97 protein-coding genes, 1 pseudogene and 5 riboswitches (2 of these 103 cut by a window edge) are annotated in these 115,343 nt (G+C 45.4%); of the genes and pseudogenes, 18 read left to right on the top strand and 80 right to left on the bottom strand.

Annotated elements, in window-relative coordinates; translation table 11 throughout:
• Positions 1–840: the 5' portion of a dTDP-4-dehydrorhamnose reductase gene (rfbD, locus tag ACWI_RS11685; RefSeq protein ID WP_070371618.1), read on the bottom strand. 21 nt of this gene lie to the left of the window's left edge; only the first 840 of its 861 coding nucleotides appear in the window; it begins with the start codon at positions 838–840; the stop codon falls past the left edge of the window.
• Positions 841–1,123: 283 nt separating this feature from the next.
• Between rfbD and ACWI_RS11690 the strand changes: the two genes are divergently transcribed.
• On the top strand, positions 1,124–2,626 hold the full coding sequence (locus tag ACWI_RS11690; RefSeq protein ID WP_070371619.1) for an LCP family protein: 1,503 nt from the start codon (positions 1,124–1,126) through the stop codon (positions 2,624–2,626).
• Positions 2,627–2,755: 129 nt separating this feature from the next.
• Here the strand turns inward: ACWI_RS11690 and ACWI_RS11695 are convergent, their stop codons facing one another.
• The 47 genes from ACWI_RS11695 to ACWI_RS11925 form a co-directional block, all read right to left on the bottom strand.
• On the bottom strand, positions 2,756–4,453 hold the full coding sequence (locus tag ACWI_RS11695; RefSeq protein WP_070371620.1) for a phospho-sugar mutase: 1,698 nt from the start codon (positions 4,451–4,453) through the stop codon (positions 2,756–2,758).
• An 84-nt stretch (positions 4,454–4,537) separates the two neighbouring features.
• Positions 4,538–5,413, bottom strand: coding sequence for a UTP--glucose-1-phosphate uridylyltransferase GalU (gene galU, locus ACWI_RS11700; protein WP_070371621.1), 876 nt, complete (start codon positions 5,411–5,413; stop codon positions 4,538–4,540).
• A 1-nt stretch (position 5,414) separates the two neighbouring features.
• Positions 5,415–6,746 carry a UDP-glucose dehydrogenase family protein gene (locus ACWI_RS11705; protein ID WP_070371622.1) on the bottom strand — a complete coding sequence of 444 codons (1,332 nt, stop codon included), beginning with the start codon at positions 6,744–6,746 and terminating at the stop codon, positions 5,415–5,417.
• Between the two features lie 217 nt (positions 6,747–6,963).
• Entirely contained in the window at positions 6,964–7,365 is a 402-nt protein-coding gene (atpC, locus tag ACWI_RS11710; RefSeq protein ID WP_070371623.1) for an ATP synthase F1 subunit epsilon, read from the bottom strand.
• 15 nt (positions 7,366–7,380) lie between these two features.
• Positions 7,381–8,781, bottom strand: a complete 1,401-nt coding sequence (atpD, locus tag ACWI_RS11715; protein WP_070371624.1) for a F0F1 ATP synthase subunit beta — start codon at positions 8,779–8,781, stop codon at positions 7,381–7,383.
• 87 nt (positions 8,782–8,868) lie between these two features.
• Positions 8,869–9,759, bottom strand: coding sequence for an ATP synthase F1 subunit gamma (gene atpG, locus ACWI_RS11720; protein WP_070371625.1), 891 nt, complete (start codon positions 9,757–9,759; stop codon positions 8,869–8,871).
• A gap of 23 nt (positions 9,760–9,782) precedes the next feature.
• Positions 9,783–11,291 (bottom strand): F0F1 ATP synthase subunit alpha, encoded by a 1,509-nt coding sequence (gene atpA / locus ACWI_RS11725; RefSeq protein WP_070371626.1) that lies wholly within the window; start codon positions 11,289–11,291, stop codon positions 9,783–9,785.
• A 16-nt stretch (positions 11,292–11,307) separates the two neighbouring features.
• Positions 11,308–11,850, bottom strand: coding sequence for a F0F1 ATP synthase subunit delta (locus tag ACWI_RS11730; RefSeq protein WP_070371627.1), 543 nt, complete (start codon positions 11,848–11,850; stop codon positions 11,308–11,310).
• A complete protein-coding gene (atpF, locus tag ACWI_RS11735) occupies positions 11,847–12,353 on the bottom strand; it encodes a F0F1 ATP synthase subunit B (protein WP_070371628.1) in 507 nt (168 codons plus the stop codon). Before atpF ends, ACWI_RS11730 begins: the two co-directional genes overlap by 4 nt.
• A gap of 60 nt (positions 12,354–12,413) precedes the next feature.
• On the bottom strand, positions 12,414–12,665 hold the full coding sequence (atpE, locus tag ACWI_RS11740; protein ID WP_026393412.1) for an ATP synthase F0 subunit C: 252 nt from the start codon (positions 12,663–12,665) through the stop codon (positions 12,414–12,416).
• Between the two features lie 48 nt (positions 12,666–12,713).
• Positions 12,714–12,965, bottom strand: a complete 252-nt coding sequence (atpE, locus tag ACWI_RS11745; protein WP_026393412.1) for an ATP synthase F0 subunit C — start codon at positions 12,963–12,965, stop codon at positions 12,714–12,716.
• A gap of 71 nt (positions 12,966–13,036) precedes the next feature.
• On the bottom strand, positions 13,037–13,339 hold the full coding sequence (atpE, locus tag ACWI_RS11750) for an ATP synthase F0 subunit C (protein WP_026393411.1): 303 nt from the start codon (positions 13,337–13,339) through the stop codon (positions 13,037–13,039).
• A 24-nt stretch (positions 13,340–13,363) separates the two neighbouring features.
• Complete coding sequence (gene atpB / locus ACWI_RS11755) at positions 13,364–14,026, bottom strand: F0F1 ATP synthase subunit A (protein ID WP_070371629.1); 663 nt, start codon at positions 14,024–14,026, stop codon at positions 13,364–13,366.
• A gap of 62 nt (positions 14,027–14,088) precedes the next feature.
• Entirely contained in the window at positions 14,089–14,490 is a 402-nt protein-coding gene (locus ACWI_RS11760; protein WP_070371630.1) for an ATP synthase subunit I, read from the bottom strand.
• A complete protein-coding gene (locus tag ACWI_RS11765) occupies positions 14,468–14,809 on the bottom strand; it encodes an AtpZ/AtpI family protein (protein WP_070371631.1) in 342 nt (113 codons plus the stop codon). Before ACWI_RS11765 ends, ACWI_RS11760 begins: the two co-directional genes overlap by 23 nt.
• 179 nt (positions 14,810–14,988) lie before the next feature.
• Positions 14,989–15,438, bottom strand: a complete 450-nt coding sequence (rpiB, locus tag ACWI_RS11770; RefSeq protein ID WP_070371632.1) for a ribose 5-phosphate isomerase B — start codon at positions 15,436–15,438, stop codon at positions 14,989–14,991.
• 18 nt (positions 15,439–15,456) lie between these two features.
• A complete protein-coding gene (locus tag ACWI_RS11775) occupies positions 15,457–16,503 on the bottom strand; it encodes an L-threonylcarbamoyladenylate synthase (RefSeq protein ID WP_070371633.1) in 1,047 nt (348 codons plus the stop codon).
• A gap of 42 nt (positions 16,504–16,545) precedes the next feature.
• Positions 16,546–17,979, bottom strand: a complete 1,434-nt coding sequence (locus tag ACWI_RS11780) for a nicotinate phosphoribosyltransferase (protein WP_070371634.1) — start codon at positions 17,977–17,979, stop codon at positions 16,546–16,548.
• Between the two features lie 254 nt (positions 17,980–18,233).
• The gene (locus ACWI_RS11785; RefSeq protein ID WP_070371635.1) at positions 18,234–18,665 is read right to left on the bottom strand and encodes an arsenic metallochaperone ArsD family protein; all 432 of its coding nucleotides are present in this window, start codon (positions 18,663–18,665) and stop codon (positions 18,234–18,236) included.
• Between the two features lie 166 nt (positions 18,666–18,831).
• Positions 18,832–20,007 (bottom strand): AAA family ATPase, encoded by a 1,176-nt coding sequence (locus tag ACWI_RS11790; protein ID WP_070371636.1) that lies wholly within the window; start codon positions 20,005–20,007, stop codon positions 18,832–18,834.
• A 176-nt stretch (positions 20,008–20,183) separates the two neighbouring features.
• Positions 20,184–20,987 carry a prepilin-type N-terminal cleavage/methylation domain-containing protein gene (locus ACWI_RS11795; protein ID WP_070371637.1) on the bottom strand — a complete coding sequence of 268 codons (804 nt, stop codon included), beginning with the start codon at positions 20,985–20,987 and terminating at the stop codon, positions 20,184–20,186.
• A gap of 54 nt (positions 20,988–21,041) precedes the next feature.
• Positions 21,042–21,563, bottom strand: a complete 522-nt coding sequence (locus tag ACWI_RS11800; RefSeq protein WP_070371638.1) for a prepilin-type N-terminal cleavage/methylation domain-containing protein — start codon at positions 21,561–21,563, stop codon at positions 21,042–21,044.
• Positions 21,560–22,021, bottom strand: a complete 462-nt coding sequence (locus ACWI_RS11805; RefSeq protein ID WP_139142365.1) for a prepilin-type N-terminal cleavage/methylation domain-containing protein — start codon at positions 22,019–22,021, stop codon at positions 21,560–21,562. Before ACWI_RS11805 ends, ACWI_RS11800 begins: the two co-directional genes overlap by 4 nt.
• 10 nt (positions 22,022–22,031) lie before the next feature.
• Positions 22,032–24,467, bottom strand: a complete 2,436-nt coding sequence (locus tag ACWI_RS11810) for a hypothetical protein (RefSeq protein WP_070371640.1) — start codon at positions 24,465–24,467, stop codon at positions 22,032–22,034.
• Between the two features lie 110 nt (positions 24,468–24,577).
• The gene (locus ACWI_RS19050; RefSeq protein ID WP_070371641.1) at positions 24,578–25,345 is read right to left on the bottom strand and encodes a hypothetical protein; all 768 of its coding nucleotides are present in this window, start codon (positions 25,343–25,345) and stop codon (positions 24,578–24,580) included.
• Positions 25,342–26,850, bottom strand: coding sequence for a type IV pilus biogenesis protein PilM (gene pilM, locus ACWI_RS11820; RefSeq protein WP_070371642.1), 1,509 nt, complete (start codon positions 26,848–26,850; stop codon positions 25,342–25,344). The genes ACWI_RS19050 and pilM overlap by 4 nt, the downstream gene beginning before the upstream one ends.
• Before the next feature lie 11 nt (positions 26,851–26,861).
• Positions 26,862–28,046 carry a type II secretion system F family protein gene (locus ACWI_RS11825; protein ID WP_070371643.1) on the bottom strand — a complete coding sequence of 395 codons (1,185 nt, stop codon included), beginning with the start codon at positions 28,044–28,046 and terminating at the stop codon, positions 26,862–26,864.
• Between the two features lie 32 nt (positions 28,047–28,078).
• Positions 28,079–28,843, bottom strand: coding sequence for a prepilin peptidase (locus tag ACWI_RS11830; RefSeq protein ID WP_070371644.1), 765 nt, complete (start codon positions 28,841–28,843; stop codon positions 28,079–28,081).
• Positions 28,844–28,883: 40 nt separating this feature from the next.
• Positions 28,884–29,285 carry a hypothetical protein gene (locus ACWI_RS11835; protein ID WP_070371645.1) on the bottom strand — a complete coding sequence of 134 codons (402 nt, stop codon included), beginning with the start codon at positions 29,283–29,285 and terminating at the stop codon, positions 28,884–28,886.
• Between the two features lie 326 nt (positions 29,286–29,611).
• Positions 29,612–30,109 (bottom strand): type II secretion system protein, encoded by a 498-nt coding sequence (locus ACWI_RS11840; RefSeq protein ID WP_070371646.1) that lies wholly within the window; start codon positions 30,107–30,109, stop codon positions 29,612–29,614.
• A gap of 173 nt (positions 30,110–30,282) precedes the next feature.
• Positions 30,283–30,382: riboswitch (cyclic di-GMP riboswitch) on the bottom strand.
• 136 nt (positions 30,383–30,518) lie between these two features.
• Positions 30,519–31,214, bottom strand: coding sequence for a prepilin-type N-terminal cleavage/methylation domain-containing protein (locus tag ACWI_RS11845; RefSeq protein WP_070371647.1), 696 nt, complete (start codon positions 31,212–31,214; stop codon positions 30,519–30,521).
• Positions 31,215–31,277: 63 nt separating this feature from the next.
• Entirely contained in the window at positions 31,278–31,841 is a 564-nt protein-coding gene (locus ACWI_RS11850; RefSeq protein WP_084633670.1) for a type II secretion system protein, read from the bottom strand.
• A gap of 160 nt (positions 31,842–32,001) precedes the next feature.
• Positions 32,002–32,595: a prepilin-type N-terminal cleavage/methylation domain-containing protein gene (locus ACWI_RS11855; protein WP_070371649.1), complete on the bottom strand. Its 594-nt coding sequence runs from the start codon at positions 32,593–32,595 to the stop codon at positions 32,002–32,004.
• Positions 32,596–32,784: 189 nt separating this feature from the next.
• Positions 32,785–33,426: a prepilin-type N-terminal cleavage/methylation domain-containing protein gene (locus tag ACWI_RS11860; RefSeq protein WP_070371650.1), complete on the bottom strand. Its 642-nt coding sequence runs from the start codon at positions 33,424–33,426 to the stop codon at positions 32,785–32,787.
• Positions 33,427–33,520: 94 nt separating this feature from the next.
• A riboswitch (cyclic di-GMP riboswitch) is annotated at positions 33,521–33,623 on the bottom strand.
• Between the two features lie 506 nt (positions 33,624–34,129).
• Entirely contained in the window at positions 34,130–35,182 is a 1,053-nt protein-coding gene (locus ACWI_RS11865; protein WP_070371651.1) for a type IV pilus twitching motility protein PilT, read from the bottom strand.
• Between the two features lie 14 nt (positions 35,183–35,196).
• A complete protein-coding gene (locus ACWI_RS11870) occupies positions 35,197–36,879 on the bottom strand; it encodes a GspE/PulE family protein (RefSeq protein WP_070371652.1) in 1,683 nt (560 codons plus the stop codon).
• A 30-nt stretch (positions 36,880–36,909) separates the two neighbouring features.
• Positions 36,910–39,132: a bifunctional diguanylate cyclase/phosphodiesterase gene (locus ACWI_RS11875; RefSeq protein WP_070371653.1), complete on the bottom strand. Its 2,223-nt coding sequence runs from the start codon at positions 39,130–39,132 to the stop codon at positions 36,910–36,912.
• 99 nt (positions 39,133–39,231) lie between these two features.
• A complete protein-coding gene (carB, locus tag ACWI_RS11880) occupies positions 39,232–42,432 on the bottom strand; it encodes a carbamoyl-phosphate synthase large subunit (protein ID WP_070371654.1) in 3,201 nt (1,066 codons plus the stop codon).
• Positions 42,423–43,541, bottom strand: a complete 1,119-nt coding sequence (gene carA / locus ACWI_RS11885) for a glutamine-hydrolyzing carbamoyl-phosphate synthase small subunit (RefSeq protein ID WP_070371655.1) — start codon at positions 43,539–43,541, stop codon at positions 42,423–42,425. The genes carB and carA overlap by 10 nt, the downstream gene beginning before the upstream one ends.
• Before the next feature lie 72 nt (positions 43,542–43,613).
• Complete coding sequence (locus ACWI_RS11890) at positions 43,614–44,882, bottom strand: adenylosuccinate synthase (protein ID WP_070371656.1); 1,269 nt, start codon at positions 44,880–44,882, stop codon at positions 43,614–43,616.
• 267 nt (positions 44,883–45,149) lie between these two features.
• Entirely contained in the window at positions 45,150–45,710 is a 561-nt protein-coding gene (gene purE, locus ACWI_RS11895) for a 5-(carboxyamino)imidazole ribonucleotide mutase (RefSeq protein WP_070371657.1), read from the bottom strand.
• A 64-nt stretch (positions 45,711–45,774) separates the two neighbouring features.
• Positions 45,775–47,385, bottom strand: a complete 1,611-nt coding sequence (gene ppcA, locus ACWI_RS11900) for a phosphoenolpyruvate carboxylase (RefSeq protein WP_070371658.1) — start codon at positions 47,383–47,385, stop codon at positions 45,775–45,777.
• A gap of 1 nt (position 47,386) precedes the next feature.
• Complete coding sequence (locus tag ACWI_RS11905; protein WP_070371659.1) at positions 47,387–48,562, bottom strand: 5-(carboxyamino)imidazole ribonucleotide synthase; 1,176 nt, start codon at positions 48,560–48,562, stop codon at positions 47,387–47,389.
• Positions 48,563–48,679: 117 nt separating this feature from the next.
• Positions 48,680–49,036, bottom strand: a complete 357-nt coding sequence (locus tag ACWI_RS11910; RefSeq protein ID WP_070371660.1) for a Na-translocating system protein MpsC family protein — start codon at positions 49,034–49,036, stop codon at positions 48,680–48,682.
• A gap of 141 nt (positions 49,037–49,177) precedes the next feature.
• The gene (locus tag ACWI_RS11915) at positions 49,178–49,750 is read right to left on the bottom strand and encodes an ANTAR domain-containing response regulator (RefSeq protein ID WP_070371661.1); all 573 of its coding nucleotides are present in this window, start codon (positions 49,748–49,750) and stop codon (positions 49,178–49,180) included.
• A gap of 35 nt (positions 49,751–49,785) precedes the next feature.
• Positions 49,786–51,114, bottom strand: coding sequence for a type I glutamate--ammonia ligase (glnA, locus tag ACWI_RS11920; RefSeq protein ID WP_070371662.1), 1,329 nt, complete (start codon positions 51,112–51,114; stop codon positions 49,786–49,788).
• 434 nt (positions 51,115–51,548) lie between these two features.
• Positions 51,549–51,776 (bottom strand): hypothetical protein, encoded by a 228-nt coding sequence (locus ACWI_RS11925; RefSeq protein WP_070371663.1) that lies wholly within the window; start codon positions 51,774–51,776, stop codon positions 51,549–51,551.
• Between the two features lie 554 nt (positions 51,777–52,330).
• Here ACWI_RS11925 and ACWI_RS11930 point away from each other — a divergent pair.
• From ACWI_RS11930 to ACWI_RS11940, 3 genes are all read left to right on the top strand, one after another.
• On the top strand, positions 52,331–54,364 hold the full coding sequence (locus ACWI_RS11930; protein ID WP_070371760.1) for a glutamine synthetase III family protein: 2,034 nt from the start codon (positions 52,331–52,333) through the stop codon (positions 54,362–54,364).
• A gap of 91 nt (positions 54,365–54,455) precedes the next feature.
• Entirely contained in the window at positions 54,456–54,797 is a 342-nt protein-coding gene (locus ACWI_RS11935) for a P-II family nitrogen regulator (RefSeq protein ID WP_070371664.1), read from the top strand.
• Positions 54,798–54,950: 153 nt separating this feature from the next.
• Positions 54,951–56,219 carry an ammonium transporter gene (locus ACWI_RS11940; protein WP_070371665.1) on the top strand — a complete coding sequence of 423 codons (1,269 nt, stop codon included), beginning with the start codon at positions 54,951–54,953 and terminating at the stop codon, positions 56,217–56,219.
• A 183-nt stretch (positions 56,220–56,402) separates the two neighbouring features.
• On the opposite strand, the gene ACWI_RS11945 is transcribed toward ACWI_RS11940, so the two are convergent.
• The 21 genes from ACWI_RS11945 to ACWI_RS12040 all read right to left on the bottom strand — a co-directional run bounded on the left by ACWI_RS11945 (position 56,403) and on the right by ACWI_RS12040 (position 80,860).
• Positions 56,403–56,840 (bottom strand): flavodoxin domain-containing protein, encoded by a 438-nt coding sequence (locus ACWI_RS11945; RefSeq protein WP_070371666.1) that lies wholly within the window; start codon positions 56,838–56,840, stop codon positions 56,403–56,405.
• A gap of 243 nt (positions 56,841–57,083) precedes the next feature.
• Positions 57,084–58,208 (bottom strand): GTPase, encoded by a 1,125-nt coding sequence (locus ACWI_RS11950; RefSeq protein WP_070371667.1) that lies wholly within the window; start codon positions 58,206–58,208, stop codon positions 57,084–57,086.
• Positions 58,201–59,370 carry a GTPase family protein gene (locus ACWI_RS11955; protein WP_070371668.1) on the bottom strand — a complete coding sequence of 390 codons (1,170 nt, stop codon included), beginning with the start codon at positions 59,368–59,370 and terminating at the stop codon, positions 58,201–58,203. Before ACWI_RS11955 ends, ACWI_RS11950 begins: the two co-directional genes overlap by 8 nt.
• Positions 59,371–59,716: 346 nt before the next feature.
• Positions 59,717–60,991, bottom strand: coding sequence for a TIGR02679 domain-containing protein (locus ACWI_RS19375; protein ID WP_084633659.1), 1,275 nt, complete (start codon positions 60,989–60,991; stop codon positions 59,717–59,719).
• Positions 60,978–65,066 (bottom strand): TIGR02680 family protein, encoded by a 4,089-nt coding sequence (locus tag ACWI_RS11965; RefSeq protein ID WP_070371670.1) that lies wholly within the window; start codon positions 65,064–65,066, stop codon positions 60,978–60,980. Before ACWI_RS11965 ends, ACWI_RS19375 begins: the two co-directional genes overlap by 14 nt.
• 1 nt (position 65,067) lies before the next feature.
• On the bottom strand, positions 65,068–66,213 hold the full coding sequence (locus ACWI_RS11970; protein WP_070371671.1) for a TIGR02678 family protein: 1,146 nt from the start codon (positions 66,211–66,213) through the stop codon (positions 65,068–65,070).
• Positions 66,210–67,718, bottom strand: a complete 1,509-nt coding sequence (locus ACWI_RS11975) for a TIGR02677 family protein (RefSeq protein ID WP_070371672.1) — start codon at positions 67,716–67,718, stop codon at positions 66,210–66,212. The genes ACWI_RS11970 and ACWI_RS11975 overlap by 4 nt, the downstream gene beginning before the upstream one ends.
• A 28-nt stretch (positions 67,719–67,746) precedes the next feature.
• The gene (locus tag ACWI_RS11980) at positions 67,747–68,760 is read right to left on the bottom strand and encodes a PDDEXK nuclease domain-containing protein (protein WP_070371673.1); all 1,014 of its coding nucleotides are present in this window, start codon (positions 68,758–68,760) and stop codon (positions 67,747–67,749) included.
• A gap of 10 nt (positions 68,761–68,770) precedes the next feature.
• Positions 68,771–69,070: a 5'-nucleotidase gene (locus ACWI_RS19380; protein ID WP_423230203.1), complete on the bottom strand. Its 300-nt coding sequence runs from the start codon at positions 69,068–69,070 to the stop codon at positions 68,771–68,773.
• Positions 69,024–69,677 (bottom strand): 5'-nucleotidase, encoded by a 654-nt coding sequence (locus ACWI_RS11985; RefSeq protein ID WP_242871618.1) that lies wholly within the window; start codon positions 69,675–69,677, stop codon positions 69,024–69,026. Before ACWI_RS11985 ends, ACWI_RS19380 begins: the two co-directional genes overlap by 47 nt.
• A gap of 325 nt (positions 69,678–70,002) precedes the next feature.
• Positions 70,003–70,209, bottom strand: coding sequence for a hypothetical protein (locus ACWI_RS11990; protein WP_070371674.1), 207 nt, complete (start codon positions 70,207–70,209; stop codon positions 70,003–70,005).
• 9 nt (positions 70,210–70,218) lie between these two features.
• A complete protein-coding gene (gene trpD, locus ACWI_RS11995) occupies positions 70,219–71,331 on the bottom strand; it encodes an anthranilate phosphoribosyltransferase (RefSeq protein ID WP_070371675.1) in 1,113 nt (370 codons plus the stop codon).
• Positions 71,332–71,405: 74 nt separating this feature from the next.
• Entirely contained in the window at positions 71,406–72,437 is a 1,032-nt protein-coding gene (locus ACWI_RS12000; RefSeq protein ID WP_242871619.1) for an alcohol dehydrogenase catalytic domain-containing protein, read from the bottom strand.
• 108 nt (positions 72,438–72,545) lie between these two features.
• A riboswitch (cobalamin riboswitch) is annotated at positions 72,546–72,721 on the bottom strand.
• 87 nt (positions 72,722–72,808) lie between these two features.
• On the bottom strand, positions 72,809–73,786 hold the full coding sequence (locus ACWI_RS12005) for a tocopherol cyclase family protein (protein ID WP_070371677.1): 978 nt from the start codon (positions 73,784–73,786) through the stop codon (positions 72,809–72,811).
• 42 nt (positions 73,787–73,828) lie between these two features.
• Positions 73,829–74,683 (bottom strand): DUF92 domain-containing protein, encoded by an 855-nt coding sequence (locus tag ACWI_RS12010; protein ID WP_070371678.1) that lies wholly within the window; start codon positions 74,681–74,683, stop codon positions 73,829–73,831.
• A gap of 13 nt (positions 74,684–74,696) precedes the next feature.
• Positions 74,697–75,359: a diacylglycerol/polyprenol kinase family protein gene (locus ACWI_RS12015; RefSeq protein ID WP_070371679.1), complete on the bottom strand. Its 663-nt coding sequence runs from the start codon at positions 75,357–75,359 to the stop codon at positions 74,697–74,699.
• 23 nt (positions 75,360–75,382) lie between these two features.
• Positions 75,383–76,243 (bottom strand): phytoene/squalene synthase family protein, encoded by an 861-nt coding sequence (locus ACWI_RS12020; RefSeq protein ID WP_070371680.1) that lies wholly within the window; start codon positions 76,241–76,243, stop codon positions 75,383–75,385.
• On the bottom strand, positions 76,240–77,739 hold the full coding sequence (locus tag ACWI_RS12025; protein WP_070371681.1) for a phytoene desaturase family protein: 1,500 nt from the start codon (positions 77,737–77,739) through the stop codon (positions 76,240–76,242). Before ACWI_RS12025 ends, ACWI_RS12020 begins: the two co-directional genes overlap by 4 nt.
• A gap of 154 nt (positions 77,740–77,893) precedes the next feature.
• Positions 77,894–78,349 (bottom strand): redoxin domain-containing protein, encoded by a 456-nt coding sequence (locus tag ACWI_RS12030; protein WP_070371682.1) that lies wholly within the window; start codon positions 78,347–78,349, stop codon positions 77,894–77,896.
• Positions 78,350–78,377: 28 nt separating this feature from the next.
• Positions 78,378–80,672, bottom strand: a complete 2,295-nt coding sequence (locus ACWI_RS12035) for an HD domain-containing phosphohydrolase (RefSeq protein WP_070371683.1) — start codon at positions 80,670–80,672, stop codon at positions 78,378–78,380.
• On the bottom strand, positions 80,669–80,860 hold the full coding sequence (locus ACWI_RS12040; RefSeq protein ID WP_070371684.1) for a hypothetical protein: 192 nt from the start codon (positions 80,858–80,860) through the stop codon (positions 80,669–80,671). Before ACWI_RS12040 ends, ACWI_RS12035 begins: the two co-directional genes overlap by 4 nt.
• A 435-nt stretch (positions 80,861–81,295) precedes the next feature.
• Positions 81,296–81,392, top strand: a riboswitch (TPP riboswitch).
• Between the two features lie 107 nt (positions 81,393–81,499).
• Between ACWI_RS12040 and thiC the strand changes: the two genes are divergently transcribed.
• From thiC to ACWI_RS12055, 3 genes are all read left to right on the top strand, one after another.
• Positions 81,500–82,792, top strand: coding sequence for a phosphomethylpyrimidine synthase ThiC (gene thiC / locus ACWI_RS12045; RefSeq protein WP_070371761.1), 1,293 nt, complete (start codon positions 81,500–81,502; stop codon positions 82,790–82,792).
• Between the two features lie 122 nt (positions 82,793–82,914).
• Positions 82,915–84,051, top strand: a complete 1,137-nt coding sequence (locus tag ACWI_RS12050; RefSeq protein ID WP_070371685.1) for a hypothetical protein — start codon at positions 82,915–82,917, stop codon at positions 84,049–84,051.
• A 118-nt stretch (positions 84,052–84,169) separates the two neighbouring features.
• Positions 84,170–85,597: a sensor domain-containing diguanylate cyclase gene (locus tag ACWI_RS12055; RefSeq protein ID WP_084633661.1), complete on the top strand. Its 1,428-nt coding sequence runs from the start codon at positions 84,170–84,172 to the stop codon at positions 85,595–85,597.
• A gap of 46 nt (positions 85,598–85,643) precedes the next feature.
• Here ACWI_RS12055 and ACWI_RS12060 read toward each other — a convergent pair whose 3' ends face one another.
• Together ACWI_RS12060 and ACWI_RS12065 are read right to left on the bottom strand one after the other, a co-directional pair.
• Positions 85,644–86,183 carry a GNAT family N-acetyltransferase gene (locus ACWI_RS12060; RefSeq protein WP_139142366.1) on the bottom strand — a complete coding sequence of 180 codons (540 nt, stop codon included), beginning with the start codon at positions 86,181–86,183 and terminating at the stop codon, positions 85,644–85,646.
• 33 nt (positions 86,184–86,216) lie between these two features.
• Positions 86,217–86,702, bottom strand: a complete 486-nt coding sequence (locus ACWI_RS12065) for a GNAT family N-acetyltransferase (protein WP_070371687.1) — start codon at positions 86,700–86,702, stop codon at positions 86,217–86,219.
• Between the two features lie 350 nt (positions 86,703–87,052).
• On the opposite strand from ACWI_RS12065, the gene ACWI_RS12070 reads away from it, so the two are divergent.
• From ACWI_RS12070 to lpdA, 5 genes are all read left to right on the top strand, one after another.
• Positions 87,053–89,014: a sigma-54-dependent Fis family transcriptional regulator gene (locus ACWI_RS12070; RefSeq protein ID WP_070371688.1), complete on the top strand. Its 1,962-nt coding sequence runs from the start codon at positions 87,053–87,055 to the stop codon at positions 89,012–89,014.
• Between the two features lie 220 nt (positions 89,015–89,234).
• A complete protein-coding gene (locus tag ACWI_RS12075; protein ID WP_070371689.1) occupies positions 89,235–90,221 on the top strand; it encodes a thiamine pyrophosphate-dependent dehydrogenase E1 component subunit alpha in 987 nt (328 codons plus the stop codon).
• Entirely contained in the window at positions 90,218–91,192 is a 975-nt protein-coding gene (locus ACWI_RS12080) for an alpha-ketoacid dehydrogenase subunit beta (RefSeq protein WP_070371690.1), read from the top strand. The genes ACWI_RS12075 and ACWI_RS12080 overlap by 4 nt, the downstream gene beginning before the upstream one ends.
• Positions 91,193–91,235: 43 nt before the next feature.
• Positions 91,236–92,546, top strand: coding sequence for a dihydrolipoamide acetyltransferase family protein (locus tag ACWI_RS12085; protein WP_070371691.1), 1,311 nt, complete (start codon positions 91,236–91,238; stop codon positions 92,544–92,546).
• Between the two features lie 22 nt (positions 92,547–92,568).
• Positions 92,569–93,954: a dihydrolipoyl dehydrogenase gene (gene lpdA / locus ACWI_RS12090; protein WP_070371692.1), complete on the top strand. Its 1,386-nt coding sequence runs from the start codon at positions 92,569–92,571 to the stop codon at positions 93,952–93,954.
• A 217-nt stretch (positions 93,955–94,171) separates the two neighbouring features.
• On the opposite strand, the gene ACWI_RS12095 is transcribed toward lpdA, so the two are convergent.
• The 8 genes from ACWI_RS12095 to ACWI_RS12130 form a co-directional block, all read right to left on the bottom strand.
• Positions 94,172–95,026: an SDR family NAD(P)-dependent oxidoreductase gene (locus ACWI_RS12095; RefSeq protein ID WP_207648653.1), complete on the bottom strand. Its 855-nt coding sequence runs from the start codon at positions 95,024–95,026 to the stop codon at positions 94,172–94,174.
• Positions 95,027–95,106: 80 nt separating this feature from the next.
• Positions 95,107–95,973 (bottom strand): AraC family transcriptional regulator, encoded by an 867-nt coding sequence (locus tag ACWI_RS12100; protein WP_070371693.1) that lies wholly within the window; start codon positions 95,971–95,973, stop codon positions 95,107–95,109.
• 25 nt (positions 95,974–95,998) lie between these two features.
• Positions 95,999–96,658: a vWA domain-containing protein gene (locus tag ACWI_RS12105; RefSeq protein WP_070371694.1), complete on the bottom strand. Its 660-nt coding sequence runs from the start codon at positions 96,656–96,658 to the stop codon at positions 95,999–96,001.
• 76 nt (positions 96,659–96,734) lie between these two features.
• On the bottom strand, positions 96,735–97,769 hold the full coding sequence (locus ACWI_RS12110; RefSeq protein WP_070371695.1) for a macro domain-containing protein: 1,035 nt from the start codon (positions 97,767–97,769) through the stop codon (positions 96,735–96,737).
• A gap of 182 nt (positions 97,770–97,951) precedes the next feature.
• Entirely contained in the window at positions 97,952–100,321 is a 2,370-nt protein-coding gene (locus ACWI_RS12115; RefSeq protein ID WP_070371696.1) for an ABC transporter permease, read from the bottom strand.
• Position 100,322: 1 nt separating this feature from the next.
• Positions 100,323–101,081, bottom strand: a complete 759-nt coding sequence (locus ACWI_RS12120; protein WP_070371697.1) for an ABC transporter ATP-binding protein — start codon at positions 101,079–101,081, stop codon at positions 100,323–100,325.
• A gap of 156 nt (positions 101,082–101,237) precedes the next feature.
• Complete coding sequence (locus tag ACWI_RS12125; protein ID WP_070371698.1) at positions 101,238–102,545, bottom strand: HAMP domain-containing sensor histidine kinase; 1,308 nt, start codon at positions 102,543–102,545, stop codon at positions 101,238–101,240.
• A 49-nt stretch (positions 102,546–102,594) separates the two neighbouring features.
• Entirely contained in the window at positions 102,595–103,317 is a 723-nt protein-coding gene (locus ACWI_RS12130) for a response regulator transcription factor (protein ID WP_070371699.1), read from the bottom strand.
• A 1,569-nt stretch (positions 103,318–104,886) separates the two neighbouring features.
• A riboswitch (molybdenum cofactor riboswitch) is annotated at positions 104,887–105,019 on the top strand.
• Positions 105,020–105,191: 172 nt separating this feature from the next.
• Here ACWI_RS12130 and ACWI_RS12135 point away from each other — a divergent pair.
• The 6 genes and pseudogenes from ACWI_RS12135 (at position 105,192) to fdhD (ending at position 113,368) form a co-directional block, all read left to right on the top strand.
• A complete protein-coding gene (locus ACWI_RS12135) occupies positions 105,192–105,701 on the top strand; it encodes an NADH-quinone oxidoreductase subunit NuoE family protein (RefSeq protein ID WP_070371700.1) in 510 nt (169 codons plus the stop codon).
• Positions 105,698–106,063, top strand: a complete 366-nt coding sequence (locus ACWI_RS12140) for a (2Fe-2S) ferredoxin domain-containing protein (RefSeq protein WP_070371701.1) — start codon at positions 105,698–105,700, stop codon at positions 106,061–106,063. The genes ACWI_RS12135 and ACWI_RS12140 overlap by 4 nt, the downstream gene beginning before the upstream one ends.
• Before the next feature lie 15 nt (positions 106,064–106,078).
• A pseudogene (gene nuoF, locus ACWI_RS12145) lies at positions 106,079–107,887 on the top strand (NADH-quinone oxidoreductase subunit NuoF); the annotation flags it as partial.
• 26 nt (positions 107,888–107,913) lie between these two features.
• Positions 107,914–110,607, top strand: coding sequence for a formate dehydrogenase subunit alpha (fdhF, locus tag ACWI_RS12150; protein ID WP_070371703.1), 2,694 nt, complete (start codon positions 107,914–107,916; stop codon positions 110,605–110,607).
• 314 nt (positions 110,608–110,921) lie between these two features.
• Positions 110,922–112,529: an FmdE family protein gene (locus ACWI_RS12155; RefSeq protein WP_070371704.1), complete on the top strand. Its 1,608-nt coding sequence runs from the start codon at positions 110,922–110,924 to the stop codon at positions 112,527–112,529.
• 38 nt (positions 112,530–112,567) lie between these two features.
• Complete coding sequence (fdhD, locus tag ACWI_RS12160; protein WP_070371705.1) at positions 112,568–113,368, top strand: formate dehydrogenase accessory sulfurtransferase FdhD; 801 nt, start codon at positions 112,568–112,570, stop codon at positions 113,366–113,368.
• A 593-nt stretch (positions 113,369–113,961) separates the two neighbouring features.
• On the opposite strand, the gene ACWI_RS12170 is transcribed toward fdhD, so the two are convergent.
• On the bottom strand, positions 113,962–115,343 hold the 3' portion of the coding sequence (locus ACWI_RS12170) for a carbohydrate-binding domain-containing protein (protein ID WP_070371707.1). 100 nt of this gene lie beyond the right edge of the window; only the last 1,382 of its 1,482 coding nucleotides appear in the window; its start codon lies off the right edge, out of view — the gene reads right to left on this strand; the stop codon is at positions 113,962–113,964.

The raw sequence follows: 115,343 nt of genomic DNA on the forward strand, positions 1-115,343 counted from the left end.
ATATTCGACCAAGGAAATCTGCCAGGGTCTGAACTGGTTCAGCTGCAGGTCGTTTAGCGCTTTGTTCTCCAACACCGAGTATTTAGGTCGGGGCGCTGGCCGGACAAACTGCTCGGAGGTTACCGGCTCCACCGGGATGTCAATCCCTGATAAGCGGAAGATCTCGATGGCAAAATCGTACCAGCTGCATTGTCCTTCACAGGTGCCGTGATAAATGCCGTAATGATCGGTATGGATTAAATCAATAATCGCTGCCGCCAGATCAACGGTGCTGGTCGGCGAACCGATCTGGTCATTGACCACCGTCAATTTTGGATGTTTTGAAGCCAGCTCCAGCATCGTTTTAACAAAGTTGTTGCCGTCTCCATACAGCCAGGCGGTGCGGACAATAAAATACTTGGGCGCTATTTCAGAAACGGCTTTTTCTCCAGCCGCTTTGCTTTCGCCATAGACCGTTTTGGGATCAGTGGGATCGGTTTCCCGATAAGGCCGTACCGCACCTGCTTCAATAATCCCACTCCCATCAAAAACATAATCGGTCGAAACCTGAACCAGCACAATATCCCGATCCCGGGCGATTTCTGCTAAATATTGGGGGCCAGTCGCATTAATGGCCATGGCCAATTCTTTTTGGGTTTCACAGCCGTCCACATTGGTCAGTGCCCCACAATTGATGATCACGGTTGGCTGTTCACTGGTAATAATGGCCGTCATTTTTTCTTTATCAGTAATATCAAACTCGGGAATATCATATCCAACAAAGTCAATCTTTTTTTTCGCGAGTTGCCGGGTTAACTCCCGACCCAGCTGTCCATTGGAACCGGTTAATAAAATTTTCATATTTCACCTTATTTCATCATTCTTTTTACTGTTATTTTTTTCTGATTTTTCGCTGTTTTTATGCAGTTAAGCCATAAAAATTCATTGTCATTATACTTGATATCCCCATAAAAGTCTATTTTTTTCTAGATTCTTTCAGGTATTTAAGATTATTCCGTTACCCACATAATCCTGTTTTTCCCACAATTTATTATTTCCTTAATAATATTCAATGTTTTTTTAAGCAAATTTATGGTATTATTGGTTGATATGATTTTAGTTCGCTAATTTGAAAGGAACCTTCATGAAAAAGAAAATAATTTTAGTCATCCTGTTTTTGATCGTCTCATTAATAGGCACTGGACTAGTATATGGCTTTAATACCATCAGCCAGATAAATGAAATGGTCGCCGAACCCAAGATGGATGAAACCGAATTGGCCGTCAATAACGACCTCGATATCGATACCGTCAATATTGCTGTTTTTGGCGTTGACGGACGCAGCGACATTGAAGGGGATCGTACCGATACGATTATGATCGTCTCCATGGATTTCCGCAACGGCAACATCAAGGTCACCTCAGTAATGCGTGACTTATTGGTTCAGATACCGGAAACCAAAGACACCTATGAAAGTCTTGATAAAATTAATGCTGCTTATGCCTATGGCGGACCGGAACTGGCTGTTAAAACCCTCAACGAGAATTTTGATTTAAACATTAAAGATTATGTCATTGTTAATTTCGATGCGATGGTCGATACCGTTGATGCCCTGGGCGGGGTCGAAGTCAATGTTCAGAACGAAGACGTATTGGAATGGACCAATAAATATATTGACGATGTCAACGACAAAGTTGGCAAGGCTGACCCCTATTTGGAAACAACGGGTGTTCAAACCATCACTGGGGTTCAGGCCCTGGCCTATGCCAGAAACCGCTTTAGTGACGATGATTTCCATCGAACCGAACGACAGCGGGAAGTTGTCGGACAAATTGCTGACAAAGCCTTCAATATCGATATGACCACCGGCCTCAGTCTATTAAGCAAGGTCTATCCCTACATCAAAACCACCCTTTCGATTAGCGAAATCACAACCTATGCCAAGGCCTTTTTAGACTCTCCGGACAAGCAATTTCTGGAGTTCCGATTGCCTACTGACGCCCATGCCACCACCGCCATGATCAGCAGTGTTTCTTATGTGGTACCAACCAGTCTGGTGGATAACGTCATTGCCCTCCATGCCTTTATTTATGGACCCGTTCAGACGACCACCACAACGGACACCGCATCAACCAGCGGCAGTTCTACCACCGCAACACAAAACGCCAGCGCTGACAGCACCTCCGCCAGTACTGGTAATCGAACCAACGTCAGCGCTCCCACCACCAGTTCAAACACCAGCGTTTCATCAGGCACCAGCTCGGGTTCTAGTAACTATACAGCTTATGTGCCATCAGCCCGGGTCAAGGAAATCAGTGATGCCATTGCCTACTTCGCAGGTACCGGCTCATCCTCATCCTACACTGATTCCAGTTCCAGTGACAGCAGCAGTGACTATTCCAACTCCAGCAGTTCGGGATCATCCTATTCCAACACTGAGTCCTCAGGGTCCGGTTCGTCGGGAAGCTCCAGCGGTTCGGGCGGCAGTTCTTCAGGATCTGATTCCAGTTCAGGTGACTCTGCTTCTGGTACTGGTACTGACTCTGGATCGGGCTCCAATTCAGGCAGTGATTCAGGCTCAACGGATTCAGGTACCACCGACAATAGCAGCGGCGGCGATGACACGTCTTCAGAGAGCAGTAATTAGTGCAGATTATTTTACTAAATCTAATTATAAAAACTTATCAAACCTAAACGTATAAAGGCGTTATCCCAAGCATCGGGATAACGCCTTTCTTTTCTTCTTTTACTCTGCTAACACCTGTGATTGTAACGCTTAGATTAAATCCGTTACCTGCTGTTTAAGCAGATCCTTCTTTTCTCCAGCTTCTTCTTTGGTCTTCCCGGTTACCGAGAAATAAATCTTTAGTTTTGGCTCAGTTCCTGATGGCCGCAGGGCAAACCAGGAATAGTCATCAAAAACAAATTTCAGAACATTTGATCGGGGCAGATCAATTGTTGTTTTCACTCCCGAAACCATGTCCGTGCTGATGCCTGCTTCATAATCGTTAAAACAAATCAGTTTGGCATCGGCAAAACCTGGAAAGCTGACTTGTCTGAATTTTTCCATAATTTGATTAATCTTTGTTTTCCCCTCGATTCCCTCAAGGGTCAAGGCCACCACATCTTCGATAAAATAACCATGTTGTTTATATAACTCAATCAGGGCTTCGTAAAGAGTCTTACCCTGTTTCTTATAATAATCGGTCATTTCACAAACCAGGGCTGAAGCAACCACGGCATCCTTATCCCGGGCATAATTGCCCGCCAGGTAACCATAACTTTCTTCGTAACCAAAGGCAAAGGTATAATCGCCGGTTTGTTCAAAATCAGTCATGCATTCACCGATGTATTTAAAACCGGTCAGAACATCTAAAACGCCAGCACCATGCGATTTGGCCACAAGCCCACCCAGTTCACTGGTAACGATCGTTTTAATCACCACCTTGTTATCCGGCAGATCGGTGCGGGTTTTAAGATAATAATCAACCAAAAGGGCCCCGGTTTGGTTGCCGGTAAAGACTTCAAACTCCCCTTTTTGATTTCGGCCTACCACACCAACCCGATCACAGTCGGGATCGGTGCCAATAATAATATCGGCACCACATTCATCGGCCAACGCCATGGCCAGGGTAAAGACAGATCGGTCTTCCGGGTTGGGATAGGGTGCGGTCGTAAAATCGCCATCCGGCAATTCCTGTTCTGGTACCACCGTCACATGCCGATAACCGAGTTCTGCCAACACCCGACGCACCGGCTGATTACCAGATCCATGCAGTGGCGTGTAAACAACTTTCAATTCACTGTTGGGATTGGGCTTGCAAATAGCGGTAACCGCTTTCGTGAAGGCATTATCCATATTTTCACCAACCATTTTGATGACCTTTTGATTACGGCCTTCTGCCAATGTCATCATCGGAATGCCAAAAACATCCGGTATCTTGGCGATTTCGGCAATCAGGGCATCCGCCGAAGCGGTTACCATCTGACCGCCATCGGGCCCATAGACCTTGTACCCATTATATTCCTTGGGATTATGGGACGCTGTAATCACAATCCCGCCAGCGGCTCCCAGCTCGCGGACAGCAAATGACAGTTCCGGAGTGGGCCGCAGTTCTTCAAAAAGGTAGGCGGTAACGCCCATTTTACCCAGCACCCCAGCGGCCGCTTCCGCAAATTTTCGGGAGTTGTGACGGGAATCATAGGCAATGACGACCCCCTTTTCCCAGTTCTGAATATCCTGCCGCAACAAGTACTTTCCTAAGCCATACGTCACCTTGGCGACGGTGTAAATATTCATGCGGTTCGTGCCAGCACCCATTTTCCCCCGCATGCCACCGGTGCCAAATTCCAGATCGGTATAGAAGCGATCTTCAATTTCTTTTTCATCGGTGATGGCTTCCAATTCCTGCCGGAGTTCTTCACTGAGTTCCAACTGATCTAACCAGTTTTGATACGCTTTTTTATAGTCCATCGTGTTCCTTTCTCCAATCCATTACGGATGAATGTCTCTGAATCAGGGCATCGGCCCGTTTTCATGCCAGTCGGAATCGGCTGTTTATTTGTCGTTTAACAGGGTTTCTAAATACCTTTTAAAATCTTTACCCAGTTTACCGTCTCTTAAACCATATTCCACCGTGGCCTGGAGAAAACCCAGCTTGTCACCCACATCATAGCGTTTGCCAGCAAAGTCGTAGGCAAACATTTTTTCCATGGTGGCCAGGGTTTTTAGTCCATCGGTGAGTTGAATTTCACCGCCAGCCCCCTTCCCAGTGTGCTCCAGCACCTCAAAGATCCCCGGGGTGATAATATACCGTCCCAGGATTGCCAGGGTTGATGGTGCCCTGCCGATGGCCGGTTTCTCAACCAGATCGTTAACCTGAAAGACCCGGTCACCGACCGCCTCACCGGATACGATTCCATACTTGTCGACCTGATCCGGCGCCACCTGCTGTACCCCGATAACTGAGGCTCCATAGGCATTGTAAACATCGACCATTTGCATCAGGGCTGGGTTTTCATCGTTATAGACAATATCATCCCCCAAAACCACCGCAAAGGGTTCATCGCCCACAAATTCTTTAGCACAAAGGACTGCATGCCCCAGACCTTTGGCTTCTTTCTGTCGCACTGAAAAGATTTTTGCCATGTTGGTAATGGCTTCCACCTGCTCCAGCGCCGCAGTTTTGCCACCGGCTTTTAACAGGGCTTCCAGTTCTGGCACCTTATCGAAGTGGTTGATGATGCTGTCTTTATTGCGGCCGTTGATTATCAGTATCTCCTCAATTCCTGATGCCACAATCTCTTCAATGATATACTGAATCGTTGGTTTATCCACAATTGGCAGCATTTCTTTTGGCACTGACTTGGTAATTGGTAAAAACCGGGTACCCAATCCTGCTGCTGGAATCACCGCTTTGCGTACTTTTTTCATGCTAATTTATCTCCCTTTCTGGAATCCCCAAGCCTGAATATATAAAGCCTCTAGGCGGTTCATCGCCAAACAAATTTCTGAAGTCAAAGAAAAAGCGATCTTTCATCACCGTGCGAACCCGCTCCTGATCCATCCCTTTAAACTCCCGCCAACTGGTAATCAGCACCAGGGCATCGGCATCTTGAGCCGCTTCATAAACATTGTGACAATAGCTAATCTCATCTTTTTCGTTATGTAACCGCCATTTGGCTTCCTGATTTCCTTCCGGACAATAAATCTGGATCCTGGCCCCAGCGGCAACTAAACCCTTAACAATATTAATCGAGGGCGCTTCCCGCATGTCAGTCGTTTCCGGTTTGTAGGACAAACCTAAAATGCCAATGGTTTTTCCGTCCAGATTGCCCATTGTCCGCTTAATTTTTTCCACCATCTTGTTTTTCTGTTTTTCATTGGCTTTAATGGCACCTTTAAGCACCATAAAATCTTCGCCATAGGCTTTAGCGATTTCCACCAGGGCCTTGGAGTCCTTAGGCAGATCGCTGCCACCATAGCCCGGACCGGCTTCCAGAAAGCCTTTACCAATTCGCTCATCCCGACCCATGCCATTGGAAACATCGAGAATATTGGCATTGGCATTTTCACACAGCAAAGCCATCTCGTTAATAAACGAGAGTTTGGTGGCCAGAAAGGCGTTGACCCCATATTTGATCATTTCTGCGCTCTGGGGATCCGTAATCACATAATTCTCTTCCCGGACGTGAAGACTGTCATAAACACTTTTTAACCGTTCCACTGCTGCTTTTGAATCCGATCCGATCACCACCATATCCGGTACCAGACAATCCTTGATCATCGAACCTTTCCGGGCAAAATCAGGATTGCTGATCACATCAAAGGCAATATCTGCTTTCCGTTCATCCAGCGTTTTTTGAATGGTCTGTTTTATGATCTGACAGGTACCCGGGGGAACGGTGGATTTAATCACCACCGTTATCGGGGTTTCCATATGGTTGCCAATGCTCTGAGCAATCGGCTTCATAAAGCGCAGATCTGGAAAATCATGATCATTGGTTGGCACTTCACAGGTAATAAAAATAATCTCACTTTTTTTGATAGCGCTTTGAATATTCGAACTGAAGTACAAGCGGCCAGTTGATACTGAGGTTGACACCAATGCTTTTAAGCCCGGTTCATAAATTGGCAATTCGCCTTCGGATAACATATCGATTGTTTCCTCATCGGTATCAACACAGATGACATTGACGTCCGAGTCGGACAGAATCGAGCCGTAGGTTATTCCTAAAATACCCAAACCAATAATACAAATATTCATTCTTTATCCTCCGTTTGCCATGATCGCTTAAGTTTTCTCTCCATTGCAGCCTTGTTCATTCTCACTTTAACCATTCCTCGATTGACACCCAATGGTCTTAACTTTCAACTTGAATTATAGCACAAAAAAAAGCGCATTAAAATACTTGCCCCAATAAAAAAAGACCGCCGGGATCCCTGATCGAATCCCGATGGTCTTTTTATTATAAATTGTTTAATTATAAACCTTCTTTTGAATTGATACGAGCAATTGCTCTTTCCAAAGCTGCCTGAGCCCGAGCCGCATCATACTTGTCGTCCTTAAGACGTTGTAGTGCCCGCTCTTTTGCTTCCTGAGCCCGTTTAAGATCAATTTCTTCCGGCCATTCAGCTGCATCGGTTAAAATAATGGTTTCTCTGGGATTAATGGTGGCAACGCCCCCTAAAAGGGTGCCGCTTTTACTTTTTTTATCGCCAAAAATAATATTAAAGGTACCAATGGCTACTGAGGTTGTCAGCGGTGTATGCTCTGCAAGCACGGCAAACTCCCCTTCTGTTCCCCGGATGACAATACGCTCGATATCATCGTCAAAAAAGATACCGGTTGGAGCAATGATTTTTAATCTGAACGTTTCAGCCATTAAAACTCACCTCAACTAACCTTTGATTTTTTTTGCTTTTGCAACTGCGTCTTCGATCGTCCCAACCATCAGGAAGGCACTTTCTGGTAAATCATCATGTTTTCCTTCAAGGATTTCTTTGAAGCCCTTGATTGTTTCGCCAATGGTTACATAAACCCCTGGAGTACCGGTAAACTGTTCCGCAACGTTAAATGGTTGAGAAAGGAAACGCTCAATTTTTCGCGCTCGGGATACGGTAATTTTATCAGCGTCTGATAATTCATCCATCCCCAAGATTGCGATAATATCCTGCAGTTCTTTATAACGTTGTAAAATTTCCTGTACTTCACGAGCCGTGTCGTAGTGATCCTGTCCAACAATTTTGGGATCAAGAATACGAGAAGTGGAATCCAATGGATCTACTGCTGGGTAAATACCTTTTTCGGTGATGGCCCGGTTAAGTACCGTGGTGGCATCCAGATGGGCAAAGGTAGTCGCTGGTGCCGGGTCAGTTAAGTCATCGGCAGGTACGTAAACAGCCTGAACCGATGTAATTGAGCCCTTGCTGGTAGAGGTAATTCGTTCCTGTAAGGCACCCATTTCAGTTGCCAGAGTTGGCTGGTAACCAACCGCACTTGGCATCCGACCTAAAAGCGCCGATACTTCTGAACCCGCCTGGGTAAATCTAAAGATATTATCGATGAACAGCAGTACGTCCTGACCTTCCTGATCACGGAAATATTCTGCCATGGTCAGACCAGTTAAGGCAATACGCATTCTGGCTCCTGGTGGCTCATTCATCTGACCAAAGCAGAGGGATGTTTTATCAATAACCCCAGATTCCATCATTTCGTAGTAAAGGTCATTTCCTTCACGGGTACGTTCACCAACACCGGCAAAAACGGATAAACCACCATGCTGGGTTGCAATATTGTTAATTAGTTCCTGGATCAGTACGGTTTTACCAACACCAGCACCACCGAACAGACCAATTTTACCACCTCGAACGTAAGGACAGATCAGGTCAACAACCTTGATGCCGGTTTCAAACATTTCTGGTTGGGTTTGTTGCTCTTCAAAGCTGGGTGGATGACGATGGATTGGGTGCATCGTCACGCCAGTCGTATCAAAGGGTTTTCCATCGATTGGTTCACCCAAAACGTTAAACATTCTGCCAAGGGTTGCTTTCCCTACTGGCACGGCAATTGATGCTCCAGTATCTACAGCTTCCTGATTTCTGACCAGACCATCTGTAGAGTCCATTGCAATACATCTGACAATGTCATCTCCAAGTTGTTGAGCTACCTCAACAACCAGGGTGTGTCCATTGAGTTCAATATTTACTGCGTTGTTCAATTTTGGCAGTTGATCTTTTTGAAACTTGATATCGACAACTGGTCCAATAACCTGAACAACCTTCCCTATATTTTGGGCCATTCCCTATAACCTCCTTGTGCAAATTAATTTGCACTTAATAATTTTCTGTCTGGCAGGAATTGTGATCCTGCCCTATGCAAATTGTTATTATTTCAATGCTTCCGCCCCACCAACAATTTCAGAAATTTCCTGAGTAATTGCTGCCTGACGGACACGGTTGTATTTCAGTGTCAAACCATCGATCATCTCATTGGCGTTGGTTGTTGCCGATTCCATGGCGGTTCGACGGGCACCTTGTTCACTGGCGGCACTTTCGATCATTGCGCCATAGACGGTGCTGCTGACAAAGTTCGGAATCAGCTGATTTAGCAGCTCTTCCGGATCGGGCTCATAGAGCATGACGGTCAGATCTTTGCTTTTTCCTTCATTTTCGACCGCTTCCACTTTTTTTGCCGGTTTGAGATCTTCCACGCTGAGAGGAAGTAATTTCATGAGGCTGGCATGTTGTGAAATGGTAGAGATAAATTTGGTGTAGACAACATAAACTTCGTCATATTCGCCTTTTTTAAATCCTTCCATCACTACTGCCGCCACTTCCCGGGCATTAAAAAAGTTTGGTCGTTCGGAAATTCCGAGATATTCACCCTGAATCGTGTAGTCGCGGTTTCTGAAATGATCCCGACCACGAGATCCAACGGCATAAATATAAGCATCTTCTTTGTTTGTTATGTGATCCTCAACCAGTTTGCAAACATTGGCATTGTAGCCACCAGCCAGACCCTTATCACCAGTCAGGACAATATAGGCAACTTTTTTAACGTCACGCTGGTTCATGAAAACATTTCGGGTGCTTCCACTTTTTTCAACAATGCGTCCCATACTTTCAATCATGGCCTCAAAATAAGGGCGACGACCTTCGGCCAGTTCACGGCTTTTTCGCAGTTTAGCCGAAGCCACCAGTTCCATGGCATGGGTGATTTGCTTTGTACTGTTTACACTTTTTATCCGACGTTTAATATCTTGTACATTTTCTGCCACTCAGAATCACCTCCGCTGACAATCTATACAGATTTACTGAAAACTTTTTTATAAGCCTCAATACATTCAGCAAAACCTGCAACAACCTCATCCGAAAGGCCATCCTTACCTTTTGCTTTAGCCATGATTTGTGCATAATTCTTCTGGGCGTATGCAATCAGACCTTTTTCAAATTCACGGATATTTTTAACTTCAATGTCTAATAGGAACCCATTGGTTGCCGCATAGAGAATCAGAACCTGATCTTCAACATTCATTGGATCGTATTGATCCTGTTTCAGGATTTCCACGATTCGTTCCCCTTTTGCCAGCTGAGCCTTGGTTGCTTCATCCAGATCTGATCCAAACTGGGCAAATGATGCCAACTCACGATATTGAGCGTACTCAATTCGCAGTGGTCCGGCAACCTTTTTCATGGACTTAATCTGAGCAGACCCCCCAACTCGAGATACCGAGATCCCCGGGTTAACAGCTGGACGAATACCGGAACGGAACAGTTCAGCTTCCAGGAAGATCTGACCATCTGTAATCGAAATTACATTGGTTGGGATATACGCCGAAACGTCACCCGCCTGGGTTTCAATAATTGGCAGCGCGGTGATCGATCCACCAGCTTTAAGCTTGGCAGCCCGTTCCAACAGTCGTGAATGGAGGTAGAAAACATCCCCTGGATACGCTTCACGTCCTGGTGGACGACGGAGAATCAGGGACATGGCTCGATACGCTACCGCATGTTTTGATAAATCATCATAAATAATCAAAACATCTTTTTGCTCTTCGTTCATGAAATATTCAGCCATGGTAACCCCGGCATAGGGTGCCAGGTATTGCAGTGGTGCTAATTGTGACGCACTGGCTGAAACAACGATGGTATAATCCATGGCATTATTTTCTTCCAATTGTCCCACGATCTGGGCAACGGTTGATTCTTTCTGGCCGATGGCAACATAGATACAGATAACATCTTCACCTTTTTGGTTGATGATGGTATCAATCGCCAGAGCGGTTTTACCGGTTTGTCTGTCACCGATGATTAACTCTCGTTGACCACGGCCGATTGGAATCATCGAGTCAATCGCTTTATAACCGGTTTGAATCGGCTGATTAACGGATTCACGTTCGATAACCCCAGGTGCTTTTACCTCAACGGGACGATGATGATCCGTGGCAATCGGGCCTTTCCCATCAATTGGGAAACCGAGTGCATTAACGACACGGCCAATCATGGCGTCACCAACGGGTACTTCAACGATACGACCGGTACAACGAACAATATCACCTTCAACGATGTTATCATCATAACCTAAAAGAACACAACCAACGTTATCTTCTTCAAGATTGAGTACCATCCCGTAAACCTCGTTCGGGAAAGCTAAAAGCTCACCTGCCATAGCATTTTCAAGACCATGAACACGGGCAACCCCGTCTCCAACTTGAATGACCGTACCGACATCGACGACTTCAAGCTTATCTTGATAACGCTCTATTTCATTTTTAATAATTTGACTTATTTCCTCTGGTCGGAGATTCAACTTTACTCACCTCTTTTTAATGTAGTCTTAGACTGTTCATTTGTGTTTTCATTTGACTTAACTGATTTTTGATGCTCCCATCAATTACCTGATCCCCAACATAAACCACCGCACCACCAAGAATTGAATCATCGATGACATTTTCAAGAATCACCTTTTTATCAAAACGTTTGGCCAGGTTCGCTTCCAAAGCGACCCGCAGGGCTTCGTCCAGGGGCACCACGGTTAGAACCCGGGCTTCCACTGTGTTTTTATAGGGTAACACCAACTGTTTGAATGTATCGTGGATTTCTAACAGAAATTCGAAACGATTTTTATCCAAAAGAATGTTTAAAAAATTTCTCAAGTACTGATTATATGAGTCTCCAAAAACCCGGCCAAGAACACCTTTCTTTTCAGAAGTATTCATTGAAGGGGTTAACATCAGATTCATTAATCCGGCTTCAGACTTGAAAAGATCAATGACCGAAGAAAACTCATCATACATTCCATCAACAATGTTTTTATCGACGGCAGTGTCGAATAAGGCCTGGGCATATCTTTTCGCTACTAAACTCATTTAGCTTCCCCTACCTTATCGATAAAGTCAAGAATCATCTTTTCATGCTGTTTCTGATCCATGGATTTGTGGATAATCTTTTCAGCTGCAAAGAGTGACAGATCCACGATGTTTGATTTAACCTCATTCATCGCTTTACGTTTTTCAACTTCAATTTCAGCCATGGCTTTTTCCATGATCAGTTTTGCATCAGCATGAGCTTTTTCGATAATATCGTGTTTTTGAGCCTGTGCTTCCACATTTGCATCACGAATAATTTCACGTTCTTTGGAACGGATATCCGCCAATAATGTTTCGTATTCCTGTTTTAATTTCGCTGCTGCGGCATTCTTTTCGGTAGCACCGACGATTTCAGCCGAAACATCCTCTTGTCTTTTTGCAATAATATCTTTAACTTTTTCGTAGAAGAATTTTTTTAATAGCAAAAAGAAAATGATAAAGTTAACGATCGTTGCCGCCAAGAGTTTTAAGTCAATTCCAACTAAGCCTGCGTATTCAACCATAATGTTATAGCCCCCTTTCTAATTCATAAGCATTAACGTATTTCATTACAGAATCACCTATTAACCAAGAAAAGGATTGGCAAAAAGTAAAATCAGTGCAACAATCAAACCGTAGATACCAGTGGTTTCAGCAACCGCTGCACCTAAAAGCATGGTTCTAACGATGTCACTTTGTGCTTCCGGCTGACGACCAACCGCTTCAGCACCTTTACCAGCGGCAAAACCCTGACCAATACCAGGTCCTACCCCAGCGATCATCGCAATACCTGCACCAATAGCTGAGCATGCTTTAATAAAATCTAAACCTTCCATTTGTGTTTCTTCCTCCTAATTTCAACCGAAATTTAAAATTATTTTTAATTAACCAAGAAATGGGTTTGCAAATAATAAGATCAATGCAACAATCAACCCGTAAATACCAGTGGTTTCAGCAACCGCTGCACCAAGAAGCATGGTTCTAACGATGTCACTTTGTGCTTCTGGCTGACGACCAACCGCTTCAGCACCTTTACCAGCGGCAAAACCCTGACCAATACCAGGTCCTACCCCAGCGATCATCGCAATACCTGCACCAATGGCTGAACACGCTTTAATAAAATCTAAACCTTCCATAATTAAACGTTCCTCCTAAAAATTTCCTTCCCTTCTAAAAGGGATTCGTAATGATTAAATCAGTACGACAACTACCCCATGAAGGGATTCGCAAAGAGTAGAATCAATGCGACGATGAGCCCATAAATACCGGTGGTTTCAGCAACTGCTGCCCCCAATAGCATTGTTCGAATAATATCACTTTGGGAATCGGGCCGAATTCCCACTGCTTCTGCACCTTTACCGGCGGCAAATCCCTGGCCAATACCAGGTCCTACCCCAGCAATCATGGCAGTCCCTGCGCCAATAGCTGAAAATGCTTTGATTACATCAATACCATCAAACTGACCGAGAAACTGCAATAAAAAATCTACAATATTCGCATCACCAATCATACCGTTTCCTCCCTTTCTCTCCCATTAATCCATAGCCCCAGAAATAAACACCATGGATAGCATTGTAAAGATAAAGCTTTGCAATAATCCTGAGAAGATATCAAAATAGAAATGGAATGGTACAGGAATTACGATCGGGAAGAACATAAGTCCTGCTAACGCCGAATACAGTAGCGCCATGATAATCCCGCCACCAAGCAAGTTTCCGAAAAGACGGAAAGACAAGGAAACCGGATTGGCAAATTCACCAATGATATTAATTGGCAGTAAGAACGGCATTGGCTCAAGGAAACCCTTGAGGTAGCCTCCCAGTCCCTTTGATTTTAAACCATTGTACTGGGTCATAAAGAATGTCATCAAAGCCAGGCCAACTGTACAGTTTAAATCGGCTGTCGGAGATCTCAGACCATAGATTCCAGACGTGTTCGAAAACGCGAGAAACATAATTAGAGCAAGCATCCAAGGAGCAAACCTCATTTTATCTTTTCCCATCGTTTGGCCGACTAAACCATCCATAACCGTGACAATGGTTTCAGCAATGACTTGGGCTTTTCCTGGACGCTTTTGCATATTTTTTGTCAAAATAGCACACACAACCAGAATCATCACCATGACTATCCAGGTGTTCACAAGTGTTTGTGTGATTGGGAATCCGTAGATATACCCGTAAATTTTTGGGCCTTCCATTGTTTTTTCACCTCATTGTCCAGACGTTTTAAATTAAAAACGCCTATTGTGTTTTTGGATTTTTACGCCTCATTGATCAAGACGTTTTTTTTTGATACTGTTGTATTGATTAAAACTGAAATTTTTACGGCAACCAACCCAAGTAAAACACCAATGATGTTCACCCAGGGATTAATAATTGCCACATATATAACAACACCGGTTATCAGGTATCTCAAAAAATATCTGGTCTGAACATACTTTTGAGCCCTCGCCGATGGCATTTTCATCGCTTTGTTAAAGGTTAATTGCATGAGTCGAAAATTAAGAATACTGTAAGCGCCGCCAAAGAGCACACCCAAGGCAAAAGCCAGCGGATCTTTGGTGAGAAAACTAAACAGCATCAAACCGAGACTGACCAATCCACCTTCAATCATTATTCGTGTTTCTAAAGTTAACTTGTTAAAACTCTGTATCGTTTTCATCGTTTTCATCTTCCTTCTTTATCTGATCCCGATAGTCTTGTGCCCGCTTTTTTCTGGCGGCCCGTTCTTCATCCGTCTCATTTTCCTCAGCTATTTTCTGAGCCTTTTCGCTCATCCGCAGGGGGATTACATACATGTTTCGCAAACCAGCCATGACTCCCAGCACCGCTAAAATAATCACCACCAGGTTGCCAGTATGAAAATAGAAATCCAGAACCTTGCCGATAAAAATCATAATGCCAACCGGGACAAGTACGGATATCCCAATCTGTGAGATCATCGCCAGGTATTTATACGGTTTCTCTTTTTCCCGCTTCATTCAACACTCCAAACCTTTACAGTAATATTTCGTTGTATTCCTGTTATTTTTTGCCATCCAATTTGTTAATTAATCTACAAACCAAAGTAAAAGACTAATATTTATCCTTTTCCGTGAAATCTTTTACATATAGTATCACAATTTTATAGACTTGTATATACAGCAATTCTATTTTTTTGTTATTTTGAATATTTTTTTTCGATGGCTGTAATTCCATCGATCCGTCGTTGATGACGATCCCCGCCAAACTCCGTTTCAAGCCATATTTTGACAATCCGCAGTGCAAGACCCTCTCCTAAAACTCGGGCACCCAATACCAGAACGTTGGCATCATTGTGTTCTCGTGACATTTCGGCCATAAACTCATTGGTGCACAAAGCTCCCCGGATACCCGGCACCTTGTTAACCGCCATGGAAATCCCCAGACCTGTTCCACAAATTGCGATGCCCCGATCACAGTTTCCAAAGCTGACCGCTTCGCCAACCCGTTCCCCGTAAATGGGGTAGTCGCAGGAATCGGCTGTTTTTGTTCCGTAGTCAACCACCTCGTGTCCCTGTTCAATTAAAAATGTTTTAACGACTTCTTTTAATGCCAGTCCACCATGGTCTGATCCAATTGCAAGTTTCATTCTTATTTTCCTTCCTATTTATATAAAGGCATAACCGGCCGCCTTATACAGCCGATTAATTAATGCCAACGTTTCATTATTCAAGGGAATATCCTCGGCAAATATTTTTTCAACCCCCAATTCATCAAAGGTACGAAGTCGTGAAAACAGGTTTTTGGCCATCTCTTTGGGATCATTTCGGCTGCCCAGGGAAATAATCAGACCTTCCTGATAAAAGCCCATGGTTTCATCGCTGGCCAACACCCCAATAGTCATTGACTTTCCTTTATGATGTGAAAGCGCCCGGTTAATCTTGTCCCGGATTTCTTCCGGACTTCCCTTAACCACCACCAGTTCACCCTTGGGTGAATAGTGGGTGTATTTCATCCCTGGGGATGAAATCTTTTCCGGCACAACATTTTCGGTTACATTGGCAGAAACCGCCACCTCACCTAAAATTTCTCGTAGTTCTGCCAGAGTAATATCCCCTGGCCGCAGCACCACTGGCGGCTCCACCGTCATATCAATCACCGTGGATTCCAAACCCAGCTCCGTATCAGAAGATAAAATAATACCATCAACCCGCCCATCCAAATCTTCCAGGACATGTTTTCCCTGGGTTGGGCTGGGACGGCCTGAACGATTGGCACTGGGTGCCGCAATCGGGCAACCTGCCATTTTAATAAAGGCCTGAGCAATGGGATGATCCGGCAAGCGAACCCCCACCGTATTCAGTCCCCCCGTTACTTCAGTGGGAATTGATGCCGCTTTCTCCATAATAATGGTTAACGGACCTGGCCAGAATACTTGCATCAGTTTTTTTGCCTGCTCTGGAATATTGGCAACCAATGGCTTCACTTCATCCAGACTGGCGACATGAACAATCAGGGGATTGTCATCCGGTCTGCCCTTAGCCGCAAAAATCTTTTTAATCGCCTGAGGATTTAGTGCATCGGCACCCAGGCCATAAACTGTTTCAGTGGGAAATACCACCGTGCCTCCAGATCGGATTAGACTGGCAACCGCTTCCAAGTCAGCTAAAGCCGACTCATCAAGCACTTCTATATTTATTATTTTTGTTTTCATGATTGTATCCATTTTTCTTAAGTCATCATCACAACTTAAATTTTATTCAGCCTCACTTAACAGCTTTTGTTTCAGTGCCCAAAGCTTTTCAGATAAATCGACATGATAAACATGGGGATTGACCATCCGCTTAAACGCCGGCCATAAACTATTTTTTTCATCTTTCAAGTGCTGTTGAATCTCTGCAATCGTCGGTGACTGATAAACACAATTTCCATTGATAAAAACCGGTACCAGCAATTCCCGAATATAATAATCATTGATTATTCGTTTTTTCCAGGTATGCACCGGATGAAAAATGGTCAACGGCTCATCTTCATTGATGGTTTCATCTTCCAGGGTAATCAGATCCGCCAGGGCCATCCCATTACTCTTCCCATAGATGCGAAATATTTTCTTGTATCCGGGATTGGTGATCTTTTCCGGATCATTGGAGACCTTCAGTTTTGATTTGCCGGAAATCACCGACAATTTATACACACCACCCAATGCCGGACAATCATAGGCCGTAATCAACTTGGTGCCAACACCCCATGAATTGATTTTTGCCCCCTGGCTTTTTAAATCTTTAATCAGATGTTCGTCCAGATCTGATGAAGCCACAATCCCGGCATCGTGAAGTCCGGCTTCGTCGAGCATTTTTCGAGCCTCGATACTGAAATAGGCCAAATCACCAGAATCGATCCGAATCCCATAGCGGCCGGTAATCGCCCCTTCGGCCAAAGCTTTTTTAAAAACCTTGATGGCGTTAGGCACGCCCTTTTCCAGGGTATTGTAGGTATCCACCAACAGGGTGGCATTATCGGGATTATATTTAACATATTTTTCAAATGCTTCCAGCTCGGTGTCGTAGCTGAGAATAAAACTGTGGCTCATGGTTCCCATCGCTGGCCGATTAAGCATTGCTTCGGTTTCCACCACACTGGTTCCGGCACAGCCACCAATAACGGCGGCCCGGGCGCCATAAAAACCGGCTTCGGTTCCGTGGGCTCGGCGTAACCCAAACTCCATTACCACATCGCCCCGGGCTTCTTCAATGATCCGGGCGGCCTTGGTGGCAATCAGGGTCTGATGATTGACAATGCTCAAAATCGTGGTTTCAACAATCTGGGCTTGAATCAGCGGCGCTTTGACCCGAATAATCGGTTCCATCGGAAAAATAATACTCCCTTCCGGAATGGCAAAAATTTCCCCTTCGAATTTAAAGTTCTCCAGATAAGCTAAAAAAGCGGGTGAAAATTCAGGATGATTTTTTTTCAGTAATGCCGTGTCTTCACTGGTAAACCGGATGCCCTTGATGTATTCAATCACCTGCTCTAATCCGGCTACAACAGTGTAACCCCCAGCAAATGGGTTGTTTCTAATAAAAACGTCAAAGACTGCTTCTTCTTTTTCCTTGCCATCCTGAACGTATACATTTCCCATGGTAAATTGGTATAAGTCCGTTGCAAGCTGAAGCTTTCGGTCAAATTGCATACTAAATTCTCCTTCTTTTCACATTGCATATTATTCTACCACTTTATTAGGGTAAAATACAAACTTTTTCAATATAAATATTTGCAGGTCAATCTCGATTTTTGCCCGATTTTTCCACGTTTTCGCTGAAATCCTTTGCTAATATTCTCCTTGTTAATAAATATACAATTGCGATAATAAATTCTTGTGGTAATTTTTGGCAAAAAAAAGAAATGCTCTCGCATTTCATTTTTTTTTACGAATTATTTTACCAATCAGCCACAACTATCACAATCGCCGCTACAATCGCTATCATCGCAGTCGTTCCCTTTCACTTCCTCACCAAAGCCCAAAAACACAGTTTTTCCCCGCTTTTCCCGTTCCGCATAAATTTCAAGATCGCTCCAGGGCAATCCCGCCCATTTTGCCAGAGCAAAATCAGTGGGGTATTTTCCCATCATTTCGATTTTTCCATCAACAATGGTCAATGGCAAACACTCAATCCCCTTGGTGGCAATGGCTTCTTTGACAATAAAGCTTTCCATAAAGGACGGCATATCATCCATCACATTATAGCGGGTTACCGAAACACCCCGTTCTCTTAAATCCTTTACCATATGCTCAATACGAAGCAGATCGGCCTCGATCATCGGGTCACAAATGCCGCTGGCACAGCCAGCTGGTTCGTAAAATTCTACTTTTTTCATGTTTCCTCCTTAATTTTATGCTTTGCAAGAAATTTTAAATCTATTCTTCGTTCTTCAACTGTTTAAGATCTGTCTAATGCCATTCACAAAACACCTGAAACTTGGAGAGATATTTCTTTCTATATCCATAAATTCATCGATTTTTCTTCCAGTAAAAACACCAACATCATATGACTTTCTCCAGCAAGCCTTGACGCCATAAATCACCAAGAAGATCGCCTCTTTCAAACAATGACTTGATCAAATCATTGTTTGATGCCTTTTTTATCTCCGTGAAGCCATTATTTTTAACCAGACAATAAAGTTCATCAAGTTCAACTGCATCTAAGAAATCCGGTGAGTGGGTGGATATAAAAACCTGACCTTCATTGACAGAATACAATCTGAACTCCTCAGCCAGTTCACTCAAGAGTTGTGGGTAAAGTTGGTTTTCCGGTTCCTCGACGCATAACAGCGCATGATGTGATGGATCATTCAAAAGAATTAAATAGGTGAACATCTTAATCGTTCCATCAGACATGTAACGGGAAATAAATGGATCTTTGAAATTCCCATCCTGAAAGCGTAAAACAATTCGCCCATCCGTTGTTTCCTGAGCCTCTACGTTTGTGATTCCCGGTATTCTCGCTTTCATTGTTTCCAGAATGTTCTCAAAAACGCTATAATAGTTTTCATACAAATATTTCGCTACAAGCGCCAGATTGTCTCCCGTTCTTGATAATTGTTCACTGTAACCAGCATCCCGGGGTATCCGTGCATCCTCAATTTGAAAATCCGATACATACCAATCCTCAATCAAACGTCGCAACTGCGATACTGCCACAAATTCCTTAAACTGTCCCAATCCCTTGATCGCCAAGATATCTGGGGAATCCAGTTTTTGTTCTTTTCGGCTGGCATTTTTAACATCATCATAAGTATTTAATTCGCCTACTGCTGCTGTTCCTTCGCCATAAGCAAAATCCAGAACTTTCCAAGGGGAACCCACTTGACCGCGTCTGAACCGCAGCACCTCTTTTTTTATGATCGGGTTCTTTTTTTCATCCAAACTCACAACGAGTTCATAGGTAATTAGTGGTTCCTCTGCCGAAGGTCGAAACTTTATTTCAAATTCGATATCACCCTTTTCGCCCCGGGAAATCACCTCATAAAAACCGCCGCGTTTCGCCAGTGCTGCTCTGATATTCGTCATCAAGGCATCATTTAGAAAACCAAATACATCAAACAAGGTTGATTTACCCGAACCATTCACCCCGAGAAAAACCGCCATGCTGGGGATCTCCTTGATTTCAACGTCTCGTAATACTTTGTAGTTTTTGATTTTTATGGATTCGATTTTCATTTAATCAGCCTCACTGCATTCATTTTCTCTATTTCATACGGTTTTATTATAGCAGATATCTCTGGCATCATCAATTTTTTCAATCAAGTCCCAAACCCGATGGCAATAAGGTACTCCGGTTGTCAATGATGATCATAAGTTTGTAAGTTAGTGGCAGACACGATCTCGGCCGATCACTAATCAACCACTTGCCACTTTGTTGTATCATTAAGCTGCGCTTTAAAATCTGTCCAGGTCGAATTGTTGAGGCTCGTCATGCTAAAACTTTCCCGACTGTCATTCGAAGGATGCTTTACAATATATTCATACCACTTCCCATTTTCATGATTAAAAACCAGGTTGGTCGCCCATTTGTTCGAATCACTTGTATCTTTGGCTGTATTCGCATAAATAATCGATTGATCCCATTCCGTTCCAAAAAAGTAGGGTTGAATTCTCAAGTCCGCCGATTTTTTTTGATAGGCAGTTTTATCCAATACCGACTGCGGTATCAATTTCCATTCGCCACCATTTTCAGCCAGAATTTTCGCCCGATACGTATCATTCGAAAAGTTATTATCTGTGATACCCAAGTACGCTCGTTTTTGGTCAGGCGTCATCGCTTTGATCTTATCTAAAAGCACCCGTGTATCAAGATAAAGTCTGCCATCCGCAACCGTTGTGTGTTCTGAGCAGTACATGATCCCCACTGCCTGGTTCTCGCTCTCATAATAAGAATACCCGTAATAGACCCCACCGCCGGGACATAAATGTGCTTCGTTACCATAATTTTCTTTCGCAAAAGTATTGATATCCAAACCTGGCGTCATCCGGGCTTGGGTTTCAAAAAGTCGGACAATATCCATACGCTGGGTATCACACAAGGATACCTGCGAATAGCTAACAAAGCCGAGCATCGTCGGGATGGCAAAAGCTGCTAGAACCGCCAGAATCACCAAAACAACAATCATTTCGGTTAAGGTAAACCCTTTTTTATTCATCACGCACCTCTTTTTTGTATTGCTTTGACTATGCATAATTCAGGCCTCGTGGCATTAAAAATCACCCTTATTAACCAGTGTAATAACCAGATACCCTTTCTTATCGTCCCCATTAAGTTGAGTGTTCAGGGTTGCGCTTTTAATATTATTCATGACGATGCCACCTTTTAAAACCGACATCTCGTGCTTTGGGACAATTTCGTAATTCATGGTATTGCCATTGCTGACATTAAAGCTAAGTGCGGTGATCTGGTCGGTTTGATAGGCAACACCGTTAATCACCTCCACACAATTACCCTGGCTGTTAAAACCAATCCCGTAAACTGTAGTGGATGTCGGCTGAATGGTATCCACAGTGAAGCTTGTTGCCGTTGCCAGGGCATTTTGGAGATCAGTTTCAATATTGGTGATACTTTTCTGTTTATAGGAAATATCTCCTCCTCGGGTATATATTTTTTGGGACATGAGAAAAACAGAAATCACCGCAACCATTAGAATGCTGGTGATGATCAACGCCGCAATCACTTCAATGAGGGTAAAACCTTTTTTTGATCTGAAGAAATTTAGCTTTTTCATGCCCATACACCACCCTTTTTAGCAAAGGCTTTTAATTCAATGTACGATTCATCGTTATTATAATATATACGCACCATAACCGTATAAACAACATAGTCTACCGCACTGCCGTTGACACTTTTTCTGACTGTCCCTTCCTGAATCATATATTGCTTTCTAGGATCTTGTCCAGCTGAAAGGTTCGTTATTGTTTTGGGATCTGCAAAACTATCCCTTTTTATTGCATCCCCCGTTGATAAACTGGACGGATTTTTATCCTCAGACAACTGGCTCATAATTGAATCAATCAAATCCTGGGCCTGGGCTGCCTGATTATTTTTTGAATCACTGAATACTATCATCTTTTGACCGTATAGAAGGGCTCCAAGGATGGTAACGAGAATGATGGCAATAATAGCAGTTGCAGCGACGGTTTCTATTAAAGTAACACCAGCATTGTTTTTTAATATCTTTTTCATGATGCCCTCCTTAATAGTATTTTTCGGTACCCGTTGTGATTTTCCCATTTGTTACATCTCCTGTTGTTCCTCCTCCAGAACCGCCCGCCCCACCTACGCCTTTAGGCTCACTCGGCGTTGGCAACGAAACATTCAAGGTTACCCAAGCTGGCGGTGAAATTGCTTCAACGCTCAAATTGTTTGGTATGATATCAGAAGATACTGTTGCAATATAATTATTCGCTGACAATAGACTCCCTTTGTTCACGAAGACATCCTGATTGTCAACCTTGCTCCAACCCCATTTCTGTATGGCTGTTTTTACACTTACCCTCGTTTTTATATCACCTACAGCAAAATACCTGACATTGCCATCGTTCTGTTCCTGGAATTTAATCAAATCACTGTCAAAATAAATCCGCTTTGCATTTGCCTCAATCTGACATAAACTATCAATATTATCACCAGTTATATTCACTACCCCGCCAAAAACCAACAAATCTGCGTTATTTATCTTAACTTTTGACAGCACCTGACGATAGCCATTAGCAAAACGCACGTTTAATAATTTTCCTGATATTGGCTTGATTTCAAGGTTTCCAATCGTTCGTTCCAGATACGTTTTTCCCGAAACGTCAAAATACTCTGTCGTAATTTCTGCACTTTTTATAAAATCCAGAGCAAAATTCGACGCATTAGCATCCGCTTTTAATTCAGCCGGTTGTTTCTCCACACTGGCATTGATCCCCACCTGATTTCCATTGGTTCCGATAATTTTTATAATATTCGATTGGATTTGAAGTTGTGAGTTATCATTTAATATCAAACTGTCACAGGTTAATGAATACAAATTTAAGAAGGAAAGATTATGCTTATTATTCTCTCCTACCGCAACAGGTATTGGTTCTATTCTTCCGACAATCATCTGATTCTGATTGGCATTTGCACCTGTTGCACCGATTACCGAAAGCTCTGTTTGGTCTGCCAGTTTAAGATCCCCCGCTTTTAAATATTTAATGTTTTTAAATTCTATTATTGGGCGGGAATTTATAGCGGTGAGATTTCCATGCAACCAAAAGTTTTCGCAATCCCATGTAACTTTTGTGTTATTCTGTAAAGTTACTGTGCTCTTGTTTTCCTCGGACCCAATTGAAATGTTTTTTGCTTTGAAGGTATTTCCGTAATCTTTCCCGCCATCCTGTGCAACATTGGTCAACAAATTAACATTACCTCGTATTAAAATGCTTCCTGTGCAATCCCAGTTAATTATTGATTTATCTCTTAGTATAATGTTTCCACCCGTGTTGTTATTATAGTTTCCGACAATGATATTTTCAGCCTCTATCGTAAGTGATGACTGAGTTCCACTTGGATCATTTATCTTTATATCTCCATTGATCCAGAGATTTTTACACTTAATGATAAGATGTGAGTTATCCTTTATTACTAAGTCCCCTTCAAAAATCATATTTTCAGCTTCAAACGTATTTGTGCAATTTTCCATGTTGTTCTGAACATAGTCCTTTTTAAACCTGAGTTCGTTAGTTGCTTTTACATTGAATATAGCCTTCCAAACATTCTTATCAACTGTTTGAAACGGTGCAGTAAAACATATATCTTTTGCAGTAAGATTTAGAGTATTCTCCTGAATCCAATTAAACTTAACACTCTTATCATTTGGATTTTTTTTATCCCTGCCAACATCCAAACTTAATCCTGGTGCAGATACCGTGAGTGCATTATTCACGTAGTTACAATCAAATTTGCCAGTTTGATCAACTCCATTTTTTTGAATAATACATTTATTGTTCTTCTCCAAGTCAATTTTTGTATCCAACCAGTCAGCACTTGCATCACCAGGTATTGTAGGAATGCTCCCCGTCATTTCGCTGACACTTGCCGCTTGATAATTCATGCTTACTTCATAATCAAGCTTTCGTCTTAGTTTATGGGTTGTAATTTTAAATATATATTTTAGTTCTTTGTTCGATGAAGCAGTTTGAGCCGAAACAACTTCAGGCGTCACATTTAAAATTCCAACCGCATCACTTTCACCCGTTATCTCTTTTAATGTCCCGGCGATGTTTTTTTCGTCACCACCAATATAATATGGCGCTTTCATATATGCTTCAATTTCAGCTATTTTGTTATTAATCTGTGCTTGAATCGAGGCGACACTTCTCGCATCGGCTCTTTCAAGTTCCAAATACAAGTTTTTCAAATTGGTGTTCTCTATTTCCAACCACTTCATCCGCTCATTAATCTCAATCTTCCCATACTCAATCACCGACTTGGCATCAATATAGGCCTGACGGCTTTCCACTGTTTCCTGGGTAAAGGTAAAATCACTGTTGGCCACGGCCAGCAGCGAGGCCACCATGATCATAATAATCATACCGATAATCAGAACAAACGCCAATGAACTGCCTTGTTGATTCTTTAGTTTTTCAATGATTCTAATACTCACGGTAGCCCTCCACCCAATTCATATGGTTTATATTTCAAAAAGCCTTTGTGTTACTGACATTGTGCCAGCCGATCTTATTACCATCAACAATACCTGCTTTTAATGACTGTTTACTTTTCCATCATATATACCGTAAATGTTACGCTAATACTAATATTACCGCCATTTAATTGTGGCACTGTGGTGGCTGTTGTTCCCGCCGTTGTTGTCGCTTCCGGGGCAATGGCAAACGCTGTAATCACCATATCCGGCCGGGCAGCTACGGCATCCAGCAAGCGATAAAAGTTTGTTTGCGTGCCGGCGAGCTCCATACTCACCACCCCGGTCCAGGTTTCAGCTCCATCCCCACTGGCTTCCGAATCCGTACTTTCAGAGCTTGTTGTTTCAGTTGTTTCGTTACTACTATTAACCACCTCTTTTGCAGCAGCGGTTATATCTTCTGTTGATATTGAATCGGTTGTTGTACTTTCTGTGCCCACTGATGCCGACGCCTGTTGGTCTGGTATGTAGGCGGTAAATGTCTCCACCCCAGCCAACGCATTACTTTCGATCGCCAAAACCTTGGGTGATAAACTATAGTCCAGACATAATTGAGTCAACAACTTATCCAATCCCTCATTGGTCAGCTTCGGCTGGAACGGCCCCTTTAGACTGGCTAGATTGGTGGTGGCGTCATCCCGGGCCTGCATGGTGGATGGAATACTATCAATAGCCATCACCATCGACTCCTGAGTAAAGCGGGCCTCCGTCGCCTGATCACGAACCACCTGATAACTGCTATAGCTTGGTAACATTACAAAATAGAGACTGAAAAAACCAATCAGAAAGCAGCCCAAAATATAGATGAGCAGCTTTTCTCTTTGCGTCAACTTTTTCATTGGCTACCACCTGCCTTCAGATAGGCAACCGCCACAAACCCGAATCCACTGGACGTTGATGTCGTTGATGTCGTCGTTGTCGGGGTGGTTGTACTTGTCTGTGATGAGATTTCCGCATAGCCTGTATATTCCACCTCGGTAAAATAGCCAGTGCTTTTTAATCGCTCAATATAGCGGGCCGCTTCCTTTTCGTTATTGGCGATGGCCACAATCTGGATTGCCCCGGTGCTGCCATCGTAATCCAGAGAACTCAAGGCAATCACTCCATTGCCCATGGTTGAAAGGGTAGTCATGGTCTGAGCCCCCAGATTGGGGTTACTGCTGATTGCCGCAGTGATGGCTTCCACATTTGAAATTTCTGACTGAATCCCACTAACCTCCTCTGCCAGTTCCGTAGCCTGCAGATACTCCGCCTGATTGTTGGCATCGCTGATATAGGCATTGGATGCTTCCAAACTTTTCTGGGCACTGTATTTCAAGCCAAAGAAGACCCCAAATACAACCAGGCTGATCAGGATCATGGCCGCCGGAAGGATTAAGGCCTTGTATTCAAAGGGTAACTCCTTTTTTTTCACATTGCTTTTTTTGAACGCCGTAAACAGATTAAGGGGCTTTAGGCCGTCAAAAAATCCGGCAATGGGATAGATAAAAGACCCAAAATCAAAGGATTCATCGATCACAAAGCCACTCTTTATGTTCGGGGTCTGGGGAATAATAAACAGATTGAGCTCGGGATCGAAATTCAACTCCCGGAGCCTGCTCAGTTCAAACTCATCCAACCCGGCATAAAGGCTCATATTCAGGGTATGTTCTGATTTCTGGGATTTGTTAAACTGAATCAGGGATGACAGCTTCCCGGAGAGTTCATCGGCAAAGGCATCGGTGCCCCGCTCCGAAAGTAACCGCGACCGGTTGGAAAAAATATAAATACCATTTTCAAAGAGGAGCGAAACCAGGTTTTTCCCGTCGAGAATATTGAGGGCAAAGGTCATTTTTTTAAAGTCTTTAGTGGCCGTCACATATTGAATCAGGCTGTTGAGACCGACATCAATGCTCTTAATCTGTATCTTCAGGCTGGCAAACATGGTGACATAGGAATCCAGCACCCGCTTTTCAACCCCGCAGCAAAACAGATTATTTCCTGACACACCAGGAATCCGGGTATAATCCACCACCAGCTCATCATAATTACCGGCCGTATCTTCAAACTCGGTGGTCGCTACGGCAGCCAGTTCCTTTGGTTTGAGCTTGGGCACCTCAACATTTTTAGTGGCAATCAGGCTGCTATCGATAACCAGTTTCATATTTTTAAACAAACGCGGATTTTCTTTTAGTGCTGCGGTAATGGTTTCTTTCACCACCTCTTCATTGGTGATAACCCCATTAATCAGCCCACCGGCCTCCACTGGCAGGGTTTTATAATTGAATATATTAAGACGGCCCTTTTTAATTGTCCCCTGGAGGACCTGAATGCCATCGTTTGAAAAATAGACCAGTGTCTGCATATAAAGCCTTCCTATCCGATATTTTGGTACAAGGTCATAATTGGAAGCATGACCGATAAAATGATGGCGCCGACAATTGAGGCCATAATAATAATCATTATCGGCTCAATAAAGGTGACCAGCCGGGTGGTCGCCATTTCGGCCTCATAGTCAAACGAATCCGCCACGGATTCCAGCATGTCATCCAGGTTCCCGGACTCTTCGCCGATATAAATGGTCGACACCAGCTTGGCATCAAAGCCCTCAATGGTCTGGATTGAAGCCGACAGTGGCTCACCGTTGCGCACCTGTTCAATGGCCTGGGGAAACTGGGACTGTAAATAGCTGTTGCCGATAGTGGCGCCGCTGATGGTCAGGGCGTTAATCATCGCCAGACCGCTGGAATAAAGAGAGCTCAAGGTTCTCGCAAAACGGGCCGTATAAATAATCTTCATTAGCTTGCCAATCTTGGGAATTTTTAGTTTAAACTGATCCAGCGCTTTTTTGATCTGGGGAACAGTGACTAAAAAGCCCCCCAGGACAATGAAAACCAATAGTCCAATCAGATAGATATACCAGTAGGTCGTCATGGAGTTACTGATATTAATCATCAGCTGAGTGATCGCCGGCAATTCAATGCCCTCAAAGAGAGTAAAAAACTGCGGTAAAATCAGGGTAAAGATCAATACTACCACCATTATCGTAATCACAAAGAGAATGATCGGGTAGGTCATGGCACTTTTGATTTTGCCCCGGAGCTTGTGCTCCTTCTCATAATGATCGGCCATTTTCCGGGCGGTGCCCTCCATCTGACCACTGGCCTCGCCGGATTTATACATATTGATCAAAAGCTCCGGAAACGAGCCACCGGTTGCTTCCATGGCATAGGACAGGGTATTTCCCCGCTGAATTTCCTGATAGAGGATCCCATAAACCTTTTTGATCGCCGGTTTAATATCCCGCTCTTCCATAATCTTGATGGCCCGGATCATGGTAATCCCCGAGCCCAGCATACTGGCAATCTGCCGGGAGAAGTCCGATATTTCCATGGGTTTCAGTTTATAGACCTGATGGTGCTCCTGAATCTCCTGAATATGCAGTGCAAATTCATTATTCTGACGCAGGGTGCGCCGCACCAGCTCCGGAGAGGTGGCCTCCATGGTGCCCTTGATGAGCTGAGACTGTAAATTTTTAGCTGTGTATTTATAAACCGGCATAGGGCCTCCGTAATTGACTTTAACTTAAGTGATCATAGCCCAAACAGGCTAAGATACCATGGTATTATTATATCACCAAACAATAATGCTGTCATGATCCCGATGCACAAATAGGGGCCAAAGGCCATATGTTTATCCGCTGTTTTTTTTACCAGCAATACCACTGCCACCGCACCACCCAGCAAAATGCCGATAAAGGCTGCCAGCAGGGCGTTGCCCCAGCCCAGCATAAAGCCAGCCACGGCCATCAGTTTAATGTCACCGCCACCAAAAGCATCGGGAACAAACAGCGTCAGCACCAGCATCGGCAGGCTGATCACAACGATGCCAATCACTCGGGACAGCAGTCCGACTTCAGGGAAAATGAAAAAGCTGGCCAGAGCCGGAACCATCAGGGCGATGACCAGACCGTTGGGAATCGTCATCGTATCAAAATCAATCATCGTGATGCAGATTAAAATCGCCCCGGCCACAAAAACCACCAGCCACTGAAAGGAAAACCCATAGACTGCAAAAATCAATACTGCCAGCAGCCCGGTAAACAGTTCAACCAGGGGATAGCGGAGGGCGATGGGCCCACCACAGTCGGCACATTTGCCCCGCAGCCACAGATAACTAAAGACTGGAATATTATGATACCCCTTGATCAGTGCCTGGCAATGGGGACAAAATGAACGGCCTTTGGCTACCGATATTTCCTGGGGCACCCGATAGATGACGACATTGAGAAAACTGCCCACCACAATACCGATGACAAAGATATATAAATAAAGGATACTATTAACAAATACAAGCATATCAAGCCCTTCCCTGGAAATGACCACTCAAAAGGTCGTTTTATTCGTTTAGCTTGACGGCACTGGTCTCACCCGGAGAATACCGGGTTGCCCAACCATTCCGGCTATAGATAATATAATCAATGGTGGCATCCCGGTTTTCGTCAACCACCTGGATCTTGGCCTCCTGACTGATTTCGGCGCCAATCAGATCAATCAGATCGGCTTGAACCGGTACCCGATAATGACCCCCGGCCTGAAATTCAATGGCCCGGGCCCGGGCGGCCAGGTAGACCAGCTTGGCATTGGCAGCGTTGGTAGTTTGACGAAAAATGGTGACCAGGCCGGCAATAATCAGCATGACCACCAGGAGGATCAGCACCACCGTCAGCACAAACCCCCGGCTAAACCCGATTGGCTCAGGGTCTGCGGACGCAAACTCATAGTCTTTAATTGGACGCAAGGATTACCTCTCAAAATGATTAACCGATTGTAACAGACTATCTTCCGTACTAAAATGCAAGCGGAATCATTCTATCATAAAATTGATTGGATTGACTTAAATTATTGAACTTAAATTTATTTGATCATAACCACAGATCTAAATAAGCAACGATCGTTGCCCGGCTGGATCGCCCACTGCCTGACTGCAATGCTGTAATTCTGGTTATCTTAAAATAAAAAATACCCTATCCTGCGCAAACCCAATGACGGGTTTGCGCCTTGGATAGGGAGAAGTCACCCTATGGCGCATAGGGTAAGTTTTGATTCATGTATATTGTTGTTTAATTAGTTCTTAACCACCGTGGAACCTGATGTATTAAGCGTCACAGTGTATCCATCTTTAACATAAGTAATTCCCGTTACTTGCGCTCCATTCGTCGACGTTCCCAGTTGAATTGTCCAGAATGAACCATTAGAGGGCGACGTAGTTGCCGGGTTAGTAGCTAATGGTGTGATATCCTTAGTTAAGTATATTCTCATTTGTTTCGTTGCAGAAGTCGCTGAGTCGGTAGCACCAGAAGCTGGCATAACCAATGCTGCAGATCCTAATTCATCCGCCGTAACTGCAGTACCTTTACCAACATATTCAGTAGCAGTTGCCTGTGCTGCCAGCTTTACTTCTCTTGCCTCTGTTATCAAGGCTTTGCCTCGTGCATCATTGACAAATCCCAACATTGTTGGAATGGTAAACGCTGCCAAAATCGCCAGGATCACCAATACTACAATAATTTCTACCAGGGTAAACCCTTTTCTGTTTTTACGCATTCTGTTAATTAATTCCATTTGCGTCACTCCTTATTTTTTATTTTTTTGCTCTATATGATCATCTGCGCCTAAAGATGATTTATAAACGAAAGTCATTATTAAAACATTCTAATTTTATCTTAATACCCATTATTTCATCTTAATAATGAATTGTACTGGCTTTTTTTGTCAAAAAAAGCCACACGGTACCGTGTGGCAACTGGCTGTCATATCATGATGCATTGATTATCATCTGACTTAGACCCTTTAGCTTTGCGTCCCGGATTTTCATCCGTTTTGCCTTTACTGTTTTATCTGTTTGTAATTTAATCATATTTTAAAGCCGATTAAAAGTCAAGTTAAAACTTTACAAGAATGTTACAAGTTTCTTTTGTATTTTAGCGACAAAGAATATTGACGCCAAGCTGATTTTTAATACAGTCCTTAATCAATAATGCCCAAATTCATTGTTCTCATTGCCAGTTGGTATTTGATATTTTTCGATAGTTACATTATCACCTTCAATGGTTACTTGATAACCATCCCGCAGATAGACTACTTTTGTAACTTTTCCGGTTCTCGTTAAGGCATTGCTATTTCCATTACCATTTATCTTATCCGGTCCCGGACCTACCGTTACAATCCATGCTGCCCGATGGCCAGTTGGCTTATCATTTGGATGTAAAAGTAAATTAATTAAAGAGATCGAAGTATCTGATGTGCTCACAAATGGCAAATCCGCACTTAGATATCGATACATTTGATGACTGCATTCAATTTGCGCTGTGTTATTCTCTGGATATTGATTTGTGTCTTTATAATGTAAATGACGATATTGAACTTCTCCTGAGCTTACACTAACCCCCAATCCATTCGACCATGCATCTCTACCACCGACACCTTGATTATTATTCCCATCCGTCATGTTTGTCGTTCCGCTATATTCAGTTACTGTCGCCTGAGCCGCTACATAGACTTCTCTTGCTTCGGCAATATAGGCTTTACCTTTGGCATCTGCGACAAACCCCAACATTGTTGGGATAGTAAAGGCTGCCAAAATTGCCAGAACCACCAATACCACGATAATTTCTACCAGGGTAAAACCTTGTTCTTCTTTAATTACGCTTTTTTTAACATCCCCCAACACTCCTTCTGACTACTATTATTAAAAACATCAACTATTTATACTCTAAATCTAACAAAAGCGCTATTCACTCCAAGGAACATCGGGTCGATCATCTCCATTAATCTTTAACTTTTCAACCGTTACATTGCCTTCTTTGAACCAGACAACATAGTCATTCTTGACATAATAAACTTCCTGCACAGTGCCCGGTTCTTTATTCTCATATCCTTTAGATCCGCCCATTCTCACATACCAGTAGGATTCATCTTTGCCATAGTTTTGGCGGTAACTATTCTTCGTAATCTTTAACATATCTTTTTCCAGATACTTTTTCATTTGCATACTGGCCGGATTCTCAAAGCTATGGCTTCCACTTTCATCGCAACGAGATACCCAATAAGAATTCAAAGCATCATAGGGGTTGTTCGTACTGGTCGTTTTCAAATCGCTTCGTCCCGAACCCACCATTTCCGTCGCCACGGCCTGGGCTGCTACATAAACTTCTCTGGCTTCGGCAATATAGGCTTTTGCTTTGGCATCCGCCACAACGCCCAGCATGGTGGGGATGGTAAAAGCCGCCAGGATGGCCAAAATTACCAGTACCACAATGATTTCTACCAGGGTAAAGCCTTGTTCCCATTTCATTCTTTTTTTGATCACCTCTCTACGTCACCCCCTATCCTTTAAGTCATTTTTAATAGTATCAATCCAATAAAAAATAAATACTGATCAAAATAAACCCGATCAACTTTACAAATCGCTAACAAATGTTGCTTTGACTCTCTTAGCTTTCTCGACTTAATTGTCAATACTTCTCAACCGTTGCGCTATTTTCTTCAATAGTCACTTTATAATGATTTTTATAATAAACCACCTTTGTCACTTTTGCAGTCTTAGTATCATGTCTATCAGGATCAGTACCAACCGTTACTGTCCAGGCCGACTCACCCGCTGAAAGTTTGGTTATGTTAGCAGCATTCATAGGATCTAATTTTGAAATCGTAATATCATTTCCCAGATATCTGTACATCTGCAAACTAGACTGAACTCTTGGCGTATAATAATCTCTTATAATCACAGGATCCGTCTTAGGATCCTTAAGATCATAGTCTCTACGAGTAGCAATTTTTGTTGAACCTAAACAATTTGTTAATCCATACCATTCATAAGGATCCGAATCTGTCATCTGAAGTAGCCCGCTGTATTCCGTCGCCACCGCCTGAGCCGCCACATAGACTTCCCGGGCTTCGGCAATATAGGCCTTTCCTTTGGCATCCGCCACAAACCCCAGCATGGTCGGAATAATAAAAGCCGCCAGAATGGCCAGCACCACCAGCACCACAATAATCTCCACCAGGGTAAAGCCTTTTTTCCCGCTATTTTTTTTAATTAACTCCATCAATGTCCCCATTTCTATAAGCATCTTAGTGTTTGGCTTGATATTATTTCATAAAAATAAAAGCACAAAATAAGCAATATTACATCTCCATACTTAACGCTAGTTATTCTTTAAATAGTCTGGCTTAATACTATCAACAGATACCTACTCACATTTCCTATCACAATAAGTCCATCAATTCTATCGGTATTAATACCTTTCCACAGTGCTATTGTTGCCTTCTATTGTAACCTTATAGCCATTTCTAAAATAAACTACTTTTGTAATTTTCCCGGTTCTTGTTGAATCAGAATTTCCTCTATATGTATCTGATACTCCTCCAACGGTTACAATCCAAGCTGCTTGATTATTCGTAGGTTTAGGAACAGAAAACCCAGAACTAGAAAGTGGCTGTATACTAGAGATATTAGCGATAGGTAAATCTTTACTTATAAAAGCATACATTTGATGACTTGCATTAATTTGCGGTGTGTTATATTCAGGACTTTGAGAAGTAAGAAAATGCGTTTGTCGATATTGTACTTCAAATGAGCTAACACTTACTGCCAGTCCAGTTCCCCAAGATGAGTTGCCGTGAGCACTTGCCGCACCTGTCACAACGTTCGTATCAGTAATATCTGTCGTCGTAATATATTCCGTCGCCACGGCCTGAGCCGCCACATAGACTTCCCGGGCCTCGGCAATATAGGCTTTACCTTTGGCATCCGCCACAAAGCCCAGCATGGTAGGAATAATAAAAGCCGCCAGAATCGCCAGCACCACCAGCACCACAATAATTTCCACCAGGGTAAATCCTTTTTTCCCACCGATCTGTTGTTTAAACCACTTCATTAATCTCCCTCATTTCGATAATAATTATGGCTTGTTTATCCTGATGTCATATACAGACATTCAAATTTTTTGCACAAAAAAAGCCACCCCAATGTGTGGCAGCTGGCTGTCCTATTATCTGGCGTATAAACCGCCACCATAACGTAGACCCTAAAGCTTTGCGTCACAGACTTTCATCTGATTTGCTCTTCGCTCTCTTAGGGTAATTCTTTTTCAATTAAAAGTCAAGCTAATCTTTTTATAAATTTTTAATGGCCGGAGGTGATTTTTGGGGCCGTCCCTTCTCAATTGCTCAGTTTGTGAACAGGTCTCTCGTTCTTCAGCGGCATGGGGGCCGCTCACACGTGTGATCAGTGCTTTTTTCGTGAATATCTTCAAATTTACAAAAATATCGGAAGGGGTTGTTTGGCTTATTAGAGCCATCGGAAGGGATGGAAGGGGTTGTTCCTATTATGGCAGAAATTCGAAAAAATTTTTATAATATCATTAGCGAATTTCCGGGGGTCAACCCCTTCACCCCTTCCGAAACAGCTGGCGCATCGCTGCCGGACTGACCAGTCAGTGTTGCCGAAAATTCGAAATTGCCGCAATAAAATATCGATTGGATTGTGATGGTTTTGGCGTTCGTTTATAATAATCCACTGCGTCCGGGCGGTTACGAACCGCCCCTACAAATTATAATTGACGTTATTTTAATAACAGGCTACCGCCCAAAATACTGATTAAACTCCTGCTTGTCACTGGCCCACTCCAGGCCGACTTCGTAGCTTATTTTCTGGTCGCGGACCAGCATCGCCAAATCGGCATTGAGGGTTTTCATCCCATCGCGGCCACCGGTTTGCATCACCGAGGCCAGCTGGTGGGTTTTATTTTCACGGATCAAGTTCAGCACCGCATCAGTCCCAATCAGCACCTCCAGAGCGGCCATCCGACCAGAGCCATCGGCCAGGGGCACCAGCTGCTGGGTGACGACCCCCTTTAAAATGCTGGACAGCTGGGTGCGGATCTGCTGCTGGCTGTGGGGGGGGAAGACGTCAATGATCCGGTCGATGGTATTGGCAGCGCCGATGGTATGCAGGGTCGACAGCACCAGATGGCCGGTTTCGGCTGCGGTGACGGCGGCCGATACCGTTTCGTAGTCCCGCATTTCCCCCACCAGAATAACATCCGGGTCTTCCCGCAGGGACGAGCGCAAAGCGGCGGCAAAGGAGCTGGCGTCGACGCCGATTTCCCGCTGATGAACAATGCTGTGCTTGTGTGTATGCTTATACTCCACCGGGTCTTCAATGGTTAAGATATGGACCGCCCGGTTGACATTGATGTAGTCAATCATCGAGGCCAGAGTGGTGGATTTCCCGCTGCCAGTGGGCCCAGTAATCAGAATCAGCCCCCGGGGCTCCGATGCCAGCTTGCGGATAATCGGTGGCAGCTTGAGTTCCTCAAAGCTGGGGATGGTATCGTTAAGGAGGCGGATAGCGGCGGCATAGCTGCCCTGCTGTTTATAGATATTGACCCGCTGCCGCAGCCCTTCCGGGGTAACATGGCAAAAATCCAGGTCACTTCCATCTTCCAGCTTTTTGCGCTCCGCCGGGGTCAGGATGCTAAAAATCAGCTGTTCAATAATCTGCGGGTTGTGCTCAAAATCACTCTGATAGAGCCGACCGTTTTTGCGAAAAACCGGAGGTAGTTCCCGGGATAAATGAATGTCTGAACAATCGTTGCGGCGGCCATAGTTGACCAGATCTAAAAAGCGCATTCTCAGGCTCCTCCCTATTCCACATAGTATGATAATTTAAGAAATTCTTCCATCGAGGTGATCCCCGAAATGGTCAGATTGGCAACGCTTTTACGCAGCGGAATCAGCTTCCCGGTTTGTTCCACATAGTTATAAATATCCTCAATCGGTTCTTTTCGGGAAATCAGATTGCGGATGGTTTTATCAATCGCCAGAATTTCATGGATGGCGGTTCGGCCCTTGTAGCCGGTATTGTTGCAGATATGGCAGCCCCGACCCCGGTACAGGGTGGTCAGCCGGGGTTCCCCCAGCAGTTCTTTTTCAATCTCTGAGGCGACGTAGGCTTCCCGGCAGTTGGGACAGATTTTCTTGACCAGTCGTTGGGCCACCACCCCGGTCAGGGAGTTGGCCACCAGATAGGGTTCGACGCCCATGTCCTGGAGCCGGACTACCGCCGACACGGCGTCGTTGGTATGGAGGGTGGACAGCACCAGATGACCGGTAATGGCCGAACGGACGGCAATCGAGGCGGTTTCGGTGTCCCGGGTTTCGCCGACCATGATGATGTCGGGATCCTGCCGCAGGATTGAGCGGAGTCCCACATCAAAGGTCAGCCCGGCCAGAATATTGACCTGGGTCTGATTGATCTTGGGCAGATTCCGTTCCACCGGATCTTCGATGGTGGCAATATTGACATTTCGCTGACTGAGCATTTCCAAAATCATATAAAGGGTGGTGGTTTTGCCACTACCGGTGGGGCCGGTAATATAGACCACCCCATGGGGGCTTTGCAGCATCTGGAGGATTTTCTGATAATCCCCATCGTTCATCCCGAATTGACCGGCATGATCCAGGGGGACGTTCATACTCAAAAACCGCATCACCATTTTTTCGCCGTAGACGGTAGGAATACTGGAGCTGCGGACATTCATCTCAACCCCATCAATACGGATCCGGAAGTGCCCATCCTGGGGCACCCGACGCTCGGCAATATCCAAATTGGAAAGGATCTTGATCCGGGCAATCAGGGACTGGTGAAGGTTATTGGCCAGGGTCAGGTAGTCAACAATCAGACCATCGATCCGCAACCGGATAATGGTCTCTTTTTCAAAGGGCTCGATATGAATATCACTGGCCCCGGCGTTATGGCCTTTTAGCAGCACCGAATTGACCAGATTGACAATCGGGGCGTCCCCTTCATTGGTGAGGATATCCTCAACAAAAGACAAACTGCTGCCCTCGACGGTTTTATTAGCGGCTTTGGCGGCTTTTTTGGCTTCAATTTCGGTATAGCTTTTGCGGATGGTCTCGAGAATCACTTCCCGGGTGGCCAGCACCACATCGATGTTCATATTGGTAATCAGCCGCAGATCCTCAATGGCATAAAAATCGAGGGGGTCATTCATCGCCACCACCAGGTGGTTGTTTTCTTCGCCAATGGGAATCAGGGTATATTTAAAGGCAATATTCTGGGGGATTTTTGCGGCAGCTTCCAGATCGATGGGGGTATCCTGCAAGTTCAACACCAGCACATTCAACCGTTTGGACAGAGCCGTCAGCAGTTGGTCCTCGGTAACATAACCATACTCAACCAGGATTGCTCCCAGCCGCTTGCTTTTGTCGATTTTCTGATAGGCCAGGGCTTCCTGAAGCTGTTCTTCCCGGATAAAGCCGGCGTTAATTAATATATCACCAATACGAATGTTCTTAGTTTCCATTATCTTCCTTTTCCAATACCTTCTGGCATTTTAAAAAATCTGTTCTTCAAATTCAAAAACCGTCATCGGTTTGCCAAAATAATAGCCCTGGATGATATCGCAGCCGAGCGACCGCAGCAGATCCACCTCGGCTTCGGTTTCGATTCCTTCGGCCACCACCGTCATCCCCAGTTTTTTTATCATCTTAATGACAGACTCCACCACAATCAGATTCTGCTCCCGCTTGAGATGACTGTTGAAAAAACCCTGATCCATTTTAATGACATCCAGGGGTAAATTACCCAGCAGATTGATTGAGGAGTAACCGGAGCCAAAATCATCCATGGCCATTTTAAAACCGTAAAGACGAAAAGCTTCGCCGATCTCAATCATCCGATCAACATTTTCGAAAATGCTGGATTCGGTCAGCTCGATTTCCAGATTGCTCCGCTTGATCCGATACTGATTGGTAATGTTTAAAACCCGTTCAACAAAATCGCTCTGTTTAAGATTCTTACGGGAAAGATTAACCGAAATGGAAATTTCCGGATAACCGTCTGTTTCCCAGCGTTTCAGAATGCGACATACTTCTTCCAGCATAAACATATCCAGCTTTTTAATAAACCCGGTTTGTTCAAAAATGGGAATAAACTCCCCGGGTGAGATCAGCCCTTTGTGGGGGTTTCGCCAGCGTACCAGGGCTTCACAACCACAATAGCGGTTGGTGTGGAGATTGTACTTGGGCTGCAGATACATTTCAAACTCCTGGTTTTCCAGGGCATCTTCCATCTGATCGATAATTTCTTTTTCATCGCCAATTTTTTTCCGGAAAGCATCGGAATAGAAAAACCAACGCTGGTTCTCCGCCGTCTTGGCAGCAATCCGGGCCATGTTGGCCTTTTCTCGGATTTTTTCCAGATTCCCGGTTTTATCTTCAATGATATAAATACCAAAATGACAGGACAGCTTTTCCTTAATCCCGATAGTCTCTCGCCTGTCATTTAAAATCTGGATAAATTCTTTAATCCGCCGGATTATTTTATCCTGATCGTCACAGACGCAAAGAATCGCAAAATGATCGCCCGAGACCCGGGCATAGGTTTCCTGTTTGGCCATCCGCTTTTCCAGAATCCCAACCACCAGTCGCAACACCTGATCGCCCTTTTCATGGCCATACTCTTCATTAATAAAACGGAAGCGGTCAATGTCAAAGGTTAACAAGGCACATTGATTGCAGTTTTTTGATTCCAGAATGGCCGTAGCTTCCTGTTTGAATTTCTGCCAGTTGTTGCCGCCGGTGACCTCGTCGACATAGGCAACCCGCTCCAGCCGTCGCTTGGAACGGTATTGAAAAATCAGAATGATCACAAACAATAAGGTCATCGCCAGTAGCGCCGCAACAATCAGCGAAAAGGAATACCTGCTGATCTGAGTCGTCTGGGCGCTGACCACCTGAGTTGGTACCACGGTCATCATATACCAGTCATTGATGGCCAGCGGTTTATAAATGGTATGCCGTTCCATGCCCCCATAAAAACTGGTAAAGCTGCCACTTTTACCGGCGGCCATGTTGGCTGCAATGGTCTCGAAAGTGTCGCCATCCCGCAAATCGGCTTTTTTTAACAGCTCTAAAATATTCTCAAAGTCACCGGGACTATTGGCATGGGTCGAGGTGACCACCGCATCGCCATTGGCCTTGACAATATAGGAATAACCCTGACCGGAGAAGCTTTCCACTTCCAGATATTTTTTTAAATCTTCAGTATTCACCGAAGCCACCACCAGTCCCACCACCTCGGTACCCCGGTAAATCGGGACGGCATAAACATTGATGGGCTTGTCATCGGTGTAATCGTTGATGGTGTCGGATATGGCTGCATTCCCATTGACGGCTTCCTGAAAATAAGGCCGTTCGGCAATGTTATAGGCAAGTCCATCGGAAGTCAACACCGCTCCGTTAAGCAGCGCAATCCCCATCCGTTTATAGTGTCCTTTTGAAGCCTGCAGCGTGATCAAGTTCAACATGGCATTTTGATCATAGTCGCCATGGGCTTCGATCAGCCGGGCAGTGGTCTCCAGATTTTCCAACTCATTATCGACCTTGCTCTCAACCAGGGCCGCCCCCCGGGTGCCAACTTCGGAAAGATATAAAAAGGTCTGCGCCTTTAAGGCGTTATCGATCAGAGTAACATAATACCAGCTCAGCGCAAAAAAAAGAACAACAGTTACAATCGCAATAAAACTGGCTTTAATCTTTTTCGATTTGACAATCATCTGTTATCCTTTCTTTTTGTATCGTTCTTTCCATTCTACCAAATAAAAAGAACTTATTCAATGCGATTGAATAAGTTCTTTTGTTAAGAATCCCGCTTCTTAGCGAATATCTTTAATATCCACCAGTTCGATTTCGGCCATGGTGCGATTGGATTTCAGACAATCCAGGAGCGCCTGGGCGGTATCGAGGGAGGTCAGCAGGGCAATGGAGGTTTCCACACATTTGCGACGCATTCGGACGTCATCATGATGGGGCATCCGACCCTTACTGGAGGTGGAAATGACATAGTTGAGCTTACCACTTTCGATCAGATCGCCAATATTGGGCTTGCTTTCGGCCAATCGACGAACCACCTTGGTGGGAATATTGTTTTCGTTGAGAATCAGGGCGGTACCGACCGTTCCGTAGATGGTAAAGCCCATTTCATGGAACTGGCGGCCAATTTCGACAATTGCTTCTTTATCCCGGTCTTTAACGGTCAGCAGCACGCCGCCGGAACGCTCCATACTCCGGCCGGAAGCCACCAGACCTTTATACAGGGCATCAGCAAAGGTTTTGGCGACCCCCAAAACTTCGCCGGTGGATTTCATTTCCGGCCCCAGTTGGGTATCAACATCCTGCAACTTGGAAAAACTGAAGACCGGCACCTTCACGGCCACGTAGTCGCCTTCTGGTTGCAGACCCGGGGCATAACCGAGATCGGCCAGCTTGTCGCCGAGCATCATCTTGGTGGCAATGTTGACCATCGGAATATCGGTAACCTTGGAAATATAGGGCACCGTTCGGGAGGATCGGGGATTGACCTCGATCACATAGACTTCATCTTCATAAATGACATATTGAATATTGACCATTCCGACAATATCCAGGGCCTTTACCAGACGGCCAGTGTAGTCAATGATGGTCTCCCGGGTGCGGGCATCCAGGGTTTGGGGCGGATAAACCGAAATCGAATCACCGGAATGGACCCCGGCCCGTTCAATATGTTCCATGATCCCGGGAATCAGATAGCTCTCGCCATCGCAAATGGCATCGACTTCGACCTCTTTCCCCATCAGGTACTTGTCAATCAATACCGGGTTTTCCAGTTCCACAGCGGTGATAATATCCATGTACTCCACCACGTCTTCCGGTTCGTAGGCGATGATCATATTCTGGCCGCCGAGGACATAGGATGGTCGCAGCAGTACCGGGAAGCCCAAGCCTTCGGCCACGGCCACCGCTTCAGCCGTGGTATAGACGGTTTCGCCCTGGGGCCGGGGAATCTGGCAGGATTCCAGCAACTGATCAAAAACCTCCCGGTCTTCGGCAGCATCGATATTAGCTGGCGAGGTACCCAGTACCGGCACACCCATTTCCTCTAAATAGCGGGTCAACTTAATGGCCGTCTGGCCGCCAAACTGGACAATGGCCCCAATCGGCTTTTCAGTTTCCACCACCGAGCGGACATCTTCCTTGGTCAGTGGTTCAAAATAAAGGCGGTCCGAAGTATCAAAGTCAGTCGATACGGTTTCCGGGTTGTTGTTGATAAAGATCGCTTCGTAGCCTTTTTCCCGCAGGGCCCAGGCGCAGTGCACGGAGCAATAGTCAAACTCAATCCCCTGGCCGATCCGGATCGGGCCGGACCCCAGCACCAGCACCCTTTCTTTGCCCGTCGGATGATCGGCAATAAAGAGGGCCGCTTCATTTTCTTTATCCCGGGTGGAATAAAAATAGGGGGTCTGGGCGGCAAATTCGCCAGCGCAGGTGTCAACCATTTTAAAGGAGGCGTAACTTTTTTTGACTTCGGCAATTTTCTGGCCGGACAATTCTTCAATGGTTTTATCGAGGAACCCAAGCTCCCGGGCCACCCGAACCCGCTCGTCGGTTAATCCCAGGGTTTTTAAGTCCTTTTCCATCACCGCCAGATGGCGCAATTTATCAAGGAACCACTTGTCAATCCGGGTGATCTGGGTGATCGTATCCATCGAAACGCCCCGCTTAATGGCTTCATAGACCACAAAGGACCGTTCATCGTCGGAAGCGGCCAGCATTCTCATGATTTCCTCATCACTGGCTTCCACCAGTCGCTCAATGGTCAGGGTTTCGAGACCTAATTCAATGGAGCGAACAGCCTTCATCATGGCGTGTTCAAAGCTGGAGCCAATCGACATGATTTCGCCGGTGGCCTTCATCTGGGTGCCGAGGGTTCGTTTGGCATAGACAAATTTATCAAAGGGCCAACGCGGGAATTTGACGACAATGTAATCCAGGGCTGGTTCGAAACAGGCGGTGGTGGTCCCGGTGACCTCATTGATGATTTCATCCAGGGAAAAGCCCACCGCAATCTGGCTGGCAACCTTGGCAATGGGATAGCCGGTGGCTTTTGAAGCCAGTGCCGAGGAACGGGAAACCCGGGGATTTACCTCGATCACGGCATAGTTGAAGTTTTCGGGATTCAGAGCAAACTGACAGTTGCAGCCCCCTTCAACCTTCAGGGCGGAAATGATCTTCAGGGCTGAGGTCCGTAACATCTGGTACTCTTTATCGCTCAGGGTTTGACAGGGGGCCACGACGATGGAATCGCCGGTGTGAATCCCCACCGGGTCAAAGTTTTCCATACTACAAACGGTGATCACGTTACCCTTGGCATCCCGCATCACTTCAAATTCGATTTCCTTCCAGCCGGCAATCCCTTTTTCCACCAGAATCTGACTGATTGGCGAAAGCCGGATGCCGTGGGTGGCAATTTCTTCGAGCTCCTGCTGATTGGCTGCAATCCCGCCGCCGGTACCACCCAGGGTAAAGGCCGGCCGAACGATTACCGGATAACCGATGGTGGCGGCAAAACGGACGGCATCTTCCACCGTAACCACCACTTCTGAAGGAATACAGGGTTCACCAATTTCCCGCATCATATCTTTAAAAGCCTGGCGATCTTCGGCTTTTTCAATGGTTTCCAGATTGGCACCGAGCAGCTTGACGCCGTGGGCATCCAAAAATCCTTCTTTAGCCAGCTGCATCGACAAGGTTAAGCCCGTTTGGCCGCCCAGGGTGGAGAGAATGCTGTCAGGTTTTTCCATCAGGATGATCCGTCTGATCACTTCCAGGGTCAGGGGTTCAATATAGATTTTATCCGCCATGGCCTTATCGGTCATAATCGTTGCCGGATTGGAATTAACCAGAATGACTTCCAACCCATAATTTTTTAAGGCTTTACAGGCCTGGGTACCGGCGTAGTCAAATTCCGCCGCCTGGCCAATGACAATGGGGCCGGAGCCGATCACCAGGACTCGTTTAATATCGCTTCTTAAAGGCATCCTTGTTGCCCCCTTTCCATTAAATCAGTGAATTGTTCAAATAAATAGCCGGTATCGTTGGGGCCAGCACTGGCTTCCGGGTGAAACTGCACCGTGAAAGCATGAATGCCGGGATATTCAACCCCTTCGCAGGTACCGTCATTGAGGTTAAAATGGGTCACCTTGCCCACTTCAGCCGGAATGCTTTCCGGCACCACGGCATAGCCATGGTTCTGGCTGGTGATAAAGACCCGATCCCGGGTGACATCTTTAACCGGCTGGTTCATCCCCCGATGGCCATACTTCAGCTTGAAGGTTTCCCCACCCATAGCCAGCGCCAGCAGCTGATGGCCCAGACAGATCCCAAAAATCGGTTTGCCGTATTTGATAAAGTCCTTGAGATTCTCAATAATTTCAATATTTTCGGCCGGATCCCCCGGGCCATTGGACAACATAATCCCATCGGGATTGAGATTGCGGATCTCATCAATGGTGGTATTGGCCGGCATCACGGTGACATTGCAGCCCAGGCGCAATAGCATCCGCAAAATGTTGTGCTTATAACCATAATCAATCAGGGCAACGTGGTTGGCCCGGTTGACCTGACTATAATACCAGCCCTTGTTTTTGCGGGTGACCGCCTGAACCGGATTGACAACCTTAAAATCCCGGATTTTTTCCAGCAGGGCGTCTTTGGTGGTGGCAATGTCTTCGGTGGTGATCGCCCCATTCATCGTTCCATGTTCCCGGATCACCCGGGTAATCGCCCGGGTATCGACATCCCAGATGCCGATTTTATCCTGTTCGATCATAAACTCGTTGATATTGTGGGTATTTCTAAAGTTGGATGGCTCTTCACACCATTCTTTGGTGATATAACCGTTGATCCAGCTGCGTTCCGATTCCATATCGTCGGCGTTAATGCCATAGTTGCCAATGAGGGGATAGGTCTGCAGCACAATCTGTCCATAATAAGACGGATCGGTGAGCACCTCCTGATAACCAGTCATCCCGGTCGTAAAGACAATTTCGCCAATGGTGGTGCCTTCGCACCCAAAATTATAGCCCTCAAACACACTGCCATCCGACAGCACCAGCCAGGCCCGCTTATCTCGTTTGTAATAAGACATTGTTTACCTCCGTATTCTTTATTTCCAAAAAATACCTGATTGCACGCAACCAGGTATTTCAATTTAGCACATTTATCGAATTGCTAAGTCCTCTCGGTTCGGGCCAACACCTACATAGGCAATGGTCGTTCCAACCAAGTCTTCAATTGTTTTAATGTATTTTTTTGCATTCTCTGGTAAATCTTCCAGTCGTCGGATACCGGTGGTATCACTGAGCCAACCGGGAAGGGTGATGTAAACCGGTTCAACCCGCTCTAAATCTTCGGTATTGGGGAAATCTTTAATCAATTCGCCATCTAATGTATAATCCACACAGATTTTAATCTCCGGTAGATCGTCGAGTTTGTCAATTTTACATAGTGCCAATTCATCAAAGCCATTGATGGCATGGGTATATTTCAGCACCGGAATATCTATCCAGCCCAGGCGACGGGAGCGGCCAGTTCGGGCCCCAAACTCGTCATCCGGTTTTTCACCGGTACCCCGGAGGATATCAATGGTGCCACCAAATTCTTCCGTCGGAAAAGGACCGGCGCCAACAGCACTGGAAAAGGCTTTGGCCACGCCAATGACCTTATCAATTTTCTTGGCCGGAAAACCACCGCTGACGGCCGCATAGGCCGCAATCGGATTGGACGAGGTCACATAGGGGAAGATTCCCAAATCGATATCTTTCATGGCTCCCAATTGACCCTCAAAAAGAATTCGTTTATCAGCGTCAATCATGTCGTGTAAATAACCAACCGGGTTGACAATCATGTGACCAAAGGTTTTTGCCCAATCCTGACATTTGGCAAACAGGGCTTCCACCGTGTAGGGTTCTATCTTATAAGAAGCCATCTGGTCATTGACCACTGGCACAATGGTTTCCAGTTTCTTTTTGGCATTGTCAAGATTCAAAAGATCTTCAAAGCGCAGGCTTTTTCGCATTGCTTTATAAGCATAAGCCTGACCGATGCCCCGCTTGGTTGTACCAATCCCGCCGCTGGCTTCCATCAGTTCGTCCAGTTTTTGGTGATAGGGCATGAGAATATGTGCTTTGGCCGATATTTTAAGTCCGTCAAGACTGACCTTTGCGGCGATGATCTGTTGCATTTCTTCAAGCAAAACATCCGGATTAACCACCACGCCGGTTCCGATTAAACATTGGCAGTTTTTGTTGAAAACACCGCAGGGAATTAAATGAAGTTTGAACACACCATAATCATTAATAACCGTATGACCAGCGTTGTCGCCCCCTTGAAACCGAACAATTAAATCAGACTGTTTGGCGAAATAATCCACCATTTTGCCTTTGCCTTCATCGCCCCACTGGGCGCCAACTAATACAGAAATCGACATCTATTCTCATTCCTTCCATCAACCTCAGACCAGAAAATACAATCAGAACAATTGCATTTCTTATCTATACTATGACCTAAATTCGCTTTTAATTTGTTCATTTTGGGATCATTTTTACCCATAGCATTATAACATAAAGTCACCGGAATTGATCCATCTTTTTTTCAAAAATTCGATGATATTGTTTTCATAGTTTTCGGGAAGGTTCTTTATCTTAATCGGTATTAATTATTCATCAAGCGTGGCTGCTCGATTAGCTTGACTTCGTCAGCCTCTACCCTGATTGATTGGTTCGTTTTTACTTTCCGGGTCCATACTCTCTTTGACCTCGTCCGCCAAATCATAACCAACCTTTTCTTTTTCACTGATTACATAAGCTTCCAGTTTCGCTCTTATTTCCGGGTATTTGATACCCAGGATCCGGGCGGCCAGTATCCCCGCATTTCTGGCGTTATTGATGCCCACGGTGGCCACCGGCACCCCTTTGGGCATTTGCACAATTGACAGCAGGGAGTCCAACCCATCCAACTCAGCCAATTTTACCGGTACCCCGATAACCGGCAAGGCCGTCAATGCTGACACCATTCCCGGCAAATGAGCTGCCCCACCGGCCCCGGCAATAATCACCTCGAGGCTTCTGCTTTGTGCATTTTTAGCATAATCAACCATCCGCTCCGGGGTTCGATGGGCCGAAACGACCTTTATTTCATAGGGAATCTGACATTTTTCCATGATCAGAACCGCCTCACGCATTACCCTTAAGTCTGATTTGCTGCCCATAATAATGCCAACCATTGGCGCCGCAGCATGCTTCGTTTCTTTTATCATCTTTCCTTCTTTCCTTAACGCTTATTCCGTTTTGATCACAATGCCCGACCATGATCTTCGGGTTTTAACCGAGACTCCCTCGAATCGTCGCCATTTTTATGATCCAATCATTGAGGATTTTTTCTTCCTCCTGACCCTGACCCGGATCTTCTTTTTCGATCAAGTGCAGGATAATCGGCCGGATTGATTTCAGCAACATCTGATACCAGGCATTTTCGCTTTTATCATCGACAGCATTGTCAATCTCCAGGATCTCACAGGCCAACTGATAATCCTCCTGGTAGGCGACCCGGGCCTGTTCATCAATAATTCCCTTGGCGATCTTGACATTGACATATTGAGCGGCAAAGGAGAGATCGGCTCGCAATTGGGGGTAAAAATCAATCAGCTTTGTGATACCCTCCTCACCGTATTTCCGCTGCACTTCCTGCAAGCCTCTGCCGACCCCGATAAACTCCGGCGGCAGACCCAGGGTATAGAGGGCTGCGGTAAAGGAAATCGCTCGCGGCACCGAACATTTCACATTCGTATTAATCTCCAGCAGTTCTTTTTTCAATTCCTGATCTTCCACCAGATCAGCTATTTCCTGCATATTGGCAATTTCTCTGATATATTCCAGCCCGGTTTTGACACTTGCCAGCCGATCCCGATTTTTAGGCATATACTTAGATAATAGAGCGACAATATCAATCGTTTTGACAAAGGTATCCATATAATATTTTGTAAAAATACCGATGCATTCCTGCATCAAGGCAAGGTCGGCAGGGGCAAAGTTTCGCCGCCCGTGCTGGTCACTGTTTTTCTTAAGACAATTAACAACAGCTTTTGTTTTTTCGGCCCCATGGTCATACCTTAAGGCTGATTGGATGGTGTAGGTTTTGACCCCGGCATAGGTTTCATAGATGCGGTCCAGGTTTTCGGCCGTGAAATGGCCTCTGAAGGGCAGAGCTCCACACCCCAAAATCGGCGATACCGCAACCTTGTTTGCTTCACCCCATTTCAGGGCTTTGTCAATGGCAATCACGACCGACAACACCGATGCGATCATGCCATAAGACATAGCCGAATCCGATCGGGCCAACATGATTCTTAACCGCTCGATTGGATGTCCATCATTCAGCGAATTCTGATAATACTCAGTCAATATCGCATCGACATTAACCAGGGCCGGAACGCTTTCAATTAGCGGGATAATTTTGATACTGTTCAGGGGAAATTGAATCTCATAATTTTTATTTCCCAGTTCGATGACCGAGTTGATGCGTTCCTGCAAATGAATCAATTCAATCCCGGTTTCCACCATTGGCACAATGGTTTCGGTGATTGCCTGTACCCCCGTTCGCTGATAAGACAGAACGTTTGTTTCTACCAGTGACATAATGCTCATCAGCTGCCGGAAAACCGGCTCTTTCTTGGCATTGGGAATTCTGGGGGTTAAGGCCACTGCTTCACCCGGGATGATCCCTTGACCGATTAAACCCAGGGCTATTTGGGAGGTTTGATGATAGGGGGTCAATTTTCCTTCAAAATCAATCATGATTTCTTCAATCCCCAATCCGCCTTTTTCCTGAGCGGTCAAGCCCTGAATCGCTTCTTCGGGTTCCTGTTGAATATTAATATAACGATTGGCATTATCCGGATGCTGGGTCGCCATGCTACTTGGAATTTTTAACATATCAAGCACTCCTTATACGATTTATTTTTATCAGGCTCAAGGCCTTTTCTGCTTTACTATTTGCCGCAATAACAGAATCCCCCAATGCGGTTATATGACCAATCTTTTTTGCTTCTCCCGATTCTGGCTTTCCGTATAAATGCAAATGGCAATCGGTCAGCGCCATCACTGAATCGAGACCGCCGATCTGGTATTTGCCGGTTGTCGCTTTGCTCCCGAGGATATTGTACATCGCACAGGGTAAGCGAAGTTCCGTCGATCCTAATGGCATCCCGGTCATTATCCGGGCCAGCTGTTCAAATTGCGAAGCAACACAGCCTTCAATCGAATAATGGCCCGAATTATGTGGTCGGGGGGCAATTTCATTGACAAAAATATTAGCCCTGTCATCAATAAAAAATTCAACGCAAAAAACCCCATAATCGTCTAGTTCTTCAGCAATTTTTCCGGCAATTGTCTTAATGCGATTCTCCATTTCAAGCGAAATATTGGCCGGAACAAAAGAATTGATCAGGATTCCCTGATCATGGGTATTTTCGGCCACCGGATAAAACCGGATACCATCATGATTCATGGCAAAAATGATTGACACTTCCTTTTCATAATGGATCAACTCCTCGGCCATCACACCATAGTCATAAAACTCTGCCCAGGTTTTTTCAAGTTCACAGCGGTCTGTGATAACCCGGCTGCCTTTGCCATCATAACCACCCGTGCAGGTTTTTAAGACCAGCTTTTGATCAAGTCTGTCAAAAACAAATACCAGCTCCGCTAAATTTTCAATCCGATAAAAATCAGGCACTGTAATGCCGAGATCTCGTAATCGTGATTTTTGTCGGTATTTGTTCTGGATCATACCCAGTGTTTTGGCTGAGGGATATATGGTAGCCCCCTCTTGTTCAATGATACTTAATAACGCTACGTCGATATGCTCAAACTCATAGGTCATTACATCCGTTTTCAGCGCCAACAGTTTTAATGCCGTTAAATCATCAAATTCTGCAACCATTTGAAAATCCGCAATTTGACCTGCTGGAGAATTTTCTTTGGGATCCAGTACAATGACATTTAAGCCCCATCTCTTGGCTTCGAGCACCAGCATTCGCCCCAATTGCCCCCCGCCAATAATCCCAATGGTCGATGGTGCGTCTAATCGCCTTATTGTTTTTCTATCCATCCCTTTAACCTCCCGTTTTTAAACAAAAAAGCCAACAGCAAAAACTTTTAACAGTTCTTGCTGTTGGCTTATTTTTTGACTGGTTTCTAACCCTTCAATCGATCTTCCAACTATAATTTATAAATCTTCTTCGATATTGCGATCAGCAACAATGGCGATAATTTTTTCCCCCGTTTTGGTACTAACGTCAGAATAGGTACTGATGATGTCCACATCGATCACCGATTTAATCGCTTCAATTAATGATTCCTGGGCATTTTCGAATAAGGCCGTTCTCACTTTTTTGATCAGTTCAATGCCTTCTTTATTTTGCGCCAAGCTTTTTTCTGAAATACTTAAAAACCCGGTCAGCCTCACAATAATCAAATCCTGAAAAATAATTGTTCTGATTTTCTCCGGCCCTCTGCCCATTTGCTCAATTTCAAACTTACTAATTGCTTCGCTTATTTTCGCCTCAATTTGTCCTTTTGTCACTGAAGTTCCTCCAAACAGGATTCCATAATCAGCCGATCTCAATCACAACTCATTTATTTTCATAAGTATATCATATCAACTATGAAATTTTCAATCATTTTTATACCACTTAAGATTTATTAATATAGCGCGTTCACCACTTTACTTTTTTTCATAGGTTTTGATAATCTGTTCCGCTACCTTTCGAGGGGATGTTCGCATATCCATGGCCTTTTTTTGAATGTAGCGGTGCGCCTGATCTTCAGTCATATCCAGATGGCCCATCAAAAACAATTTGCCCCGATAAACCACCCCAAGATCGTCAATTTTAGCTTTCAAGGCCTGGTTCTGACTTTGCAGCTTCTGGATTTTTTCCCGGGACTGGCAGACAAAGCGGACATTCTGGACCAACAGTTGCCGGTTTAGCGGTTTGGGGACCACAAAAGCCGCAGTATCCGTCAGTTTTTCTTCAACATGATCAACCAGTTCGCTTTTGACGATCAGGATCACTCCGACCATGAATTTTTCCAGAATATCAACGGCAAAATCAACCCCGAACTCATCCCCTAAGGGGGTGTTCACGATCACCAGATCATATTCAATTTCCTGCAGTCTGCGTCGCCCTTCGGCGGCTGAATTGGCCGAATCGATCAGTTGAAAATTCATCGGCCGAAGAATATCAGCCAGTCCACGAATTACGTCATCTTGCTTACATACTAATAATACGCTGCTCATCCCCTTCACCTCCTGCCGGTTTGGTTTTTTTCAGATTAATAAGTTAAGAGGTAGCGTTCAATTTCCCAGGGATGAACGGTTTTAATATAATCCATCCATTCAGCGGTTTTTAGCTCAATGTATTTAGCCGCCAGGTTTTCTCCCAGCACATTTTTAATTAATGGATCGGCATCCATCTCCGTCAGGGCTTCCATTAAGGTGATCGGCAGCTCCTGAATGTTTTTAATGGCCAGCGGGTCTCTGGTTATTTCCTCTTCGTCGAGTTTTAACTCATCCATCAAGACCAGCTGTTTATCGATTCCTTCCAGACCGGCCGCCAGAATAATGGCAAAGGTCAAGTACGGATTACAGGTGGGATCCGGCCCCCGCAGTTCAAACCGATAATACTCATCTGCTTCCAGCGGAATCCGGATCAGTGGGGAGCGGTTACCAAAGCCCCAGCCGATATGACGGGGCGCTTCTTTACCGCCGGTCAACCGTTTATAGCTGTTGACCAGAGGATTGGCAATGGCCGTCATCCCTTTAACATGCGCCAGCACGCCAGCCATAAAGTATTTGGCTTCGGTACTCAGAACGCCATCCCGGTTTTCAAAAATATCCTGGCCATTTTTTAAAAGCGACACATGGATGTGCATTCCGCTGCCGGGTTCTTCCATCAGTGGTTTCGGTAAAAATGAGGCGTGAACCCCATTGCGCTGAGCGACCGTTTTGACCACCGTTTTAAAAGTCATGATTTTATCGGCGGCCGACAAAGCGTCATCGTGCTTAAAGTCAATTTCATGCTGGCCCCGGCCAGCTTCGTGGCGGGAGCTTTCAATTTCAAAACCCATATCTTCCAGGGTCAGGCAAATTTCCCGGCGGGTGTTTTCCCCCCGATCATAGGGCGCCAGATCAAAATAACCGGCCTGGTCGGTGGGAATGGTGGTCGGATCGCCGTTCTCATCCTGCTTGAAGAGATAAAACTCGCATTCAGCGCTGGTATTGAACTGATAGCCCAGATCTCGGGCCCGTTTAATGGTCTCTTTTAAAATATAGCGACTGTCCGCCTCAAAAATGTCCCCATTGGGATAACGGATATCACAGAGAATTCTGGCTACCTTCCCCTGTTGTGGCCGCCAGGGCAGCAGTTGCATGGTGCTGATATCCGGATGCAGAATCAAATCCGTATACCGGGACTCTGAAAAACCCACTACCAACGAGGCATCAAAGGGAATCCCATTAGCCAAGGCCCGTTCGATTTGCATCGCCGTTATCGCAATATTACGATTTTGCCCAAAGAGATCGCAAAACTGAAGCCGAATAAATTTCACATCATTCGCTTCAATAAATTTCATCGCTTCAATTATATTTTTTGCTAAGCTCATTCTAAAACCTCCAAATTATTTTAAAAACCCGATTGCTTCCATATCATTATTTATATATTAACCTATTTTCCTGCGGCTTCTTTAGATCAAACCGCCCCACGATTGGGCATTTGCGTTGTTTTCTGTATTTTTACCCACTTGTCCCCTGAATCCACAGGTTTTCTGCCATCGACCAACAAACAAAAAAAGAACATGCTAAATGATCCCCTCTGCCATAAAAATTTCAGGAGGATCGAACGCCTTTGTTCTTTGCACACTTCTTATTCTATTTTTGTATACAATGTACTTCAGTGAGTGGTTCTCTCATTAAACCATATTTTCTCTACGGTTTCAATTTTTTTTTTGCTTTATTTTCACTGACAAGGTTTGCAGGTTACTGCCAAAAGCCCACCAACCTGCTGTCAATAGGCTTTTGGCAAACTTCCGGTCATTGCTTACTGAACCGGACCTTTTTCCATTTGGGCAAGAACAATTTGTCGCATCATTTCCATCGATCCGGCAAATTCTTCCAGACTTAAACCGGGCACTCGTTCCGCCACCAGACGATATCCAGCTTCGAAGTCTTCAGCAGCATTTAAAGCCATCATCAGATCTGGATCACCCAATAAAGCATCCAGCACCTTAATGTGCTTTTCTTCATCCATTTTAAACTCGATACTCATTTTAAATTTCCTTTCCTTTTTAATCATCAGCCTGTGCCGCCAAAAATAGCCGACACTTCTCTTTGCTATCATGTATTATTTAGCTATATTATATAGTAGGCCTTTGCTTTTGTAAATCATTCCTGAAGTCTTTCCAAGTTGATAACCATTACATGTAATTTTTTGCAAATTTTTCTTTACAAGCGTTCTTCCATCGTCTATAATAAGCTTAAATTAAATAGTAGTAACTGCCACGAGAGTGACGATAGCAATGGTGCTTTGAGAGTGTAAGAACACTTTCTGAGGCGCTTTTTTTTTAATCACTTTTTGCCGGCAATTATTGACCTTTTCAGATCCACCAGCTGAAAAGCAATGCCTTGTCAGAAAGAAGGACTGCCATTATCTTTTAGTAAGAGACCTTCGATTTGATTTTAATTAGCTTTTATTGTAACATCTCTGACAATGGTGACAGTTATGTTATAATTATACAAATTATATTTTAGGAGGACACGCTCGTGCCAAATAATGAAAATGTATCTGATCTTTTCGGATCAAAGGTTTTTAATGCTGGAGTGATGCGCAAGCGCTTACCAAAGCACATTTACGCTTCTCTGTTAAAAACAATGAAAGAGGATTTACCTCTGGAAGAAAACGTTGCTGAAGTCGTGGCAAATGCCATGAAAGATTGGGCACTAGAACTGGGTGCCACTCATTATACCCATTGGTTCCAACCAATGACTGGTATCACTGCTGAAAAGCATGATGCATTTATCAACCCCACTGAAGATGGCAAGGTGATTATGGAATTCTCCGGTAAAGAACTGATCAAGGGCGAGCCGGATGCCTCATCCTTCCCTTCCGGCGGATTACGAGCCACCTTTGAAGCCCGTGGTTATACCGCCTGGGATCCCACCTCTTATGCTTTTATTAAGGGAACCACCCTTTATATCCCGACTATTTTCTGTTCTTACTCCGGCGAAGTGCTTGATAAAAAAACACCACTGTTACGCTCAATGGAAACCCTCAATGAAAATGCTAAACGAATCCTAAAACTGTTTGGTAAAGACGTCAAGAAGGTAACCACCACCATCGGTGCAGAACAGGAATACTTCCTGGTTGAACGGGACATGTTCAAACAGCGTAAAGATTTAATCCTGACTGGCCGGACTTTGTTTGGTGCCAAACCACCAAAAGGTCAAGAAATGGAAACACACTACTTTGGCCGTATCCGTGGCCGTGTTGCCAACTATATGGCAGAGCTGGATCGTGAATTATGGAGCCTGGGAATCGCTTCCAAAACCCGTCATAACGAAGTTGCGCCAGCCCAGCATGAACTGGCCCCAATTTTTACCAACACCAATGTTGCCACCGATAATAATCAACTCATTATGGAGTTCATGCAACGGGTTGCCTACCGTCATGATCTGACTTGTTTGTTACATGAAAAACCATTTGACGGCGTTAATGGTTCCGGAAAACACAATAATTTTTCAATGTCGACTGACACTGGCGAAAACTTATTAAATCCTGGTGATAACCCATCAGAAAACAAACAATTCCTGCTGTTCCTCTGTGCCACCATCGAAGCCGTTTATAAATACAGCGAAATGTTACGAATTTCTGTAGCAACTGCTGGTAACGACCATCGTTTAGGTGCCAATGAAGCCCCACCAGCCATCGTTTCTGTTTTCCTGGGTGAGCAGTTAACTGCCGTGTTAAAATCCATCGAAACAGGCGAACCCGTAACTGAAGCCAAAGACCTGGTCATGCAGCTTGGTGTTAAGAGCTTACCAAAATTCATCATCGATGCAACTGACCGAAACCGAACCTCTCCGTTTGCCTTTACTGGTAATAAGTTTGAGTTTAGAATGCTTGGTTCAAACCAATCCATCGCCGGTCCAAACATCACCTTAAATACCATTGTTGCAGATGTCCTTTCTGATTATGCTGACATTCTGGAAAAAGCCGAAGATTTTGATGCAGCACTGGATGCTCTGCTTCAAAAATCTGTTAAAGAAAATAAAAATGTTGTCTTTAATGGGAATAACTACTCGGATGAATGGGTTGAGGAAGCTGCCCGCCGTGGTCTGCCAAACTTAAAAACAACCCCCGAAGCCCTGGCCGAATTTACTTCCGAAAAAAATGTGGCCTTATTCGGACGACATAATATTTTCACTCCTGCCGAAATGGATTCTCGTCAGACAATCCTGCTGGAAGAATACATCAAAACTATCAACATCGAAGCTTTAACCATGCTGAGCCTGGCTAAACGGGAAATTTCCCCAGCCATTGTTACCTATACCAAAGAAGTGGTTGATACCCTTACCGCTAAAAAAGCCATTGGTTCCATCGATTTAAGTGCAGAAACCGCCTTGGCTGAAAAATTGTCCACTCTTTTTGGTACCTTTATCACAGCTATCGACACCCTGGAAACAACGCTGGCAGCCGCCGAAGAATGCGAAGGGGAACAGGCTGAAGCCAATTACTTCTGTGCTGAAGTAATCCCTGCGATGGGCGCTCTGCGCACCGCTGCTGATTCGTTAGAAGAAATTGTCGCCGAAAAATACTGGCCATTCCCAACCTACGAAGATATTTTATTCTACGTATAATTTAATTCCCAATAATAAAAGTAATCGGGGCTGGGGGGGTATACCCCTCCCCCCAATTATCCATTCATGTTAGACGATAAGGAGGTTCAATATGAAAAAGCTTGAAATAGTCATTAAACCTGAACGATTGGAAGATTTAAAAGAAATCTTAAACACCTGTGATGTTCAGGGCATGATGATTACCAATATCATGGGTTATGGAAACCAGAAGGGTTATCAGAAATCCTATCGTGGGACTGCCTACACCGTTAACTTTCTACCTAAAATTAAAGTAGAAACCGTAACTGATGCTGAAACCGCCGGGATTATCATTAAGATCATCAAAGACCGACTCGCAGCAGATGACGAAATCGGCGGCGGAAAGATTTTTGTCTACGATGTTGCCGATGTTGTCCGGATCCGTACCGGTGATCACGGCGTTGATGCAATATAAGATGAATAGAGAAGCGAAACAAAACTATCAAAGGAGATAGGTTTTAATGAACTATTAAAGCTGTCTTCTTTTTTTATACCGCATTAGATTATTTTGCTTCCATTTGCATGATTATATTTGTGTTTTTCAATTCAAGTAAGAGAGGTTATTATTATGGAATTATTAGCATTACAACAATACATCGATATTGTCTGGGTGTTTTTGGCAGCAGTCCTGGTCTTCTTTATGCAGGCAGGCTTTGCCATGGTCGAAACCGGCTTTACCCGGGCTAAAAATGCCGGGAACATCATCATGAAGAACTTTGTCGATTTTATGATCGGCTCCATCTTATTTTTCTGTTTTGGTTTTGCTTTTATGTTTGGTCCGGACGTCGGTGGACTCATCGGCATGGGTGGTTTCTTCAACCCCGAAAATCTGACCAATGTTTCGGCTTTTGAGGCGGTTACTCCAGAACTGTTTATCTTTTTCCAGACGGTCTTTTGTGCCACTGCCGCCACCATTGTATCCGGGGCAGTCGCCGGACGAACGAAATTCTCGGTTTACTGTATAATCTCCGCTTTTGTCAGCCTGATTATTTATCCGGTCGTTGGTCACTGGGCCTGGGGCGGCGGATTCCTCAGCTCCATGGGATTTGTTGACTTCGCCGGTTCAACCGTTGTTCACTCGGTAGGTGGCTGGACGGCGCTGATGGGTGCCATCATTGTCGGGCCCCGAATTGGTAAATATAACAAAGACGGCAAAGCCAATGCCATACCCGGTCACAGTTTAACCCTGGGTGCCCTGGGCGTCTTTATTCTCTGGTTTGCCTGGTTTGGATTTAACTGTGGTAGCACCCTGGCAGTCAACCTGGATATTGGCCATATCGCCATGACCACCAATCTGGCCGCTGCTGCCGGTGGAATCACTGTTATGGCACTAACCTGGGCCCGTTATAAAAAACCGGATATCTCCATGACCCTTAATGGTGTGCTGGGTGGTCTGGTTGCCATTACCGCCGGTTGTCTGGTTGTAACCCTCTGGGGCGCGATTGTCATTGGCGTCATCGCCGGTGTGATTATCACCTTTGGGATTCCGTTCATTGATCAGAAGCTTAAAATCGATGATCCGGTTGGGGCTGTTGGCGTTCACTGTATGAACGGTGTAGCTGGTACCTTGCTGGTTGGTTTATTTGCCAACTACCTGCCAGGCACAGAAGATGCCATTCTGGGATTATTATATGGCGGTGGAATCGATCTGTTAATTGTTCAGGCTATCGGTGTCGTGTCGGTTGCTGCCTGGACCTTAGGCACTTCCTTCCTGCTGTTCTATGGCCTTAAGAAAACAGTTGGCCTCCGGGTTGAAAAAGTCGTTGAAATTGAAGGCCTCGACGTTCACGAACACGGTATTGAAGCGTACTCTGACTTTGTCAGCCGGATGAACTAAGACTCCATTTCGCTTTTCATCCCACAAAATCACATCAATCACCCGGCAGATAATGGAACACCCCCCTTGTTCCATTATTTGACGGATCTGATTAAGTCTTATTAAAACCCCATGTTGTGACAAAAGCCCGAGAAGTAAAAACTTCCCGGGCTTTCTTTTTAACTCAATGTTTTGTATGTGCCTTTAAAATTCAGCAAAAGCCTTGCCAAACTCAACACAACGGCGGCGCCCGGCTTTATCGGGTTCCCCCAGGATGGTCAGACCATGATCAAATAGAAGGGCTCCCAAATCTTTCACCTGGTTCTCCCAGATCTGCATCCACTCCCCTGCACCCCATCCGTGGGAGCCAAACAGAGCGACCTTTTTTCCCTTGAGATGACCGGATATAGCTTTAAAAAACGGTTCAAACTCACTTTTCTCCAGAGCTTCCCCTTCCATTGCCGGGCACCCCAGGGCAATTTTATAATAGCTGTCAATCGTATTAATATCAAAGTCAACCACGTTGACTAAAATCGCTTTTGCACCAGCTTCGTCAATACCATTGGAAATTTTTTCAGCCATAATCTCCGTGCTTTCTTTATAACTCCAATAGATCACACCAATTTTATCTACCAGTTCCATTTCTGCTTCTCCTTCTTATGAAAATTTATAGGTAATTGCGAAACTGCCGTGAGCTTTGCGCCCAGTTTCGCACGAAACAATTTTTACACTGTACGGCGGACAGTTCGATGAACTGTTCGCCTACACGTTACAAAATTGTTTGTGGAAACTGCACACAAAGCAACCATTGTTCGGTGTTTTTTTATTTCGCAATTACCTAATGAAAATTTACGTTGCCTGATTATATACCCCAAAACCCGGCGATTATTCTTCACATTCCAATCCGGAATTAATTTTTTTTAATTCCTGCGCCAAGATCTCAACGCAGACTTGCAGATGGTCTTCCAACAAGGCCTTGTTGTGCCGCAACCCTTCTCGATAATAGGCCCGGGTTTTTTCCTGGATGGCAAATTTGCCCAGCAGTCCCACCACCGGGATAGCCAATAATACCGCTCCGGCAATCGAAGTTCCAATTTTGTCGCTTTTTTTTATCTGAAAGTGAGTAATCTCGGGAATCCTCAGCTGGTCGGTCGCTTCTACCAGGGCATTGCCGGAAAACTGGTGGCTAAAGACAGCGTAGAATTCAAAGGCTTCATTAAAAAGCGCATCCGATTCCCGGCCAATCTCCTCAACTATTTCCTGGGCGTAGCGATCAAAAAAATCATTACGGCTGATTTCTTTTTTTCCGGAGGTCGGGTTTAAAAAACTGACCTGCTTCTGGACCACTTCCTGACAATCTTTAAACCAACTATTTATTTTCTCCTGGCCGATGGTTGCCAATATCTGCGGCATTTTACCGGAAATGGAATCGAGCAGATTGACCTTGATCCGATGGATGATTTTTTCTTTGCCAAAGGCCTGGGTGGTCTTGCCGCTGAGCAATTTTTTGGCGTGGCTGGATACCTCGACAATATCCTGATTCCGTACCCCCGTTTTGGTTGTAATCGCTACGCGCATCGCGGTAATCGCAGTTTCCACATTCATCACATCACAATGAGTCAGTACCACCAGCACCGGGTTGCCCTCTTTTCCCAGGGCCCTGATCATGTCCAGATCAAAGTCTTCCACCCGGGCAGCTTTGGCGGACAGACAATAGATAATGGTATGGAACCACTCCCGGATTTCCCGGACATTATGCTGCTCCAGCACCTCCTGAATCAGGGCTTTCCAACTTTCTGATTTGTCCGCTTCCAGCCCCCAGGAGTCGTAAAGATGAAGAACCAGCTCGGGGCTCAACGGGATCGTTTCGGTAAAAATCCCCATCCCGGTAACCGGCCGACCAGCCCCAGTCTTCATCACTTCAGCGCCAAAAATATAATTGCACAGCGACGTTTTCCCGACCCCGGTTTTTCCTAAAATTAGCACATTAGTTTCGCAGCGTTTAGCCATGTCGGGAAACCTTGAACCATTCGTTCATTAAAGTCGCAATATTTTCGCCATTGAAATAATCGGCCCAGACAATTTCTTTGCCTTCTTCAAACACTGCGGTGGCACAGCGAAAGCAGATCTCCGAAATGGCATAACCCATGGCGGCGGTAAAGCTGGAGGCGACTACCGTGTTGACGGTGGTGCCGATGGCGGTTCCGACCCCGGGAATCAATTTAAAGAGATTGGTACTGAGAGTTTGGGCCAATAACCGGCCGGATTCCGAAACCACCACTGAGCCCACCAGTGATGACAGGTTACTCAGCTTCTGATCCAGTCCATAGGTTTTCATGATGTGCAGCGACATCTTAATCTGGATCGGAACCAACAGCGCCGCATCCGAAAAAGGGATTGGCGTTAAGGCAACCCCGGCTGCACCACTGGTATAGAGGGGAATAATCTTGTGATTGATCAGTCTTTTTTTAGCCGCCAGATTTCCTTTGAGGGCACTGATAAACCCTTCCCGCAAGGACTCATCGAGATGATCAATGGCCCAACCAATCAGTTCCTCCCATTGCAGGTAATCCTTCAAGGCGGCTGTTATGGCCGGATCAACGGAGGTACTGGCCCGAAAAAAATCCACCTGGCAATACTCTCTGATGGCCGCTTCCATCGCCGCAAGTTCCTCGGCATCAAGGCTGTCAATTTGAGTCAATACCACTGCCACCGGCAGCTTCTTAGCTTTAAGCATCTGGATTACATCGATATCCATATCCGTAACCCGTTTGTTTCCAGCCGAAATACAATACCAGACCTCGTGGATCTGGTTATTCAGTTCCTGACTGACACCTGCTTCTTTAGCTGAAGCAATGGCCGTATCGCCAAAGGCATTGACCCAGTCTTCCACATTGGCCTTGTATTGGGAAATTTTCTCGGTGCCGATTTCATAGCCTTCGGTGTCATAAAGGACCACCCCGGTATCCTCCCGTTGGTATCGGGTGATCCCCCGGGTGACTGGAACGCCATGGCCGATTTGGGCCAGGTTCTCGCCAAAGACATAATTCACCACCGAACTTTTTCCGGCCCCGGTGGCGCCGCAGATGAGAATATTGGGTTTTTTGATCCCGGCGCTGATTTCACCCAGGGTTTTATTAAAATCAAAATCATCAGGTCGATAGTCTTTCATTGGTTCCCTCTTTCTTTGTTGCTGCCTGGTCGTTCATAACTAGGCGGCCAGCTTCTAAAATTATACCAGCACATTGTTAATTTCAATTTAATTAAATCTTCACCTAACTATCACAAAATAATCAAGACCCGACCACAGACTGGCGGTAAACTAAGACTGCACGATACACCGCTACCATCTTTTTGCCGGGTTTTCACCAAAGGATTATCCCTCAATAATCCTCTGGTTTAACATAGATTTTCTTTTCATGAACTCCTTTCTCACAAAAAAGAATCCTCTTTATTTAGAGGGTTCTTTTTTACTTGAAGCCGATTGATAAATTGACGCATTCATTCTTTTCGACACCTCAAAGTATTTCAATATCGTTGCGATATTGATCCACCAGCATTTCCTGATAACCACTGTAACCGGATTTTTTTATCACTTCAGCCAGCTTTTTTAATTCCGGTGATTCAATGCTGTCCAGCTTTTTCAAGCGGGCTGCCGAGATCATCTTTTTGGACTGGATCTTTTGATAAGCTTCCGGGGTAAAATGCCATAAGATTAATTTAGAACCGTATCTTTTTTTAAGCTTATCGGCAATAAGCAACCCTTCCGGGTCAAAATCACCACTGTAATAAATCTCACCGCCCCCTTGAACAATTTTATCCAGCAGCAATAAAGTGGCTACCTTGACGTTACCCGTCGAACAAATTAGCGAGCCGGGTCGATCTTCCAGAATCCCGGCAATTTCACTAAATACGGTCGGGTTTTCAAAAACAAAGATCCGCTTCTTGAAGCAGCTGACCCGGTCGATCTTGCTGATATTCCACAGCGAAATATGCAGTGGTTCACCAGCTTCAGCAAAACCCGCCCAGCCCAAATGGATTTTATCCCCTACAAAAGCCCTTATTCCTCGACCAATGGTATAATTGGAAACCTCATCATAAATAAGACCGGCCCGGTATAAAAGTTCCATCTGGGCTTGCGCATTTTTGGGATAATCAAGTTGATAATAACTTGCTAAGGCGTAAAGCAGCAAGCGACCACTATCCCGATTCATATCGAAGGCATGGGGATCTTTGGTAATTTGCGAGGCAAAGAGAGCCAGCCGAATCTTTTCCGGTTCTACCACACACTGATTCAAGCCTTGGCCAACCTGTATCAGGAGTCTCTTTAAATCCTCCGGATTTTCGTTATATTTCAAATTAAGAATTGCATAGGCATTGTTTTTGTTTTTCAAAACAGCTGCTAACCACAACGCCGCCGGTGATTCATTAAAGGCTTCTATGATTTCCTGAAAAAAGCAGCTTCTTTCGTCAGCATATTGGCTTCTTAAATCTTTTTTCCAGCTCAGCTTTTCACCAAAATAGCAGGTCAGCACTTCTTCAAAATCTGCCCCTTGATATTTTGTCTCTTCAAAGGCCCTGATAAATTTTTCCACCGAAAATGCAGCACTTTTCTGAAGATAATTCTTTTTAAACAAACTTCTTAGCACCTCCCGTTCGTCACTGGTTATTTTATCCAATCGGATGGTGCCACCCAGATGTCCAAGGGATTGGTATTTTTCACGGATCTGTTTCATAATCCGATCATAACCGGGATTGGCTTTGAGATAGACAACAAACTCATGAAGCATCATCGATCACCAGTTTTCGTACCTTACCATTCCAGTGATAACGCAGCACGGTGACGAAATCGGCGTTATCCGGCCGGATCAACTCACTGATCGCCAGCGCATCAACGGTGTCATAATCGCCCCAAAGGATTTGGGAATTGATGATATAGCTGAGATCCAGTTCATTGAGCAGCCGGAACATATCCCGGATATTTTGCTCATCGACCCCGGCAAAGGCCTCATCAAGAGAAAGAATCCGGGCACTTTCTTTGCTGGCGGCCTCATACCGGGCGTTGACGGCCGAAAATAAGGGTACATACATCGCCATCGCTTTTTCACCGCCGCTGAATTTAAAGAAGCCGTTATTGGTCAGTTCCTTACTGAGCTGCCCGGTTTTTTTAAAGAACAGTTTAAATTCAAACCATTTTCGATAGTCCAGAATGTCCTTCATAATCGCATGGAAGGTCAGATTGACCTCCTTCTCTTCCAGGGCTCGTCGAGCCAGCGCAATTTTTGATCGGAAATGTTCGGAAAGGGCATTAAGATCTTCATCCCTTAACAGATTGCCATCCATTTTTAGCAGGTTGACCAGCTTTTTGGTATCCAGCTGTTCTTCCGTTTCAGCTTTTTTACTGGACCATTTGAGGCTAAAACTGAGCCCCATCGAGGTGTCCATTTTTTCCATCAACTGATTCATGTTATCGACCCATTTTTCACTGTGGAAAATCCGGGCACTGATTTTTTTGCTGATATTCTTAACCAGAATGTCTTCAAATAGTTCCCGGTCACTTTCTTTCAGAAGCTTTTCAGTTTCCTCCAGACTATCTTTCAAATATTCAGATAAATCATAGAAATTGACCACCATCCCGGCGACTTTCGCCGTGATGTTCAGCCGACTTCTGATCTCATGGGCTTTTTTTACCGCCTCCGCTTCTTCGTCATACCATTCTTTTTCAAAAATATATTGACTGTTCAGCGAATAATCCCGGAGGTATTGGCTATTGATATTTAAATTTTCCACGATTTTGCGAGTAGCCTGCTCTTTGCTTTGTTTGTCGGCAACCGGATTTTTATTAAGCATCTTCACGGCGATCCCAAACAGATCGCCTTCCGGCGATTTGACCACATAGCCCAGATCAAGCTCTTCTTTAAAGGCCGCTTCCATAATTAAGTCGATTTGCTCATGCTGTCTAAGTACCTGCTCCAGATCGCAAAGCTCTCTGGTCAGATGCTTAACGCCCATTTTTTCTCTTTCCAGCTGGATAGCGGCGTCTTCTTTTTCGATTGGGAGTTCCTTTAATGCTGTCAGACATTGTTCCAGTTCGGACTTAATGGCCTCATAATCGGTGAGTTTTAATTGCTCATTAAGATTCGTCAGCATCATTTCCATGGTAGCCCGCCGAGTGTTGATGCCATTGATCTCATACAGCACATCATCAATTTCCTGCAAAACTTCCTGATACCGATTTTCTGCCACCCTTAAGCTGTCGAGACTATAATTTAATTGCAGCTTTTGCTTTTCCAGACCATGAAGCTCATCACGATAGGCCAAAGCCGAAGCTTCGGCTTCGCCATAGGCTTCCAGATTCAAAGGCAGGGTGATTCTACGGGTGATCTGAAAAACCTCTTGCTTTATTTTTTTGACCGCATCAAACAAGATTTTTTCTTCAGCGGTCTTCTTTTCCGCTGTTTTTAAAGCCATCTCGTAGTCAAAAACAGCCTGTTTAACCACCTTAGCCGCCGTAACCAGATCCTCCGGATGGAGACCTTCGGAAAACTCCCGCTTCAAGGTTTCAATTTCCTGATTAATTTTAGCCAGCGCTTCACTGCTTGCTGCCAGACGAACCATAATGGCTGCCAATTCCGCTTCCAGCGTCTTCTGAATTTCTTCACGATACTTTTTTCTAGCCGAGGAACCAATGAATTTGGGTGTTTCCAGACCACTGGCCCTTCCTCTTAAAATTCCCAAACGATAATGACCCTTTTCATCTAAGTGGGTATGATGGTTTTCATCAATGAGAATACTGGTCAATACGTTTGCCACCTCTTCCGGCCCAATCTCGGTAAGTGACGGCTCCACCTTCAGATATTGATTGATGCTGTGTACCATAAACTGGGGGGCTGGATAAAGGTACTTATCCCCGGTCAGCTCCGGCATTGATGCCAGTTTTTCGCGATAAGCCGTGGGGATGATCAGAGCATCCAGGATTCCCATATCGGCTAAAGCTTCTTCAATGGCCGCCTGAGTCGAACTGTCTACCCCTTTCACATAATCCAGCGCCTTGTACAACGGCAGATGAGGAATACCCAACTCCACCAGTTTTTTTCGGTTGTTCTTTACTTTTTCTGTGCGGAAGGGTTCCGGGTCTTTCATCTTTTTCCAGACATCAATTTCGGCTTCTTTCTCGGTTTTTTGCTGGTCTATTTTTGCCCATTCGGATTGTTCCTGGTAGAGCTGATTCCGTTTTACCTGTTCTAGACCAATCAGCTCTTTTTGAAAAATCTGGGCGATGTCGTTAAAATTGCTTTCCGGGCCAAATTGCCGAATTTCCCGGGAGAGCTGCGTTAAACCATCGGCTGAAATAATATATTCCTGATTATTCTGATTGTATTGATACAGCTTTTCCAGACATTCATCCTGAATTTCTGTTAACTGGCGGTTCGCCTGTTCCAGCAGGCGTTCTTTCGCACCCAATTCTTTTTTGAGTTCATCCAGCTCCATCAACAGTTTGTCATACACTTCCGACATCTGTTTTTCCTTTTCCAGCGCTTTAACCGCCCGACTGATGGTCTGGGTATGATTTTTCAAGGTGGTCGTAACATAGCCGAAATCAAAAGGCTCGGTGATATCTTTTTTGACTTCGTCCCGCATGAAATCATGTTCATCAAAGGCAAAGGCTTCTGCCAAACCATCCATCTCTGCCAGCTGATTGATGATGCTGCTTTCTCCGGCTTCAATTTCCTGTCGGCAACTGGCTACCTGATTGTCCAGATCCCGCTCCTGCTGCCTTTTTGTTTCGTGCTGCTTATCCTTTTCAGACCGCTTTGTGGACAGTTCCTCGACTTCTTTTTCAGTTTGAATGATCTTTTCCCGGATTTTCACGCTGTCATGGTTTTCCAGTTCCAGCTTTTTTTCCTGCTGGGTCTGAAGCAAAATTTTCAGACTGCTGATTTTTTCTTGCAGACTGGTAATTGCTTTTCCCGCCTGATTGATCTCTCGGGTTTTTTTAAGTTTTAGATTCTTTTCCTGTTCCAAACGAAGGTGCTGGTCATGAAACTGTTTGGCCTTATCCAGCACAATAAAATGATTATAGCGGTCAAAGGCCTGGCGGATCCGATCGGCGGCGCTCTTGCATTCCTTTAAAACTTCCAGACGACTTTTGATGTTATCCATGTTTTCAATGGCCTCGGACATTGGTCGGAGATCGTCCTCTGACAGCGGCTGTAGTGAATTTTCCATGATCTCATAGATCACTGTTGGTTTGAAGTCCTTGGATAGCTTGGGACTGCGGAGCTGAACCAGTAATTTTACCAGCTCATCATATTCGTCCAGATCATCAAATCCAAAAACCAGATCGTTCACCAGCTTCATATAGTTTTTTTGACCCTCCACCACCTGGCCACCGGCTCCGATCCGGTTTTCCAGCTCTTTCATGGTCAGCGGTATCTTCTCACCCATTTGTTTATATAAAAAGAAATCTTCACCAATCCGACGGCCGTCAGTAATGGAAAAACCCCAGGATTTCAGGGGCTTTCCCCGGTTTGCCTTAAACCCCATTCCAATCGTGACAGTATTGTTGGAGTGCTTCTTTTTAAATTCCATAAAAAGATAGCCGATGGATTCATCCTTTCCATTTTCATCATCCCCCAGAATGTAGTTCTCAATTTTTCGAGCCTTTGAACCAAAGGGATCCAGCCGCTCCGGACTTTTATTACCATCCAGCAGCAGCGGAATAAAGCTCTGCATTGTCACTGATTTTCCCGAGCCATTAGAGCCCCGCAATAGTAGCCGCCCCTGGGAAAAATCAAAGGTTTCTTCATCATAATACCAGAAGTTAACCAAACCAGCCCGGTTCATTACCCATCGATTGTCCTGCATCTTAATTCTCCCCACTTCCTTTTGTCACCGCTTCTGGATAACTCCCCATGAGTTTTCCCGCCAGCGGCAGGATCTCGACTTCCCGGCCGTCATAAAGCTGCCGTAACATTTTGAATTCTTCCAGATAGGCCACCAGTTTTTCAGCCAGTCCGACTGGTGACATTTCCCGGAATTCCTTGCTCCAATTGTTTCCCGTTTTTTCTTTTAACACCGCTACCTGCTCATCAAAGGCCACCCGGGACAGCGTTATACCGCCAGCCGGATTGATCTGCAGCTTTTTTTCGGAAAGCGACTCCCGAATCTGAGCCACAAACAGCAGGGTGATATCGCAAATCGCTTTAGTATTCGGAAAGCCATCCTGGATATTTTTTTCGGCCGGTACCACCAGCATGGCGCCGTTCTTATGGACATGGAGAGAATATTCCAGATATTTTGAAAAATCCGCTTCCATCAGACCCCGTTGTTTTTTAATATAGTCATAATCCACATCCTCCGTCCCCTGGGAGTAAACCACCGGTTCCATCAGCAGCTTGCGGTAAACCCGCTGCCGTCGGATGACACCCCGATCGGCATTCAGATCCCCCCATTCGGCATTTTCCATATCCTGATAATTGGCAAAATCCATTATATCTGCAGTAAAATGACGGACAAAATACCGGGATAAACCAGTGCTTTCATATAAAACCTCAGCATCGTCATGATAAGCAAATTTCTGATCATCGCCATCATTGACCTTCATCAATCCCAGGGTCTGGGCAAAACGTAATACCTTGATAAAATGCTTGCGGTGGCTGTACTGGGTCCAGTCGATTTTTTCTTTTCCGATATTATTTCCGGCGATGAATTCGGTAATTTCTGAGAGGACAAACTGCTCATCCCGGGAACGGTCTTCCAGAAACATTAGCAGCAGACATAGCAGCACATATTCCCTGGGATGATTGAATTCCTGAATTCCCATAAAACTCTCGGCGGAACCGGGGATTTTTTCCAGCTTGATCAAATGCTGATTGATGATAATTCCATAGCCCAGTTTCTCATTGAGAAAGCTTTTAAATTCGGGAATGCTGTCCTTTACCCGATAAAACACATCCTTGTCATCATCTTTTACCACCCAGTAGTGATCCAGCAGCAGTTCCAGTTCTTTCATCTTTGAACCTCTTCTTTGCTATCCAAAAAACGGATTAGATAGGCCGGCATTTCCAGATTGCCATCCTCACACCGCAAAACACAGCGCTTATTTCGCTCAGTTGGCAATTCCACCTGATAAACCCGGCCATCCTCGGTTTTGCCTTTTTTATCGGATCCGGAAATACCCTTGCTCAGCCATTTTAACAGCGTCGTTCGGACGTGCTGTTCAATCACCGGCAGCGTCTTAAAATCGATGCAGTGATCAATTACATAGTTTTCCATAGTCTTTTCCTCGATCTGTCGTTCCAATTGGATCCGCTTCATCATCGCTTCTTTTTTGTCTTTATTGCTGCGAATGGGCGTCCGCTCAGCCTTTTCCTGATACCCCCGAACCCGAGGCTTTAACATTGCGGTTCCGGGTGTTTCTTCAAAGACATGACTGTTGATGCTCTCAGTCTCCCTGAAATGGTCGGACTTGAGATGCTTCATATTGAAAATGCCAAAGGCTAAGCTCGATAGCTTATGAGCCTCTTTGATATCCCGACACTGATCAAATAGTTCTGCCAGTTTGCGGTATTCTTCCTTCCGGTTAATTGCACTGTTTCGGCTTTCCGAAATTTGGGCGGCGTAGCGGGTGATCTTTCTGATAATATCGTTGGTAATATCCATCAGTTTGGCCGCCTCACTCTCATTTCCCTTCGACCCCAAAAACCAGGCATTGAGGCTGTCCCAACGTCCATAAATATTCTCTTTAATTCCCACTTGATCAAGCTCGGTATCAATTCTGGGAATCGATACCTCATAGGCGATGGCTTTTTCAAGCACCGCATCGATATCTTCAAACGCCAGGTTCCTTAAGATATGTTCAATGGCATTGGCATGGTTTTGCAGACCTTTGACAAAATCCCGCAGATATTCGATAAATTTATCCTTAAATATCATAAACTCCCGGGTTTTCATCATTTCCTCAGCTTTGATGGAATAGAGATCGCGGATATAATCCTGATAGTTCTGGTTGAGCCGTTTAAAATCACTGTTGAGACTGCTCCACCAGCTCCCCACTTCCTTTTCACCCTGTTTTGCCATCTGGGACAGTTTTTTGAGCTCTTCCCGGAGCCGTTCCAGCAGGGTCGGTTCCAGCGATGCGGTTTCTACAAAGAGATTTTCCAGCCGAATTGTCAGTCGTTCAATTTCCACACTGTATTCGGAAAGCTGATAGCGAAACTGCTTATTCTTGAATTCCTCCACGGTGGAAACCTTGGCAGTATCCTGAATCGCTGATAGGTTTTTCCATAACAGCAAAGCATCCAGATCCTGCTTACACATTTCCATAGTATATTCTTTAAATTCCTCGTTTTCCTTCAAAGCCTCATAAACGTCTTCCTTATATAACCAATACTTCATTTTTTCGTATTGGATGTAAAAATAGCGCAGAATACTGCGATATCGCCAGGCGTTTTCCACGGTCAGATACCGCATCTCATCAATTTGTCTGGTTAATTTTCCGGTTACTTCAAACTTCATCAATTGTACCTATTCTTTTCTTGATTATTTATAAGTTCTTTTCAATTTCCAGCAACTGCTGTTCCTTCTCCAGCTCCTGTTTCAGTTCTTCCTCGGTGGGCATATACAGCTTGTATTTTGAGGTGAAAATCTGATTATTATTTTCCGGCAGTGTATACTTAACAACTGACTCACTTTTATCTGCACACAAGATAATGCCGATGGGAAGATTATCGCCTTCGTTTCTCATCTCTCTGGTGTAATAATTGACGTACATCTGCATCTGACCAATATCCTGATGGGTGAGTTTACCAACTTTTAAGTCGATAATCACAAAGCACTTTAATATATAATTATAGAAGACCAGATCAATATAGTAATGCTCACCATCAAAAGAAATGCGTTTTTGTCGAGCGACAAAGGAAAACCCCCGTCCCAGTTCCAGCAGAAATTTTTGTAAGTGATTGATTAATCCTTGTTCCAAATCTTTTTCGTAAAGATTTGAGGTTTGTTCAAGTCCCAGAAATTCAAGAACATAAGGATCTCTGATAATATCTTTCGTGCCCACGCCCGGTTCAAGTCTTTGAATTTCCTTTCGGACCCTATCCTGATCCTGGCTGGAAAGAAGCCGCTCATAGTAGAAGGAATTGATTTGGCGTTCCAATTGCCGGGTGCTCCAACCGGATTTTGCACATTCATCCAGATAAAACTCCCGGGCCTTTTCATTTTCGACCTTCAACAGCATTCGATAATGGGTCCAGCTTAATTCGTGGCGCAGTGCGTCACGTTTCTGAAACACCAAATAAAACTGCCTCATCCTTCTGAGGTTTGATGCTTCAAACCCTTTACCAAACTCAGCTGTCAGCTTTACCAACAATTCTTTTAACAATCCGGTGCCATACTCCGCCCGGTCATTTTCTCCCTGGGCTTCATAAATCTGCCTGCCAATATTCCAATAGGTTTCGACCATGACAAAATTCACCGTGGCGTAAACTTTTTTCTGGGCCTCGGCGACAGTGATCCGGATGTTTTCATATAACTTGGCGTTAACTAATGGTTCCATTTTATTATTCCTATTCCTCATTATTCTTATACGGCACCCGGGCCGATGGCACAAATTCTGCCGTCGCATCGGTGTGGATGGCCTGGTCATCAAAATAGATATGGGCCCCAAAGGCCTTGAGCACTTCCTGTTTGCTCATACCGCCGAGGAAAAAGGCTTCATCGATCCGCACATCCCAGGCCCGTAGGGTTCGAATCACCCGCTCGTGAGCCGGCGCATTTCTGGCGGTGACCAAGGCGGTGCGGATGGGAGCCCGGTTTTTATCAAAGGCTTTCTGAATCGCTGACAGGGTTTTTAAAAAATCGGGCAAAGGGCCCTTCGGGCAGAGGTTTGCGGGCATTTTTGGTTTCATTGGCCTGAAAGGCCTCAATGCCCTGGCTTTTATAGATCCGCTCGGACTCATCCGAGAAAAGCACCGCATCGCCATCAAAGGCGATCCGGATCTGATCGATTTCTTTTATTTCGTTATAGGTCAAGTGTTGGGTATAAATAATCCCCGCAGCGACTCCAGCATTAATGGCTTCCTGAACATCCTCCTCATTGGCCGAAAGAAAAAGATCGGTATTAAAGGCTTCCAGATAGGGCGCCAGCATGGCCCCGCTAACCAGTGCCGCCCGGGTGATATCCAATTGGTAATGCCTGATTGAGTTAAAAATCCGCAAACTGCTGTCAGCATTATTGCGGGACATCACGATGATTTCGGTTTTTCGCTCTTCCGAACCGATTTCATTAAGCTTCAGCAGCGCCTTAATCAGAGCAAAACCGGTACCCGGCTTTAAAATATCGTTTTCATGTTCAATCTGATATTTTGTGTACGCGTCCACCCCTGCTTCATCAAAGATCCGATTTTCTTCCTCCAGATCAAAAAGCGCCCGGGAAGAGATTCCCACTACCAGACAATTTTCAAATTTATGCATCCTTTTCCCCCTTCTTTCCCAATCTTATCGATAATTTAACCTTATTCACACAACTTATCCACATTATCCCGGGAAATCCGGTATAATGTGGATAAATAAGCCATTTTTTCCCCATCAGCCGGACACCCGGTTAAAAGTTATCCACAATCGATATCCCTGGATAACTTCAGCAAGGGTCAACGTTCCAGAAATTTTTCAGATATTAAAAGAACCTTTTTCGAAGAAAAAGGTTCTTTTAATTTTATGGTGTCACCCATTTATTCTGTTTTTATCATACCATTGATATCGAAATCCGTAAATATAACTTTACTGATTTAGCGACCATTCAAGCAAAAAAATCAGTTTCCTCCAGGGTCAACTTGACAATCCGAAGCTCGGTCAGTTCATCACCCAGGTCATTTTTTGTGGCGATCAATTGATTTAGTCCGTTCTCCGGATAAACGCTGGCCTTGTTGATGCCAACCAGGGTAAATCCGCCATTTTCAGCCATTTTCAGATAACCTTCGGCCGCTTTTAACGCATAAAGAATCATCAACGCTGCCTAACCCTGAACCTTTTTTTCAAGCGCTGACAAAATCTTCAGGCCCTTAACACCATCACGATTCTGATAGTTGACCCAGGTCTTGAGTTTTTCCCAGGCCGCCCCATTATGAATCAGTTCCAGGGCCATTTCATAACCTTCCCGAATACTGGGCGCCTTGTCCCGTAAATACAGAATCAGTCCGGCATTTAAGGCAACAATATCTTCCCGGGTCTTGGTTTCTTTGCCTTTTAACAATCGGACAATACATAGCGCCGATTCTTCAACCGAATTAAAGGTGCGGATTTCATCCACAATTCCAGGAGTTATCAACATATCTTGTGGATTAAATGTATATTTTTCCACACTACCATCTTCTTTCAGCTCAGCAATATGGGTAGTACCGAGGGTTGAAGCCTCATCAATGGCCTGGTCGCCAACCTCGCCAAAAACCACAATGGCCCGTTTATAACCGATCTCCGCCATGATCTGGGGCACAAAATCCAGCATTTCTTTGGAGTAGACCCCTCTGACCCCATATTGCGGCAGCGCCGGGTTTGCCAGCGATGCCGAAATATTCAGCACACTGCCAAATGAAATTTGCGATAAAACCCGCCCCAAAGCTACCGGATGAACCTCCGGGCTCATCCCATTAAAAATACCAATCCCGGCCTTTTCGATGCTTTCTTTAACCAGATCGACATTAGAATCCATATCGATACCCAGGGCTTCCAGCACATCGATGGTACCACAGACCGAGGTCAAGGCCCGGGAACCGTGTTTAGCCATGGGGATTCCGGCGGCGGCGGCAATAATCGATGCCACGGTGCTGATATTGAAGGTTTTAAAACTATCCATCCCGGTGCCGCAGTTATCCACAATCGGAAACTCAGTGACCGGTTCCACCTTAAAGGTATCCACTTCATAAATCGCTTCAAAACTTCCGGCCACTTCTGCCGGGGTTGCCCCTTTCGCACTGAGGGCCGCTAAAAAAGCGCCCTGTTGCATGGCTGTTTGCTTATCACTTAATATTTCCATGAACATTTCTTTGGAATCATCTTTTGACAGGTTTTCCTTATTGATCAGCTGGGTAATCACCTGACCATAATCTTTCATGCTGATTGTTTTTTCCATTTAATTGCTCCTTTAATTTTTCTTTCTTATTTATTAATTCACTACTGCTTCGATCTCACTTTGACAGACGGCCATCACTTCATCACCACAATGGTTGAATAACCATCGCTGTTTCTAATATAGTCCATTCCCCGTTCCAGTTCTTCCAGTTTGACCCGATGAGAAATAAGTGGCCGGACATCAATTTTTCTTGATTCAAGCAGGGTTTTGGCCTTTTGACTATGCTTAACACTGCAGCCATAAGATCCGACTACGGTAATTTCCTTGTAGTGAATCCGGTTGATGTCCAGTTGGAAGTCTTCATTGCGGCTTAGTCCACTGAAATAACCGAGCGTTCCCTGTTTTCTGAGGATTTCCAGGGCCAGATCAAAGGCCTCTGGCCCTGGACAGCAGGGGATTACTCCGTCGACTCCATGACCATTGCTGCATTGCTTTAACTGATCGAGCAGATCTGGCTCATCGCCGCTAAAAACGGCATCAAATCCCAAGGCTTTGCCACGGTTACGACGCTCTTCATTGGCTTCGATCAGGATCACATTTTGGATTCCTTCCGCTTTCGCCACAAATAGGTTAAGCAGGCCCAAACGGCCGCCACCGATAATGACCAGCGCCGCTTTCCGGTTCAACTGAAGGCGATCCTGAATGTTGACACAACAGGCCAGTGGTTCAATAAACGATATTTCTTCATAAGCCAGATCATCATTCCGAATCAGATTGACAATCTTGGATTTGATCGCCTGCTTATCAATTTTGATCACTTCCTGAAAACCACCATCAAAATTAAAGCCCATAATCTTAATCTGATCACAAAGATTATCCTGACCACTTTTACAATAGTCGCAAACCCCACAGGAAATCCCCGGATGAATAGACACCCGTTGACCTACCGGATAACCATTTACATTTTTGCCTCTGGCAATGATCTCGCCGGCAATTTCATGTCCCAATACCCGAGGGTAAACCAGATCCCTTTGCCCCATGGTGGCACATTTTAAATCAGTTCGGCAAATATTGCAGGCTCTGACCTGCACCAGAATCTCGTGATCTCCACATACCGGCATGTCCTGGTCTCTTATCACCAATTCTCCCGGTCTTTCCAATACCACTGCTTTCAATTCGTCCCTCCCTTATTCTTTTGCTGCTTATAATCGCTATCTAAGCCTATTTAAAACAAAAAAAAGCCACGCCAACAAAGCGTAGACTTTCCACATCTCTCATCATCTAATTCTCCGGCAGGTCTTCTGACTCATGATCCTCATCGCTGTCGCCTTCCCATTTTTTAAACAGTGGCATCTTGACAGAAATTCCCAATTTACAGCGGCGGGCCCGTATAAGCTTCTCACTTATTTTCCTATTCTCCCCGAGGGGCACCTGAAAATGATTATTTAATTTGACTTATTATATCATAATTGCAATCCCCAATAAAACACCTTTTTGGCAACTTCAATAAATGATTCTGCCTGACAATGGGTTTTATTTATTCGGATTCTTGCTTCACTGCAACCCCTTCCTCCAGACAGATCTCCATCCCCGCATCGCTGCTGATGCTCTCAAAGATGACATCGCCCTGATTGTTTGTTAAACGCAGCCAAACCTTGGCCGTAATACTCTCGACAATCTCGCGATCCATCAGTCCATCCACCGGTGCCCGCAGCCGACCGCCACTGGCCATCTGCGCTTTAAAAGCGAGGGCCCCATTCGGACCTTCAAGTTCCCCAGCGCAGGTTCCCTTTGTGGTATCAACTTCCCATTTCTCCAGCCGGGAAAAATTATAGGTAGCAAAACGCCGGGTAATCCCGTTAAAATCAGTGAAGTAAGCAAAGAAACCGGGAAACGCCATCCCTAAAAAAGGAATATTCGCCCGTGAAAAGACAAATGATGCATTTCCCCCATCAAAATGACTGGCCTGAAGCCAGAGATAGGTTTTGGGAAAAGATCGACCATAATCTTTTTCAATATAACCGACCCCACCATTAAAATCGAGAATCTCGCCATCCAGCTCAATATCACCCTTTATTTCATGATATAAATGGATAATAGCGTGGTAGCATTCCATAAAGGGCAGTATACCAAAGGGCCCCATGATCCCCGGGTGCCTTAAACCCTTGGGAAAGGGATGGCTATTGTGAAAGGTCAACCGCCCTTTGATACTGCCTTCCGCCGTTCCGACATTTAGCGATAACCCCTGGGCGTTAAAACTATTATTCTCAATTTCCACATCAAACCGATCCGTTTTGGCATTGAACTCGGGATAGGGAAAATGATGATACCAGGTTTTTCCGGTGACAGCATTGATGACCTGGATAAAAGCCTGCCGGTTCCCCTGGGGATCGATGGCCATTCCCGGAATAATGGCAATGGCATGTTTGCGATCGGCGCTGATACATTTAAAATACCAGCCTTCAAAATAGCGGCGTTTTTTGTTTTTTCCCTGAAAATAAGCCTGCTTAATCATCAATCTTTTCCTTTCCTCAAAACGATTGCCCCATCCCGGCCGTTACTGCAGCTGGACAAAAAGCAGTACCAGGCTGGCGGCCAGCAATGAACTGGCAAAATTAACAAAGTCATTGTTGACAAAGGCCAGCCCACTATAAAGCTGATTGGGCTTATTATTATCCACCGGTTTTTCGGTCAGCTCACCGGTTTCATGGCTGATATATTTGGCCTGGAAAGCAGCACCCATAAAGCTATCCAGTACTGATCCCAGTAGCCCGCCAAAGGTAATCATCAGGATTTGCATTAATAAAAGCACCCCACTGTTGCCTGCCGCCAACTGGTAAAGACCATAGGTCAAGGCTACCACGGCCGACCCACCCAGCGAAGCCAAAAAACCCAGCGGACTGACTCCCCCGGAAAGTCCGGGGCTGACCGGTTTTAAGGTAAGTAACGAAACCGGGGCCTTCTTACTGAGAATCCCGATTTCCGAAGCCCAGGTATCGGCATTGCAGGCCGCAAAGGATGCCGCCACTGCCACCAGATAGGCGGGGTTTTGCGATAAGGCAAAGGGAATCGCCATAATCAGTGCGGCCCCACCATTGGCGCCCACTTGAACCAGATCCCGGGGGCCGGACTTGGCATGCATCCGAACCTCAATGGGATCTTTCAAGCTGGCTTTGAAATGCGATAAAAAGGTGGAGCTGAAAAAAAATACCATCAGTAACATTAAAAACAGCGTCCCTCCGGCCAGGTAAAGGCTGACGGCCAGAAAGAAGGCTCCCAGCGCCGCCGATAGGGTTAAGGCATTGCGCCTTAAGGCAAAAACAGAAACCGCCAGCGACAAAAAAATATATATCACGTGTTCCAGGGTCGATCCGGTCTGAGCTGCCAGACTATACTGTGTTAAATTTTCCACTTTGCACCTCCAATCAGACAAATAAAAAATAATAGGCTCCGGCACTGACCAGAGGCACAGTCAGATTATCGAGCCCCAACGGGGTTGCGGCTTCCAGCACGGTTGCCAGCAGCGCTAGGGTAATGGCTGGGATCAGTACCTGAGGCTGACCAGTTGCTGCCAGCAGGAGTGTCGTCACCAGAAACGAAGCGCCCAGCATGGTCAGACTGCCCGACAACGTTTTTTCGGAACCGAAGATTTGATACGGCCACTTTGGCCACCGGGTTCCCACCACGGCAGCCAGACCATCGCCGTAACCCATAATCAGAATCCCCACGCCGCCAACCACCAGGTTATTAAGCGGCCCAAAGGTAATCAGGGCCAGCAGCAATAGTGAAATGGCATAGTAGACCGTACCCAAATCACCCTTTCCGCCCCCCCGTTCCATTGACGAAAAGATCTGAAAACGATAGGACAGATAATTCAGGATCACAAAACAAGCCGGTACCACCGCTGCCCAAAAGGGGCTGTCAAAAAAGACCATCGCCAGCAGCCACCAGTTACAAACCAGAATATGAACCGCCTTGCGGCTGGCTTCCTTGCCGAAGCGCTCCAAAAATTTTGCCAGAAAAATCACACCAAACACATAGATAAACGAAACGACGATTCCCAGAATATTATTCCAGATATTTTCCATTTTATGCCTCCCTTCTCTGTCACTTATTGCCCAAAAGATGTCAGCTGTTTGTTGGCCGAAATATAGAGCAAGGCCTTTTCCCATTTGGGCACATAAATCCGCCGATCCAATAAGTGATACCGGGCTTGCCGACACCGTTTTAAAATTTTACTGTAATAAAGCAGCGACAACAACACTGGCAACCGGGCTTTTTTATCAAACACCGCCAGATTTGTTGTGATTTTTTGATAGCGGCTTTCCGCTTCAGTGGCAAGGTACTCCCATAGCTGGATCAACTCCGAGCTTGGCTCCGGTCCAGCCAAATCCTCGGGACTAACGCCCCAGGCGCTCATTAAATCCTCGGGCAGATAAATTCGCTGCAAGCGATAGTCGGTGCCCACATCACGCAAAATATTGGTCAGCTGCATGGCAATCCCCAGTTCCACCGACAAGGCCTCTGCTTCCATGGTTACCGGCTCCGCCAACAGCGGACAAAGCATTAAACCTACTGTACCCGCCACCAGGTAGCAATAGTCAAGCAGATGATTAAAGGTCTCCGGCTGTTTAAATTCAACATCCTGAAGCTGACCAATCAGCATTTCCTGAAAAGGTCGGATATTTAGCGGAAAATGGTCAAACGCCCAGCGCAATGCCCGCCACATCGGTTCATCCGGGGTTTCTCCGGCCTCAAAAGCTGCCAGCTTGACCGCCATCGCTTTAACCACCTCCGGATTGTTATCGACATCAATGGCGTCATCGGCAATCCGGCAGAAGGCATAAATGGCAAACACCGCCTGGGCCTGTTCTCGGGGTAATTTTTGGAAGGCTCGATAAAAACTGCTGGAATTATTTTGAATCAGGGTTTCGCACCAGTTTAAATCCTTTTGAATCGCTTCTTCGATCATTTTAAATCCCTCACCACTTCGGCCACGGTAATCTTGGCCGAGGTCAATACAATCGGCACACCCGCCCCGGGATGGGCGCTGGAACCGGTAAAATACAGGTTTTGATACTTCATCGCCTTGGGCTGAGGCCGCCAGTAATTGCTCTGCAAAAGGGTTGGCCGCAGCCCAAAGGTCGCTCCGAACAGAGCATTGAAGTCATCCCGGAAATCAAGGGGGGTATAGTTTTTTTCAAAGATGATATGGTCTTCAAAATCTGCCAGGGGTTTGATCTGGCGAATTTTATCCATGGCCTGTTGACGGTAGCCAGCCACGACCTGCTGATCGTTCCAGTCCAGTGGGCCATCTTTTAAATTGGGTACCGGCACCAGGACATAAAGGCCCAGTTGCCCCGGAGGGGCCAGGCTCTCATCCAGTAGCGCCGGTGCATAAACATAGATGGACGGATCCCCCGGAAAGCGTCCGGCAAAAATATCGTCAAGATTTCCTTTAAAATCCTGTGAAAAAACCAGATTGTGAACGTTGAGGCCGGGAAAGTCCCGTTTGTCGAGACCCAGATAGAGCATGTAGGCTGAACAGGAATAGTCCAGCGCCTCGACCTTGGTGGGTTGATATTTTTTGTGTCTGAAATCATCTGGCAGTAGGACTTTCATGGCATAGGGAAAATCCGCCGAACAAACCACCCCATCAGCGGTTTGCTCCTGACCCCCAACGGTGACACTACGAGCCCGGTTTCCATCAAAATTAATCCGCTCAACCGGGGCATTAAGAACCAGCTTACCGCCCATTTCCAAAAACAGTTTTTCCATCGCCAGGGCCATGGCCCGCATTCCACCTTTTAAAAACCAGACTCCATAGGTCAGTTCAATCATAGGAATGATCGTATAGATCGAAGGCCCGTTAAAGGGCGAGATGCCAATATAAAGGGTCTGAAAGCTCAGCAGTTCCTTGAGCTTTTGATCCTTGACAAACTTCCCGACCGAGTCAAAAGCATTGTCAAAGGTGCGCAGCCGCAGCCCCGCCAGTAGGGTTTTCGGATTATAAAAATCACTGGCGTTGCGGAACGAACGCTCAATAAAATGTTCCTTGGCCACCAGGTAGCGTTGATAGACATCGGCCAGATAGGCCAGATAACCCTGGGTTTCTGCTTCACCCACCGACTCCAGGGTTTTAATCAAGCTGCTTAGTTCTGAAGACGCCTCATGGGTGGTGCCATCGCCAAAATATACCTTGTAAATGGGATCCAGCCGTTCCATCTGGAGATAATCGGCCGGATTCCGGCCACAAACACTAAAGACTTCATTATATATCTGGGGCATCATCAAGATGGTCGGGCCCAGATCAAAGGTAAAACCCTCTCCGGAAATGACCCCCATCCGTCCCCCGACCTGGTCATTTTTCTCATATAGCTCAACTTCAAAACCCTCATTTAACAACCGCAGGGCGCTGGCGAGGCCACTGACTCCAGCTCCGATGACGATGATCTTCTTTCTGCTCATACTTTCTCATCCCTTCATTTCAAATCTGTTTGTTTTTATACCCGAAACAATTCAAAAAACACCCTGGTTACCCAGGGTATCGGCAGGCTGAAACCTTTCCCAAACAGTTTTTCGATCCAGGGGACTCAGCGCTATATAAAATGCGACTGGTTTATTATAGTTTTCCCAATACTTCTTCCACATCCGGCAAGGTTCGGATTTCATATTTTTTAACCCAGATCACCATCCCCACTTCATTGATCAGGATATTGGCCCGTTTGGAAGCGCCATGTTCGGGGCTGAAGATCCCATAGGCCCGGGCAACCGCCCCCAGGGGATTAAAATCCGAGAGGATCTTGAGCTGTTTTAGACATAACGCCCGGGCCCATACTGATTTGCATGGCTGGGGATCAACACTGAGACCCAATACCACGGTGTTCTTTTCGGCAAAACGATCGGCATTGCGATCAAGGGAACGCATCTGATCGGTGCATACCGAGGTCCAGGCCAAAGGATGCCAGGATAAAAGCACCTTTTTCCCTTTAAACTGACTCAGGGTGACCAGCTCCCCATTTTGATCCACCAACGCAAAATCTGGCGCCATGGCCCCTAATTGAATGATCTCTGTCATATCTGATTCCTCCTTAAATTTATTATGGTTAACTTTTATTTTCCTGATTATTGCTTGACACTGCGATTTCCAGTTGTACCGGTAAACCTTCATCGGCGATCATGTTAAGAAAGATTCTGACGATTTCCGGGTCAAACTGAGTGCCAGAACAACCTTTTAGCTCACTGATGGCGTAGGACAGATCATTAGCCTTTTTATAACTGCGGCTGTGGGTCATGACATCAAAGGAATCAATCACGTTGATGATCCGACCCAGGTAGGGAATTGTTTCCCCTTTTAGCCCATTGGGATAGCCGCTACCATCATATTTTTCATGGTGAGCCAGAATATCCTCGGCAATATGTTCCAGTGCGGGGGTTGACTTGGCAATCCGATAGCCGATTTCCGGATGGGTTTTAATGATTTCCCATTCTTCTTTACTAAGTTTAGACGGTTTATCAAGAATATATTCCGGAATCCCGATTTTGCCGATATCATGGAGCAGCGATAACAGCTCCAGTTCGTCCAGCTGATCCTTGCGGAGATTTAAACGGCTGCCCAGGGCTTTACTCAACTGGGTAATCCGCATGGTATGCGCTTCAGTCTCCGTGCTTTTTTCATGGAGGGTGCGGGCCAGCGATCGGATTGTGGCATTCCGGGAACTGCTGCTTTCCATCAGCTTATTACGATACATCCGATTTTCGGCCAGATTCAACACATCTTCCGGCCTTTTCAGATCCACATTGCTTTCTGCATAACCCATGGCTAAACTGACATTTAAGTGAAACTCCCGGATTTTATCCGTTTCATCGGTGATCTCCCGGATCAGCTGACAGACACCTTCCTGATCGATGTCCTTAAGTAAAATGACAAACTCATCACCTGGCCATCGGGAAATAAAATCGGTGGGCCGACAAATCCGCCGCAGCACATTACTCACTGCCACCATGACCTGATCCCCCTCCTGATGGCCAAAGGCATCGTTGGTCAGCTTGAGACCGTTGATATCACACATGATAATAAAATAGTGGGGATTTTGCTGCTGACTGAGAACCTCAAACTGTTTTTTCATGTAAGCCCGGTTTTTGAGCCGGGTCAGGGGATCTGAATAACTCAAAAAGAGAATTTCTTCTTCATTGATCTTTCTTCTGGTGATATTCGAAAGGGTACTGATAAAACGAATCGGCTCATTGTTCTGATCACGCTGAACCACCTTGCCACGATGGGAAACCCAGATCACGCCATAATGTTCCGACATTACCCGGTATTCTCCCTCAAAGTAGTCTACCTTACCACAGAGCATATCCATAAAGCTACTTTCCAACCGGTTTTTGCAATCCCCATGTATTTTTAAAAAATAATCCTCATAAAGCTGACGGCCATCTTTCCCCTGGTAGCCGATTAACTGTTTCCACTCAGGGCTGATATAAGCTTCTTTTTTTTGCAGCCAGACATCCAGATACCCGTCATTGGTAGCTTCCATGATCAGACGATAGCGTTCATCCATCATTTTAATCTGCTGATTCGCCTGATCAATTTCCTGAAGCATCTGATTGGTGGAAACCGCCAGCGTTTTAAGCTCGTCCTGCCCTTCCATACTGATCGATAGGGAGGTATCCCGTTTTATCCCCACTTCTTTGGTAAAGGCGATCAGTTTTTCGATTCTTTTTAGAAAATAGCGATTCACGATTAAATAATCTATACCCAGCACCAGTAACAATAAGACAATAAAGCTGACCATAAAGAGATTAAATTGGTGCTTGACAAAGCTATAGTTTTCTTCAATCCGGGAAATCGTCATGACAAGGGTTTCTTCGCCACTGCCATCCGTGAGGAGTCGACTGGCGGTGAGATAGGGCTTGCCATCAAACTCTCTTTTGCTAATTTGATTTTTGAGAATGGTGGCCGCCGCTCCCGCTTCTCTCAATTCCACATTGACGCCTGTTAAGGATTCAATGTAAGCCGTCATTTCGTCATCAAAGGTTCTGACCATCACCAGACTACCATTACTGACCGCATTATGATTGGAATTGTTAACCCGCCCGGTGGCGATCAAATAGGCCTGTCCTTCCAGCATCATCAAATGTGTTGTGACATCTGCATTATCCGTCAACAGTCCGGTATAAAAGTTATTCCGGGTAATTTTTTCAATCAGGGCCGCCGTCTGTTCTGCGGTCAGGTCATAATCGTCAGCCCCAACCACCACACCGCTTTGGTTGACAAAGAGCATCATGTTTAAATCAAGGTTTTCCATGGTCTCGTCATTCAGATTGACGGTCACATAATCCGGATTATGATCGTTGATAAAATTATAGGTATCATCCCAATAGGCCCAATCCTTCAAAATGCTGTTAAAACTTCTTTTTCGTTGTCAATAATCGTCTCAACCATTTCAAAATCGTTCTTCATCTGATTTTTCTGGGCTTCATCAACATAGCCGTAAAAAACCCAATAAAAAATTCCGTAGGTTACCCCCAGAAGCACTGCAGCACTGCAAAGGGCGATTATTATTATTTTGTATTTCAATTTCATCTGACACCATCTCGGTCTTCTTCTATGACCCGTTTTTATTTGTCAATCGTTTTTATTTTATCAGCAACGGTGATTTGTTCAAAATCAATTCTCCCGTTAATCATTGATCTCTTTCTGATACATTCGACAATTATTCAAACTTTATCATTGTCGTTTTCTGATTGTATCAGTATACCAGCGTTTTTATCACATAAACGATCCTTGACCTTATCATAACAATAATCAAACAAAAATGACAGTCCTTATTTGTAAATTCCACTGCAATTTTTGACCTGATCCCCGATCTATATACAGGCCTTTGGGGACACCCGATAAAAATGCACTTATGGCCGTGCTGTTGGTATAGTCCCCCTGGGGGCACTTATTTCGAACCAACCCGATCGACTCTTACATCTTGACATTTTCATTTTCCATGATATAATGCTGACAATTAAATATTTTTTGCGGGGGGACTTATTGTTGAGAAGGTTAAAACCTGACCCTTTGAACCTGTTAGTTAATACTAACGTAGGGAGGCAAGGCGTTTTAGCTTAATTTCTAATACGTACCGTTGGTGCTTTCCTATTGTGGAAGGCACTTTTTTATTACCCCAGATTTTAAATCAGAAAGGAAACGCTTGTGAAAAATTACCAAACCCAAATGGAGGCGGCAAAAAAGGGGATTATCACCCCGGAAATGAAAACCGTGGCCCAAAAAGAAGGCCTTGATGTGACCAAACTGATGGCTTTGGTCGCCTGTGGCCAGGTTGCCATCCCGGCCAATGTCCGACATCTCACCCTGTCGCCGGAAGGCATCGGTACTGGTCTGAGAACCAAAATCAATGTCAATCTGGGGGTCTCGGGGGATTGTAACGATTATAGTCTGGAGCTTGAAAAGGTCAAATTGTCCCTGAAATTTGGGGCCGAAGCGATTATGGATTTAAGTAATTATGGAAAAACCAATACCTTTAGAAAACAACTGCTTGAATTGTCGCCGGCAATGATCGGTACGGTTCCGATGTATGATGCCATCGGCTACCTGGAAAAAGATCTGCAGGCGATTACCGCCCAGGATTTCATGCGGGTGGTTCGGGCCCACGCCGAAGAAGGGGTGGACTTTATGACCATCCACGCCGGAATCAATAAGCGGGCGGTGGAAGCCTTTAAGCGGTCGGGTCGACGCACCAATATTGTCTCCCGGGGTGGCTCACTGATCTTTGCCTGGATGGAAATGACCGGCAACGAAAATCCCTTTTATGAATATTACGACGAGTTTTTAGAAATCCTCCGGGAGTTTGATGTCACCATCAGCTTGGGGGATGCCCTGCGCCCGGGCTGTATTGACGACAGCTCTGATGCTTCCCAGCTCAGCGAACTGATTGAACTGGGTCATCTGACCAAACGGGCCTGGGCTAAAGACGTTCAGGTAATGGTTGAAGGCCCGGGCCATATGGGCATCAACGAGATTGCCGCCAATATGGTTATTCAAAAAAGGCTGTGTCACAATGCCCCCTTCTATGTCCTCGGTCCGCTGGTCACCGATGTGGCTCCAGGCTATGATCATATTACCGCCGCCATTGGCGGTGCCATCGCTGCTGCTAACGGCGCCGATTTTCTTTGTTATGTGACGCCAGCCGAACATTTACGGCTGCCCGATATCAATGATGTCAAGGACGGTATCATCGCTACCAAGATTGCCGCTCACGCCGCCGACATTGCCAAGGGCGTTCCCAAAGCCCGGGACTGGGATAATATAATGTCCGATGCCCGACGCCAGATTGACTGGGAAACCATGTTTGAGCTGGCCATTGATGGCGAAAAAGCCCAGGCTTATTATGAAAGCACCCCCACCGAAGAAAAACATAGCTGCTCAATGTGCGGGAAAATGTGTGCGGTGCGCACCACCAATATGATTCTGGATGGTCAAACCGTGTCCCTGCACGCTGAGAATTAATCAACTTTATTCGTTTTTTGATCAATTTTAGCTTATCTTTTTTCTTAATCAGCCGATATCCATGTTAGCGGATTGCGTCTATTTCTTGCGTAATCATTTCGTAAAAACATGGAGGTGGATTTATGAAAATCGAAAGTTCAAACGTTACAATGGCCAGCCAAAGCAGTTATAAGGAAGCCACCAAAACGGTCGAATCCTTGCGTAGCTGGGATGCTCAGGGCAACTCTAAAACGACAACCACAACCATTTCTTCAGCAAAGGGAATGGATACCCTTGAAATATCAGAAGCGGCTAAAAATCTGCAGTTAAACAACCCGGCGCCACTATCGGCGGCCCCAGCCGAAGAGGAGGAAACCTCCTCCCTGACCAGTAAGGAAGAACAACAGCTGACCCTGCTAAAACGGATGATTGAGGCACTGACCAAGAAAAAAATCAGATTTGTGGTGCCCAAAAAAGCCACTCTGGAAGACCCGAAAATGAGTCAGGCGATCCAAAGTGCCTATTCCACCCGGAGTTCACTGCTGAGTGCTGCCGCCGGATGGGCTCAGGGTTTAGCCGGTGCACAACCCCGCAACAGCGTTCCTGCCAGTGGTGGCTTTGAATACCATCAGAGTGTCACCCACTATGAAGCCCAGAGCACGTCATTTCAGGCCCAGGCAGCCGTCACAACTGCCGATGGCCGACAGATCAATATCGATCTGCAATTAAATCTCAGTCGGGAATTCATCTCCCAGTCCAATCTGGATATCAAAGCTGGCAATGAACCCGTTCAAGTCGACCCGCTGGTCATCAATTTCGGAACTGGCAGTGCCTCACTCTCTGAGCAAAAATATGCCTTTGATATTGATGCCAACGGCAGCCTCGACCAAATTTCTTTTGTCGGTCCCGGCAGCGGCTTTCTGGCCCTGGATCTCAATGAAGACGGCACTATTAATGACGGCAGCGAACTCTTCGGGCCGCAAAGCGGCAACGGTTTTGACGATCTGGCTAAGTACGATACCGATGGCAATAACTGGATCGATGAAAATGATGCTATTTATGACAAATTGCAAATCTGGTCCAAAGATGCTGCTGGTAAAGATGTTTTGATGGCTCTGGGCCAAAAAGGGATCGGTGCCATTTATCTGGGTAACGTCAATACCAGCTTTGCCCTTAAAGGCGCCAACAATCAGACTAACGGCCAACTCCAGCGCACCGGGATCTATTTAAACGAAAATGGTTCGGCCGGAACCATCCAGCATATCGATCTGACGATCTGACACCTGCGATGAATCAAATCATGGCCAGACCCAATCAAAAGAGGTTTTGTTAATTATGATTGACAAAACCTCTTTTTAATGTTAAAAATTGAAATAAAACGAATCTGACGAGGCCATTATGAAACAACGTAATAAAGTCGGACTGCTCATCTCACTGATTATCCTCATTGGTATTGTGGCGATTGTGTTCTTCAGCTTTACCACCTACAGCAAAATCATTAAAGATGATGTGCTCAATATTTCCAAACTCACCTCCACCAATATTTATTCGGAAATCAATAACGAACTGACCAAACCGATTTTTGTCAGCCTGACCATGGCTAATGACAGCTTTGTCAAACAGTGGCTAGCCCAGGAAGACCCGCAACGCAATCCAGAAATCATTGATTATCTGGAAGGTATCCGAAGCAAATATAATTATCATTCCGTCTTTCTGATTTCTGCCCAATCACTGAATTATTTTCATTACAACGGCTTGTTTAAAACCATTTCACCCCAGGATGACCATGATCAATGGTACTATGATTTTATCAATCAGGATAAGCTTTATGTATTGGACGTGGATCAGGATCAGGTCGATAACCAGCGCCTTACCATCTTTATCAATTGCAAAATCCTTGACGAACAGGGCAACTTGATGGGGGTGGCCGGGGTTGGCATTGAAATGACCTATGTTCAGGAACTGCTGGAAAATTTTGAACGGGACTATGACCTGGAAGCCTTTCTGGTTGATGAAACGGGTTTGATCCAGGCCCACACCAATCCCAATCTGATTGAAAATCAAAACATCAACGATCTCGACATCTATGCTGCAATCGGACCGGAGCTCTATAATAAAACCGATGCCATCAACGTCTTTAACGATGATGACTTATATAATCAGCAATATATCATCAGTCATTACATTGAAGAGTTGGACTGGACGCTAATCGTCCGAAAAGATACCTCGGAACTGGCCCAGTCTTTTAATCAGCAATTGTATTATGATCTCTTTGTTGTGATCCTGGTGCTGACCTCGGTGCTGATTATTGTTCAGCGGATTATCAAAAAAAATGACCAGCAAATGAAGAAGCTGGCCTTGCTCGATAATCTGGGTATCCTCTCCAATCGCAAGGATTTTGATCAGCATTTAACAGCCACCCTGGCCCAAAGCGATGAGACCCGGGGTGCCTGGTCCGTTTTCTTAATGGATCTGGATCATTTTAAAGACGTTAACGATACCTACGGCCATTTACAGGGGGACAAGATTTTAATCCATGTGATGACCCTGTGTAAGGCCGCCCTCAGTGATCATCTGATCACCCGTTGGGGTGGTGACGAATTCAGCGGCATCATTTACCTTGCTGGAGTTTTGGCGGCTGAAAAAATGGAGGCGTTGCGGCTTGAAATTGTCAATGATCCCATGCTTTCCGAATTCAATATCACCGTCAGCATCGGAATAACCCAGGCAATCGATATTGATACCGAAGATACCATCCTCCGTCGCGCCGATAAAGCCCTTTATGAGTCCAAAAGTAGTGGCAAAAACCAGGTGACGCTGCTCTAAAAATAACGATAAAAGGATGAATCAGGCGATTCATCCTTTTTATTTGTTACGTTTTGATAATCTTGTAGATTTGGGTAAAGACCTGCTTTTTAAATGTCTCAAAACCGGCTGCTGTGAGGGGGGTTGGATAGGTCATCAGCTTCAGCGGAATTTTTTTACTCATATCGCCCCGATAAACTGGCTGGTCATAACCATATTGAGATAAATGAAAGCCCAGCCGCAAATAGAAATGAATGCGTCTTAAATTGGTTTCTGTTTTTTCATCTTCCACTTCAATGACCACCGGTTTTTCCGCCTGGGATAAGAACGCCCGCATCATCCCAGAACCGATGCCACCACCCCGAAGTCTTAAATCCACCGCAAAATGTTCCACAAAAATACGGGTTCCCAAATCCCACCGGGCAATAAAACCAAGCATTTGATCTGCTTCATTTTTTGAAATCAAAATGCTGTATCGGGGATCTCGCAGCTGAGCTTTTGCATTTTTCGGCGGCCTGACTTCCTCCACGGGAAAAGCTTCCTCCATCAGCGCATATACTTTTTCAAAGTCCTTTTCTGCCAATTTTAACAGTTCGATTCGTTCCACACCCTTTCTGCTATTTTTTTCGCCACAACCCACTTACCAGCTTTTAAGAAAAATTAGGGTATCCACGTAACGATTATCTTTTAGTCGGTAACCATCTTTAATGGTTCCGATGATTTTAAAGCCCAGCTTTAAGTACAGGGTGATGGCCGGATAATTGGTGGATACCACGGCATTAAACTGAAGCCCCTTAAAACCCTTATCCTGGCTACGCTTAAGGCAATCTTCCACCAGCTGGCGTCCGATGCCCTTCCCCCGATAGGCCGGTTTAACCCCAAACGAGGCATTGGCAATATGCCCGCAGCGGCCAATATTATTGGGATGCAGGATATAGAGTCCAACAACTTCATTGTCCTGGAAAGCACACACCGTGGCGGTCTGCTGGGCAAACATTGCGGCTGCTTCCGCTTCACAAAGTACCTGATCCCCGGGAAAACTATTGGCTTCCTCAACAATAAAATTCCATATTGCAGCGGCCTGCTTTAAATCGGCCTGACTTAATGGTCTCATTTCGATGTTCATAAGCACCTCCTAAACGATCATTTATTTTTAAACACTACTGATTAATTCGTTTCACTTCATTAATATAGCATAAATCGGCATTTTCACCAACCCCATACGATCTGACGGTATTGTAAAACCTGCTCAATAAATTACAGTTTCTATTATTTTTTACGATTATTTTTGATTTATTTTAAAAACTCCGCTATAATGTGAGTCAATAAGGGCAGTAAGAACATCGCCTGACGCCGTGAATCGGCTTTATCTGCACATTAATGCTGCCGTTGCCTTCTTGCCGCCAATCGGATTCTCTGCGATCATACCATTCTTCCGCTGTTTTGCCGTATTCTTTCCAGAAAGGATTAATTAAGATGGAACCTGATCTGAATAAACTAAAAGATAATTGGACAAACTTTGTTGAACATGGCATTCTCGATAGCAACACCCGGCCAATTATTAAACGTTCCTGGGAATACTGTCAAGAAATCAACCTGGATGTGAACGCTGGTAAGGGCGAAAGCATTGATGCCTGCCAGCTGGCCCAGGTTCTGGCCCAAAACCGGGAACTCATCAAAATCGCCCAGCCGATTATGCAGAATCTTTATGAAATCGTTTTATCCTCCCATTTTGTACTGGTTTTAACTGACAAAAACGGCGTCCTCCTGGACACCATCGGTGATGAGGTGGTCAGTATGCGGGCTTCCGAGTTGCGGTTTTTAAAGGGCACCGTTTGGACCAATGCGGCGGTGGGCTCCAACGCCATCGGCATCGCCCTGGATGAAGATGGCCCGGTTCACGTGGTCGGTGCTGAGCACTATTGTGTTTCCCACCATACCTGGACCTGTTCGGCCACCACCATTCACAATGTCAAGGGCGAAATCATCGGCGTTCTTAATATGTCCGGGGAAAGCCATAAGCTCCACTCCCATACCCTGGGAATCGTAGTGGCGGCGGCCTACAGCATCGAGAATGAACTGGCACTTTCTCATACCTACCGGTCCATGTCAGCCTCGCTGGACAGCACTGAAGATGGGATTCTGGTCACCGATGAAAACCTCAATCTGCAGTGGATGAATGTCGGCGCCCAGAAGGTCCTGCGGATAAATATGGATGAATTTAATACGATCGGCTTTAAAAAAATCTTTAAAAAAATGGACATAGGCTGTGAAATCTGGAATAGTGATGAAACCACCCATTACTATACCGATGTCACCGCCCATATCGGCAGCCAGAAAATTCAGTGCAGCGCCAATATTTCAAGAATTCTGGAAAACGATCAGATTCAGGGCTACTCCATCGGCATCCGGGAGATCAAGCATCTTCACAGCGCCGTCAACCGGGTCAGCGGCAACGTCGCCATCTATACCTTTTCCGACATCATCACCCAAAACCCTCAGATGCGGATGATTATCAAAACGGCTGAAAAAATGGCCCGTTTTAAAAAGTGTATCCTGATCGAAGGCGAAAGCGGTACTGGTAAAGAAATGTTTGCCCATGCCATTCACCGGGCCAGTGCCTTTTCCCAAGGCCCCTTTATTGTCGTCAACTGCGCCTGCCTGCCCCGGGATCTGGTCGAGAGCGAACTGTTTGGCTATTGCAAAGGAGCCTTTACCGGGGCGCTTAACGAAGGCAAGCCGGGAAAATTTGAACTGGCCGAAGGCGGTACCATTTTTCTTGATGAAATCGGCGAAATGCCACTGGAAGTTCAGGCCAAACTGCTCCGGGTGGTGGAAACCTGTACCGTTTCCCGGATCGGCAGCCAAACCGAACGCAAGCTGAATATCCGCATTATCGCTGCCACCAACCGTAATCTGGAGCAGGAAGTTAAAAACAAAAGCTTCCGGGAAGATCTCTATTTCCGTCTCAATGTGATTTATCTGCACATTCCACCGCTGCGGGTGCGGGGCGATGATATTGTCTGGGCCGCTTCCCACTTCCTCGATCGCCTCAATCGGGAATATCCGGAGCATAATAAAAGCTTGTCCAAAGAATTTCTGGAAGGTCTGAAGCTGCATCCCTGGCCGGGCAATGTCAGAGAACTGCAGAATTACATCGAACGAACCTTTTACCTCTGTCCCGAGCCGATTATCTCCAGCGATTACCTGCCGACCCCGCCCCCCCGTCAGTTCGTCGAAACCAGTGTCCTGCCAATGGCCACCGGCCCGACCCTGGATGACCTGGTCAAGGCCAATCTGGAGAAAATCCTCAAAGAAACCCATGGCTGTGTGGAAGCCTCCGCCGAAATGATGGGTCTGAGCCGGGCTTCGCTGTACCGCAAAATAAAAAAATACAAGATCGATATCAAGGATTTCCGTTATCTGTCGCAAATGTGAGATTTTTCTCATTTTTGCGACAATCGATTCGCAAATATGAGATACGCCTGATCAATCTGGCGTATCTTTTTTTGTTCAAAAAATCCCATTCTCAAATCAAACCCTATTTTAAAGCCATTTCAAAAAAATTCACGCTGAATTTAAAAGTTGGCACGGTTCTTGTTATTAGTTAAGTCATCTAAAATCTTTGGATAATACAAAAAAGGAGACTATTGAATTTATGAAACTTGATAAAGCAATTATCAAAGACATGTACATCCGCATGAAACGGATCAGGGAATTTGAAACAAAGGCCATGAACCTTTTTGCCGAAGGGGCGATCCCCGGTTTTGTGCACCTCTATTTAGGTGAAGAAGCGGTTGCCACCGGCGTCTGCCAGGCCCTTAACGATGCCGACTACATCACCAGTACCCACCGCGGTCATGGTCATATCATTGCCAAAGGCGGCGATCTGAAATATATGATGGCGGAACTCTACGGAAAAGAAACCGGCTATTGCAAGGGCAAGGGCGGTTCGATGCACATTGCCGATGCCACCAAGGGTATTTTAGGTGCCAATGGTATCGTCGGCGCAGGCCATAATCTGGCTGTTGGCGCCGGTTTCAGCGCTCAATACCGGGGAACCGATCAGGTCTGCGTCTGCTTTTTTGGCGATGCCTCCACTAATCAGGGAACCTTCCATGAATCGATGAATCTGGCCAGTATCTGGAAACTGCCGGTTATCTTTGTCTGCGAAAACAATGGTTATGGCATTTCGATGAGCCAGGCCCGTCATCAAGCCATTAAAGATATCGCTGACCGTGGTACCGCTTATGGTATTCCCGGCATTTCAGTCGATGGCAATGACGTAATTGCCGTGCACGAAGCCGCTGTTGAAGCCGTTAAACGGGCTCGCAACGGCCAGGGTCCAACCCTGATCGAGTGTAAAACCTACCGTCAACGGGGACATTTCGAAGGCGATGCCGGTAAATACAAACCCATCGAAGAGCAGGAAATGTGGATGAAAAAAGATCCGATGCCACGGATTGAAAAATACATGGTCGACAGCGACCTTTTCACGGCCGAAGAACTATCCGACCTTCAGGACTCTGTCGTCAAAGAAATTGCCGAAGCGATTGAATTCGCCAATGCCAGTGCTTATCCGGAATTATCCAGTGCGGTTAAAGATATTTATTTTGATATTGTTGAGGAGGTTCGTTCAAGATGAAAAAAATGACTTATGGCGAAGCCATTCGTGAGGGCATGCGGATTCGCATGCAAGAAGATGAAAATGTATGTATTTTCGGCGAAGACGTCGGGGCTTTTGGTGGCTGTTTCGGTGTCACGGCCGGACTTTTCGACGAATTTGGTGATAAGCGGGTTCGCGATACCCCCATTTCAGAAGGGGTTATCATCGGCTGTGCCGTCGGTTCAGCAGCCACCGGGCTGCGCCCCATTGCCGAGCTGATGTTTATTGACTTCTTAACCGTCGGGATGGATCAGCTGGTCAATCAGGCTGCTAAAATGCGCTATATGTTTGGGGGCAATATTTCCGTGCCGATGGTAGTCCGTTTACCCGGTGGTGGTGGCGTCAGTGCTGCCGCTCAGCATTCTCAGTCTTTAGAAGCCTGGTTAACACATGTTCCCGGATTAAAAGTCGTTTATCCATCGACCCCACAGGACGCTCTTGGTCTGATGCTTGGCGCCATCGATGATGAAGATCCGGTTATGTTCGTCGAACATAAGGCGATGTATGGAATGAAAGGGGACGTCGATGATGTGATTGTACCAATTAAACTGGGCGTCGGCGACATCAAACGATCCGGTACCGATGTAACCGTGGTAGCCACCGGCAAGATGGTTCATGATGCCTTAAAAGCCGCTGCCAAGTTGGAACAGGAAGGGATTTCTGTCGAAGTCATCGATCCCCGAACCCTTTATCCACTGGATAAACAGATGATTTTTAACTCCATTGAAAAAACGACCCGGGTGGTCATTGCCACTGAAGAAGTCAAACGAGGCAGCTTTGCCGGAGAACTGGCGGCGATGATTTCCGAAGCCTGCTTCTTTAATCTGGATGCCCCGATCAAACGGGTCAACGCTCTGGATACCCCAATTCCCTTTGCGCCCAACCTGGAAAACTTTGTCCTGCCCAACGACGTCGACATCTACAATGCCGTCAAGGAAGTGATGGCTTAATTTTTAAGGTTATCCATGAAATCAAAAAATTACGGAGGTTATTATGGCACAATTAATCGTCATGCCCAAGTTTGGGCTGACAATGACAGAAGGCACCATTGGCAGCTGGAATGTAGCTGTTGGCGACACCATTGCTGAAGGCGATATTCTCTGCGAAATCGAAACCGATAAATTGACCAATGAATTTGAATCCCCCAAAGCCGGGGTACTGCTAAAAATCATCGAGGGTGACGGTGCCACCGTTACCTGTCTGGAACCGATTGCCATCATTGGTGAAGCCAATGAAGATATTTCCGGCTTATCCGGCGGTACAACTCCCCAGGCGGCTGAGGAAGCAGCGCCCATCGAGGTTACTGTTCGCAGTGAAACGCCGGTCAAAACCGCTGGCGGGCGGATCAATGCGTCCCCGCTGGCTAAAAAACTGGCTAAAGAAAAGGGCATTGATCTTTCCTTAATCACCGGCACCGGTGCCAAGGGCAGCATCACCGTGGACGATGTCAACAATTATACCCCGGTAGCCGAAGCTGACCTGAAAATTTCTGTATCCCCGGTTGCTAAAAAAATGGCTGAGACGTCGGGACTTGATCTTAGCACCGTGACTGGCGATGGTCGGATTATGAAAAAAGATGTGGAAGCCCGGTTAACTGAATCGTCAACAATCGAAGCAGCCCCAGAAACCATCCTGCTTAAAGGTATGCGTAAAACCATTGCCAAACGGATGAGCGAAAGCTGGAGTATCTCGCCCCGGGTCACCTATACCCGGCCAGTCGATGCCACTGCCATGAAGGAATTCCGTGCTAAACTAAAGCCGGAATTTGATAAACGGGGGCTCAAGCTGACCTTTAATCATATTATCATGAAGGTCTGCGCCCAGGCCTTGCTGGAGTATCCGCATATTAATGGCAGCCTGGTTGATGATAACCTGGTCCTTCATCCTCACGCCCATATCGGTCTGGCCATCGGTCTGGATTCCGGACTATTGGTACCCAATGTGAAAAACTGCGACAGCAAGCCGCTTTCTCAAATCGCTGCTGAAACTGAAAAGCTGATTGCCGATGCCAAAGCCGGTTGCACCCAAATGGATGACCTGGTCGGCGGCACCTTTACCCTGACTAACCTGGGGGCTTATGGGATCACTTCCTTTTCACCGATTATCAATCAACCGGAGCTGGCAATTTTAGGGATTGATGCGATGGTTGATACACCGGTGGTTATTGGTGGTCAAATCACCATCCGGCCAATGATGAATCTGAGCCTCACCGCTGACCATCGCATCATCGACGGCATGCTGGCTGCTCAGTTCCTGCAGCGGATCGGGGAATATCTTGAAAACCCCTCGCTACTGCTGGTTTAAGACTGTGAAAGAAGGTAAATCTATGACACATCTAGCAATCATCGGCGGTGGCCCCGGAGGATATGTGGCGGCCATTCGGGCAGCCCAGCTGGGCGCCCAGGTTACCCTGATCGAAAAAGACAAGCTGGGGGGCACCTGTTTAAATGTGGGGTGTATCCCCACCAAGGCCCTGCTCCATTCTGCCGAGGTGCTGACCGAAGCCAAAAATTCTGCCCAAATTGGCCTAATCATCCCTGAAGCAGGTTTTGACTGGACGAAAATTCAAAAACACAAGGAACAGATCAGTACCAAGTTGTCGGGCGGCGTTAAGGGTCTGCTAAAAGCCAACGGCGTTAAGATCATCACTGGCACCGCCCAATTTTTAAGCGATGAAATCTTGCTGGTCACGGAACCATCGGGAAAAACGGACGAACTGCGGCCGGATAAAATTATCATTGCCAGCGGATCAATCCCTGCCCTGCCACCGATTCCCGGGATCAACCATCCCGATTGCATCGATTCCACCGGGGCACTGTCACTGGCTCAAGTTCCGGAAAGTCTGGTGATTATCGGCGGCGGCGTCATCGGTGTAGAAATGGCATCGGTTTATAATCAGTTTGGCTCCAAAGTAACGATTGTCGAAATGCAGCCGGGGATCCTGCCACTGATGGATGGCGAACTGGGAGAAATGCTACGAAAAAAACTGATGCGAGATGGGATTGAGATTTTAACCGGTACCCAGGTAGTGTCGATTGACGACAATGACAATAAGGTGACTGTTAACATCAACAAGGATGGCAACAACAGTGCCATCATCGGCGAAAAGGTATTGGTGGCAATTGGCCGAAAAGCCGAATTATCAACACTGGGACTGGATAACACAAGCATTAAAACCGATAAAAAAGGCATTCTTGTTAATCCGAAAATGCAGACCAACGCCCCAAATATTTACGCCATCGGCGATTGTCTGGGGAAAACAATGTTGGCCCATGTGGCCTCGCAGCAAGGGGAAGTTGCCGCCGAAAACGCCTTGGGCCATGAGGCTATCTATGACGAAAAAACCAACCCCTCCTGTGTTTACACCAACCCCGAATTCGCCAGTGTGGGTCTGACTCAAGAAGATATCCGGGGTCGGGAAAAAGACTATTCCATCGGCCGCTTTCCGCTGGCCGCCAATGGCAAGTCACTGATTATGGGGTCTACCGAGGGAATGATCAAAATCATCTCTGATAAAAAATATAAAGAAGTGGTAGGCGTTCATATTCTGGGCCCCCGGGCCACCGACCTGATTGTCGAAGGCGCCCTGGCGCTGCGGCTGGAATCCACGGTGGAAGAAATCATCTCTACCATCCATGCTCACCCCACGGTCGGGGAAGCAATTAAAGAAGCGGCCCTGGCGACGGAAAACCGGGCGATTCACTGGAAATAAACCGCATGCGTGTGAAATGAGAATTCAAAACGTGCGAACCAAAACGGCTACCTCCTGGCCCACGCCACCATCGATGAAGCAATCAAAGAGGTAGCCCTGAATACTGATTAAAGAACACTTGAAAAACTGAAAAATTCTAACTCACTGTACATAATCAGAGATCCGGAAGTTGATAAACATATCAATGCCCGGATCTCATTTTTTTAGCCATATTTTATTAGTCCTCCCATAATAGGCTTCTCAGGGACTCCGGGTGATTGCCGTTTATATCGGTAAAACCGTAGTAATCGGCTAATTCTGCCGTAATCAGGATTTTTCCGGTCTCACGCAGCCTTTGTTCATCCTGGGCAAGGGCCGCAATACTCCGCCCAACAAACTGGGGACTTTCCATTTTTGACAGCTCAACCGCTTCATTATATTTGGCCAATTCAACCATCCCTTCGGTGCTCACATTCCCGGGATAAAGGGAGACGACCGTCACGCCATAGGGTTTCAGTTCATGGGCCATATCTTCTGACATCCTGTCGATAGTGGCTTTACAGACGCCATAGGCAACATTATTGAAATACCGCTGACCGCCATAAAACGATATGTTCACGATCAAACCACTGTTCTGCTTGACCATCTGCGCTGCCGCATATTTGCCGGCGACATAATTTGAACGCACGCCCACCTGGTAATGATCATCCCATAAGGCAACCGGCTGTTCCCAAAACGGGGTGTTGAAAAAGTAATCGCTCATGGCATGAATGCCTCCGCCCCAGGCATTATTTACCAGAATATCCAATCGGCCCTGTTCCTTTGTGATACGTTCAAAGAGGGTCTTCACCGCTTCGTCATCGCAATGATCACAATAGTGAACAATCCCCTCTCCCCCCAGTTGATTGATGGCCGCTGCGGTGTCCGCCAAGGTCGACCGATTCAAAAATTCTGGTAAGGGATATTCCCGTTTTTCCCGGCCGGTCACATAAACGGTGGCACCTGCTTCACCCAATCCAAGGGCGATACCTCGCCCCACACCTCGGCTGGCACCGGTAACGACAGCAACTTTTCCGCTTAAATCAAACATCATGCTTTACTCCTTATCATCATTTAGTTGGTCACTACCATCCTAAATCTTTTCGGAGTATTTTTCATGACATTTCTTGCTATTTAAAGCCGCTTTTTGACTGGGATGAGGATTTCAACAGCATTGGTCTGAAAATAGTCCGCCCGGTAAATGTTGATCATGCCGATGCCAATGGGTTTAATTTCAATTTCTTTAATCATAATCAGCCGGTACAGATCTTCTTCAAAGGTTTCGCCAATATTAAACATATCACCACGATACGTAAAGCTCATATACCAGCCCTCAGGAATGATCCGCACTGTCAAGCGCTGATCAAAATTGTTACTTTCGGTCTGTTTTCCATAAAATACGGTATAGCCCTCATCTTCGCTGCCATGACAATTGACAATCGTGAAAAAACAATTGTGATCAAGCCCTTCATATTGGCCGGTTTCGGTCAAAAATTGACTGCCAAAGCGATTGAGATCAACCGCAAAGCTTTCATCCCCGCGGTTGACTTCAATACTTCGCCCCTGTAACGGGATGGCTTGGCGATAGACAAAACTTTCTTTTAGCACCAGTGTCCCTTTGTAATTAATAATATCCCGTTCCACCACAGCGATTTTTTCCACCCGAACGCCGGCATTTTTTTCTTTTTTATAAACAGAAGGTGAGATCCCAAACTGCTTTTTAAAGGCCCGACTATATACCTCCGGGTATTCAAAGCCAAAGTCATAGGCGACATCAATCACAGCTGCATCCCTGTGATCCAGCCGCTCCAATGACTGGGTCAGCTTACGTCCCAGGATGTATTGCTTTAAACTGATCCCAACCACGGTCTTAAAGATCCGATTGAAGTGAAAGGCCGAGACATAGAAATGTTCCGCCAGCTCTTCCAGTGTAAGGGCTCGGGTGATGTTTTTTTCAATATAATCAACGGTTTCATTGATAAGACTGACATACCTGTTCATATTTGCTTCTTAATCTCTCCCGCTTCTAATTTTTTCCCCGCCGTTTGTAATCCTCATCAATTTCAGCCTTCCAGTTGGCCGGAATCGGGTTGCAGGCCCGCATTTCACTGACCACCTCACTGACCACCCGATAGTTCAGTTGGGTTCCCTGACTATCGGCATGATAATTAGCGGCTCGATCAGCACCGATCCCAAACCGGGCGGCGGTTTCGATGGCATCAATATTGGCCCCCAGGAAAATAAATTCCCACTGATACTGGGTTTTCTCCAGTTCAATCAGACGCTTAATTTTTTCATAGGAATATTCCTGACTGGCGTTTTCCAGGCCATCGGTAGTGATCACAAAAATGACCTGATCGGAGCGATGCTCCGGCTGAGTATGACGCTGGGCATTGGCAATCTTGTGAATGGTTTTTCCGATCGCATCCAACAGAGCAGTGCAACCGCCGACATAATAGTCGTTTTCAGTAATCGGGGCAACCCCATGAATATCAATCCGGTCATGAAGCACTTCATAACCATCATCAAAAAGTATGGTCGTGACCCGGGCCTCGCCAGGCGCCTGTTGCTGTTTTTTAAGCATGGCATTATAACCGCCGATGGTGTCACTTTCCAATCCTGACATCGAGCCGCTTTTATCCAGAATAAAGACCAGTTCCGTTTTACTTGTTTGGTTTGTTTTCATGATATTATCCTCCGTTTCTTTGATAAGTAGAGAATAACACGGTTGATCTGGCTGGTGGTCGCTTTTAAAACGACAATCAGGCCCCCAGCAATGCCTGATCAAAGGCGAAGAGGGCTTCGTTGATTTCATAGATGTTATAATTTTCGGCACTGATAAAATATTCAATGATCAGATCAAAGATATGGCTGTGGGACAGGGCATAGCCCGCCCGCCCCAGCAGATCATGGGTCTCGTCAAGGCTTAGCTCCAGGGCAATGGCAAAGGCGATGGCAGTGGCCTTGCTGGGATTATAATCTTTCTTGCTACGGATCTTGGAAAACAGTTTCCGGTCGATATTGGCTTTTTTATAAGTCTCGACATCGGTCATGCCCTTTTCATCAATCAGCCGCAACAGCATCTCTGAAAAGGACTCATCCAATTGGCCCAGCACATCGGCCAGACTTCGTTTGACTGATACCGCCGGAGCTGGCATAAAGGGCCGGGTTTCGGCCAATTTTTCGACTTGAGCCCGCATTTGGCTGCGATTATAGCTGGGCAGCTCCGGCTCGAATTCCATATTGCGTTCATAAATCGGATGTTCATCCACATAATGATCATCAATAAATTTTTCGATATCGGTAAATAGCTTTTCACTGAAAGCAAAGGCTTTCTTATCAAAAACCACCAGATAAATAAACATCTCATGTTCCAGCAAAAATTCTGTGATGGCCGCTACCGCAATCTTCAAGGCCTGATCCTTGGGATAGCCATAGATGCCCGACGATATCAAGGGAAAAGCAATGCTCTTACAATGATGTTTCAGGGCCAACTCTAGCGAACGGGTATAGGCCCGGTGCAGCAGCCGGGCCTCGTCGGCACCACCGCCCTGCCAAACCGGCCCGACGGTATGGATGATCTTTTTTGCCGGCAACTGGTAACCGTCAGTGATCACGGCTTCGCCCACTGGGCAGCCACCAATCTGGTCACACTCGGCCTGGAGCGCCTCGGCCCCGGCAGCGGCAAAGATCGCCCCACAAACCCCGCCGCCCATTTTCAAGCCACTGTTGGCGGCATTGACGATGACGTCCACCGTCATTTTAGTAATATCGTTGCGGATGATTTCAAATGGCATGGGTCACAATCCTCTCTGTTCCAATCCGGCTTCCTCATACTGCCTGATTCTGAACGGGCATTTTTCTCATCATACCAGTTGCGTCACCTTTTTTCAATAGTGGATCATGCTTCTCTTGAGAACAGTTCCGGCGCAGCCAGCGATTTTCTGACGCTAGCTATTTCCGAGCTCCGGCATCAGTCTTAATCCACCCCTTCTTCAAACATCTGGCAGGGGCTGATCTTTCTAATCTTACCGGCAACAATCAACACCGTTGCCAGCCCCAGCAGACTGATGCCAATTGCCGTAAACAGCACCAGGCCGGGGTTCACATAAAAATCGCAATTGAGAATCCCATTGGCCGAAAGCATCAGGGCCAGCAACGGATTAGTGGCAAAATAGCCAGCAATGGCTCCGACCACCGCAGCCCCGATAATAACCGGCATCTGACTGATTAAGATCTGACCAATCAGCTGATTGGCGGTAAAACCAAGAGCCTTGGACACCCCCAGTCGGGTCCGCTCCCGCAAGATCCGCACCCGGATCACCAGAAACAGAACGAACACAATAATCACAGCAATTATCCCTAAACAACCAGTGACGATAATTTTTATCGACGCTTCAAAGGAATCCAACATCATCTCGGCGGACTCAAAATAGCTGTTGGTTTTTATTTTCTCGGATCCATATTGATTATTTATTTTGGTGATGAATTTTTCGGTATCCTGACCCTCAGCCAGATATACCATCAGGTTTTGTTCCCGATAGGACGGCAGCAGTTTTTTCATTCCGGCGGTGGTGATGGCTGTGGCTTTTCCCAACGCATTAAACTGTTGAATGACTCCTACCACCAGGAATTCGCAGTTAATACCGTTGTAATCGATCGATACCGTATCACCCATCTGAGCACCCAGCTTACCCAGTACAATACTGGTGATGGCAATTTCATTATCATACACCGGCATCCGCCCCTTTACACAGGTATCAACTTTCAGGCGGCTGTAATCTTCGGTGACTCGGGTCATGGCACTGCTTTCCTTATCTTTAAATTTAATCACGCCATCAAAGGAAACTAACCGGATGGTATCTTCGACCTCCGGCATTGCGGCAATTTCTGCAAAGATTGTTTTTTCATCGTCTACAGCATTCACTTCAACTTCAGCGGTTTCCAGTCCGATTAGTTTGATCATGGCGGTTTTATCGACCGAAAAATTATAGTACGACGCCAGCGCAAAGACGGTTACCAGACTCAGTAGCATGATGATCAGCCCAGTGATGAGATTCTGCCGTTTATTAAAAAGAAGTGCTTTAAAACCCATTGTGGTATTGAGGTTGAATCGGGTCGCTTCCAGAGGAATGCGATTTTTCCCAAAATGATGGGTTTCGATACCGCTGCGCAAGGCTGTTAAGGGGGTGATTTTTTTGATTTTTGCCGCACTGACATAGGAAATTCCCAATACCGCCAGCATAATCACACCGAAGCTGACCAGCACCGCCTGGGGATAAAGCCCGGTGGCCCAACGCAGCCCGATTGACGAAGACACCACATTGGTGATCACCGGCGAAATTAACAATGCGGCGCCTAGCCCCACCATAAAGCCAACAGCAGTCATCAACAGATATTCCACCAAAATCGAGTTGAGAATCTGCCGGGTTGTATAGCCCATGGCTTCCAAAGTGCCGATATTTTTAATGTTGTTTTCAATGTGAGTGGTGGTGGAAAACTTGATGACGATGGCGGCAATCGCCAGAATAATAATCGAGAAGGATACCAGCACCGCCATAATGATGTTGATAAAAATGGACACTCCCGTTTTTGTTGTTCCGTAACAAATAGAAACGTAACTGCCCGTCCCTTCTGGTAATCTGTTTTTTGTTTCTTTGACATATTCCGATTCAAAGGCTTCGGTGTTATTGATGTCAGTTGTCATTACTGCGAAGTAGCTGCATTTTGAGCCAAACTGAGGCTGCGCCAAAAACTCCTGCAACTGCTGATCACCTACATATAATTTATACATACTGACATTGGAAGGACTGGCAAACATCAGATCTTCATAGAAACCGGCGATCTCAAGCTCAGTACTGACTTCATCCACCGTCATTTTCAGGGTATCCCCGGTTTGATAACCGTTGGCTGCTTTTAAAACATAAGGCGCAATGACCCCATTTTTCGGCATATTCTCGACCGGATCGATAATCTTCACCTGGGATATCTTCCGCTCGGTATCGAGATTTAGAAAAACCGCCGGAATACTGTTGGCCTCTTCCCCCGTGTTGATATTTTGAAATGAGGACGATATCGACATCATCCCCTCTTCCCTTTCACTGTAGGAATAAGACGGAATGGACTGATAAATTTCCTGAATTTCCTGATCATGAACACCATCTGTAATAAAAATCTGGTGGGCACCATTGATTTTGGCATTTTTCTGATCGATAAAGCGATCTATATTGGCCAGCACCGATATTCCCACATAGAGAAAAATAGTAGCAATGGCAATCAAAATGATTAGGGTGGCTGTGGCCACCTTGGCCTTTTTGATATTATTGGTTGCAATCATCAGAACGCTCATCTTACCAGCCCATCCTTTCCAGAAATTCCCGGAGGATTAGATGGCGATCCGGATCATCCTTGCAATAGGTTCCCAGACTCAGCTCGTCGATGATGACCCCATCTTTTAAATACAGAATGCGGTTGGCCCGGCGGGCCGTTTTGATATCATGGGTCACCATGATAATGCTTTGACCGGCGGCATTCACCTCAGTCATCACATCCAGTACGTTGATGGCATTGGTCGAATTGAGCGCTCCGGTGGGTTCATCGGCAAAGACGATTTCCGGGGCATTGATCAGCGCCCGGACAATCGCCACCCGCTGGGCTTCGCCGCCGGAAAGCTGAGAGGGATATTTTTGATAGCTGACATCACTTAACCCCACCTGCTGGAGGAGTTCCTTAGCCCGGGCGGCGACGGCCTTTCTGTTGCGACTGACCAGCAAGCCCGAAATCATAATATTATCGAGCACCGTCATCGTATCATTGAGATAGATCTGCTGAAACACAAAGCCGCAATGCTTTCGGCGAAATACCGCCAGCTGATCATTGGAATAGTTGGAAATCACTTCGCCCCTAAAATCGATAGTTCCCAGGGTCGGCTTGTCCATCCCCGACAGGGCATAAAGCAGGGTCGATTTTCCCGAACCCGAGCTCCCCATGATGACAGTAAAGTCACCGGCTTTGATTTCAATGTTGAGGTTCTTTAAAACGTGCTGCATGATGCTGCCGTTTGAATAGGTTTTACTGAGCATTTCTGCTTTTAAAATGGTGTTTGACATATCTTCCTCCCGATTGATTGATTGGATCTTTATCCCAAAGATAAAAGACCATGGTCGGCTTTTGCTTTCCATGGCCTAATTATATTTCATATGTTCTTAATCGGTCTTTTGCCAACTCTTATTAAATCCTTATCTATTTCTTAACTGGGAAGATTCTTACACCACCCTGATGTCCAGTTCCACCGTGAAGCCCTCCTCATTATAGCAGCGGATGCTACCACCCATGGCGGCCATAAACTGCCTGGCCAGATAGAGGCCCAGCCCGGATCCCGGGGTATTTTGGATCATTTCCCCGGAACCCCGGAAGAACTTTTCACATACCAGTGGACATTCATCGGGATCGACCCCTGCCCCATAATCTTTGATCGTAACAGTTAGCTTTTTATTCGTTTTATCCAGATCAAACCAGATATCGATATCGGTATTGGCATACTTATAGGAGTTGCTGAGGACATTGTCAATCACCTGACCCAGCCGCAGCGGATCGCAAAAAATCAGGCACGGTATCAGTTCATTTTTAAACTGGATTTTTCCAAAATTATCCATTTCCTTAAACATCGAAACGATCACCGTACTGGGTTGCTCACTGACATTGACCTTTAGCATTTCCAGTTCTTCCAGGGTGGCGTGGAAGAGATTGCTGATCAGGGCATCAATGATATCTGCTTTGGCATCGATCACAGTAATTTTTTCGATACTCTCGCTGATCGTTGTTGCCGTTGATCCCGATAAATCCCCTGCTGGCAATTGAGTCAGCTTGATCTCGAGCAGTTCGCAGATCGCTTTAATGGTGGCCACCGGGGTTTTAATATCGTGTGACAGTTCCGCCACCAGCTCTTTCTTGCTGATATTGGCCTGATATTCGCCCTGCCGGGCCTTTCTCAGCTCTTCCCGCATCAGATCAAAACTTTCAGTGAAAGCGCCAAAGTAATTGCCCCGGTCCATCGGCAGCCGAAACTCCAGATCACCGTCGGCAATTTTTTTAGCAAACGCTTTCATCACCCCAAAGGGCTTAAGAATTGACGTATGTACCTTCCCCAAAAGCAAATAAACCATCAGCAGCACCAACCCGAAGGTAAGGGTAATCAGTACGATCAGATTTCTTTTTAAAGCCGTTTCTTCGTTGCCATCGGTCAAAAAGATGATCTTGCCCAGCATTTCTTGCTGGCCATCTGCTGCAGTTTTGGTCAAATCGATGATCGTCTGATGATTCTTAATAGCGTCAAATAAGACAGCCTGATAGGTTTCTTCCGTCACCAGGGCGATCTGGTAGGCCAGTTCCCCCTTTGTACCGGATTTTTTTGTATCGCCAGCGTGCCAGTCCTGCTCAATGGTTTTAGTGACCTGGTTAATCTCGGTAATATCCACTTGATTGATCTGGCTGGTATTGATGGTGGTGATTGCAGCCAGATAAGCGCCAACTATTATCACCGTAAACAGAATCACCATATTTCTTATTTTCATACATTTCCTCGACTGAATATTCTCTTTTATGTAAAAAGCGCAACCAGTGCTATTGGTTTTCCTGAGTCTCGAACATATATCCGATCCCCCAGATAGTTTTAATCAACTGCGGCTGGTTGGGATTTTCTTCAATTTTCTCGCGAATTTTGCGGATATGGACATTCAGGGTACCGTCACTGAAAAATGCATCCCCCCAAATTTTGGCAAACAACTCATCTTTGGCGATCACCCGGTTTTTATTTTCATAAAGGTATAAAAACAGCTTGAATTCCTTGGTTTTAAAACCGACATCTTCTTCATTGCGATAGACCTTCATGGCGTCCTTATCAATTCTCAGGTTGCCGCAACGATCCGGCCCGTCTGATTGCAAGCTGAACTCATCACTGCTCCAGTTTTTTTGCCCCACCCCATCATAGCGTTTGATGATGACCTTTACCTTGGCCAGCAAAACGCTCAGAGAATAAGGCTTTTTGATATAGTCATCCCCACCGATATTCAGGGCAATCAGAACGTCATCATCACTCTGTCGGGCGCTGATAAAAAGAATTGGCACGTCGGTATTTTTTCGAAGTGCTTTGCACAATTCAAAACCGCTGTCATTTCCCAGATTGATATCCAGCAAAATCAGTTTAACCTGATTATTTTCCATAAACATAACGCAATCATCAGAATTCGTTACAACAGCACAGCTCAGGCCAAACATTTCAAAATATTCACAGGTTGCTTTCGCCAGTTCCACTTCATCATCGACAATTAAACAATCCCAGTTCACACGTACTCCCATCCTCTCGACTGAGTCGAGAAAGTCATTCGCTTTGATTATCCGATCATTCTAAATAAATCATACCATTGTTCCGTTATAATTGCATCCCTATCAGCTTTCTTTAGAATTGAATTCTGCTAATGAAACACTGCTTTTTTCCAAAAAATTTTTTTCGAACGGCATTGCTCCACAACATTAAATGCATTTAATATTATTCTCTGGATCTTTCTAATCTGAATAAACCCGATATTTAACAATTTGATTTTTACGATTATTCAGGGAAATCTTATTCCCAGTACGTGTGATTTCATTCAAAAATACCCGAATTTTTATGTATTTTTCGACTTTACTTAAATTTTCTTAAGTTATATTGCTTAAAAAGCGACATAATATCAGGGTATTTGTTGAAACTTTCCGCATTTATTGGAGGCAGTGATTACTAAATTTTACACCATCATTCATAATTATGATTACCTATCGAGAATTTTTTTATCTCCAACAATAATTTGTTTGTTAATTGTCAGACAAAAGAAACTTAACAAAATATCAAAATTTAAACATTGTTAATTATTTATTTAACGATGTTATCGTTCGCCTTTTTAACTTTTGAATTATAAACTCGATGTCCGTAACTGTCAAATTTTTTATCAGAAATAACATCGCCGTCACCCCAAAACCATTGAAATTTTACCCCATCAGGATTTTTTTGTACTTTGGCTTAAAATTAACAATCTCACAGCAACAAAATGACAATAACATTTCATTCAAAGTAATACAATATAAAACGTAACTATAAATAACTATATCGAATGTAGCATGAATTTGCAATTAAAATTAAAGCACTTTTTTTGTCAAATGTTTAACAAGGAATTATTTGGATTACTTAAATTCATCGATAACGATATTTTTCGCCAAAATATTGTTTGTTATGTAACAAACAGCTTTTTATTTCCTGATCATTATCTGACAAATGGCTTTAAAATACTATTTCAACCTTTAATAATTATGGGTGTCGCTCTCTTTTCTCAGGTGAAATCTATTCCGACTATTTAATTTAATTTTCGACCATCTTGTTTTGTGTCCGTTCGTCATCCTCCACTTTGAAGAATTTGGGATTCAAAAATGGGAAGTTTAAAAAATTTTATTAGTCCGTGTAAAAAAATTAAATTATCATTTGCAGTTCTTCGAAATCTGGAAAAATTTTCCTCTAAATTCTGGAATTCTAAAATTAGGAAAAAAAACGAGTAAAATAACTCATTGCACTTTATTTCATTAATATCGATTTTAAAGCTTTTCTGTTTTCGTGTCTATAGCTCTTGTAAGCGCCTCGCCGATTTGAGATTCTAGCTGATCACGAAAATCACCAATCTCCAAAAATGATCGTACTCAATCTTATTTTGGCATATTTTTATTTAAAAACCCATATTTACGACCATTTTTTGAGCAATTCTAAAATCTTTCTGACGCAAAAAAGTCCTCGTATTATTTTCTTATTTTCGTACATATTATATTTTTACGATATTTTCCGTGTTATTCTTTGCTTGACAAAGAATATGTACCCATGTATAATGTGACCAAATATTGAATTTACTCCAAATCAATGGAGTCTAAGGGTTTGCGTTGTTTTGCGATCTATGAACCATTGATCCGTAGGGTATTACTGGAAACGGTAATGCCTCCCATTGTGGAAAGGAGAAACTATAAAATAAAAGGGCAAAATATTTGTATTCTGTAACTCCTAATATTTGTATTTTGCTGTTTTATTTGGATTGCCCGGCATGCAATCCTTTACATTAGTTTTAAACTCTAATCTCCACAGATTAGAGTTTATTTTTTTGAATTTTTATAATTCATTAAACAAAAAACTTTAAGGAGGCGGTTTTATGAACGCAAATGCACGTGGTTGCATGGAAAAAGATGAACGAACTCATTTAGTTACCGACATCGTTGCCAAGCACAAGAATTCAAAGGGAGCACTAATCCCGATCTTACATGAGGTCCAGGAACTATATGGCTATTTACCAGTAGAAGCCCAGGAAACCATTGCCAAAGAAATGAATGTCCCTATTTCAGAGGTGTTTGGGGTAATTTCATTTTATTCATTCTTTTCTTTGAATCCAAAGGGCAAGCACAAGATTTCCATCTGTATGGGAACAGCCTGTTACGTCAAAGGTTCTGGTCCGATTTTGGACAAGTTAAAAGAAACTCTGGCAATTGGGGTCGGTGAAACAACCGAGGATGGTGAATTTACCCTTGAAGACTGTCGCTGTTTGGGAGCCTGTGGCTTAGCACCAGTTTTGACCATTAATGGAAAAGTTTTTGGTCGTCTGACTAAAGACGATATCCCCGAAATTATTGAAGGCTGTAAAACTGAAGGAGGAAGTGTCCTATGAAAACCATTGCCGAACTAGAGGCCATCAGAGAAAAAACGTTAAAAGAAGTGGGCATGCGTACTGACAACGATTCGATCCGAGTGGTTGTGGGTATGGCGACCTGTGGGATTGCCGCTGGCGCGCGTCCAGTCATGCAAGCTTTTCTAACCGAAACCCAAAAGCGAGATATTCATAATGTGACCGTCACTGCTACCGGTTGTATCGGTGTTTGCAGTTTAGAACCGATCGTTGATATCATCGATAAAGAAGGTCATAAGGTTACCTACGTAAATATGACACCAGAAAAGGTTGCCAAAGTTGTTTTGGAGCATCTGGCCAATGGCAAGGTTTGCTCGGAATACACCCTAAAAGAAAATCAATAATATAAATTTTACGAGGAGGAAAACTACATGCAATTGTTTCGTTCCCATGTTTTAGTTTGTGGTGGTACAGGTTGTACCTCTTCAAATTCTGAAGCAATAATGACTGAATTAAATGAAAAGCTGGTTAAAAATCAACTTGATGCTGAAGTGAAGGTTGTTCAAACCGGCTGCTTTGGGCTGTGTGAAGAAGGCCCAATTATGGTTATTTACCCGGAAGGTACGATGTACTGCCGGGTGGATGTGAAAGATGTCCCTGAAATCGTCGAAGAACATCTTTTAAAAGGCCGTCTGGTGACCCGCTTGCTGGAAGCCAGCAGCCAGGTTCAGGAAGACGAACAAGATATTGAAAAATCCAGTTTCTTCAAAAAACAATTACGGGTTGCCCTGAGAAATTGCGGCCGGATTAATCCTGAAGAAATTGATGAATACATTGCCTTTGATGGTTATAAGGCGCTGACCAAAGCCCTGACTGAAATGTCTCCTGGCGAGGTTATCCAGACCATCAAAGATTCTGGTCTGCGAGGCCGCGGCGGCGGCGGATTCCCCACCGGTACTAAATGGGATTTTGCAGCCCAGCAGATTAACGATGAAAAATACGTCTGCTGTAACGCCGATGAAGGCGATCCCGGGGCTTTTATGGATAGAAGTGTTTTAGAGGGCGATCCCCACTCAGTTATTGAAGCGATGACCATCGCTGGCTACGCCATCGGTGCCACTCATGGTTTTGTCTATGTCCGGGCCGAATATCCGATTGCGGTTCATCGTCTGCAAATTGCCATTGATCAGGCCCGTGAATATGGCTTATTAGGCGATAATATTTTAGATACCGGTTTTAAATTTGATCTGGAAATCCGCTTGGGTGCTGGCGCATTCGTCTGTGGCGAAGAAACCGCCCTGATGACTTCCATTGAAGGCAAACGTGGCGAGCCACGGGTTCGACCGCCATTCCCAGCGGTTAAAGGACTGTGGCAAAAGCCGACCATCCTGAACAATGTTGAAACATTTGCCAATATTCCGGTTATCTTATTAAAAGGTGCCGACTGGTTTGCCAGCATGGGTACTGAAAGAAGCAAGGGTACCAAGGTATTTGCCGTTGGTGGCAAAATCAATAACACTGGTTTAGTGGAAATCCCCATGGGCACCACCCTGCGGGAAGTTGTTTATGAAATCGGCGGTGGTATCCCTGGCGGCAAGCAATTTAAAGCGGCGCAAACCGGTGGACCTTCTGGTGGATGTATTCCGGCCAGCCATATTGATACCCCCATCGATTATGAATCGTTAATCGAATTGGGTGCGATGATGGGCTCCGGTGGGCTGATTGTTATGGATGAAGACACCTGTATGGTTGATATCGCCAAATTCTTCCTGGAATTTACTGTTGATGAATCCTGCGGAAAATGTACCCCCTGCCGCTTAGGAACCCGACGCATGAAAGATATTCTGGAAAAGATTACCAAGGGTAAAGGTGTCATGAGTGATATTGACGAACTGGAAACTCTGGCCCGGGATATCAAAGCATCTTCTTTGTGCGCCCTGGGGCAAACTGCTCCTAACCCGGTTTTAAGTACCCTGCATTATTTCCGGGATGAGTATGAAGCCCATATCCGCGATAAAAAATGTCCGGCTGGCTCCTGTAAAGCGTTATTGGCTTATGAAATTATCGAAGAAAACTGTAAGAGCTGTGGACTTTGTGCGAAAAACTGTCCAGTTAATGCCATTAGCGGTAACAAAAAAGAAAAAATCCCCTTTGTCATTGACCCGACTGTGTGTGTCAAGTGTGGTGTCTGTTTCGAAAAATGCCCGTTTGAAGCGATCAAAAAATAATAACAATTGAATTAAGGAGGTTAGTAATGATTACAGTAACAATTAATAATAAACTATGTCAAGCCGAAGCAGATCAAACCATTCTGCAAGTGGCAACTGATAACGGCATTCATATTCCCACCCTCTGTCACATGGATGGCATCCATGATTCTTTTTCCTGTCGAATTTGCGTGGTTGAGGTAGTCGGTGCCCGTACACTGATTCCCGCCTGTGCCGGAAAAGTCGCTGACGGGATGGTCGTCAACACGGCTACCGAAAGTGTCCTCAGTGCCCGTCGCAACATCGTCAATCTGCTCTTATCCAACGGTGAACACAATTGTTTATCCTGCGAAAAAAGCGGCGAGTGCAGCCTGCAGAGCATTGCCTATGAGTTGGGCATCGAAGCGCCACCATTTATCATGGAAAGCATCGAAAAACCAACCGTGGACGATTCTTCCGTGATGATTGTTCGCGATAACCGCAAATGTATCCTCTGCCGCCGCTGTGTGACTGCCTGTAATGATATTGTCTGCAACGACGTTTTATCGCTTGGTTTCAGAGGCAGCGACACTACCGTGATCTGCGATAACAACATCGACATGGGTTCCTCATCCTGTGTGCAATGTGGCCAATGTGTTCAAGCCTGTCCGGTCGGTGCTTTAACTGATAAAAAATCGATTGGCAAAGCCCGCTCCTGGGAAGTTAAAAAAGTCCGTACCACCTGCCCCTACTGCGGTGTTGGCTGTCAGCTGAACCTGCACGTAAAAGGTGACAAAATCGTTAAAGTAACCGGCGTCGAAGATGCTTATCCCAATAAAGGCCGTCTTTGTGTTAAAGGTCGCTATGGTTATGACTTTATCTACTCTCCCGAACGTTTAACAACACCACTGATTAAAGAAAACGGTAAATTCCGGGAAGCGTCCTGGGACGAAGCACTGGATCTGGTTGCCAATAAATTCAAAGAAATTATTGCTGCTGATGGTCCCGACGCCGTGGGTGGCATCAGTTGTGCCCGCAGCATCAACGAAGATTCCTACCAGATGCAAAAACTGTTCCGGGCTGCCTTTAAATCCCCTAATATCGATCATTGCGCCCGAGTCTGTCATGCCCCCACCGTTGCCGGTTTGATCAAATCTTTCGGGACTGGTGGAATGACCAACTCGATTGAAGAATTCGCCGACACCAACTGCCTCTTTGTCATCGGCAGCAACATGACAGAAGCTCATCCGGTCGCCTCAACCTTTGTTAAAAATGGTCAACGCAATGGCGCTAAACTGATTGTTGTTGATCCCCGAAAAGCCAAACTGGCTGACTATGCTGATGAATTTGCCCAGATTAAAGTAGGTTCCGATGTGGCCTTCCTCAACGGTTTGATGAATGTATTAATCACCGAAGATTTATATGACAAAGACTTTGTCCGCGATCACTGTGATAATTTTGATGCATTAAAAGAAAAAGTGCTGGAATACCCTCCAAAACGGGCCTCTGAAATCAGCGGTGTGTCCGAAGAGCAGATTATCAGTATTGCCCATATGCTGGCTGACAATAAACCGGGTATGGCCATCTACACCCTGGGTATCACCGAACATACCTGCGGAACCAATAATGTTATGTCCGTTGCCAATCTGCAGATGCTGCTGGGCAATGTGGGGAAACCAAATACCGGTGTCAACCCCCTACGAGGCCAGAACAATGTTCAGGGTGCCTGCGATATGGGCGCTCTGCCAAACACCTACCATGGCTACCAGAGCGTTACCGATCCTGCTGCTAAAGCAAAATTCGAACAGGCCTGGAATGTCGAAGGCCTGCCGGACAAACTGGGTCTGATGATTCCCGATATGTTTGAAAAACTGGAAACCAAAGAAATGAAAGCGATCTACATCTTTGGTGAAAATGTTGTCGGAACCGAACCGGATATTTCCCACGTTATCAAATGCCTGGAAGCCGCTGAATTTGTGGTCTGTAATGATATCTTCCAGACCGAAACCACCCAATATGCCGATGTTGTTTTACCAGCGGCTGCCTGGAGTGAGGATGAAGGTACTTTCACCAACTGTGAACGCCGCATCAGTCGGGTTCGCAAAGTCAAAGAAGCACCCGGTATTGCCAAACCAAACTGGTGGATCTTCCGGGAAATCGCCAAACGTTTTGGCCAGACCTGGGAAGCCGACAGCGGACAGGAATTATGGGATAATGAAATTGCCCCACTTGCGCCCGTCTTTGCCGGAGCGACCTTCGACAAACTTGATCAGGGTGGAATTCAATGGCCTTGTAAAACGCCAGAAGATCCCGGCACCCAGATCCTTCATTTAGACGGTAATTTCACCCATGGCAAAGGTCATTTAATGGCCCTTGACTGGACCCCACCGGCGGAAGTGCCAGATGCTGACTATCCTTTCACCTTAAGTACCGGTCGACGTCTGTACCACTACCACACCCGGACTCAAACCGGTCGCTGTGAAGGTCTTAATGAATTGTTGCCTGAAGAATATGCTGATATTTCCGAAGTGGATGCAGCGAGGCTGGGAATCGAACATGGCGAAATGATTGTTGTCAAATCCCGTCGTGGAACGGTAAAAGTTAAAGCCCAGGTGTCAGAACGGATTCCGGAAGGACTTGTCTGGATGGCCATGCATTACTTTGAAAATAATGCCAACTGGTTAACCACCCGGTCTGGTGATACCATCACAAAAACCCCTGAATACAAAGCCTGCGCTGTTGCGATAGAAAAAATTCAATAAACAATAGCTTATTAACGGGAGTGTTACACCCAATACCATCAGGTTTTCGGTGAGCTCCCGTACCGACCAATTGTTAATCTGTTGTTCGCTACGGACTCGGACAGGCGTTGCCGTGTCCGCTCCGATGCGTACAACATGATGTAACAATTGTCGGTACTACATTATCTTAGAGTTCTGACTTTAACACCCCCTTTTTTAACATCTGCACTAACTATTACTATTTCTAAAAAGCATTGTTATTTAGCCAATGCTTTTTAGAAATAAATATAAATTTATTTGATAGATTGAGATATTACATATTTTAGAGGTGAAAAATGAAATTTGGCGAATTAACTTATGATGACTATACCCAAAAAATTAAGGCTTTTCATGGCACGGTGGCACCGGGTATCCTGCTGGGGGGCTTTATGGTCAATCTGGCCATGGAAAATCTTCCTAAAGAAGGTTTCTATGATGTCATCTGCGAAACAAAAACCTGTTTACCGGATGCCATTCAGCTGCTGACCCCCTGCTCAATTGGCAATGGCTGGCTAAAAGTCCTGGATCACGGCCGCTATGCGGCGATCTTTTATGACAAGTACACCGGTGTCGGCATCCGCATTACCATTGATAAAAGCGAACTTGAAAAATGGGGCGAGATCCATACCTGGTTTTTAAAACTCAAACCCAAACACGATCAGGATTCTGACTTACTGTTTGCCCAAATGCGTCAAGCCGGTACTTCAGTTTTTAGCATGACACCGGCAAAAGTCCATCAAAACTACCTGAAAAAAGAAAAAATGGGCAAAACCACCACCTGCCCCATTTGCAATGAAACCTATCCGGCGAAACACGGCAGCATCTGTCGGGGCTGCGCCAGCGATTTACCCTACGATTTAATTCAAGCTGATCAAACGGCGGATGATCCGGCTAATAATCCAACAGAAGTATTATTAACCAAAACTCCGGTTGCCGAATCAGTGGGGATGCATTTACTTCACGATGTGACCCGCATTATTTATAAAAAAGAAAAAGGGGTGGCATTTAAAAAAGGCCATGAAATCACCACCGAAAATGTCCAGATGCTCCGGGAACTGGGAAAAAATAATCTATTTGTGGCCGAGCATAATCCTTTTGTCAAAGGTTATGTCCACGAAGATGAGGCCGCTCTGGCTTTTGCAGACCAGATGTGCGGGTTAAATATGAATTATAACCCGATCCCCAAAGAAGGCCGGATCAATCTGGTCGCCGAAAGCGATGGGATCTTTGTCGCCGACGAAGCCCAGCTCCAGCTGTTTAATGAATCCCCTGGGGTTATTTGTGCGACCCTACCCAATTATACAGTGGTTAAAAAGGGCGAGGTGGTAGCCGCTACCCGGGCCATTCCCTTATATATTTCACATACAGACTATTTAAAAGCCCTAAACTGCCTGAAAAAGGAAACTGTCTTTGCTGTCCATCCCCTGAAGAAAGCCAAAGTTGGTATTTTAATCACTGGCACCGAAGTTTTTGAAAACCTGGTTGAAGACAAGTATACCGAGATCATGCAGGCCAAGGTGGAAGCCTATGGCTGTGAGGTGGTGGCCCGAGAAATGGCACCGGATAACGTTGCCACCATCAGTGACAAAATTCATCAGATGATTCAATCCGGGGCTGATTTAATTATTACCACTGCCGGACTATCTGTTGATCCTGATGATATGACGCTGGAAGCAATTATTAACGCTGGGGCCAAAGACCTGCTTTATGGGGTACCGGTGTTGCCGGGTTCAATGCTGGTTACCGCCAAAATCGATGATGTCCAAATCGTCGGCGTCCCAGGATGCGGCATTTATAATGACCGATTCAGTTTTGATTTGCTGTTCCCCCGGCTGTTGGCCGATCTGGACATCACCACCAGTGATTTGGCCAAATTGGGCAATGGCGGGTTGTTTTATAAATAATGACGTGCTGTTTAAGAGCAGTTGCAGTAGGGAGAAACATGGAAGATCTTATCTATGAAAACTATGAAATATTAGAAATCAGTAAAGTCGATCAAGTTTGCAAATTAACAGAAACCACCAAAAAGGTGATTACCGAAATTTCATTAAAAGTTATGGTCAACGGTGAAGAACTGGTCTCGCTCTTATGTTTGAATCAGTGTCCGGAAGAACTGGCTTTGGGATTTTTGTATAGTGAAGGGGTGATCAACGCCTATTCTGATGTTGAATCGATCAGCTATAACGACATGCTGTTTGCGGTGATTATCACCCTAAAAAAGGATATTCTGATTAATCGACAGGAAAGCTTGCGCAGCATTACCTCTGGCTGCGGCAAGTGTTATACCTATATTAATCCCCTGAAACAAAGCCAGTATTGTTCGATTGAAACCGAAAAAACCTTTTCGTTGAATACCATTTTGCAGGTGATGAAAGACTTTTTAACATCGTCTAAAATATTTATGGAGGTCGGCGGGGTTCACAGTGTGTTATTTTATCACCCCGACTATCAGATTTTAAACGAAGATATTGGCCGTCATAATTGTTTTGATAAGATCACCGGGATTCTATTAAAAGCTGGCCGCCTTGACTTGGCGTCAGAAAGTATTCTATTTGTCAGCGGACGGATTTCGTCAGAGATTATGACCAAGGCGGTCCGCCTGGGAACCCCGATTCTGGTTTCCCGGTCGACCCCAACCACCGCTGCCATCCGGCTGGCCAAACAATATAATATGACCTTATTAGGCTATGTCAGAGGCAACAAAGGCTATGTCTATGCCAGTCCAGAGCGACTGGCACTGTGATTAACATAATCAATTTTCTAAAATGATATAATTCGTGGCTGCAAAAATAAGCCATTCTTTAATAAGCTATCTCTGGCTATCGCCAAAAGATAGCCCTTCGCCTGGAAGGGGTCGCCGTTTTTGATCTCGCCAACATATCAACCTGCAGGATCATTTAACAGATAAACCTCCCAATTAAAAACAAACCGGGGGTGTTACGCAAACCCAAATGGATGTTTGAAGTCATTTTTGATGACTCAACAATTCCCGGAAGCCCATGGAAAACGCCGATAGCAATCTTTTTGCCAATGCTAAACTGTATATTTATCTAACAAACCCGAAGTTTATAACGGATGCAGTTCTGACCGACCGCACCCGATTAGCAGCAAAAAGTGGTGTCAAAATGGCAAATTACCCCGGTGCCAGGATAAAAATAGTTTATGGAACGATCCGTTCCTGTTACGGTGACCTTTTGGCGAAGGGCCTAAATTTCATTTTTCCTTCATTCCCACTGATTTAATCATTTTCACCAAACTAAATAAAAAAGCATGCCCTTTGATGAGAAGGACATGCTTTTTCCTGATTTGCGGTTCTTTATCAAGCAGGCTGTACCACTATTGCGGTTTTTGACCGCCCTGGGGTTGACCCTGGCCCGGTCCGCCCATGCCTGTCTGTCCGTTGCTGGTGACCATCCCGGTCAGGGGGATTTCGACGGTCTGACTGCCGCAGATCAGGGTATAGGTTGATCCCTGGGCCAGATCAGGAGTGCTGATCACGACCGATTGATAGGTTTTATCCGGCGTATAGGAAACCACCGTTTTGCCACTGGCATCGGTCAGTTTTATTTCTGTCCCGGCTGCACAACTCGAGGTCAGATTGTAAAGCAGGGATGCTTGGGTCGAGGTTTCGGAAAACGACTGAGCCATTCCAGTGCTACCGGCAATCACAACCGTTCCGCCACTGACATCAGCAGTGCCGTTATAATCAAGGGCTCCATTGCCATTATTGGTCGGGCCGCTGACTTCTACTGTACCACCTGAGATATAGACATTGCCGTTGCTGTCCAAGCCATCCCCGGAGGCATTGACAAAAATGGTACCACCGGCAATTGACAGATAGGCATTGCTGTCTGCCTCCATACCGGCGCCTCGGTCACCGGATTCAGTCTCGGCTGCCCCGGGACTGGCGGCATTAAAACCATCATCTTTGGAAATCAGATCGATGGTACCACCTTCCACCACAATGGCAGTGCCTTCGAGCCCTTCGTTACTATTTGTGATGTTGATGGTTCCGCCAGCGATATAAACATAACCTTTGGTTGCATCTTCATCATTTTGGGAGGTGATCGCTTTCCCGTTTGGTGCAGTGATGGTGATCGTGCCATCTTTGATTTTTACCGCATCTTTGGCACTCAGACCATTTTTGGCCGCACTGATCGTGTAAGTACCGCCAGTAATCACCAGATCATCCTTTGAAACAATGGCATCTTTATAATTTGCGGTTATATTCAGGGTCCCTTCGCCATTGAGAGTCAGATCAGCCTTGCTGAAAATCACCCCATCGACCGTATTATCATCGGTCTGGGCGTAGGCGCCACCATCGGTTAAAGTATTGACGGTGTTGGCTGCCAAGGTAATAAACACCTTATTGGCGCTTTTCACATAGATTGGGGCATTGTCGGCACAATTGATGGTCGCACCATTTAGCACAATCTGAATCTTATCGGTATCGGCGGCAGCCACAACAATCTGTCCATCAGACAGATTACCGGTGACCACGTAGGTCCCTTCTTTGGTAATCGTCAGAACCCCATTACTGGCCGTGGCACCGTCTCCGGTTACCTGAATAGTGCTGCCATCCAGAGTGACCTGAACCGCAGTGGCGTCATCATAGCTTGTTTCCAGGTCACGATCGGTAAATTCCGGATCGACAACAACCGTTGATGTTGGTGACACCACGGCGCTTAAAACAGCAGTCGTTTCAGTAACTGCCTCGG

It is taken from the genome of Acetobacterium wieringae (genome assembly GCF_001766835.1).
Classification (GTDB): domain Bacteria; phylum Bacillota; class Clostridia; order Eubacteriales; family Eubacteriaceae; genus Acetobacterium; species Acetobacterium wieringae.

Bases quoted from the DNA above. Each gene is read 5' to 3' on its own strand.
- ACWI_RS12105 (WP_070371694.1), bottom strand. From the start codon at position 96,658: ATGAAAACAAACCAAACAAGTAAAACGGAACTGGTCTTTATTCTGGAT.
- ACWI_RS11980 (WP_070371673.1), bottom strand. From the start codon at position 68,760: ATGGAACCATTAGTTAACGCCAAGTTATATGAAAACATCCGGATCACT.
- ACWI_RS11890 (WP_070371656.1), bottom strand. From the start codon at position 44,882: ATGTCGATTTCTGTATTAGTTGGCGCCCAGTGGGGCGATGAAGGCAAA.
- ACWI_RS12020 (WP_070371680.1), bottom strand. From the start codon at position 76,243: ATGATCGAAGAAGCGATTCAAAAGGATTTAAACTGGTGCGAAACCCTG.
- atpD (WP_070371624.1), bottom strand. From the start codon at position 8,781: ATGGCCCAAAATATAGGGAAGGTTGTTCAGGTTATTGGACCAGTTGTC.
- ACWI_RS11765 (WP_070371631.1), bottom strand. From the start codon at position 14,809: ATGAAGCGGGAAAAAGAGAAACCGTATAAATACCTGGCGATGATCTCA.
- ACWI_RS11975 (WP_070371672.1), bottom strand. From the start codon at position 67,718: ATGAAGTTTGAAGTAACCGGAAAATTAACCAGACAAATTGATGAGATG.
- ACWI_RS12100 (WP_070371693.1), bottom strand. From the start codon at position 95,973: ATGAACAGGTATGTCAGTCTTATCAATGAAACCGTTGATTATATTGAA.
- galU (WP_070371621.1), bottom strand. From the start codon at position 5,413: ATGAAAAAAGTACGCAAAGCGGTGATTCCAGCAGCAGGATTGGGTACC.
- ACWI_RS11925 (WP_070371663.1), bottom strand. From the start codon at position 51,776: ATGAGTATCGAGTTTAAAATGGATGAAGAAAAGCACATTAAGGTGCTG.
- ACWI_RS12120 (WP_070371697.1), bottom strand. From the start codon at position 101,081: ATGTCAAACACCATTTTAAAAGCAGAAATGCTCAGTAAAACCTATTCA.
- ACWI_RS11865 (WP_070371651.1), bottom strand. From the start codon at position 35,182: ATGCGCTTTTTAGATCTGGTCAACTATGGCCGCCGCAACGATTGTTCA.
- atpC (WP_070371623.1), bottom strand. From the start codon at position 7,365: ATGGCTGAAACGTTCAGATTAAAAATCATTGCTCCAACCGGTATCTTT.
- atpE (WP_026393412.1), bottom strand. From the start codon at position 12,665: ATGGAAGGTTTAGATTTTATTAAAGCATGCTCAGCTATTGGTGCAGGT.
- ACWI_RS11785 (WP_070371635.1), bottom strand. From the start codon at position 18,665: ATGAAAAAAGTAGAATTTTACGAACCAGCTGGCTGTGCCAGCGGCATT.
- ACWI_RS11690 (WP_070371619.1), top strand. From the start codon at position 1,124: ATGAAAAAGAAAATAATTTTAGTCATCCTGTTTTTGATCGTCTCATTA.
- ACWI_RS11965 (WP_070371670.1), bottom strand. From the start codon at position 65,066: ATGCAGGACAATCGATGGGTAATGAACCGGGCTGGTTTGGTTAACTTC.
- ACWI_RS11990 (WP_070371674.1), bottom strand. From the start codon at position 70,209: ATGATTCTTTATGCGTTAAAAGCGGCCGAAGGTTATCTGAAAATGGCT.
- ACWI_RS12075 (WP_070371689.1), top strand. From the start codon at position 89,235: ATGAAACTTGATAAAGCAATTATCAAAGACATGTACATCCGCATGAAA.
- fdhD (WP_070371705.1), top strand. From the start codon at position 112,568: ATGGAAGATCTTATCTATGAAAACTATGAAATATTAGAAATCAGTAAA.
- ACWI_RS11950 (WP_070371667.1), bottom strand. From the start codon at position 58,208: ATGGCTAAACGCTGCGAAACTAATGTGCTAATTTTAGGAAAAACCGGG.
- ACWI_RS12025 (WP_070371681.1), bottom strand. From the start codon at position 77,739: ATGAGCAGAAAGAAGATCATCGTCATCGGAGCTGGAGTCAGTGGCCTC.
- ACWI_RS12050 (WP_070371685.1), top strand. From the start codon at position 82,915: ATGAAAATCGAAAGTTCAAACGTTACAATGGCCAGCCAAAGCAGTTAT.
- ACWI_RS11870 (WP_070371652.1), bottom strand. From the start codon at position 36,879: ATGGAAACTAAGAACATTCGTATTGGTGATATATTAATTAACGCCGGC.
- carA (WP_070371655.1), bottom strand. From the start codon at position 43,541: ATGTCTTATTACAAACGAGATAAGCGGGCCTGGCTGGTGCTGTCGGAT.
- atpE (WP_026393412.1), bottom strand. From the start codon at position 12,965: ATGGAAGGTTTAGATTTTATTAAAGCGTGTTCAGCCATTGGTGCAGGT.
- ACWI_RS11775 (WP_070371633.1), bottom strand. From the start codon at position 16,503: ATGAAAACAAAAATAATAAATATAGAAGTGCTTGATGAGTCGGCTTTA.
- ACWI_RS11730 (WP_070371627.1), bottom strand. From the start codon at position 11,850: ATGAGTTTAGTAGCGAAAAGATATGCCCAGGCCTTATTCGACACTGCC.
- ACWI_RS11970 (WP_070371671.1), bottom strand. From the start codon at position 66,213: ATGAAAGAACTGGAACTGCTGCTGGATCACTACTGGGTGGTAAAAGAT.
- fdhF (WP_070371703.1), top strand. From the start codon at position 107,914: ATGATTACAGTAACAATTAATAATAAACTATGTCAAGCCGAAGCAGAT.
- ACWI_RS11790 (WP_070371636.1), bottom strand. From the start codon at position 20,007: ATGAAAATCGAATCCATAAAAATCAAAAACTACAAAGTATTACGAGAC.
- ACWI_RS12110 (WP_070371695.1), bottom strand. From the start codon at position 97,769: ATGCCATTTGAAATCATCCGCAACGATATTACTAAAATGACGGTGGAC.
- ACWI_RS12125 (WP_070371698.1), bottom strand. From the start codon at position 102,545: ATGAAAATAAGAAATATGGTGATTCTGTTTACGGTGATAATAGTTGGC.
- ACWI_RS12080 (WP_070371690.1), top strand. From the start codon at position 90,218: ATGAAAAAAATGACTTATGGCGAAGCCATTCGTGAGGGCATGCGGATT.
- ACWI_RS19375 (WP_084633659.1), bottom strand. From the start codon at position 60,991: ATGATGCTTCATGAGTTTGTTGTCTATCTCAAAGCCAATCCCGGTTAT.
- ACWI_RS11875 (WP_070371653.1), bottom strand. From the start codon at position 39,132: ATGATTGTCAAATCGAAAAAGATTAAAGCCAGTTTTATTGCGATTGTA.
- ACWI_RS11830 (WP_070371644.1), bottom strand. From the start codon at position 28,843: ATGCTTGTATTTGTTAATAGTATCCTTTATTTATATATCTTTGTCATC.
- ACWI_RS12030 (WP_070371682.1), bottom strand. From the start codon at position 78,349: ATGACAGAGATCATTCAATTAGGGGCCATGGCGCCAGATTTTGCGTTG.
- ACWI_RS11760 (WP_070371630.1), bottom strand. From the start codon at position 14,490: ATGAAAACGATACAGAGTTTTAACAAGTTAACTTTAGAAACACGAATA.
- ACWI_RS11705 (WP_070371622.1), bottom strand. From the start codon at position 6,746: ATGAATATTTGTATTATTGGTTTGGGTATTTTAGGAATAACCTACGGC.
- ACWI_RS11955 (WP_070371668.1), bottom strand. From the start codon at position 59,370: ATGAAAGACTATCGACCTGATGATTTTGATTTTAATAAAACCCTGGGT.
- ACWI_RS19050 (WP_070371641.1), bottom strand. From the start codon at position 25,345: ATGAAAAAGTTGACGCAAAGAGAAAAGCTGCTCATCTATATTTTGGGC.
- carB (WP_070371654.1), bottom strand. From the start codon at position 42,432: ATGCCTTTAAGAAGCGATATTAAACGAGTCCTGGTGATCGGCTCCGGC.
- ACWI_RS11905 (WP_070371659.1), bottom strand. From the start codon at position 48,562: ATGGATAGAAAAACAATAAGGCGATTAGACGCACCATCGACCATTGGG.
- atpF (WP_070371628.1), bottom strand. From the start codon at position 12,353: ATGGTTGAATACGCAGGCTTAGTTGGAATTGACTTAAAACTCTTGGCG.
- ACWI_RS12140 (WP_070371701.1), top strand. From the start codon at position 105,698: ATGAAAACCATTGCCGAACTAGAGGCCATCAGAGAAAAAACGTTAAAA.
- ACWI_RS12115 (WP_070371696.1), bottom strand. From the start codon at position 100,321: ATGAGCGTTCTGATGATTGCAACCAATAATATCAAAAAGGCCAAGGTG.
- atpB (WP_070371629.1), bottom strand. From the start codon at position 14,026: ATGGAAGGCCCAAAAATTTACGGGTATATCTACGGATTCCCAATCACA.
- ACWI_RS12040 (WP_070371684.1), bottom strand. From the start codon at position 80,860: ATGAAATTGAAATACAAAATAATAATAATCGCCCTTTGCAGTGCTGCA.
- ppcA (WP_070371658.1), bottom strand. From the start codon at position 47,385: ATGTTAAAAATTCCAAGTAGCATGGCGACCCAGCATCCGGATAATGCC.
- ACWI_RS11855 (WP_070371649.1), bottom strand. From the start codon at position 32,595: ATGGAGTTAATTAAAAAAAATAGCGGGAAAAAAGGCTTTACCCTGGTG.
- ACWI_RS12095 (WP_207648653.1), bottom strand. From the start codon at position 95,026: ATGATGTTTGATTTAAGCGGAAAAGTTGCTGTCGTTACCGGTGCCAGC.
- ACWI_RS12070 (WP_070371688.1), top strand. From the start codon at position 87,053: ATGGAACCTGATCTGAATAAACTAAAAGATAATTGGACAAACTTTGTT.
- ACWI_RS12065 (WP_070371687.1), bottom strand. From the start codon at position 86,702: ATGAACATCGAAATGAGACCATTAAGTCAGGCCGATTTAAAGCAGGCC.
- pilM (WP_070371642.1), bottom strand. From the start codon at position 26,850: ATGCAGACACTGGTCTATTTTTCAAACGATGGCATTCAGGTCCTCCAG.
- ACWI_RS12085 (WP_070371691.1), top strand. From the start codon at position 91,236: ATGGCACAATTAATCGTCATGCCCAAGTTTGGGCTGACAATGACAGAA.
- ACWI_RS11940 (WP_070371665.1), top strand. From the start codon at position 54,951: ATGGAATTATTAGCATTACAACAATACATCGATATTGTCTGGGTGTTT.
- ACWI_RS12015 (WP_070371679.1), bottom strand. From the start codon at position 75,359: ATGGAAAATATCTGGAATAATATTCTGGGAATCGTCGTTTCGTTTATC.
- ACWI_RS11985 (WP_242871618.1), bottom strand. From the start codon at position 69,677: ATGCATAAATTTGAAAATTGTCTGGTAGTGGGAATCTCTTCCCGGGCG.
- ACWI_RS11935 (WP_070371664.1), top strand. From the start codon at position 54,456: ATGAAAAAGCTTGAAATAGTCATTAAACCTGAACGATTGGAAGATTTA.
- ACWI_RS11780 (WP_070371634.1), bottom strand. From the start codon at position 17,979: ATGCAATTTGACCGAAAGCTTCAGCTTGCAACGGACTTATACCAATTT.
- atpE (WP_026393411.1), bottom strand. From the start codon at position 13,339: ATGATTGGTGATGCGAATATTGTAGATTTTTTATTGCAGTTTCTCGGT.
- rpiB (WP_070371632.1), bottom strand. From the start codon at position 15,438: ATGAAACTTGCAATTGGATCAGACCATGGTGGACTGGCATTAAAAGAA.
- ACWI_RS11945 (WP_070371666.1), bottom strand. From the start codon at position 56,840: ATGGAACTGGTAGATAAAATTGGTGTGATCTATTGGAGTTATAAAGAA.
- glnA (WP_070371662.1), bottom strand. From the start codon at position 51,114: ATGAGCTTAGCAAAAAATATAATTGAAGCGATGAAATTTATTGAAGCG.
- ACWI_RS11795 (WP_070371637.1), bottom strand. From the start codon at position 20,987: ATGAATAAAAAAGGGTTTACCTTAACCGAAATGATTGTTGTTTTGGTG.
- ACWI_RS11800 (WP_070371638.1), bottom strand. From the start codon at position 21,563: ATGAAAAAGCTAAATTTCTTCAGATCAAAAAAAGGTTTTACCCTCATT.
- trpD (WP_070371675.1), bottom strand. From the start codon at position 71,331: ATGGAAAAAACAATCAGCATGAAAGATTATGGTCAGGTGATTACCCAG.
- purE (WP_070371657.1), bottom strand. From the start codon at position 45,710: ATGATAAAAGAAACGAAGCATGCTGCGGCGCCAATGGTTGGCATTATT.
- ACWI_RS11930 (WP_070371760.1), top strand. From the start codon at position 52,331: ATGCGCAAGCGCTTACCAAAGCACATTTACGCTTCTCTGTTAAAAACA.
- ACWI_RS11805 (WP_139142365.1), bottom strand. From the start codon at position 22,021: ATGAAAAAGATATTAAAAAACAATGCTGGTGTTACTTTAATAGAAACC.
- ACWI_RS11840 (WP_070371646.1), bottom strand. From the start codon at position 30,109: ATGGAATTAATTAACAGAATGCGTAAAAACAGAAAAGGGTTTACCCTG.
- ACWI_RS12135 (WP_070371700.1), top strand. From the start codon at position 105,192: ATGAACGCAAATGCACGTGGTTGCATGGAAAAAGATGAACGAACTCAT.
- ACWI_RS11850 (WP_084633670.1), bottom strand. From the start codon at position 31,841: ATGAAATGGGAACAAGGCTTTACCCTGGTAGAAATCATTGTGGTACTG.
- ACWI_RS11860 (WP_070371650.1), bottom strand. From the start codon at position 33,426: ATGAAGTGGTTTAAACAACAGATCGGTGGGAAAAAAGGATTTACCCTG.
- ACWI_RS11825 (WP_070371643.1), bottom strand. From the start codon at position 28,046: ATGCCGGTTTATAAATACACAGCTAAAAATTTACAGTCTCAGCTCATC.
- ACWI_RS11695 (WP_070371620.1), bottom strand. From the start codon at position 4,453: ATGGACTATAAAAAAGCGTATCAAAACTGGTTAGATCAGTTGGAACTC.
- thiC (WP_070371761.1), top strand. From the start codon at position 81,500: ATGGAGGCGGCAAAAAAGGGGATTATCACCCCGGAAATGAAAACCGTG.
- ACWI_RS12005 (WP_070371677.1), bottom strand. From the start codon at position 73,786: ATGATTAAGCAGGCTTATTTTCAGGGAAAAAACAAAAAACGCCGCTAT.
- ACWI_RS12055 (WP_084633661.1), top strand. From the start codon at position 84,170: ATGAAACAACGTAATAAAGTCGGACTGCTCATCTCACTGATTATCCTC.
- lpdA (WP_070371692.1), top strand. From the start codon at position 92,569: ATGACACATCTAGCAATCATCGGCGGTGGCCCCGGAGGATATGTGGCG.
- ACWI_RS11915 (WP_070371661.1), bottom strand. From the start codon at position 49,750: ATGAGCAGCGTATTATTAGTATGTAAGCAAGATGACGTAATTCGTGGA.
- ACWI_RS12155 (WP_070371704.1), top strand. From the start codon at position 110,922: ATGAAATTTGGCGAATTAACTTATGATGACTATACCCAAAAAATTAAG.